The organism is Kitasatospora sp. NPDC096140 (assembly GCF_040303045.1).
Taxonomy (GTDB): domain Bacteria; phylum Actinomycetota; class Actinomycetes; order Streptomycetales; family Streptomycetaceae; genus Kitasatospora.
Genome location: NZ_JBEOUW010000008.1, coordinates 1 through 112,132, shown reverse-complemented (window position 1 = coordinate 112,132; position 112,132 = coordinate 1). Strand labels below are relative to the sequence as shown.

The 112,132-nt window shown below is 74.9% G+C and carries 105 protein-coding genes and 3 pseudogenes (1 of these 108 cut by a window edge); 57 read left to right on the top strand and 51 right to left on the bottom strand.

The window, feature by feature from the left end; translation table 11 throughout:
- Together ABT048_RS10515 and ABT048_RS10510 are read left to right on the top strand one after the other, a co-directional pair.
- Positions 1-209, top strand: the 3' portion of a protein-coding gene (locus ABT048_RS10515; RefSeq protein WP_350520945.1) for a PRC-barrel domain containing protein. The gene continues 88 nt to the left of window position 1, outside the view; the window shows 209 of its 297 coding nt (coding positions 89-297); the start codon falls outside the window, past its left edge; its stop codon occupies positions 207-209.
- Between the two features lie 11 nt (positions 210-220).
- On the top strand, positions 221-805 hold the full coding sequence (locus ABT048_RS10510; RefSeq protein ID WP_350520944.1) for a type 1 glutamine amidotransferase domain-containing protein: 585 nt from the start codon (positions 221-223) through the stop codon (positions 803-805).
- A gap of 77 nt (positions 806-882) precedes the next feature.
- On the opposite strand, the gene ABT048_RS10505 is transcribed toward ABT048_RS10510, so the two are convergent.
- From ABT048_RS10505 to ABT048_RS10485, 5 genes and pseudogenes are all read right to left on the bottom strand, one after another.
- Complete coding sequence (locus ABT048_RS10505) at positions 883-1,737, bottom strand: ATP-dependent DNA ligase (protein ID WP_350521078.1); 855 nt, start codon at positions 1,735-1,737, stop codon at positions 883-885.
- A gap of 108 nt (positions 1,738-1,845) precedes the next feature.
- Positions 1,846-2,715 (bottom strand): annotated as a pseudogene (ligD, locus tag ABT048_RS10500) (non-homologous end-joining DNA ligase); the annotation flags it as partial.
- A gap of 126 nt (positions 2,716-2,841) precedes the next feature.
- Entirely contained in the window at positions 2,842-3,201 is a 360-nt protein-coding gene (locus ABT048_RS10495) for an MmcQ/YjbR family DNA-binding protein (protein WP_350520943.1), read from the bottom strand.
- A 4-nt stretch (positions 3,202-3,205) separates the two neighbouring features.
- A complete protein-coding gene (locus tag ABT048_RS10490) occupies positions 3,206-3,631 on the bottom strand; it encodes a VOC family protein (protein ID WP_350520942.1) in 426 nt (141 codons plus the stop codon).
- A gap of 42 nt (positions 3,632-3,673) precedes the next feature.
- Complete coding sequence (locus ABT048_RS10485; protein WP_350520941.1) at positions 3,674-4,570, bottom strand: AraC family transcriptional regulator; 897 nt, start codon at positions 4,568-4,570, stop codon at positions 3,674-3,676.
- A 202-nt stretch (positions 4,571-4,772) separates the two neighbouring features.
- Between ABT048_RS10485 and ABT048_RS10480 the strand changes: the two genes are divergently transcribed.
- Positions 4,773-5,207, top strand: a complete 435-nt coding sequence (locus ABT048_RS10480) for a CBS domain-containing protein (protein ID WP_350520940.1) — start codon at positions 4,773-4,775, stop codon at positions 5,205-5,207.
- Positions 5,208-5,473: 266 nt separating this feature from the next.
- Here ABT048_RS10480 and ABT048_RS10475 read toward each other — a convergent pair whose 3' ends face one another.
- Positions 5,474-6,370, bottom strand: coding sequence for a helix-turn-helix domain-containing protein (locus ABT048_RS10475; protein ID WP_350520939.1), 897 nt, complete (start codon positions 6,368-6,370; stop codon positions 5,474-5,476).
- 156 nt (positions 6,371-6,526) lie between these two features.
- On the opposite strand from ABT048_RS10475, the gene ABT048_RS10470 reads away from it, so the two are divergent.
- On the top strand, positions 6,527-7,111 hold the full coding sequence (locus ABT048_RS10470; protein WP_350520938.1) for a pyridoxamine 5'-phosphate oxidase family protein: 585 nt from the start codon (positions 6,527-6,529) through the stop codon (positions 7,109-7,111).
- Positions 7,112-7,190: 79 nt separating this feature from the next.
- Here ABT048_RS10470 and ABT048_RS10465 read toward each other — a convergent pair.
- A pseudogene (locus ABT048_RS10465) lies at positions 7,191-7,577 on the bottom strand (transglycosylase family protein); the annotation flags it as partial.
- Positions 7,578-8,225: 648 nt separating this feature from the next.
- Between ABT048_RS10465 and ABT048_RS10460 the strand changes: the two are divergent.
- The 7 genes from ABT048_RS10460 to ABT048_RS10430 all read left to right on the top strand — a co-directional run bounded on the left by ABT048_RS10460 (position 8,226) and on the right by ABT048_RS10430 (position 16,603).
- Positions 8,226-8,660, top strand: coding sequence for a universal stress protein (locus tag ABT048_RS10460; RefSeq protein WP_350521077.1), 435 nt, complete (start codon positions 8,226-8,228; stop codon positions 8,658-8,660).
- 111 nt (positions 8,661-8,771) lie between these two features.
- Positions 8,772-10,226 (top strand): MocR-like pyridoxine biosynthesis transcription factor PdxR, encoded by a 1,455-nt coding sequence (pdxR, locus tag ABT048_RS10455; RefSeq protein WP_350520937.1) that lies wholly within the window; start codon positions 8,772-8,774, stop codon positions 10,224-10,226.
- 236 nt (positions 10,227-10,462) lie between these two features.
- The gene (locus ABT048_RS10450) at positions 10,463-10,975 is read left to right on the top strand and encodes a hypothetical protein (RefSeq protein ID WP_350520936.1); all 513 of its coding nucleotides are present in this window, start codon (positions 10,463-10,465) and stop codon (positions 10,973-10,975) included.
- A gap of 598 nt (positions 10,976-11,573) precedes the next feature.
- A complete protein-coding gene (locus ABT048_RS10445) occupies positions 11,574-12,980 on the top strand; it encodes a family 2B encapsulin nanocompartment shell protein (RefSeq protein ID WP_350520935.1) in 1,407 nt (468 codons plus the stop codon).
- A 1,252-nt stretch (positions 12,981-14,232) separates the two neighbouring features.
- Positions 14,233-15,006 carry a bestrophin-like domain gene (locus ABT048_RS10440; protein ID WP_350520934.1) on the top strand — a complete coding sequence of 258 codons (774 nt, stop codon included), beginning with the start codon at positions 14,233-14,235 and terminating at the stop codon, positions 15,004-15,006.
- Between the two features lie 153 nt (positions 15,007-15,159).
- Positions 15,160-15,798, top strand: coding sequence for a class I SAM-dependent methyltransferase (locus tag ABT048_RS10435; RefSeq protein WP_350520933.1), 639 nt, complete (start codon positions 15,160-15,162; stop codon positions 15,796-15,798).
- 217 nt (positions 15,799-16,015) lie between these two features.
- Positions 16,016-16,603: a TerD family protein gene (locus tag ABT048_RS10430; protein WP_350520932.1), complete on the top strand. Its 588-nt coding sequence runs from the start codon at positions 16,016-16,018 to the stop codon at positions 16,601-16,603.
- 167 nt (positions 16,604-16,770) lie between these two features.
- Here the strand turns inward: ABT048_RS10430 and ABT048_RS10425 are convergent, their stop codons facing one another.
- Positions 16,771-18,195 carry a lytic transglycosylase domain-containing protein gene (locus tag ABT048_RS10425; protein WP_350520931.1) on the bottom strand — a complete coding sequence of 475 codons (1,425 nt, stop codon included), beginning with the start codon at positions 18,193-18,195 and terminating at the stop codon, positions 16,771-16,773.
- Positions 18,196-18,762: 567 nt separating this feature from the next.
- Between ABT048_RS10425 and ABT048_RS10420 the strand changes: the two genes are divergently transcribed.
- Together ABT048_RS10420 and ABT048_RS10415 are read left to right on the top strand one after the other, a co-directional pair.
- Positions 18,763-19,173: a hypothetical protein gene (locus ABT048_RS10420; RefSeq protein WP_350520930.1), complete on the top strand. Its 411-nt coding sequence runs from the start codon at positions 18,763-18,765 to the stop codon at positions 19,171-19,173.
- A gap of 17 nt (positions 19,174-19,190) precedes the next feature.
- Positions 19,191-19,517: a hypothetical protein gene (locus tag ABT048_RS10415; protein WP_350520929.1), complete on the top strand. Its 327-nt coding sequence runs from the start codon at positions 19,191-19,193 to the stop codon at positions 19,515-19,517.
- 9 nt (positions 19,518-19,526) lie between these two features.
- On the opposite strand, the gene ABT048_RS10410 is transcribed toward ABT048_RS10415, so the two are convergent.
- From ABT048_RS10410 to ABT048_RS10400, 3 genes are all read right to left on the bottom strand, one after another.
- A complete protein-coding gene (locus ABT048_RS10410) occupies positions 19,527-21,143 on the bottom strand; it encodes an alpha/beta hydrolase (RefSeq protein ID WP_350520928.1) in 1,617 nt (538 codons plus the stop codon).
- Positions 21,144-21,297: 154 nt separating this feature from the next.
- Positions 21,298-21,939 (bottom strand): NAD(P)-dependent oxidoreductase, encoded by a 642-nt coding sequence (locus ABT048_RS10405; RefSeq protein ID WP_350520927.1) that lies wholly within the window; start codon positions 21,937-21,939, stop codon positions 21,298-21,300.
- A gap of 171 nt (positions 21,940-22,110) precedes the next feature.
- Positions 22,111-23,031 carry an EamA family transporter gene (locus tag ABT048_RS10400; RefSeq protein ID WP_350520926.1) on the bottom strand — a complete coding sequence of 307 codons (921 nt, stop codon included), beginning with the start codon at positions 23,029-23,031 and terminating at the stop codon, positions 22,111-22,113.
- Positions 23,032-23,142: 111 nt separating this feature from the next.
- Here ABT048_RS10400 and ABT048_RS10395 point away from each other — a divergent pair, with 111 nt between their 5' ends.
- Positions 23,143-23,640, top strand: coding sequence for a MarR family winged helix-turn-helix transcriptional regulator (locus tag ABT048_RS10395; protein ID WP_350520925.1), 498 nt, complete (start codon positions 23,143-23,145; stop codon positions 23,638-23,640).
- A gap of 7 nt (positions 23,641-23,647) precedes the next feature.
- Here ABT048_RS10395 and ABT048_RS10390 read toward each other — a convergent pair whose 3' ends face one another.
- A complete protein-coding gene (locus ABT048_RS10390; RefSeq protein ID WP_350520924.1) occupies positions 23,648-24,505 on the bottom strand; it encodes a methyltransferase domain-containing protein in 858 nt (285 codons plus the stop codon).
- 29 nt (positions 24,506-24,534) lie between these two features.
- On the opposite strand from ABT048_RS10390, the gene pdxR (ABT048_RS10385) reads away from it, so the two are divergent.
- Both pdxR (ABT048_RS10385) and ABT048_RS10380 read left to right on the top strand, forming a co-directional pair.
- Positions 24,535-26,061 (top strand): MocR-like pyridoxine biosynthesis transcription factor PdxR, encoded by a 1,527-nt coding sequence (pdxR, locus tag ABT048_RS10385; protein WP_350520923.1) that lies wholly within the window; start codon positions 24,535-24,537, stop codon positions 26,059-26,061.
- 108 nt (positions 26,062-26,169) lie between these two features.
- A complete protein-coding gene (locus tag ABT048_RS10380; protein ID WP_350520922.1) occupies positions 26,170-26,886 on the top strand; it encodes a hypothetical protein in 717 nt (238 codons plus the stop codon).
- Here ABT048_RS10380 and ABT048_RS10375 read toward each other — a convergent pair.
- Positions 26,855-27,298, bottom strand: a complete 444-nt coding sequence (locus tag ABT048_RS10375) for a hypothetical protein (RefSeq protein ID WP_350520921.1) — start codon at positions 27,296-27,298, stop codon at positions 26,855-26,857. The genes ABT048_RS10380 and ABT048_RS10375 overlap by 32 nt on opposite strands.
- A gap of 189 nt (positions 27,299-27,487) precedes the next feature.
- On the opposite strand from ABT048_RS10375, the gene ABT048_RS10370 reads away from it, so the two are divergent.
- Positions 27,488-28,636: a glycoside hydrolase family 3 N-terminal domain-containing protein gene (locus tag ABT048_RS10370; protein WP_350520920.1), complete on the top strand. Its 1,149-nt coding sequence runs from the start codon at positions 27,488-27,490 to the stop codon at positions 28,634-28,636.
- 67 nt (positions 28,637-28,703) lie between these two features.
- Here ABT048_RS10370 and ABT048_RS10365 read toward each other — a convergent pair whose 3' ends face one another.
- Positions 28,704-29,420: a polysaccharide deacetylase family protein gene (locus ABT048_RS10365; protein ID WP_350520919.1), complete on the bottom strand. Its 717-nt coding sequence runs from the start codon at positions 29,418-29,420 to the stop codon at positions 28,704-28,706.
- Between the two features lie 221 nt (positions 29,421-29,641).
- Here ABT048_RS10365 and ABT048_RS10360 point away from each other — a divergent pair, with 221 nt between their 5' ends.
- The 3 genes from ABT048_RS10360 (at position 29,642) to ABT048_RS10350 (ending at position 30,909) form a co-directional block, all read left to right on the top strand.
- Complete coding sequence (locus ABT048_RS10360) at positions 29,642-30,127, top strand: hypothetical protein (protein WP_350520918.1); 486 nt, start codon at positions 29,642-29,644, stop codon at positions 30,125-30,127.
- Positions 30,128-30,376: 249 nt separating this feature from the next.
- Positions 30,377-30,721: an ArsR/SmtB family transcription factor gene (locus ABT048_RS10355; protein WP_350520917.1), complete on the top strand. Its 345-nt coding sequence runs from the start codon at positions 30,377-30,379 to the stop codon at positions 30,719-30,721.
- 44 nt (positions 30,722-30,765) lie between these two features.
- On the top strand, positions 30,766-30,909 hold the full coding sequence (locus tag ABT048_RS10350; protein WP_350520916.1) for a DUF6126 family protein: 144 nt from the start codon (positions 30,766-30,768) through the stop codon (positions 30,907-30,909).
- A 71-nt stretch (positions 30,910-30,980) separates the two neighbouring features.
- Here the strand turns inward: ABT048_RS10350 and ABT048_RS10345 are convergent, their stop codons facing one another.
- Positions 30,981-33,458: a cytochrome P450 gene (locus tag ABT048_RS10345; RefSeq protein ID WP_350520915.1), complete on the bottom strand. Its 2,478-nt coding sequence runs from the start codon at positions 33,456-33,458 to the stop codon at positions 30,981-30,983.
- A gap of 332 nt (positions 33,459-33,790) precedes the next feature.
- Here ABT048_RS10345 and ABT048_RS10340 point away from each other — a divergent pair, with 332 nt between their 5' ends.
- From ABT048_RS10340 to galE, 5 genes are all read left to right on the top strand, one after another.
- Positions 33,791-34,558 carry a sigma 54 modulation/S30EA ribosomal C-terminal domain-containing protein gene (locus ABT048_RS10340; RefSeq protein ID WP_350520914.1) on the top strand — a complete coding sequence of 256 codons (768 nt, stop codon included), beginning with the start codon at positions 33,791-33,793 and terminating at the stop codon, positions 34,556-34,558.
- Positions 34,559-34,654: 96 nt separating this feature from the next.
- Positions 34,655-35,092, top strand: a complete 438-nt coding sequence (locus ABT048_RS10335; RefSeq protein WP_350520913.1) for a hypothetical protein — start codon at positions 34,655-34,657, stop codon at positions 35,090-35,092.
- 332 nt (positions 35,093-35,424) lie between these two features.
- The gene (locus ABT048_RS10330; protein WP_350520912.1) at positions 35,425-37,638 is read left to right on the top strand and encodes an RICIN domain-containing protein; all 2,214 of its coding nucleotides are present in this window, start codon (positions 35,425-35,427) and stop codon (positions 37,636-37,638) included.
- A 198-nt stretch (positions 37,639-37,836) separates the two neighbouring features.
- Entirely contained in the window at positions 37,837-38,508 is a 672-nt protein-coding gene (locus ABT048_RS10325; protein WP_350520911.1) for a hypothetical protein, read from the top strand.
- A gap of 133 nt (positions 38,509-38,641) precedes the next feature.
- Positions 38,642-39,655: a UDP-glucose 4-epimerase GalE gene (gene galE, locus ABT048_RS10320; RefSeq protein WP_350520910.1), complete on the top strand. Its 1,014-nt coding sequence runs from the start codon at positions 38,642-38,644 to the stop codon at positions 39,653-39,655.
- A gap of 104 nt (positions 39,656-39,759) precedes the next feature.
- Here galE and ABT048_RS10315 read toward each other — a convergent pair whose 3' ends face one another.
- Together ABT048_RS10315 and ABT048_RS10310 are read right to left on the bottom strand one after the other, a co-directional pair.
- Positions 39,760-40,449, bottom strand: a complete 690-nt coding sequence (locus ABT048_RS10315) for a lytic transglycosylase domain-containing protein (RefSeq protein WP_350520909.1) — start codon at positions 40,447-40,449, stop codon at positions 39,760-39,762.
- Between the two features lie 74 nt (positions 40,450-40,523).
- Positions 40,524-40,730 (bottom strand): antitoxin, encoded by a 207-nt coding sequence (locus ABT048_RS10310; RefSeq protein WP_350520908.1) that lies wholly within the window; start codon positions 40,728-40,730, stop codon positions 40,524-40,526.
- Positions 40,731-40,988: 258 nt separating this feature from the next.
- Between ABT048_RS10310 and ABT048_RS10305 the strand changes: the two genes are divergently transcribed.
- On the top strand, positions 40,989-41,624 hold the full coding sequence (locus ABT048_RS10305; protein WP_350520907.1) for a DUF6542 domain-containing protein: 636 nt from the start codon (positions 40,989-40,991) through the stop codon (positions 41,622-41,624).
- A 238-nt stretch (positions 41,625-41,862) separates the two neighbouring features.
- Complete coding sequence (locus ABT048_RS10300) at positions 41,863-43,395, top strand: LCP family protein (RefSeq protein ID WP_350520906.1); 1,533 nt, start codon at positions 41,863-41,865, stop codon at positions 43,393-43,395.
- Between the two features lie 65 nt (positions 43,396-43,460).
- Here ABT048_RS10300 and ABT048_RS10295 read toward each other — a convergent pair whose 3' ends face one another.
- Entirely contained in the window at positions 43,461-44,288 is an 828-nt protein-coding gene (locus tag ABT048_RS10295; protein ID WP_350520905.1) for a nucleotidyltransferase domain-containing protein, read from the bottom strand.
- A 249-nt stretch (positions 44,289-44,537) separates the two neighbouring features.
- Positions 44,538-46,058, bottom strand: a complete 1,521-nt coding sequence (locus ABT048_RS10290) for a DUF6777 domain-containing protein (RefSeq protein WP_350520904.1) — start codon at positions 46,056-46,058, stop codon at positions 44,538-44,540.
- 201 nt (positions 46,059-46,259) lie between these two features.
- On the opposite strand from ABT048_RS10290, the gene ABT048_RS10285 reads away from it, so the two are divergent.
- Entirely contained in the window at positions 46,260-47,612 is a 1,353-nt protein-coding gene (locus ABT048_RS10285) for a streptophobe family protein (protein ID WP_350520903.1), read from the top strand.
- 15 nt (positions 47,613-47,627) lie between these two features.
- Here ABT048_RS10285 and ABT048_RS10280 read toward each other — a convergent pair whose 3' ends face one another.
- The 5 genes from ABT048_RS10280 to ABT048_RS10260 form a co-directional block, all read right to left on the bottom strand.
- Positions 47,628-48,125, bottom strand: coding sequence for a hypothetical protein (locus ABT048_RS10280; RefSeq protein WP_350520902.1), 498 nt, complete (start codon positions 48,123-48,125; stop codon positions 47,628-47,630).
- Positions 48,126-48,211: 86 nt separating this feature from the next.
- On the bottom strand, positions 48,212-48,586 hold the full coding sequence (locus ABT048_RS10275; protein ID WP_350520901.1) for a DUF1304 domain-containing protein: 375 nt from the start codon (positions 48,584-48,586) through the stop codon (positions 48,212-48,214).
- On the bottom strand, positions 48,574-49,641 hold the full coding sequence (locus ABT048_RS10270) for a serine/threonine-protein kinase (RefSeq protein WP_350520900.1): 1,068 nt from the start codon (positions 49,639-49,641) through the stop codon (positions 48,574-48,576). Before ABT048_RS10270 ends, ABT048_RS10275 begins: the two co-directional genes overlap by 13 nt.
- Positions 49,638-50,252, bottom strand: a complete 615-nt coding sequence (locus tag ABT048_RS10265) for an SH3 domain-containing protein (RefSeq protein WP_350520899.1) — start codon at positions 50,250-50,252, stop codon at positions 49,638-49,640. Before ABT048_RS10265 ends, ABT048_RS10270 begins: the two co-directional genes overlap by 4 nt.
- Before the next feature lie 141 nt (positions 50,253-50,393).
- Positions 50,394-52,760, bottom strand: a complete 2,367-nt coding sequence (locus ABT048_RS10260) for an ABC transporter ATP-binding protein/permease (protein WP_350520898.1) — start codon at positions 52,758-52,760, stop codon at positions 50,394-50,396.
- Positions 52,761-52,933: 173 nt separating this feature from the next.
- On the opposite strand from ABT048_RS10260, the gene ABT048_RS10255 reads away from it, so the two are divergent.
- Positions 52,934-54,283, top strand: a complete 1,350-nt coding sequence (locus ABT048_RS10255; RefSeq protein ID WP_350520897.1) for an acyltransferase — start codon at positions 52,934-52,936, stop codon at positions 54,281-54,283.
- Between the two features lie 43 nt (positions 54,284-54,326).
- Here the strand turns inward: ABT048_RS10255 and ABT048_RS10250 are convergent, their stop codons facing one another.
- The 12 genes from ABT048_RS10250 to ABT048_RS10195 all read right to left on the bottom strand — a co-directional run bounded on the left by ABT048_RS10250 (position 54,327) and on the right by ABT048_RS10195 (position 66,284).
- On the bottom strand, positions 54,327-55,115 hold the full coding sequence (locus ABT048_RS10250; RefSeq protein ID WP_350520896.1) for a DUF3050 domain-containing protein: 789 nt from the start codon (positions 55,113-55,115) through the stop codon (positions 54,327-54,329).
- Positions 55,116-55,235: 120 nt separating this feature from the next.
- Positions 55,236-56,204 (bottom strand): alpha-ketoacid dehydrogenase subunit beta, encoded by a 969-nt coding sequence (locus ABT048_RS10245; protein ID WP_350520895.1) that lies wholly within the window; start codon positions 56,202-56,204, stop codon positions 55,236-55,238.
- Complete coding sequence (locus ABT048_RS10240) at positions 56,201-57,253, bottom strand: thiamine pyrophosphate-dependent dehydrogenase E1 component subunit alpha (RefSeq protein WP_350521076.1); 1,053 nt, start codon at positions 57,251-57,253, stop codon at positions 56,201-56,203. The genes ABT048_RS10245 and ABT048_RS10240 overlap by 4 nt, the downstream gene beginning before the upstream one ends.
- A 104-nt stretch (positions 57,254-57,357) precedes the next feature.
- The gene (locus ABT048_RS10235; RefSeq protein ID WP_350520894.1) at positions 57,358-58,272 is read right to left on the bottom strand and encodes a phytanoyl-CoA dioxygenase family protein; all 915 of its coding nucleotides are present in this window, start codon (positions 58,270-58,272) and stop codon (positions 57,358-57,360) included.
- Positions 58,273-58,302: 30 nt separating this feature from the next.
- On the bottom strand, positions 58,303-59,289 hold the full coding sequence (gene hppD / locus ABT048_RS10230) for a 4-hydroxyphenylpyruvate dioxygenase (protein ID WP_350520893.1): 987 nt from the start codon (positions 59,287-59,289) through the stop codon (positions 58,303-58,305).
- 51 nt (positions 59,290-59,340) lie between these two features.
- Positions 59,341-60,597 carry a beta-ketoacyl-[acyl-carrier-protein] synthase family protein gene (locus ABT048_RS10225; protein ID WP_350520892.1) on the bottom strand — a complete coding sequence of 419 codons (1,257 nt, stop codon included), beginning with the start codon at positions 60,595-60,597 and terminating at the stop codon, positions 59,341-59,343.
- The gene (locus ABT048_RS10220; protein ID WP_350520891.1) at positions 60,594-62,210 is read right to left on the bottom strand and encodes a class I adenylate-forming enzyme family protein; all 1,617 of its coding nucleotides are present in this window, start codon (positions 62,208-62,210) and stop codon (positions 60,594-60,596) included. The genes ABT048_RS10225 and ABT048_RS10220 overlap by 4 nt, the downstream gene beginning before the upstream one ends.
- A 218-nt stretch (positions 62,211-62,428) precedes the next feature.
- The gene (locus ABT048_RS10215; protein ID WP_350520890.1) at positions 62,429-62,956 is read right to left on the bottom strand and encodes a hypothetical protein; all 528 of its coding nucleotides are present in this window, start codon (positions 62,954-62,956) and stop codon (positions 62,429-62,431) included.
- A gap of 13 nt (positions 62,957-62,969) precedes the next feature.
- On the bottom strand, positions 62,970-64,190 hold the full coding sequence (locus tag ABT048_RS10210) for a beta-ketoacyl synthase N-terminal-like domain-containing protein (protein ID WP_350520889.1): 1,221 nt from the start codon (positions 64,188-64,190) through the stop codon (positions 62,970-62,972).
- A complete protein-coding gene (locus ABT048_RS10205) occupies positions 64,187-64,507 on the bottom strand; it encodes an acyl carrier protein (protein ID WP_350520888.1) in 321 nt (106 codons plus the stop codon). The genes ABT048_RS10210 and ABT048_RS10205 overlap by 4 nt, the downstream gene beginning before the upstream one ends.
- Entirely contained in the window at positions 64,504-64,779 is a 276-nt protein-coding gene (locus ABT048_RS10200) for a phosphopantetheine-binding protein (RefSeq protein ID WP_350520887.1), read from the bottom strand. Before ABT048_RS10200 ends, ABT048_RS10205 begins: the two co-directional genes overlap by 4 nt.
- Positions 64,780-64,841: 62 nt before the next feature.
- Positions 64,842-66,284 carry a class I adenylate-forming enzyme family protein gene (locus ABT048_RS10195; RefSeq protein ID WP_350520886.1) on the bottom strand — a complete coding sequence of 481 codons (1,443 nt, stop codon included), beginning with the start codon at positions 66,282-66,284 and terminating at the stop codon, positions 64,842-64,844.
- A gap of 184 nt (positions 66,285-66,468) precedes the next feature.
- Here ABT048_RS10195 and ABT048_RS10190 point away from each other — a divergent pair, with 184 nt between their 5' ends.
- The 4 genes and pseudogenes from ABT048_RS10190 (at position 66,469) to ABT048_RS10175 (ending at position 70,718) form a co-directional block, all read left to right on the top strand.
- On the top strand, positions 66,469-67,563 hold the full coding sequence (locus tag ABT048_RS10190; RefSeq protein WP_350520885.1) for an alpha-hydroxy acid oxidase: 1,095 nt from the start codon (positions 66,469-66,471) through the stop codon (positions 67,561-67,563).
- A 44-nt stretch (positions 67,564-67,607) separates the two neighbouring features.
- Positions 67,608-68,399 (top strand): class I SAM-dependent methyltransferase, encoded by a 792-nt coding sequence (locus ABT048_RS10185; RefSeq protein WP_350520884.1) that lies wholly within the window; start codon positions 67,608-67,610, stop codon positions 68,397-68,399.
- A gap of 79 nt (positions 68,400-68,478) precedes the next feature.
- A pseudogene (gene lipP1, locus ABT048_RS10180) lies at positions 68,479-69,435 on the top strand (LipP1 family hormone-sensitive lipase); the annotation flags it as partial.
- A complete protein-coding gene (locus tag ABT048_RS10175) occupies positions 69,432-70,718 on the top strand; it encodes an aminotransferase-like domain-containing protein (protein WP_350520882.1) in 1,287 nt (428 codons plus the stop codon). The pseudogene lipP1 and the gene ABT048_RS10175, both read left to right, overlap by 4 nt.
- 153 nt (positions 70,719-70,871) lie before the next feature.
- On the opposite strand, the gene ABT048_RS10170 is transcribed toward ABT048_RS10175, so the two are convergent.
- From ABT048_RS10170 to ABT048_RS10155, 4 genes are all read right to left on the bottom strand, one after another.
- Positions 70,872-71,636, bottom strand: coding sequence for an ABC transporter permease (locus ABT048_RS10170; RefSeq protein WP_350520881.1), 765 nt, complete (start codon positions 71,634-71,636; stop codon positions 70,872-70,874).
- Positions 71,637-71,676: 40 nt separating this feature from the next.
- A complete protein-coding gene (locus ABT048_RS10165; protein ID WP_350520880.1) occupies positions 71,677-72,672 on the bottom strand; it encodes an ATP-binding cassette domain-containing protein in 996 nt (331 codons plus the stop codon).
- Positions 72,673-72,847: 175 nt separating this feature from the next.
- Positions 72,848-73,993: a glycosyltransferase gene (locus tag ABT048_RS10160; RefSeq protein ID WP_350520879.1), complete on the bottom strand. Its 1,146-nt coding sequence runs from the start codon at positions 73,991-73,993 to the stop codon at positions 72,848-72,850.
- Positions 73,990-74,289 carry a hypothetical protein gene (locus tag ABT048_RS10155; RefSeq protein WP_350520878.1) on the bottom strand — a complete coding sequence of 100 codons (300 nt, stop codon included), beginning with the start codon at positions 74,287-74,289 and terminating at the stop codon, positions 73,990-73,992. Before ABT048_RS10155 ends, ABT048_RS10160 begins: the two co-directional genes overlap by 4 nt.
- Before the next feature lie 169 nt (positions 74,290-74,458).
- On the opposite strand from ABT048_RS10155, the gene ABT048_RS10150 reads away from it, so the two are divergent.
- The 5 genes from ABT048_RS10150 to ABT048_RS10130 all read left to right on the top strand — a co-directional run bounded on the left by ABT048_RS10150 (position 74,459) and on the right by ABT048_RS10130 (position 79,286).
- Positions 74,459-75,391 (top strand): 3-oxoacyl-[acyl-carrier-protein] synthase III C-terminal domain-containing protein, encoded by a 933-nt coding sequence (locus ABT048_RS10150; protein WP_350520877.1) that lies wholly within the window; start codon positions 74,459-74,461, stop codon positions 75,389-75,391.
- A 150-nt stretch (positions 75,392-75,541) separates the two neighbouring features.
- Positions 75,542-75,832, top strand: coding sequence for a phosphopantetheine-binding protein (locus ABT048_RS10145; protein WP_350520876.1), 291 nt, complete (start codon positions 75,542-75,544; stop codon positions 75,830-75,832).
- A gap of 4 nt (positions 75,833-75,836) precedes the next feature.
- Entirely contained in the window at positions 75,837-76,616 is a 780-nt protein-coding gene (locus tag ABT048_RS10140; RefSeq protein WP_350520875.1) for a beta-ketoacyl-[acyl-carrier-protein] synthase family protein, read from the top strand.
- Positions 76,613-77,314 carry a 4'-phosphopantetheinyl transferase family protein gene (locus tag ABT048_RS10135; protein WP_350520874.1) on the top strand — a complete coding sequence of 234 codons (702 nt, stop codon included), beginning with the start codon at positions 76,613-76,615 and terminating at the stop codon, positions 77,312-77,314. Before ABT048_RS10140 ends, ABT048_RS10135 begins: the two co-directional genes overlap by 4 nt.
- 316 nt (positions 77,315-77,630) lie before the next feature.
- A complete protein-coding gene (locus tag ABT048_RS10130; RefSeq protein ID WP_350520873.1) occupies positions 77,631-79,286 on the top strand; it encodes a condensation domain-containing protein in 1,656 nt (551 codons plus the stop codon).
- 98 nt (positions 79,287-79,384) lie between these two features.
- Here the strand turns inward: ABT048_RS10130 and ABT048_RS10125 are convergent, their stop codons facing one another.
- Together ABT048_RS10125 and ABT048_RS10120 are read right to left on the bottom strand one after the other, a co-directional pair.
- Entirely contained in the window at positions 79,385-80,050 is a 666-nt protein-coding gene (locus tag ABT048_RS10125; protein WP_350520872.1) for a hypothetical protein, read from the bottom strand.
- Between the two features lie 131 nt (positions 80,051-80,181).
- Positions 80,182-80,814 (bottom strand): sigma-70 family RNA polymerase sigma factor, encoded by a 633-nt coding sequence (locus ABT048_RS10120; protein ID WP_350520871.1) that lies wholly within the window; start codon positions 80,812-80,814, stop codon positions 80,182-80,184.
- A gap of 236 nt (positions 80,815-81,050) precedes the next feature.
- Here ABT048_RS10120 and ABT048_RS10115 point away from each other — a divergent pair, with 236 nt between their 5' ends.
- The 5 genes from ABT048_RS10115 to ABT048_RS10095 all read left to right on the top strand — a co-directional run bounded on the left by ABT048_RS10115 (position 81,051) and on the right by ABT048_RS10095 (position 85,660).
- Positions 81,051-81,854 (top strand): SAM-dependent methyltransferase, encoded by an 804-nt coding sequence (locus ABT048_RS10115; RefSeq protein WP_350520870.1) that lies wholly within the window; start codon positions 81,051-81,053, stop codon positions 81,852-81,854.
- 115 nt (positions 81,855-81,969) lie between these two features.
- Entirely contained in the window at positions 81,970-82,890 is a 921-nt protein-coding gene (gene bla / locus ABT048_RS10110; RefSeq protein WP_350520869.1) for a class A beta-lactamase, read from the top strand.
- 259 nt (positions 82,891-83,149) lie between these two features.
- Entirely contained in the window at positions 83,150-84,037 is an 888-nt protein-coding gene (locus ABT048_RS10105; protein WP_350520868.1) for a DMT family transporter, read from the top strand.
- Positions 84,038-84,114: 77 nt separating this feature from the next.
- Positions 84,115-84,915 carry an SDR family NAD(P)-dependent oxidoreductase gene (locus ABT048_RS10100; protein WP_350520867.1) on the top strand — a complete coding sequence of 267 codons (801 nt, stop codon included), beginning with the start codon at positions 84,115-84,117 and terminating at the stop codon, positions 84,913-84,915.
- Between the two features lie 7 nt (positions 84,916-84,922).
- The gene (locus tag ABT048_RS10095; RefSeq protein ID WP_350520866.1) at positions 84,923-85,660 is read left to right on the top strand and encodes a polysaccharide deacetylase family protein; all 738 of its coding nucleotides are present in this window, start codon (positions 84,923-84,925) and stop codon (positions 85,658-85,660) included.
- Positions 85,661-85,758: 98 nt separating this feature from the next.
- Here the strand turns inward: ABT048_RS10095 and ABT048_RS10090 are convergent, their stop codons facing one another.
- The 3 genes from ABT048_RS10090 to ABT048_RS10080 are packed head-to-tail and all read right to left on the bottom strand — an operon-like array spanning position 85,759 to position 88,960.
- Positions 85,759-86,850, bottom strand: coding sequence for an MGDG synthase family glycosyltransferase (locus ABT048_RS10090; RefSeq protein ID WP_350520865.1), 1,092 nt, complete (start codon positions 86,848-86,850; stop codon positions 85,759-85,761).
- 13 nt (positions 86,851-86,863) lie between these two features.
- On the bottom strand, positions 86,864-87,808 hold the full coding sequence (locus ABT048_RS10085) for an NAD-dependent epimerase/dehydratase family protein (protein WP_350520864.1): 945 nt from the start codon (positions 87,806-87,808) through the stop codon (positions 86,864-86,866).
- A 27-nt stretch (positions 87,809-87,835) separates the two neighbouring features.
- Positions 87,836-88,960: a DegT/DnrJ/EryC1/StrS family aminotransferase gene (locus ABT048_RS10080; RefSeq protein WP_350520863.1), complete on the bottom strand. Its 1,125-nt coding sequence runs from the start codon at positions 88,958-88,960 to the stop codon at positions 87,836-87,838.
- Positions 88,961-89,342: 382 nt separating this feature from the next.
- Between ABT048_RS10080 and ABT048_RS10075 the strand changes: the two genes are divergently transcribed.
- The 5 genes from ABT048_RS10075 (at position 89,343) to ABT048_RS10055 (ending at position 95,596) form a co-directional block, all read left to right on the top strand.
- The gene (locus ABT048_RS10075; RefSeq protein WP_350520862.1) at positions 89,343-91,544 is read left to right on the top strand and encodes an MMPL family transporter; all 2,202 of its coding nucleotides are present in this window, start codon (positions 89,343-89,345) and stop codon (positions 91,542-91,544) included.
- A 98-nt stretch (positions 91,545-91,642) separates the two neighbouring features.
- Complete coding sequence (locus ABT048_RS10070) at positions 91,643-93,109, top strand: sensor histidine kinase (RefSeq protein WP_350520861.1); 1,467 nt, start codon at positions 91,643-91,645, stop codon at positions 93,107-93,109.
- A complete protein-coding gene (locus tag ABT048_RS10065) occupies positions 93,106-93,783 on the top strand; it encodes a response regulator transcription factor (RefSeq protein WP_350520860.1) in 678 nt (225 codons plus the stop codon). Before ABT048_RS10070 ends, ABT048_RS10065 begins: the two co-directional genes overlap by 4 nt.
- A 192-nt stretch (positions 93,784-93,975) precedes the next feature.
- The gene (locus tag ABT048_RS10060; RefSeq protein ID WP_350520859.1) at positions 93,976-94,632 is read left to right on the top strand and encodes a hypothetical protein; all 657 of its coding nucleotides are present in this window, start codon (positions 93,976-93,978) and stop codon (positions 94,630-94,632) included.
- Between the two features lie 202 nt (positions 94,633-94,834).
- Complete coding sequence (locus tag ABT048_RS10055) at positions 94,835-95,596, top strand: NUDIX hydrolase (protein ID WP_350520858.1); 762 nt, start codon at positions 94,835-94,837, stop codon at positions 95,594-95,596.
- Between the two features lie 31 nt (positions 95,597-95,627).
- On the opposite strand, the gene ABT048_RS10050 is transcribed toward ABT048_RS10055, so the two are convergent.
- A complete protein-coding gene (locus ABT048_RS10050; RefSeq protein WP_350520857.1) occupies positions 95,628-96,614 on the bottom strand; it encodes a phosphotransferase family protein in 987 nt (328 codons plus the stop codon).
- A 247-nt stretch (positions 96,615-96,861) separates the two neighbouring features.
- A complete protein-coding gene (locus tag ABT048_RS10045) occupies positions 96,862-97,692 on the bottom strand; it encodes an SAM-dependent methyltransferase (protein ID WP_350520856.1) in 831 nt (276 codons plus the stop codon).
- A 329-nt stretch (positions 97,693-98,021) separates the two neighbouring features.
- Between ABT048_RS10045 and ABT048_RS10040 the strand changes: the two genes are divergently transcribed.
- The 6 genes from ABT048_RS10040 (at position 98,022) to ABT048_RS10015 (ending at position 103,674) form a co-directional block, all read left to right on the top strand.
- Positions 98,022-98,369, top strand: a complete 348-nt coding sequence (locus ABT048_RS10040; protein ID WP_350520855.1) for a PRC-barrel domain-containing protein — start codon at positions 98,022-98,024, stop codon at positions 98,367-98,369.
- 110 nt (positions 98,370-98,479) lie between these two features.
- Positions 98,480-98,746: a metal-sensitive transcriptional regulator gene (locus ABT048_RS10035; protein ID WP_188303232.1), complete on the top strand. Its 267-nt coding sequence runs from the start codon at positions 98,480-98,482 to the stop codon at positions 98,744-98,746.
- A 426-nt stretch (positions 98,747-99,172) separates the two neighbouring features.
- Positions 99,173-100,609 carry an endonuclease/exonuclease/phosphatase family protein gene (locus ABT048_RS10030; RefSeq protein ID WP_350520854.1) on the top strand — a complete coding sequence of 479 codons (1,437 nt, stop codon included), beginning with the start codon at positions 99,173-99,175 and terminating at the stop codon, positions 100,607-100,609.
- A gap of 29 nt (positions 100,610-100,638) precedes the next feature.
- The gene (locus ABT048_RS10025; RefSeq protein WP_350520853.1) at positions 100,639-102,654 is read left to right on the top strand and encodes a phosphocholine-specific phospholipase C; all 2,016 of its coding nucleotides are present in this window, start codon (positions 100,639-100,641) and stop codon (positions 102,652-102,654) included.
- 92 nt (positions 102,655-102,746) lie between these two features.
- Positions 102,747-103,220 (top strand): VOC family protein, encoded by a 474-nt coding sequence (locus ABT048_RS10020; RefSeq protein ID WP_350520852.1) that lies wholly within the window; start codon positions 102,747-102,749, stop codon positions 103,218-103,220.
- Positions 103,221-103,224: 4 nt separating this feature from the next.
- Positions 103,225-103,674 carry an SRPBCC domain-containing protein gene (locus ABT048_RS10015; RefSeq protein ID WP_350520851.1) on the top strand — a complete coding sequence of 150 codons (450 nt, stop codon included), beginning with the start codon at positions 103,225-103,227 and terminating at the stop codon, positions 103,672-103,674.
- A 99-nt stretch (positions 103,675-103,773) separates the two neighbouring features.
- Here ABT048_RS10015 and ABT048_RS10010 read toward each other — a convergent pair whose 3' ends face one another.
- Together ABT048_RS10010 and ABT048_RS10005 are read right to left on the bottom strand one after the other, a co-directional pair.
- Complete coding sequence (locus ABT048_RS10010) at positions 103,774-105,030, bottom strand: FUSC family protein (protein WP_350520850.1); 1,257 nt, start codon at positions 105,028-105,030, stop codon at positions 103,774-103,776.
- A 176-nt stretch (positions 105,031-105,206) separates the two neighbouring features.
- Positions 105,207-105,941 carry a polyprenol monophosphomannose synthase gene (locus ABT048_RS10005; RefSeq protein WP_350520849.1) on the bottom strand — a complete coding sequence of 245 codons (735 nt, stop codon included), beginning with the start codon at positions 105,939-105,941 and terminating at the stop codon, positions 105,207-105,209.
- 228 nt (positions 105,942-106,169) lie between these two features.
- On the opposite strand from ABT048_RS10005, the gene ABT048_RS10000 reads away from it, so the two are divergent.
- The gene (locus ABT048_RS10000) at positions 106,170-106,952 is read left to right on the top strand and encodes a hypothetical protein (protein WP_350520848.1); all 783 of its coding nucleotides are present in this window, start codon (positions 106,170-106,172) and stop codon (positions 106,950-106,952) included.
- Positions 106,953-106,989: 37 nt separating this feature from the next.
- Here the strand turns inward: ABT048_RS10000 and ABT048_RS09995 are convergent, their stop codons facing one another.
- Positions 106,990-108,597 carry a N,N-dimethylformamidase beta subunit family domain-containing protein gene (locus ABT048_RS09995; RefSeq protein ID WP_402804215.1) on the bottom strand — a complete coding sequence of 536 codons (1,608 nt, stop codon included), beginning with the start codon at positions 108,595-108,597 and terminating at the stop codon, positions 106,990-106,992.
- Positions 108,598-109,075: 478 nt separating this feature from the next.
- Here ABT048_RS09995 and ABT048_RS09990 point away from each other — a divergent pair, with 478 nt between their 5' ends.
- On the top strand, positions 109,076-110,956 hold the full coding sequence (locus ABT048_RS09990; protein WP_350520847.1) for an APC family permease: 1,881 nt from the start codon (positions 109,076-109,078) through the stop codon (positions 110,954-110,956).
- 95 nt (positions 110,957-111,051) lie between these two features.
- Here ABT048_RS09990 and ABT048_RS09985 read toward each other — a convergent pair whose 3' ends face one another.
- On the bottom strand, positions 111,052-111,321 hold the full coding sequence (locus ABT048_RS09985) for a GlsB/YeaQ/YmgE family stress response membrane protein (protein ID WP_350520846.1): 270 nt from the start codon (positions 111,319-111,321) through the stop codon (positions 111,052-111,054).
- A 269-nt stretch (positions 111,322-111,590) separates the two neighbouring features.
- Between ABT048_RS09985 and ABT048_RS09980 the strand changes: the two genes are divergently transcribed.
- Positions 111,591-111,956, top strand: coding sequence for a hypothetical protein (locus tag ABT048_RS09980; protein WP_350520845.1), 366 nt, complete (start codon positions 111,591-111,593; stop codon positions 111,954-111,956).
- The last annotated feature ends 176 nt before the right edge of the window (positions 111,957-112,132 follow it).

The window sequence follows — 112,132 nt, the reverse complement described above, 5'->3', positions numbered from 1 at the left end:
GCCCGGTCGGCACGGTCGAGCAGGACACCGGGGACCACCTGCTGGTCGACGCCGAGCCCTGGGTGCCGGGCACCCGGGTGCTCGTCCCGGTCGGCGCGGTCGCCCGGGTCGACCACCTCGTCCTCGCCGTCCACCTCGACTGCCCACGGGCCAGGCTCAGCTCGGCTCCGCCCGCCGCCGTCGACCTGACCGCCCCCCGCCCGCGCTGAGGCCCGGCGCCATGCCCTGGCCGTCCACCACGCTCACCGGCCGGACGATCGCCTTCCTGGCCGCGCCGTACGGGGTCGAGCAGGCCGAGCTGACCTCCCCCTGGCAGGCCGTCGCCGAATCCGGCGGCACGCCGCGCCTGCTGTCCACCGCGAAGGGCCGGGTCCAGGCCGTCCGGCACCGCGCACCGGGCGACACCTTCGCCGTGGACGCCCTCGTCGCCGAGGCCGACCCGGCCGACTACGACGGCCTGATCCTGCCCGGCGGCGTCGCCAACCCCGACCACCTGCGCCTGGACCGCCCAACGGTGGCCTTCGTACACGCCTGCTGCGCCGGCGGCCGCCCGGTCGCGGCGATCTGCCACGCGGCCTGGACCCTGATCGAGGCCGACGCCGTCCGGGGCCGCACCCTCACCTCCTGGCCCAGCCTGCGCACCGACCTGGTCAACGCCGGCGCGCACTGGGTCGACGAACCGGTCCACGTCTGCCACGACGGACCCGGCCCGCTCGTCACCAGCCGCAAGCCGGGCGACCTGCCGCTCTTCGAGGACGCGCTCGTCACGGAGTTCGCCCACGCCACGGCCAAGCGGCACAGGTAGCAGCGGCACCGGCGTGGAAGCGGCGGCGGGCAGCGAGCGGCGGGACCGCAGGCGGCTCCATCGGCGGGGGAGCGGTCTCAGTCGCCCCGGAGGCGGACGAAGGTGGCGCTCGGCGGGCGGCCGGTAAGGGTGAGTTCGGCGCGCAGCGGTGCGGTCAGGGGGTGGACCGGGCCGTGGTCGGGGTCGGTGCCGGCCGGGCCGAGGAGGGGGCGGACGACGTCGGCGACCTCGCGGGACTGGACGGGGGTGAGCCGGGGGGTCGTCAGGAAGACCCGGCCGTCGTCGAGCCGGAGGACCAGCGCGTGCGGGTGGGCGGCCGGGCCGGTGACGGCGCTGACGGTGGCGTCCAGGGTGTCGCTGCGGCGGTACTTGACCCAGACCCGGCCGGCGCCGCTCGGCCGGTAGGGGGAGGCGGCGGCCTTGCAGACCAGGCCCTCCACCCCGGTGTCGGCGAGCTGCTCCATCCACTCCAGCGCCTCCGCCCGGTCGGTGGTGGCCAGCACCGGCTGGACCGGCGGCGGGACGTCCGCCAGCGCCGCGAGCAGCAGCCGGCGGCGGTCGGTGAGCGGGAGCCGGCGGACGTCGCGGCCGGGCAGGGCCAGCACGTCGAAGGCGATCAGGCCGAGCGCGACGTCCGTGGCGGCGGCCCGGGCCCGGCGGGTGCGCAGCAGCTCGCCGAAGGCGAACCGGCCGCCGCGCCAGGCGACCAGCTCGGCGTCCAGCACCAGCCCTTCGGGCAGCCGGGCGACGGCGTCGGCGATCGGCGGGAACTCGGGGGCGAGGTCGCGTCCGCTGCGGGACTGCAGGACCGGCGGGCGGTCGCCGCGGGCGAACGCGACGCAGCGGAAGCCGTCCAGCTTCAGTTCGTACTGCACGCCACCGCCGCCCAGTCCGTCGGTGGGCGGCACGGCGGTGACGGCGGCGGGGCGCATCACCTCGACGGGCGGCTGCAGGACCTGCCGCACCTCGCGTGCCCGCCGGGCTGCCAGCTGCCCCCTTCTGTCGCGTGCCGACTGCCGCGGCCCGGCTGCGGGGGCGGTCGGCAGCGGGCGGGCCTGCTCCGGGGCCAGCAGCGGGGCGAACAGGTCGCCGTCGGCGGCCAGCCGGTCCGGGACCTCCGCGAGGGTGAAGGTCAGGTCGCGCTCCCCGCCGGCCCGCTCCAGCTCGGCCCAGGACAGCGGGGTGGAGACCGTCGGCAGCGGCCGGGCCCGCAGGGTGTACGGCGCGGCGGTGGTCTTCTTGGCGTTGTTCTGCGACCAGTCGACCAGCACCCGGCCCCGCCGCCGGGCCTTGGCCATGGTGTGCACCGCCAGCTCCGGGTGCTCGGCCTCCAGGGCGGCGGCGAGCTCCTTCGCGTACGCGGAGACCCGGGTGCTGGGCGTGGGCTCGATCGGGACCAGCAGGTGCAGGCCCTTGGAGCCGGAGGTCTTCACCCAGGCGGTGAGGCCGTCCGCCGCCAGCCGCTCGCGCAGCAGCAGCGCGACCGCCCGGCAGGTGAGGACGTCCGCGCCCTCGCCCGGGTCGAGGTCCAGCACCAGCCGGTCGGCGAGGGCGGGCGCGGCCGCGTGCCACTGCGGGACGTGCAGCTCCAGGCAGCCCAGGTTGGCGACGGACAGCAGCGCCGCGCCGTCCTCCAGCACCACCTGCCGCAGCTCCCCGGTGTTGCTCGGGACCTCGACGGTGCGCACCCAGTCGGGGGTGCCCGGGGGCGGGTTCTTGGCGACGAAGACCTCCGCCTCGACCCCGTCCGGGCAGCGCAGGAAGGAGACCGGGCGGTCGCGCAGGTGGGGGAGCAGCGCGGCGTGGACGGCGGCGTAGTAGCGCAGCACCTCGCCCTTGGGGGTTCCGGTGCGCGGGTAGTACACCTTGTCGAGGTGGGAGAGCGCGAGGGTGCGCCCGTCCACCGTCATCTGCGGCACGGTCCGTCTCCGAAGCCTCCGGTGGGTGGCCCCCGCAGTCAGTCTGCCGCGGTTCGGCGGCCACCGCCCGGGGCCGGCGGGCGCCTCCCGGCGCCGGCCCGCATGGGGGCGCGGCGGTCACCCTCCGGGGCCGACCAGCGCGTGGGCGTCCGCGACCAGGTCCTCGATCCGGGCCCAGTCCGGCGCCGGCCCGTCCAGGTACACGCCGAGCCAGCCCCGGTGCCCCACGTACGGCGGCCGGAAGTAGCGGTCGGGGGCCTCCGCGACCAGCCGCCCCTGCGCCCCGCCGGGCGCCGCGCACCAGAAGCCGAGCCGGTCGTCGTGGTGGTGGTCCGAGAGCATCACGAAAACCCGGGCCCGGCGGCCGGAGCCCGCGAACCAGGTCGGCTCCCCGTGGCTGACCCGCTCCTCGACCTCCGGCAGCGCCAGGCAGAGCGCCCGCAGCCGGTCCACCGGCCCGCGGGCCGCCCCGGGCACGGCGCTACCCCGCGGCGGGCCGGGGCGCGCCCGGGTAGGTGCCGAAGTACCAGCGGTTGCCCTCGGGGTCGGTGGCGGCGAAGTCGCGCGAGCCGTAGTCCGTGTCGTGGAGCCCGGTGGTGATCCGGGCGCCGGCGGCCACGGCGCGGGCGTGCAGGGCGTCCGGGTCGGCGGTGACCACGTAGGCGGTGAAGCCGCCCGGCTTGCCGGGCCAGGGCGAGTCGCCGTCGGGCGTCTCGCGGTCCGAGCCGAGCATCACGCCGCCGCCCTCGGGCCAGGCCAGCTCGGCGTGGGCGACGAACTCGCCCTCACCGTAGGCGACGACCTCCCGGAAGCCGAAGGCCTCGACCAGGAAGCGGATCAGCGCCCGGGCATCGGTGGCGCGCAGGCTGGGCCAGACCTGCGGGGCGGGGGTCTCGGTGGCGTCCATGGCTCTCTCCTCGGGATCGGCTCGGGTGGGTGCGGGAATCCGCTACGCCTCCCACTCTGCGACCGCCCCGGCGGTGCCGCCTTGGACGTTTCGGAACTTCGCCGCGTCCGGGCCCTCCGCCGCCAGCCAGGCGCTCGGCGCCGCCCCGGCCAGTGCGCGGAACTCGCGGGCCAGGTGCGCCTGGTCGAAGTACCCGCAGCGCACGGCCAGTTCCGCCAACCGGGACGGCGGGTCCGGGGCGGCCAGCAGGTGCCGGGCCCGGTCGAAGCGGATCACCCGGGCGGCGGCCTTCGGCGTCAGCCCGGTCTCCCGCCGGAACCGCTCCTGCAGGTGCCGGGCGCTCCAGCCGGTCTCCCGGGCCAGCGCCGCCACCGGCAGCGCGCCGCCGCTGCGCCGCAGGGCCCGCCAGGCCCAGCCGACCTCGGGCGGCACCTGCCCGGACGGCCGGGCGGCCCGCAGCAGCGCCCCGTCCAGCACACCGAACCGATCCTCCCAGGTCCGTGCGGCCCGCAGCCGGTCCTGCAGCTGCGGGCCCAGCCCGCCGAGCACCTCGTCGGCGGGGACGTCGATCCCGGCCAACTCCCCGGCGGGCAGGCCGAACAGCGCCCGGGCGGCGAGCGGGTGGACGGCGATCTGCACGCCGGACTGGGCACCCTCGTGGGTGATCAGCGCGGGGGTGGTGTGCAGGCCGCCGAGCAGGGTCGGGTAGCTGCCGGGCGGTTGCGCCGGGTCGGGGTGGCCGGCGATCACCAGGGGTTCGTCGAGGGTGAGGATGAAGGTCAGGTGGGGGGAGGGCAGGCCGCGGTGGACGGCGGGGGCGAGGCCGCGCTGCCGGTAGCCGGAGTACCAGGCCACGTACGGGCGCAGCGCGGTCGCGGGCCGGGCCCGGACGGCCTCGTCGACGGTCCCGGCACCGGGCCCTGCGGTGTCCGTGGTCACCCTCCCAGTATCGGCGCTCCCACGGGCCGGGCGCCGGGTCGCCGGGCCGGCGCGGCTGCCGCTCCGGCGGGTCCGGCGCGGTCGCGGACCGGCGCGGCGTTGCTTATGGTGAGGGCGCGGTCACCCCGTTCGCGCCCGTGTCGGGCGCGGGGGCGCGCCGTTCCGGGGGGATGCGGGGGGAACCACCGACGAAGGAGTCCCCGTGACCACTGCCCGAGACATCATGCACACCGGCGCCCAGTGCATCGGCGCCCACCAGACGCTGGCCGAGGCCGCGATGATGATGCGCGACAAGAACGTGGGCGCGTTGCCGATCTGCGGCGACGACCAGAAGCTGAAGGGCATCATCACCGACCGCGACATCGTGCTGCGGTGTATCGCCGAGGGCAAGGACCCGTCCAAGATGACGGCCATGGACCTGTCCGGCCACCTGCACTGCGTGCGCGCCGACGACAGCATGGACATGGTGCTGCGCAAGATGGAGCAGCACCAGATCCGGCGCATCCCCGTGATCGACGGGGAGCGGCTGGTGGGCATGATCAGCGAGGCGGACCTGGCGATGGGCCACCGCGACGGCCAGCGGCTGACGGACCAGCAGATCATCGACTTCATGGACAGCGTCTACATGAAGCAGTGACCCGCCCCGGCGGCCCGCCGCCGTGGCCCGCCCCGGTGGCCCGCCGCCGTGATGCGTCGCGGTGATGCGTCGCGGTGACCCGCCGCGATGACCTGACGCAGTGACCGGGCTCGGCCGCCACCGAGTCGAGCCCCGGCCCCGTCCGCGCCCGTGAGCGTGACCGGCCGGCCCCCCGTGCCGGCCGGGCTCTTCGAAGGTGCCGGACGGGGCCGCCGTGCGTCTTGTAAGAATGCGCACGCGCTCCGGAGCGGGGCCGGGGGCCCGGCTCAGGCCACGCCGGGGTCGAGGAGGGCGCTGGTCACCCGCCCCGCCACCCGGTCGGTGGGCTCGGGCAGGGTGCCGGTGCCGGTGCGGGAGGCCAGGAACTCGCGCGGCGAGCAGCCGACCATGCCGCGGAAGTTCCGGTCGAGGTGGGACTGGTCGTAGTAGCCGCAGAGCACGGCGAGGTCGGCGCCGGTGGGGCGGTCCGCGCGGGCGGCCAGGACGCCGAGGGTGTGCTGGAGCCGGAGGATCCCGGCGGCCTGCTTGGGGGCCAGCCCGAGGTGCTCGCGGAAGCGCAGTTCCAGTCGGCGGCGGCTCCACCCGGTGCCCTCGACCAGAGTGTGGATCGGGACCATCCCGTGCGAGCGCCGCAGTCGGTGCCAGGCCCAGCGGACGGACGGCTCCCAGTCCGGGCCGTACGCGAACAGCGCGGCGAAGTAGCCGTCGAGCATGGCGAACCGGGCGGGCCAGCTCGGGGTGTCGGCGAGGCGGTCGGTCAGCGCGCGCAGCCGCGGACCGAGGACGTCCCCGGGCTCGGCCCACTGCCCGCCGAGGTCGCCGGCCAGCGGACCGAACGCCCGGAAGGCGCCCTGCGGGGTGAGCGAGACGGCCAACCCGTGCAGGACGCCCGAGTGTTGGGCGATCGTCGCGGTGCGGCGCAGCCCTGCCACGACCGATCCGAAGGAGGCGGCGGGCGCGGGGGAGACGGCGTCGGTGAGGCGCATGCTGCCCTCGAAGGCGAGGGCCACCGTGACCACGTCGGTCGGCACTTCCAGTCGGCGGCGCGGCTGCCGCAGGTCCAGCCGGTAGCCGCGGTAGCCGAGGACGTACCGGCGCAGCGGTGCGGCGGGTGTGCCGAGGACCATCCCCGGCGCGGTCGGCGGGACGGTGCTCCGGGACATATCGACTCCCGTGCTGGGCGGGGTGGGTGACATGTACGCAGACCATTCTAGGGCCCGTCCTCGAACTCCCCGGGCCCGGGCCGACGGCGGGTCAGGTGGGTCTCACGGAACGGATTCTTCTTTCCCGCCAGTCGAGATGCGTGCACAATCGCGCACATGGGAAAGCAGTACGAATCGATCGACGGCCGACTGCGCGCCTTCATCGAGCGCCAGCCGGTCTACTTCGTGGCGACGGCCCCGCTGGCCGCCGACGGGCACGTCAACCTCTCGCCGAAGGGCCGTTCCGGCACCCTCGCGGTGATCGACGAACTCACCCTCGCCTACCTGGACTTCGGCGGGTCGCAGGCCGAGACCGTCGCCCACCTGCGGGAGAACGGCCGGATCACCCTGATGTGGTGCTCCTTCGAGGGGCCGCCGACCGTGGTGCGGGTGCACGGCACGGGCGAGGCGGTCTTCCGGGACGACCCGCGCTTCGCCGGGCTGCTCGGCCACTTCGACCCGGCCGCCGACGGGTCGGGCCTGCGGGCGATCGTGCTGGTCAAGGCCGAGCGGGTGAGCGACTCCTGCGGCTACGCGGTGCCGTTCATGGACTACCGCGCCGACCGCGACCTGCACGCGCAGTACTTCGACCGCAAGGACGAGGAGGAGTTCGGCGCCTACTGCGAGCGCAAGCCGCTCGTCGGGACCAGCCTCGACGGGCTGCCAGCCCTCCCGCTGCCGCTCCCGGCCCGGCCGGCCTGACGGGGCCGGAAGGCGCGGGGACGACGAAGCCGCCGCATCCCGTGGGGGATGCGGCGGCAGCGTGGTGGTCCTACTTGCCCAGACCGGCCTTGACGGAGCAGATCGGCCAGGCGCCCGGGCCCTGGGCGGCGAGGACCTTCTCGCCGATGGAGATCTGCTGGTCCTTGGTCGCCAGGTCGGCGCGCGGGGCGAAGGAGGTGCCGCCGAAGGCCGCCCAGGTGCTGGAGGTGAACTGCAGGCCGCCGTAGAAGCCGTTGCCGGAGTTGATGGCCCAGTTGCCGGTGGCCTCACAGGCGGCGACCTTGTCCCAGACGCCGGCCGGAGCGGCGGAGGCGCTGGTGGCCGTGACGAGGCCGGCCACGGGCAGGGCGGTGAGCGCCCCGGCCATCAGAGCCATCCGGACGCGGTTGCGGCGCTTCGGGGTGGCAGTGGTGGTGGCAGCGGCGGTCTCGTTACGGAAGGTCATGGATTTCCTTTCGGAGGGTTGCGAGCGCGCGGAACCAGGCCCTCGGAAGGCCGGTGGTTTCGGGGACACGTCACTCGCGTGGTTCGGCACCGTTCCTGCTCGGTGGGCGGGCGGTGAGGCCTGTCCGGAGCGGATCGCTCGGTGCAACGGGTTCGAAGTTACGGGTCCGGTCGGGGCCGATTCAAGGATTCGAAGGTTTGGGCACGTCAGAGGCCTGTTACCGGAAGTAAGGATCAAGGAATTGTGCTGATTTCGCCCGATTTCCATCTATTTCCAAGATCAAACCCCCCGGTGAAGTGGCCCGGGCCACAGCGAAAGTGCTGTGAGGCCGCGCACATCGTCGACAGCGCGTGACGGCCCGCCCGCCGCCGGTGCCGGATCCGCCGTGCCCGCCGCCGCCCCGGGTGGCCCGCACCACACGGCTCACCCGGAGTGCCCCCGGCGCTCACGCACGGTGCCGCGCATAGCCTCGTGGCCATGAGCCAAGAGAGCGATGCAGCGGGTGCGGCGGGCGCGGGGGCTGCGGATGCCGGTGCGGGAGGGGCGGGCGGGGCCGCGGTGCCGACCGGGCCGACCGGACCGTTCGGATCGGCCGGACCGTTCGGAGCCGAGGAGCACGAGGCCGCGGCCGCACCGCAGGGCTTCGAGCTGGGGACCGACGGGCCCAAGGTGATCCTGGCGGGGCTGGACGGCTCCGACTCCTCCTGGCGCGCCACCGCCTACGCCGCCGGACTGGCCCGCCGGCAGGGCGCCGTCCTCGCGGTGGCCTACATCCAGCCGATCCTCGCCGCCGCGACCGCCCTGGCCGGGGCCGCGGTGGAGGAGACCACCCAGGAGGTCGCCGAGGAACTGCTGACCGCCCTGCGCGAGGCCGAGCTGCGGGTGCGCGAGGTGTGGAAGGTGGACTGGCGGTTCCTGACCATGCGCGGCGACGCGTACGGCGGGCTGGCCAAGCTCGCCGACGAGCTGCGCGCCGACGCCGTGGTGGTCGGCGTCTCCGAGCAGGCCGGGCACAAGGTGATCGGATCGGTGGCCGTCCGACTGGTGAAGGCGGGCCGTTGGCCGGTGACCGTCGTCCCCTAGGCATGGAACTGCCGGGCGTCGGTGGCTCCGGACCCGATGGAACGGGGGCCGGAGGGCCCCGGGCCGACCGGCCGCAGGGCGGGAGCGGGGCGGCGGGTAGGGTGCGTGAACATGACGGACACGCGGGGCACGCACCTCTCCGAGCCCGCCCACCCGACCGGCAGCGACCTGCACCTCGACCTCCCCGCCACCGGCGGCCGCCGCGCCGCGCTGATGACGGCCCTGCGCGAGGCGATCCGCAGCGGCAGACTGGCACCCGGCACCCGGCTGCCGCCCTACCGGACCCTCGCCGCCGACCTCGGCCTCGCCCGCAACACGGCCGCCGAGGCCTACGCCGAACTCGTCGCCGAGGGCTGGCTGACCGCCCGTCAGGGATCCGGCACCGCCGTCGCCGAACGGGCCGAGCCCGTCCCCGCCACCCGGGCCCGCCGCCCCTCGCGCCGCCCCGGGCCCCGGCACGACCTGCGCCAGGGCCAGCCCGACGCCGCCTCCTTCCCCCGCACCGCCTGGCTGGCCGCCGCCCGCCGGGCCCTCACCGCCGCGCCCAACGAGGCCTTCGGGCCCGGCGATCCGCACGGTCGGCGCGAGCTGCGCACCGTGCTCGCCGACTACCTGGCCCGCGCCCGGGGGGTGCGCACCGATCCGGACCGGATCGTGATCTGCTCCGGCTTCGCCCACGCGCTACGACTGCTCTTCGACGGCGCGCGGCCCGTCCTGCCGCCCGCCGAGAACGGCCCGCTGGCCGTCGAGGCGTACGGACTGGGCTTCCACCGCGGGCTGCTGGCCACCGCCGGGGTGACGGCCGTCCCCTTGCCGATCGACGAACAGGGCGCCCTCGTCGACGAGTTGTCGCAGCACGGGGACGTCCGTACGACCCTGCTCACCCCCGCCCACCAGTTCCCCACCGGCGGCCCGCTGCACCCGGGCCGCCGCGCCGCCGTGATCGACTGGGCGCGCGGCCGCGGCGGGCTCGTCCTGGAGGACGACTACGACGGCGAGTTCCGCTACGACCGTCAGCCGGTCGGCGCCGTCCAGGGCCTCGATCCCGAGCGGGTGGTCTACCTCGGCAGCGCCAGCAAGAGCCTCAGCCCCGCGCTGCGCCTCGGCTGGATGGTGCTGCCGGACCACCTGGTCGACCGGGTGCTCGCCGCCAAGGGCGAACGCGAGGGCTGGGCCAGCGCGCTGGACCAGCTGACCCTCGCCGAGTTCATCGACTCCGGCGGCTACGACCGGCACGTGCGCCGGATGCGCCGCCGCTACCGCGACCGCCGCGACCAGCTGGTGGCCGCGTTGGCGGTGAGCGCCCCGCACGTCGAGGTGTCCGGCATCGCGGCCGGCCTGCACGCCGTGCTGCAGCTGGAGCCGGGCACCGAGCGCTCGGTGCTCAAGGCCGCCGCCTACCGGGGCCTGGCCGTCGACGGCCTCGCCGACTTCCGGCACCCGGCGATCGCCCCGGCGGCCATGCCCGTCGTCGACGGACTGGTGGTCGGCTACGCCACTCCGCCCGACCACGCCTACCCGGCGGCGCTCGCGGCGCTCTGCGACATCCTGCCGCCGTCGGCCTGAACGGGGCCGGAGGCGGCGGCCGGTGGCGGGGGAGCGGAGGCGCCGGGGACCGGTGGGGAGGCAGGGCGCCGGGACGGCGGCCGGGCCGGGCGGCGCGAAGCATAGGCCCCCGGACGTTCGGGCGGGGCCGTGACCGGACCGACCGGTCCGCCGTGTCCGCTCGTCGCTCCTGCGTCGGTACGGAACCGGGCGGCGGCGGGCAACCCCGGCGGTGCCCCGGCCTACGCTCCATGGTCATGCGCAGAACACATCCGATCCGCGCCGCGCTCGTCGCGTGCCCGGCCCTCGTCGTCGGTCTGCTCCTCTCCGCCGCTCCCGCCCGGGCCGACTCCCCGCTGCCCCTCACGGTCGTCTCCGACCGGCAGACGACCGTCCGCGGCGGCGAGTTCACGCTCACCCTGACGCTCAGCAACCCGTACGACACCCCCATCCAGTTCGTCTACCAGAGCGTCCAGGAGACCTACGGGACCAGCCTGGAGACCGGTCTCAGGTTCACCGAGACGGCCTGCGGCACCCAGACCAACGGCTGCAGCGACAACGTCCACGGCGGCATCGCCCGGTACGACGTGCCGCTCGGACCGGGCGCGAGCAGCACCTTCACGGTGACCTACGCCATCGCCCCCGACTCGGCCTGCGGTGACGCCACCCGGATCGACTTCTACTCCTACCTGTACTACGAGTACAACGGAGGACTGAACAACAACTCGGGCATCGTCGACGTCCCCGGCACCCAGGTCGCCTGCGCCTGATCACGAGCGACCCCGACCGGCCCCGGGGTCCGACCCCGGCGTCCCTCCCCGGTGCACACCCCACTGTGCATCCCCGTACCCCCGTCAGGTGCCGGCCTCCCCCGTGCCGGCACCTGACGGGCTCTTCCGCGCGGCGGTGGCGGGCCCGGCGCGCGGTGGGCCCCGGTGGGCCGGGCGGTTCGGTTCGACCCCGTACGGCACCGGCCGTAGACGCCCCGAAGCGGGTCCACCGGTGTGCCGGGTTGACGCCGGGCGGTGGGCTCCGAGCCGGCCTGCGGGGGCGTGGCCGGGACGGGGGAGCCGTTGGCGGAGCGGGGAACCGCCGGGGTGAACGGATGTTCCTCCGGTCCTCGGCGTGATGGGGGCGGACCGCGCGAGATTCACCCTATCGGGGGGTACTGGGCGTCCGTACGGGCTCGGCCGGGTCCTGGTGATCTAGGGTTCCGGAGGGGCCGCCGCCGGACGGTGGCCTCACTCGCGATACTTCGCCAACGCCCCCACCAGTCTACGGATCTGATGATCCGTCACGGCATGTGCCCCAGGGCGGTTCGTATGGCCCTGGCCGCGTGACCCGACCACAGGAATGGAGACCCTGCCGATGCCCGTGGACACGAGCCCGGAGACAGAGCAGGTCAAGCAGCAGAGCCTTGCGACGGCCGCTGCCCGCAACCTTGCCACCACGACCAAGTCCGCACCGCAGATGCAGGAGATCACCTCCCGCTGGCTGCTCAAGGTGCTCCCCTGGGTGCAGGCCGCCGGTGGCGCGTACCGGGTCAACCGCCGGCTCACCTACGCCGTGGGCAACGGCGTGGTGGAGTTCATCAAGACCGGCTCCCAGGTCCGGGTGATCCCGGCCGAGCTGGGCGAGCTGGCCCTGCTGCGCGGCTACGAGGACGAGGACGTGCTCACCGCCCTCGCCGACCGCTGCCAGCAGCGGGACTTCGGCCCCGGCGAGGTGCTCACCACCCAGGGCGAGTCGGCCGACCGGATCTTCCTGATCGCGCACGGCAGGGTCAACCTGGTGGGCACCGGCAAGTACGGTGACGAGACCGAGATCGGCGTGGCCGCGGACGGCGACCGCTTCGGCGACGACGCGCTGCTGAACCCGGACGCCGCCTGGGACTTCACCGCCAAGACCGCCACCTCCGGTGTCGCCCTCACCCTGTCCCGGGCGGACTTCGTCGCCATCCGGGACAACGCGCCGAGCCTCCAGGAGCACCTGCAGGCGTTCCTGGCCCTGCCGCTGCAGGCCCAGAACGAGCGCGGCGAGGCCGAGATCGCCATGTCGGCCGGCCACCACGGCGAGTTCGAGCTCCCCGGCGCCTTCGTGGACTACGAGCTGAAGCCGCGCGAGTACGAGCTGAGCGTCGCGCAGACCGTCCTGAAGATCCACACCCGGGTCGCGGACCTGTACAACCAGCCGATGAACCAGACCGAGCACCAGCTGCGGCTGACCATCGAGGCCCTGCGCGAGCGGCAGGAGCACGAGATCGTCAACAACCCGGAGTTCGGCCTGCTCAACAACGCCGACTTCGACCAGCGGATCCAGACCCACTCGGGCCCGCCCACCCCGGACGACCTGGACGAGCTGCTCAACCGCCGCCGTGACCCCGACTACCTGCTGGCCCACCCGCGGACCATCGCCGCGATCGGCCGCGAGTTCAACGCCCGCGGCCTGTACCCCACCCACGTCGACCTCGGCGGGCAGCAGGTGCCGGCCTGGCGCGGGGTACCGATCCTGCCGTGCAACAAGATCCCGATCACCAAGGAGAACACGAGCTCGATCCTGGTGATCCGTACCGGTGAGGACAACCAGGGCGTGATCGGTCTGCACCAGACCGGCATCCCGGACGAGTACCAGCCGTCGCTCTCGGTCCGCTTCATGGGGATCGACGAGAAGGCGATCATCTCGTACCTGGTCAGCGCCTACTACTCGACCGCGATCCTGGTGCCGGACGCCGTCGGCGTGCTGGAGAACGTGGAGATCGCGCACCGTCGCCACTGATCGCGCACAACAACGGGCGCGGGCCGTAACCGGCCGGGCTCGATGATCGTTTGACCTGATGACGGACGGCCCGCCCCCCGGAAGGCGGGCCGTCCGGCTGATCGCGTCCGATCGTTTCTGGTCGTGCCCGATCGACTTCTGATCGGGGAGCGACCGCTGTCGGCCGTTCCGCCGGTCCTACGGCGATCCGTCGACCGGAGCCCTACCGGTCCGGTCCCGATGCGTTCCGCCCGTTCCGTCCCCAGGTGATCCGAGAGGTGTGTGGAGCCCATGTCCCAGCGTCGGCAGTTACGACGGATACCGCTGCACGGCGGTGGGGCGGCGGCCTCCGGGCGGTGGACGCGGCTGGCCGGTGCCTCGGTCGGCGTGGTCGCGATGTGCGCACTGGTCACCGGCGCGACCGCGTCCGGGGCCGAACGCCACGGAGGGCACTCGCACGGCACGTCCGTCGACACCTGCGTCTGCACCCGGACCGACGTGTCGGTGTCGGTGGGGCCGGGCGGCAGCGTGGGCGTCGGGGTGGGCGTGGACGTCCAGGTCGGTGTCAGCGTCGCGCCGAACGCCGGCACCGGACACCACGACGACCACAAGCCCCCGGCCGGACACCACCACCACCCGTGTCCGACCCCGACTCCGACCCCCACGCCGACCCCGACCCGTACGCCGACCCCGACCCCGACCCCCACTCCCACGCCAACGCGTACCCCGACCCCCACTCCCACGCCGACTCGTACGCCGTCGCCGACCGCGACACCCACCCCCACGCCGACGCCGACCCCGCCGTCGCCCCCCGCGCCGCCGCCACCCGCGCCCGCGCCTGCCGATCCGCCGCCGCCCGCCCCGGCCCCGCCGCCCGCGCCGGCCGATCCGCCGCCGCCCGCCGTTCCCGCGGCCCCGGCCCCGGCGGCCCCGAGCCCCGCCCCGTCGAGCCCGGCACGCCCGAGCGCGCCGTGGCCGGCCCCCGCGCCGCGACCGACGTTCCGCGCCCCGGCGGCGCTGCCGGTGGCGATGCCGCAGCGCCACCACGGCGCCCCGATGACCACCACGCTGCTGCTGATCATGGTGCCCGGTGTGCTCGCGGCGGCGGCCCTCCGCCCGGGTCGAGGCCAGGGCCGAGGCCGAGGCGGTTCGGGCCGGTCCTGACCGGTCGCGGCCCCGCCGCCCGCCGTCCGATCCTGCGACGTCCGTCGGCCCGGGCCTGCCCCAGACCTTTTTCGTTTCGTCACAAGCCAAGCCAGAGAAGGGAGTTCCCATGTCCGAGTGGGTGGCGTTGACCATCGCCATGGCGTCGGCCTGTGCCGTCGTGGTGGCGGTGGTCCTGCTGAGGAACCGCCGGGTGGGCGCCGCAGAGGAGAACGCCGACGAGACCCCGGACGTCATCGAGTACATCACGATGATGATCGGGGTGGTCTACGCGATCGTCCTGGGCCTCGCCATCGCGGGCGTCTGGGAGGCGCGCGGCGTCGCCCAGGACGACCTGTTCCGCGAGGCGCAGTCCCTGCGCGAGGTGAGCGACCGGGCGGTGGTCTACCCGGTCGAGTTCCGCGACCAGATCCGGGCCGACGTGGACGCCTACGTCACGTACGTGGTGAACACCGAGTGGGACTACATGCGCGAGAACGGCGGGATCTCCGAGAAGGGCGACCAGTTGCTGCAGAAGCTGCAGACCGACGTCGCCACCCGGCCGCCGGCCTCCGACCTGGAGTCCCAGGCCTACCAGCCGATCATGGACCGGATCAGCCAGGCCTCCGAGGCCCGCCAGGCGCGTGGTCAGAACGCCGGCTCGACGATGCCGGGGATCGTCTGGTTCGGGCTGATCGGCGGTGCGGTGGTGACCGTCGGCATGCTGTTCGCCCTGCAGATCCGGCGCACACCACGGGAGTTGACGCTGGCGCTCTGCTTCAGCGTGCTGATCGCCTTCCTGCTGTTCATGATCTGGGACTTCGACGACCCGTTCGCCCGCAGCGTCTCGGTGACCACCCAGCCGTTCGAGGACCTCTTCCCGTCGCTGAACCTCAAGGGCTGATCCCCTCCGGGAGGGGCCGGCCCCGGTGCTCCCGGGCATCGGGAGAATCCGGGCGGACGGACGGCCCACGCGGACCGTCCGCCCGCCCCCTCTCCGTTGCGGCCGCCCGGTAGGTTGACCCGTACCGGCAGGCCCCCGAACGGAGGACGCGCGATGGACAGCCAGGACTGGGACGACCGCTACGCCGCGAGCGAGCTGGTGTGGGGCACGGCACCCAACCAGTGGGTGGTCCGCGAACTGACCGGCCGCACCCCCGGCCACGCCCTCGACCTGGCCGCCGGCGAGGGCCGCAACGCCATCTGGCTGGCCGCCCAGGGCTGGGAGGTCACCGGACTGGACTTCTCCGCCGTCGCGCTGGAGCGGGCCGAACGGCTCACCGCCGACCTGCCCGACGAGGTCGCCGACCGGCTCACCTGGCGCCACGGCGACGCCCGCGCCGTCGAAGCCCCCGTCGGCGGCTACGACCTCGTCCTGGTCGCCTACCTCCAGCTGCCCGCCGGGGACCGCCGCACGGCGCTGCGCCGCGCCGCCGACGCGCTCGCGCCCGGCGGCACCCTGCTGGTCGTCGGGCACGACCTGAGCAACCTCACCGAGGGCGTCGGCGGGCCGCAGGACCCGGCCGTGCTCTTCACCCCGGAGGACGTCCTGGCGGACCTCGCCGACCTCGGACTGCGCACCGTCCGCGCCGAGCGCGTGCACCGTACGGTCGGTGGCGGGTCCGGGCACAGGGGCGGGGGTGCGGGTGGCGTCGCGGTGGACGCGCTGGTGCGGCTGGAGCGCGGCGCCGGGTGACGGCGCTCCCGGCCCGGCGGCTGAACCGGACGCCGGGTGCCGGATGCCGGACACGGCGCCTCTGGCCGCTGGTTCCTCGGTGTACGGACCGTTGCCGGGGGTGAGGCGCGGGGGCGTGCGGGGTAGGGGTGCTCCCAGGACGCCGTCGGATGATCACAAACTTTCTACAGTGCTGTAGATTCGCGGCACGCGGCGGTGGCAGAACGAGGAGGGCGCGATGAGCGTTTCGCTGGCCAAGGGACAGAAGATCAGCCTGGAGAAGCCGGGCGGTGGTCAGCTGAGCCTGGTCCGGATGGGGCTGGGCTGGAAGGCGGCGGAACGCAAGGGCTTCCTCGCCAAGCTGCTCGCCGCAGGCCGGGAGATCGACCTGGACGCCTCGGCGGTGCTGTTCGCCCAGGGTCGTCCGGTCGACGTGGTCTTCTTCCAGCACCTCACCAGCAACGACGGCTCGGTGCGGCACAGCGGGGACAACCTGGTCGGCGGCTCCGGCAACGCGACCGACGACGAGTCGATCACGGTCAACCTGTCGACGGTGTCGGCCGAGGTCGACCAGATCCTCTTCACCGTCAACTCCTTCACCGGGCAGACCTTCCAGGAGGTCGAGGCGGCCTTCTGCCGGCTGGTGGACGAGACCACCGGCGCCGAGCTGGCGCGCTACACCCTCACCGGCGGCGGCCCGTACACCGCGCAGATCATGGCCAAGGTGCAGCGCACGGGGACGGGTTGGCAGATGACCGCGATCGGCCAGCCCGCCACCGGGCGGACCTTCCAGGACCTGATGCCGGAGCTGGTCAAGCACCTCTGATGCTCCCGCGGGCGCGCACCCGACCCGTGCGCCCGCCCGACCTGCCCGGCGGGACACGCGACAAGGCCGGCCGCGACCGAACCGGACACGACAGGACGCGACGGGGGCGCGGTTCCGCACCGGGAACCGCGCCCCCGTCGGGCACGTCGTCAGGTCACCACGTCAGGTCACTTCTTCGGGGCCGCCGAGGGCGAGAACGAGGCGCTGGGGGTGGTGCTGGGCGCCGCGCTCGGGGTGCCCGTCGCGGTCGGCGCCGGGGTCGGGCAGCCGGGGAGGCCGGTCGGCGTCGCCGTCGGGGTGCCCGTGGGCGTGGCGGTGGGGGACGGGGAACCCGTCGGGGTGGGCGTCGCCGTCGGCGTACCGGTGGGCGTGCCCGTGGGCGTACCGGTCGGGGTGGCGGTGGCCGTCGGGTCCGGGCAGGCTGTGGGCGTGCCGGTCGGGGTGCCCGTGGGCGTCGCCGTCGGGGTGCCGGTCGGGGTGGGCGTCGGCGTCGCGGTCGGCGACGGCGAGCCGGTGGGCGTCGGCGTCGTGGTGGGCGTCGGCTGCGCCGTCGGCGACGGGTCCTGGGTGGGCGTCACCGGCGTGGTCGGCGTGGTCGGCTGCTGGGTCGGAGCCGGGGCGGGCGTCGTGCCGGTGCCGGTCGCGCCGGAGCCCGATCCGCCGCCGACCGTCGGGCCGCCGAGGACCGGGAGGAACGGCGAGGGCAGCGAGGGCGACGGTATCGAGGATCCGGGGCTGTTCGGGACGGTCGTCACCGTGCCGCTGCCGTAGTGGGCCATCCAGTTGCGGACGGTCCGCAGGTACTCGCCCGAGTTGTTGTAGCTGAGCACCGCGCGGTCGAGCTGCGCCGGGTCGGAGAGGTCGCGGCCGCCCGCGCACAGGTAGCGCCCGGCGGCCTCGGCGGCGTCGAAGATGTTGTTCGGGTCGGCCTTGCCGTCGCCGTTGGCGTCCACGCCCGAGGTGGCCCAGGTGGACGGGATGAACTGCATCGGTCCGACGGCGCGGTCCCAGCGGGAGTCGCCGTCGTAGCGGCCGCCGTCGGTGTCGGCTATCGCGGCGAAGCCGTTGCCGTCCAGCGCCGGGCCGAGGATCGGGGTCAGCGTCGTGCCGGAGGCGTCCACCTGGCCGCCGTTGGCCTGGCCGGACTCGACCTGGCCGATCGCCGCCAGCAGCTGCCAGGGCAGGTGGCAGCCGGGGGAGCGCTGCGCCAGCGAGGCCTCGGTCTGGCGGTAGGCGGCGAGCACCGTGGCGGGCAGGGCGGGCCCGGTGGCCGCGAACAGGCCGGCGTCAGGAGCGCCCGGCAGCGTGCCGGGCGGCTGCGGGAGCTGGAGGGTGCCGCCGCCGTCGGCCGGAATGCCGGTGCCGGGCGCGGGGGTGCCGAACGGCGAGCCGGTGCCCTGGTGGTCGGCGTCCGGGGCGCTGGCACCGCTCGTCGGGCCGGTGTCCGCGGCCGCGCCGGGGGCGAGCCCGATTCCCGTCACCTGAGAGCCGGTCAGCGCGGCGAGCGCGGCGAAGGCCGCCGCCGTCCCCGTGACCCGCTTGCCGACCCGGAGCTTCCGCCCGCCCTGGCTGCTGCCGAACCTCGCCGTCATCCGATTCCCCTCCCCGTCACCGCCCGGACGATCCCGGAACGGTTGAGCTGTCGTCATCGTGCCCGTCCACCTGATAAGGGGCCCGCCACCGCACGATTAGTATCACGACGATCTGACAGGGACAGGGTGACCGGGAGGCGGCCCGAGGCCCTCCGAGGGGTTAACTCGGCACTTCAGCGGGGGTGCGCCGCTCCCGGGCCTGCGGACGACGCCGCGGACCGCACTCCGGAGCGGTCCCGTGGCCGGCGGTCGCTTCACCCGCGTCCGGCGGCAGCTCCCCTTCCGGTACCGGGAGTTGACCAAGGGCCCAACGGCAGTGGGACGGACGCCGCGGGCGCCGGACCGGCGGTTCGGAGCACGGGGGTGGTACGTGCGCGGTGTTCCGGGCTCCCCGGCGGCGCCCGCCCCCGACCTCCCTGACCTGCCGGAACGTCCGGCGCCCCGGTCGGCCTCCCCTAGCAGGACGGGCCCCCGGACACCAGGGCGCCCTCCCAACTCGCCCCTGGACGGGTGACGTTCTGGTGAAAGTGGGCATGCCAGGAATCACCGCCCGGCATGCTGTGCCGCGTGATGATGCGGATGGAGGTCCAGACCGTGAGCCCCAACCTGCCGGAGACCGTCGCCGAGGGAGCAGTCGTCCTGCCGGCGCCCCCTCGGGTGGTGGACGACCTGGCCCGTGACCTGACCCAGGCCGCCGCCGCCGTCCGGGCCGTGTCGCGGACCTGCCGTTCCGGCGGGGACGTCGCGGTCGCCGCGTACACCGCCGTGGTGTGCACCGGACTGTCGGCCGCCCGCGCCCTGGAGGAGGCGGCCGCCTGGTGCCGTCAGGCCCCCGGCGCCGAGGTGCACTCGCTGGCCTGGGCCCGGGTGCCGGGGCACCGCGACGACGTCCACGAGTACCGCGTCACCCTGGCCGTCAGCTTCCCCGACGACGAGACCGGCGAGCACCTCGGGGACACCCACCACGCCCGGCGCTGAAGTCGTATCATCACCTCATGGCTGAGGGGGGTACGAACGACATGGTGAACGAGACCGGCGACGGTACGGACGGTGCGACGTCGAGTTCGGTTCCGGTGTCCGCCTCCGACGCAGACGGCCCGCAGGAGCTCTCGCGGGCCGCCGCCGTCGCGGTCACCGTCCTGGCCGCGCTGTGCGGTGCGGCGGTGCTGCTGGCCGTGTTCCACTGGCTGGGGTGGGCCGTCCCGGGGATCGGCTGGCTCGTCGCCAAGGCCGGCATCAAGCTCGCCGTCGGAGGCTTCGCCGCGATGGCCGTCGGCCTCGGCTGGCTCCGCGCCCGGCTGGGCGCCAGGCCCCGGAACTGACCCGGGCCGTCAACCCGCCTGCGGCGAGGCGCAGGTGAGGTCGTGCGCGGGCGCCTTGTCGTCCAGCAGGTAGCGCTCGACCACGTCGGTGACGCAGGAGTTGGTCCCGGGGTACTGGCCGTGGTCGCCGTTCCCGGTGACGGTGACCAGCTTCGAGCCGCGCAGCGCGCGGTGGGCGCCGAGGGCCGCCTCGTAGTACGTCGCCGGGTCGTGCACCGAGTTGAGCATCAGCGTGGTCGGCAGGTGGGCACCGGTGACCTTGACCTTGGGTGCCGGGGCGACCGGCCAGGCGGCGCAGACCGCGCTGAAGGCCAGCGTCCGGGCGCCGACCAGCGGCCAGCGGGCGGTGTTCTCGGCGCCGAGCCGCACCCAGGTGTCCATGTCCCTGGTCCACGCGGTGTCGTTGCAGGTCACCGAGAAGTACTCGGCGAGGAAGTCCGGGCTGAGGTAGCTGTTGAACATGGTCGCGACCGCTGCCCGGGTGGCGGCGTCGGTGGTCTGCCAGTTGTCGAGGACGGCCAACAGGCGGGCGAGGTCGGGGAAGTGGGACGCCGAGTAGATCGCCGAGATCGCGATGTTGTCCAGCTGGTTGGGGCCGATCGTCAGCGAGCCCTCGACGATGGGGGAGTCGTGCAGCGCGGCCCGCCGCTGCTCCCAGTGCGCCCGCACCTGCTCCGGCGTGGTGCCCCAGTGGTACGTGGCGTCCTGGGCCGCCAGCCAGGGCACGAAGTCCTCGTCGAAGCGGCGCTGGAAGCTCATCGGCTGGCCGAGCTGGAACTTCTCCCAGGTGCCGTCGAAACCGATGTTGCTGTCCAGCACCATCCGCTCGACCCGGTGCGGGAAGAGCGTCCCGTAGTAGGCGCCGATCATCGTGGCGTAGGACGGGCCGTAGTAGCTGAGCTTGCGCTCGCCGAGCAGGGAGCGGAACAGGTCGATGTCGTGGGCGGTCTGCTCGGTGGTGAGGTAGGGGATCAGGTCGCCGCTGCGCTCCTGGCAATCGGCGGCCAGCTTGGTGGATTCGGCGATCACGTGGTCGACCGCGGCGGGGGACTGGTCGCGGTAGTCACCGGCCAGGAACTCCTGGAACTCCTCCGGGGTCTGGCACACGGCCTTGGTGCTCGCGCCGACCCCGCGCTGGTCGAAACCGACGATGTCGTACGCGGCGCCGACGGCCGGGGCGGCCGTGGCCAGTCCGGCCGGGCGCAGCAGGCCCGAGCCGCCGGGGCCGCCGGCCGCCATCAGCAGGGTGCCCTTGCGCTTGGCCGGGTCGGCGGACGCCTTGTGCCGGGAGACGGCGATGGTGAGGTCGGCCCCGACACCGGGGTGGTGCCAGTCGCGCGGGGCGGTCATGGTGGCGCAGTCCAGGGCGGGCTGCGTGGTGCAGGGCTGCCAGTTCAGCGTCTGGTGGGTGTAGCGGGCGGGTGCCGGGTCGGCGTCGCCCGGATCGCGGGCGGTGTCGGCACTGGCGGTGGCGGGAACGGCGAGGCCGGTCAGCACGGCGGCGGCCATGGCCAGCGCGGCACGGCGGGTGCGGGGCCTGGTGGCGGCCGGAGTGGTGCGGGCCGGGGCGGTGGCGGCCGGTGCGGCGGCGGTCGGGGCGGGGTTCGTCGATGCGGTGTTCGTCACGGGAATGATCCTGTCCGAGCCGGGCCTGACGATCGATCACCCGTGCTGCCGTCTTCGGGGTGGTGCTGGCTACACCCCCGCCCGGAGGAAGCCTCCAGTTCCGGGCGGGGGTGGCGGGCGGCGGCCCCACCCCCGTGGAGGCCGCCGCCGGCCGTCAGTAGGCGGCGGTGAACCGGGCGCGGCGGTGGGCGGGCGTCTCGACCTCGTCGAGGAGGGCGACGGCGAGGTCCTCCATGGAGATCGCCGAGTTGCCGTCGGCGTCGAGCAGCAGCTCGTCCCGGCCGAGCCGGAACCGGCCTGTGCGCACGCCCGGTTCGAGCAGCGCGGCCGGGCTGAGGTACGTCCAGTCGACGTCGGCGTCGGCCGCGCGGTAGAGGTCGAACTGCTCGCCGCAGGCCAGCGCGATCGGCCGGATCTCGGCGGGGAAGCCGGGGGTCTCGACGAGGGTCGTGCCGTCGGTGCCCGGGACGACGAGGTTGCCCGCGCCGCCGACGGCCAGCAGTCGGACGCCGGTGCCGGCGACGCCGGCCAGCAGTCCCTCGGTGGCGACGGCCAGTTCGTGCTCGCTGCCGGGCACCGGGCGGGTGGCGGTGATCACCGCGTCCTGCCCCGCGGTCACCCGGGTGACGTCCTCGGGGTTGCGGGCGTCCGCGACGGCGAGGGTGACGGCGGAGGGCAGGCCGTGCGGCTTGGCCGGGTCCCGTACGACGGCGGTGACCTCGTGGCCGCGGGCGATCGCCTCGGCCACGACCCGGCTGCCGACGTTTCCGGTGGCGCCGAACACGGTGATGCGCATGGGGAGTTCTCCTCGGATGGGGGCCGGACCGGGGGTCGGACCGGATGCGGGATGCGGGCTTGGGAACGCGGGATGCGGGATCGGGAACGGGGGCTCGGGGACGCCGGCTCGGGGGCGCGGGGTCCGGGACACCGGTGGGGATCCCGCGGCGCGGGACTCCGACCGGGAGGGTCAGACGTTCTCGCGCACCGGCGGTGCGGCGGCCGAGCGGGCCACCGGCGTCGACCCGGCGGTGGCGCCGGGCCGCCGGGTCTGGGCGACGACGAGCGAACCGAGCACGACCAGGGCGCCGAGCGCCTGCAGCGGGCTGAGGTTCTGTCCGAGCGCCAGCCAGCCGATCAGGGTCGCGACCACCGGGCTGAGCAGGGAGAGGAAGGAGAGCGAGGTCGGCGGCAGCGAGCGGAGCCCGCGGAACCAGAGCGCGTAGGTGAGGGCCGCGCCGATCAGGCACAGGTAGGCGTAGCCGAGCACGTTGGCGGCGGTGTAGTGGGTCGGCGGCGCGCCTTCGGTGAGCAGCGTGAGCGGTACCAGCAGCAGGCCGCCGGCGGTGAGCTGCCAGCCGGTGGTGGCGAGCAGCGGGGCGGGCGACACCCAGCGCTTGGAGAGCACGACGCCGGCGGCCATGACCGCGGCGCCGCCGAGCGCGGCGGTGACCCCGAGCGCGTCGAGTTCGGCGCCGGCCCGCAGGACCAGCAGGCTCACGCCCGCCACGCCCGCGATGCCGGACAGCACGGTGCGCAGGGTGAGCCGGTCGCCGAGGACGGCGGCCGAGAGTCCGGCGGTCAGCAGCGGCTGGACGGCGCCGACGGTGGCGGCGATGCCGCCGGGGAGGCGGTAGGCGGCGATGAAGAGCAGGGCCTGGAACGCTCCGATGTTGAGCGCGCCGAGGACCAGGGAGCGCCACCACCAGCTGCCCTTCGGCAGTCGGCGGGTGAGGGCGATCAGCAGCAGCCCGGCAGGCAGGCAGCGGATGACGGCGGCGAGCAGGGGGCGGTGGGGCGGCAGCAGCTCGGTGGTGACGAGGTACGTCGTCCCCCAGACGGCGGGGGCGAGGGCCGTCACCAGCACGATGGCGAGGCGATGTCTTAGCACTAAGCCAATGTATCTCAGCGCTAAGACATTCTTCACCGTCGCCCGTGGGTGACGTGGCTCACAGTTACCTCACCGCTAAGGGACCGAGGTCCGATCGCCTACCCTGGTGCCGTGGCAGATCATGTGGACCGCGTAGTCGCGCAGTGGGCCGCCGAGCGTCCCGACCTCGACGTCTCCCCGATGGAGGTGTTCGGCCGGCTCAAGCGCCTGTACCGCCTGGTGGACGCGGCGCTCAACCGCACCTTCGCCGAACACGGCCTGGACGCCGCCTCCTTCGACGTCCTCGCCACCCTCAAGCGCAGCGGCCCGCCCTACCGCCTCACCCCCACCGGCCTGATGCAGTCCTCCATGGTCACCTCCGGCGCCATCACCCAGCGCCTGGACCGGCTGGAGGCCCGCGGCCTGGTCACCCGGACCCGCAGCGACCAGGACGGCCGCAGCCGCGAGGTCGCCCTCACCCCCGAGGGCCACGCCCTGATCGACCGCGCCCTGCCCGACCACCTCGCCACCGAGTTCGGCCTCCTGGAGGGACTGGACGACGCCCGGACGGCCGCGCTGGTCGACGCCATGCGCACCCTGCTGGCGACCCTCGGGGACAGCCCGGACTGACGGATCCTCACGGGTTGACCGCGACCGCCTTGAAGAAGGTGTAGTGGAAGGTCCCGCCCGGCTCGGCCGCGCGGCGCAGGTCCGCGATGCCCCGGTCGAAGTCCTCCGCCGTGGTCAGCCCGGCGGCCAGCGCCTCCGCCCGGACCGCCTCGACCATGGCGACGAAGGTGCGCAGCGTGAAGGCCTCCGCCAGCTCGGGGCGGCCGCCGTCGGCGTAGACCGTCCGCGGGCGCACCGTCACGTCCGTGAACCCGGCCGCCGTCAGCAGCGGGTGCAGGCGACGGCCGAGCAGACCGTCGCCGCCCGCCGCGGCCTGGAGGCGGACCAGGTGGTCGATCGTGCGGCCGGCGGCCGGGCTCTGCGGGTGGAAGAAGGCCGAGCCGTGGTCACCCTCGATCACCGTGATCGTCCCGCCCGGCCGCAGCACCCGCCGCAGCGCGGCCAGCCCGGCCGCCGGGTCGGGCAGGTGCTCCAGCACGAAGCAGAGGAAGACGTGGTCGAACGCGCCGTCCGGGAACGGCATCCGGTGCAGGTCGCCGTGGTGCCAGCTGACGTCCGCGTCCGGTGCCTGCGCCGCCACCCGGGCGCGGGCCTGCGCCAGCGAGTCCGCGGAGAGGTCCATCGCGGTCAGCAGCATCCCCGGGCCGGCGGCCAGCAGGTGCACCGTCTGCGCCCCCACCCCGCAGCCCGCCTCCAGCACCCGGCTGCCCGCCGGGTACGCCGTGCCCGCGTGCAGCAACTCGGCCAGGGTGTCCGCCTGGTCCCCGAGGCGCCGCGCCTCGGTGTCCGAGTAGCCGTGGACGTAGGTCGTGCCGTCGTTCTCGTTCTCGTTCCGGTGTGTCGGCCGGGCCGTTTCCGTGGTCATGGCCACCACCCTCGCGCCACCATGGTCCGGTGAACAGGTCCAAAACCAGCCCGACCGACAGGTCCAAAGAGCCCGGAGGCCCCCGGGAGACCGGCGCCGACTTCCTGCAGCTCGACACCGCCGACGCCCCGTCGGGCGGCCTCACCGACTGGCTCGCCCGCCGACTGCGCGAGGCCGTCGCCGACGGCCGGCTCCCGACCGGCAGCCGGCTGCCCGCCAGCCGGGTGCTGGCGGCCGAACTCGGCGTCTCCCGCGGCGTGGTGACCGACGCCTACCGCCGCCTCGCCGAGGAGGGGCAGATCGCCGGACGGGGCCGGGGCGGCACCGTCGTGGTCGCCGCCCCGGCCCCGCCCGCCGTGCCCGCCCCGGAATCGCTCCGCCCTCCGGCGCCGACGGCGCCCGCCCTGGCGCCCGCCCTCTTCCGGGACGACCCCGACCCCGAGGTGTTCGACCTGCTGCGCGGCACCCCCGCCCGGATCGACCTCACCCCTGGCGTGCCCGACCTTGCCGCCTTCCCCCGCGCCGCCTGGCTGCGCGCCGAACGCGCCGTCCTCGACGGCCTCGCCGCGCCCGACCTCGGTTACGGTGACGTCCGCGGCACCCCGGCGCTGCGCCGGGCCGTCGCCCACTGGCTCGCCCGCAACCGGGGCATCCGCGCCGACCCCGACGAGGTGCTGGTCGTCGCCGGCACGGCCCAGGCCCTCGCCCTGCTCGGCCGCGCCCTCGGGCGGACGGGCATCACCGAGGTCGCCGTCGAGGACCCCGGCTCGCTCGGCGCCCGGCAGCACCTCGCCCACTGGCTCGCCGCCACCCCGCCCGTGCCGGTCGACGCCGAGGGCATCCGGGTAGACGCCCTGCGCGCCACCGGAGCGCCGGCCGTCCTGCTCACCCCCGCCCACCAGTACCCGACCGGTGTCGTCCTCGGCGGCGAGCGCCGCCGGGAACTGCTGCGCTGGGCGGCCGAGGGCGGCCTGGTCATCGAGGACGACTACGACGCCGAACACCGCTACGACCGCCCGCCCGTCCCGGCGCTGCGGGCCGCGCTGCCGGACCGGGTCTGCTACGCGGGCAGCATCTCCAAACTGCTCGCCCCCGCGCTGCGCACCGGGTGGCTGCTGGTGCCGGCCCGCCTCCGGGACGCCGTCCTCGACGCCAAACGCTTCGCCGACCTCGGCAACCCGGTGCTGCCGCAGCTCGTCCTCGCCCGGCTGATGGAATCCGGCGAACTCGACCGCCACCTGCGGCTGCTGCGCCGCCGCCACCGGCGCCGCCGGGACGCCATGATCGCCGCCATCCGCACCCACCTCCCCGGCGCCACCGTCCACGGCGCGGCGGCCGGTCTCCACCTGATGCTCACCCTGCCGGAGGAACCCGGCTGCACCGACACCGAGTTGGCCACCGCCGCGCTGGCCCTGGGCGTGAAGGTCCAGCCGCTGTCCTGGCACACCCGGCTGCCGTACCCGCCCGGACTCGTCCTCGGCTACGCGGCGGGCTCACCGCCCGACATCAGCGCGGGCGTCGCCGTCCTCGGCCGACTGCTCCGCCGGTCGGGGTGAGCGGGCGGCCCGGACGCCCGCCCGGCGGGCAAACGAGTACGGGTACTCAGGACGGAAGCGGAGGGCTACTCAGGCAGCGGCCGGCCGGCTCCGGGCACGATGACGACCATGGAGAACGGATCCCCGGCCCCTCGACGCGCTCGCAACGCGGCCTACCTGGTCATCGGCCTCGGCCTGGCGACCACCCTGGTGTTCGGCGTCGTGTTCGGCGTACGGAGCCTCGGCCGCGCCTGGGCGGGCGAGCCGTACCCGACGGCCGACCCGGCCGCCACCGCGACGCGGGTGAACGACCGGCTCCTGGCCGCCTACGACGCGTTCGGCCTGTCGCCGGCTCCGGAGCTCGACCCGCAGGTCACCCCGGCCGTCGAGGCCGACGTCTACGACTGCCACCGCCGGGGGTTCGCCCACGCCCTCGACGGCATCGACGACTCCGCTCCGCACGAGCCCCGCACCGCCGCGATCCACGCGGGCTTCAGCGTCCGGGGGCTCACTGCTGCGCAGGCGGAGGCCGCCGTCCGGAGCGCGGAGCGAACGCTGAACGGCCAGGGGTGGACGGTCACCGTGTCCCGGGAGCCCGACCGCGTCCGGCTCGTCCTGGAGCCGCCGAAGCCGGGTGGCGCCGTCGCGCCCTCCGGCTCCGCCGGGTCCGCCGCCGACGCGGTCCCGGCCAGTGTCTCCGCCACCGTGGACTACGCGAACGGCTACCTCCACCTCAGCGCCGGCGCGGAGTGCGCCCGCTACCCCGAGGACACCCGGGTGGACGACGAGGGGAAGCCGGAGGGCCTGCCCGCCCTCACACTCCCGGCGCAGCTCCGTCGGTCGTGACGGCCGGGGGCGGGGCGGGCCGGGCGGCGTGCCACCAGGGGTCGGCCGCGGCACGGGCGAGTTCGGCGTCGTACTGCTCCGCCTCGAAGTCGAACTCCGGCGGGCGGGACTGCTGGTCAGGCACCTCCCAGGCGGACCAGCGGACGACGTTCCCGAAGCGCTGCACCTCGGCCGAGAGGTAACCGCAGCACCCGCCGGTGCACTCCGGTTCGCCCAGGCGGACGCGGTGCGGTTCGCCGGTCGCGTGCAGCGGGCTCGGGCGGCCGTCGGGGAACAGCAGACCGGCCCAGGGCCCCTGGCCGTCGGGCCCGGCCGCCTCGGCCACCAGGTCCTCGTCGTTGACGCGGACCCGCAGCTCGGCGGTGAGGCGCCGGCCCGGCGGCAGGATCCTGATCTCCAGTCGGTCGAACACGCGTCCACCCTATGGCCCTGCGGTGTAGCGCCGATCGGAGTACCGGACGAAGCTGGTGCGGGGAGGGAACCGGCGGGTCGGGCCCGGGTACGCTGACGGGCCGTGGTCCGCCGTCGACCGAACCGCTCCGACGCTGCATCGCTCCGACGTTGCATCGCTCCAGTCACTCCCATCGATCCAGGAGACGTGATGGCCGCCTTCCGACGAGCCGCCCGGTTCGGAGTGGTGCTGACGGCCCTGGGGGCCGCGCTCGGCCCCGTACCGGTCGGATCGGCTTCCGTGGCCGGTAGCGCCCACCCCGAGAGGACCGTCGCCGTGGCCACCCAGGACCAGGAGGACTCGCGGGTGCTCGCCGGACGGCGGATCGTGCTCTCGTACGCGGGGCCGACGCCACCGCCCGGGGTGCTGCAGACGATCCGGGAGGGTCGCGCGGCCGGGGTCATCCTGTTCGGTGAGAACATCACCGGCCCGGACCAACTGGCCGAGGCCGTCGCCGCGTTGAAGCAGGCCGCCGCCGAGGCACCGGAGCCGCGGGCCCTGCTGCTGATGACCGACCAGGAGGGCGGCAAGGTCCGTCGACTGCCGGGCGCGCCCGAACTCTCCGCCCGCCGCACCGGGTCGGCTGCGAACCCGCCGGCCGCCGCGGTCGAATCCGGGATCGGAGCCGCCCGGAACCTGGCCGACGCCGGCCTCAACGTCAACCTCGCCCCGGTGCTCGACGTCTACGACACCCCGGACAACTTCATCGACCACGCCGAGCGCTCCTACAGCCAGGACCCCTCCACGGTGGCCCAGTTGGGCACCGCCTTCCTCGCCGCCCAGCAGGGTCTCGGCGTGGCCGCGACCGCCAAGCACTTCCCGGGCCTCGGCGCCGCCGTCCGCGGGGCCAACACCGACGAGGGCCCGGTCACCCTCACCGCCCCGCTGGCGCGGATCCGGGCCCACGACGAGGCCCCCTACCGGTCCGCCATCGCGGCGGGCGTGCGGCTGGTGATGGCCTCCTGGGCGGTGTACCCGGCGCTGGACCCGGAACGCCCGGCCGGGCTGTCGCCCGCCGTCATCCAGGGCGAGCTCCGCGTGCGGCTCGGCTTCGACGGCGTGACCGTCACCGACGCCATGGAGGCCGGCGCGCTCGCCCCGTACGGGGACACCGGGGACCGGGCGGTGGCCGCCGCCGAGGCCGGGATGGACCTGATGCTCTGCTCCGCCCGTGACCCGCAGCAGGCCGAGGACGCCGCGGTGGCCCTGGCCGCCGCCCTCGACGACGGCCGGCTCGACCGCCGCGCCTTCACCGCCGCCGTCTCCCGGGTCGACGCCCTGCGCGCCTCGCTCGGGTGACCGTCGGGGCGGCCGGCGGGCGGGGCGGCGCCGGTGCTTCGAGGCCCGGCCGGCCCGCCGGCGGGGCTCACCGGTCGAGCAGCGTCCGCAGGTCGATGATGCGGTAGCCGCGCGCCAGTGCCCCGTCGATGATGCGCGGGAGCGCTTCGGCGTCGAGGCAGGTGTCCGGCCCGCCCTCGTCGGTGGCGCCGACGTGGAGCTGGAGGACGGCGCCCGGGGTGAGCGCGGCGAGGGCGCGTTCGACCGCGCGGTCCGCCGTCATGCCGTGGCCGGGGCCCAGGTAGCCGTTGGTGTCGGCGGTGAACTCCAGGTCGGCGTAGCCGAGTTCGTTGACGGTGGTGATGCTCTGCGGGGTGGTCTCGCTGTACGGGAAGCGGAAGAACGGCAGCGGTTCCGTCCCGGCCGCGCGGCGGATCGCGGTGTCGGCGCGCCGGACCTCGGAGCGGGCCCGGTCGGCGGTGAGGGCGGAGAAGTGGGGGTGGCTGTAGGAGTGGTTGCCGAGGCCGTGCCCGGCGGCGGCGATGGCGCGGACCGCTCCGGGGTGGCGGTCGGCGAAGTCGCCGGTGGGGAAGAACGCGGCCGGGACGCCGCGGTCGCGCAGGACGGCGAGGACGGCGTCGAGCCCGGTCTCGTTCCAGGCGGCGTTGAAGGTCAGTGCGAGGACGCGTTCGTCGGTGGGGAGCCGACGGATCTCGGTGCCCAGGAGTGCCGCGGGCGGTGGGGCGGCGGCCAGCAGGGCGACGGTGGCGAGGACGGCTGCGGCGGCGGTGCGGAGTCGGTTCACCTGGGGTCAACGCGGGCGTTGCCCGGCGGGTTATGGGCGTTCGCCCGTCCGGGGGTGATCGCGCCATCGAAGGTCTGGTTTCGGTCGAGGCGGCACTTCTAAGGGTGAAACGCACTCGGGCATAGGAATCGCATGGCACAGTTTCTGTCCGTGGGCCTATGAAATGTCATATGTACCACGCCACCTGTCTCTGACCGTCCTCGTCTCCCAAGGAGCAACCCATGAACCGCATCGCCAGGATCTCGGCGGGCGCCGCCGGCGCCGTCGCCCTGTTCGCGACGCCCGTGCCGGCACTCGCCGCGACCCAGACGGCCGCCGCCCCTGTTGCCGCCCCCGCCGCCACCGGTACCGTCACCACCTGCGGGTGGTCCGGCCTCCAGGCCGGCCTGTCCACCAAGGTCTGCGCCGACGTCACCGGCGACAGCGTCGTGCTCTACGGGCAGATCGGGCTGGCCGGCCCGCCGTCCCCGGGCACCCCGTGGCCGCCGGCGCCGCAGGAGCTGCTCACCCGGCTGTCGGCCGACGTGGCCGGCGGCAACTCGCTCGGCGCGGTGAACGGTCGCACCGTCTTCACGGTCAGCACGGTGCGCGTCGACGGGATCACCGCGACGGTGCCGTGCGGTTCGACCGTGCACGCATCCTTCTCCGTCGAGGCGATGTGGCGAGGACCGGCCCCGGTCACGGTCGATGTGCCTGTAGTCTGCTGACGGCTCGTCACCGTGACTGCCGAGCCCGGGAGTTGGCAGCGTCCCGGGCTCGGCGTCGGCATGCCCCGGCGCGGGCGCCGGTGCGCGGTGGGCCGCCCGTGCGCGCGGTGACCGGGAGTCGTCAAGCTGTGACGACTTGAAGAAGTCTTCATCTGTCCGCGATGATGCCTACCGGCCGCGGCACGGACCGCCCGGCCAGGACGACCACCGAGCCGGACCCGATCCGGCCCCGAGGGAGGCGCGCGGACGATGCCGGTCCCGCTGTACCAGGCCAAGGCGGAGTTCTTCCGCACCCTCGGCCACCCCGTACGGATCCGGGTCCTGGAACTGCTCCAGGACGGACCCCGGCCGGTGCGCGAGCTGCTGGCGGAGATCGAGGTCGAACCGTCGAACCTCTCCCAGCAGCTCGCGGTGCTCCGCCGCACCCAGCTCGTCACGGCCACCCGCGAGGGCAACACCGTGGTGTACGCGCTCAGCACCCCGGACGTCGCCGACCTGCTGCGCGCGGCGCGCAGGATCCTCACCGAGCTGATCACCGACCAGGGCGCGCTGCTCACCGAGCTGCGCGCGTCCGGCGGCCGGCAGCTCCGCTGAGCCGCGCCCGGCCCGTCCGACAGATCCGAGGAGAACCACCCACCATGAGCGACAGCACGAGCGACGGCACCAGCGACGAGAAGAGGCGCCGCAAGGCGATGCTCATCCGCGCGGGCATCTACATCTTCGCCACGCACCTGTTCGCCGGCTTCGTGCTGCTGCTGTTCGCGCTCGGCGGTCGGAAGTAGCGCGGCCGGGGCGGCCGGCTCGGCGCCGCCGACCGCGCCGGCTGCTCAGGGGTGCCGACCGCGCCGGTTGCTCAGCGGCGCCGCCCGTCGTCCGGGACCAGGTAGCGGCCGCTGGTGCTGCTCCAGGCCTGCACGCCCGCGACGAGCTCCCTGGTCCCGTCCAGGTACCAGCGCCCGGCCGGGTGGCGGCGCTGCAGGTCGCGGCGCAGCGCCTCGCTCTCCCGGCGCAGCGCCGCCACCCGGTCCCGCACGGCGCGGACGGCGCGGCTGCGGGTGCAGCCGCGGGCCCGCTGCAGGGTGAGCACGGTGTTGAAGGCGGCCGCGGTCTGCCGTTCCTCCCGCTCCAGCGAGTAGAGGTCGTTGATCAGGGTGGCGGCGTCGGCGGTGTGGGCGCGCAGGCGGTGCAGTGCGGGATCCGCGTGCAGGGCGGCGGGGGCCTCGGCGCCGTGGACCCGTTCCAGTATGTTCATGAACGGGTAGAGGCAGCTGCCGTGTCGGCGCAGCCGCATGGTGTCCGTCAGGCCGAGGCCGTGGGCGGGCACGGTGCCGCGGGCGCGGTGCTCGGCCTCGGCGGGGAAGGTGGCCAGGCACTCCCGCCACTCGCGGGCCGCCCGGGCGCGCCAGGCGGGTGACATCGAGGCGCGCTGGCGGTCCCACAGTTCCCGCCAGGAGTCGAGGAGTCGGGACTGCGGCGGGGTGTCGCCGCCGTCGAGGACGGAGATCAGCGGGTCCACGAGGGCGTGCGCCTCGGCGGGGCGGCGTCCGGGGGTGCCGTCGAAGCGGTCGTCCAGGATGGTGAACCAGCCCAGCATGTCCAGCAGCAGGTCGAGTTCGGTGCCCCGGGTGCGGGGGAAGGCCTGGCCGATCAGTTCCTGCAGGGCGTAGGCGCGGTAGCCGGGCAGCTGCGCGGGGGTGAGCAGGCCGTGGCGGACCGCCCAGTCGTCGTGTCGTCGTGCGGCGGCGTGCAGCTCGCCGGGCGGGCGGCTCGCCGGGCTCGCCGCAGGGGCTCCGGTGAACGGACAGCGGCCCGCTGTCGCAGGTTCGTCGCAGGAGGACGCCGCACCCCGGCCGTCCGCCGTCCGCTCCCCGCGGGCCGCCCGCCGGGAGCCGCCCGCCCGCTGCTCGCGCGGCGCCAGTCGGACGCGCAGCCCCTGCGCCTGGACCGTCGTCCACACCACCTCCCGGGCCCGTGAGCCCGCTACGGCCACCGGCCGCCAGCGGCGCAGGATCGCGGCCGCCGCGACGGTCAGCTCCGCCCAGGCGAAGGCCTCCCCGATGCACTTGTGCTTGCCCGCGCCGAAGGGCAGGAAGGACGGCCGGCCGCCGCCGCCGTCCTGCCAGCGCTCGGGGCGGAAGGCGAGCGGCTCGGGGTAGCGCACCGGGTCGCGGTGCAGCGCGGTGAGGCTGTACAGCAGCTCGGTGCCGGCCGGGATCCGGTACGGGCCGAGCTCGACCGGGACGCGGGCGGTGCGCATCAGGAAGGCGTTGGGCGCGTGCAGACGCACCACCTCCTGGGTGACGCTCCTGGTGTACGTGAGCCGGGCCAGCGCCGCGGGCGTGGGGACGGCGCCGGCGGGCAGGTGCTCGTCCAGCTCGGCCAGGACGCGCGCCTCCACCTCGGGGTGGCGCAGCAGTTCGTCGAGCAGCCAGGTGAGGGTGGTGGAGACGGTCTCGGTGCCCGCGCCGAACATGGTGATCGCCTCGGAGCGGACGTCGGCCTCGGTGAGCGGACAGCCGGTGGCCGGGTCGGTCGCGGCGCGCAGCAGGGCGGGCAGGGTGCCGGGTCCCTCCTGCGAAGGGCCGGGTCCGTCCTCCGAACCCGGGCTCTCGGTGGGGCCGTTGACGGCCTGGTCGACGACCTGGTTGAGCACCCGCACGGCGGCGTCGAAGCGCCGGTTGACGGGCAGCGGCAGCCGGGCGAGCGACGGGGTCGGGTAGAGGGACTGGACGATCTGGCCCTTCACCATGTCCGGCAGCGCCCGGTGGAAGGCCAGGGTGGCGTCCTCGCTGAGCCGGGCGCCGAACAGCGAGCGGGTGACGATCTCCAGCGCCAGGTGGTTCATCTCCTTGGCCACGTCCAGGACCTGGCCGGGGTGCCAGCGCCCGGCCCGCTCCTCGGTGACCCGGTGCATCACGGCCAGGTACTCGCCCATCCGGTCCGGGCCGAAGGCGGGCTGGATGATCCGGCGCCGGTCGCGGTGGGCCTGGCCCTCGGACATCAGCAGGCCGTCGCCGAAGGCCGTCTTGAGGGTGTCCTGGACGGCGCCGCGCGGGCAGTCGTGGGCGAGGGCGACCAGCAGGGTGTGGACCAGCCGGGCGTCGGTGACCACGCAGACGGTCCGCGGACCGAGGCGGATGCGGACCACGCCGCCGTGGGGGGAGAGGGAGCCGAGGAAGCCGAGCGGGTCGCGGAGCAGGGCGGCGGCGTGTCCGAGGCCGGGGAGCGCGCCGGGGGCGAGCGGCGGGACGGCGGACCGGGCCAGGGGGGAGGGGCGCGGCGCGCTTCTCGGGGGGACGATCCGCTTCCGGGACTCGGTCAGCAGGGTCATGACACAACCTTCCACAGAGGGGCAGGCGCCGGGCGGTGCGGGTGGGCACCGGCGGGCCGACCGCGGCTCGGGGCCCGGCCAGCGCGGACCCCGCGCGCACCAGGGCGCTCGCCATGGCAAACGCGCCGGTTCCACGGGCGTTGCGCCGAACGCGCGGGGATCACTCCAACGGCCGATCCCGCCGTGTCGTCCGGGCCCGTCCGGAGATCCGGGCTGACCTGCGCGGATGGCCCGGGTCGGAAGGTCCCCGACGGGGCCCGGCCGCAGGGTCTTTGGACCCTCGCCGCGGGGTCGTGGGAGGGCCAGCATGGTGGCGGAGAAGGAGGAGCCTGATGACCCGTTTGCGCCACCGGCCCGCACTCGACGTCCGGGTGGAGATCCGCGGCGAGCTGCCGCGCGAGGACGCCGAGTACGCCAGGGCCCGGGCGCTGGACACGGCCACCGCGCTCGGCCCCGGAGCCCGCGCGCTGCGGCTGCGGCTCACCCGGGCGCGCGACCGGTCGATCAGCCGGCCCGCGCTCGCGCAGGCGGACGTCCGACTCGACGACGCCGGGCCGCTGCGGGTGCAGCTGGCCACCGGAACGGCCCGGGAGGCCGTCGACCTGGTGCTGGGGACGCTCGCGGGGCGGGCCGTCCGGCTGCGCGAGCAGGGCGACATCGGCTTCGCCGTCACGTACGAGAGCGCCTACCGCCCGCAGTACGTCGAGCGCCCGCTGGCCCGGCGGCGGATCGCCCGGCACAAGACCGTGCTGCTCGCCCGCCGTACCCCCGGGCAGGCCGCGCGCGAACTGCTCGCGCTGGACCGGCGGTTCCACCTCTTCGCGGACGTGACGACCGGACGGGACGGCCTGGTGCACCGCTGCCCGTCGAGCGGTGTCGTGGAGGCGTGCGCCGCGGGCAGCCGGCCCCTGCCGCGGCTCGAACTCGCCGAGGCGGCCCGTCGGCTCTGGCTCGGCGGCCGCCCCTTCGTCGGCTACACCGGGCCCGGCGACGACCGGGTCCGGGTGCTCTACCGCCGCTATGACGGCCATTACGGATTGATCGAGCCGGTGTCGGGCGGCCGGATCGGGGCAGGAACCCTGTTGTCGGCACGGAACTGACACGACAACGGCACGGCACCACCGCACACGGGTTTCCACGAACTCCCAGTACGCCAGTACTCCACTCCACGAACTCCACGACAGGGGACCGGGACCATGGACTGCGACGAGGTCATGCTGACCGTCCGGATCACCGCGGCCGAGCGGGCGCTGCTGCGCGAGCTGGCGCGCGGGCACCGCGGTGACGTGTCCGACGTGGCGGTGGACGGCCTGCTGGAGATCGTCCCCGCCCTGCACGACGACGCGTCCGTCCTGCCGCTGCAGCGCGTCCTGGCCCGGCCCGCGCCCTTCGCCCTGACCCTGTGGCTGCCCGCGCCGGTCGCGGACCTGCTGCCGCTGCTCGGCGAGCGGCTCGCCCGCACCGGCGGGCCGCTCGCCGGGTCGGCCAGCGCCGCGCTCTCCGCGGCCCTGCGGCTCTGGCTCACCGGGGACCACGTCGCCCTGGCGGGCGCCCTGGCCCGGCTGCACGGCGGCTGCGGCGCCGCCGCGGTCGGGGCGGCCTTCGGCCCGGGGGCCGAGAAGGCTGCGGCCTGATCCCGTGTCGGGGTGACTGGCCGTCACACCGCCCGTCACACACCGACCGTCACACCGGCCGTCACCCGCCGCACGTCATGTGTCGACCGTCACACGCCCCGGGTGCGCTCCCCGGCTCCTGATCCGCACCGGACGATCCCCGCCGCCGGCCGGGCCGGCGCCCGGTGCTTCGTATGCCACCGCGCCGAGCCGACGGCCCGGTCGAACTGGTCGAAGAAATTCGCAAGAGGTTTCTGTTATTCCCACCAGTCCCACTGGCTCTCCTGAGTGTCGGAAGGCCCGAGCCCCTCTTCACCACAGGGCGCGGGTCGTCGCACGAGGAAAGGAACGCGATGGGACACCGGAGCAGCGAGCTTCGCCGGCGCAAGCGCCGCAGGCTCACCCGCAGGAGCGTCCTGGTCGCCGCAGTAGTGGCGGCCGGACTGGTGGCGGGGACGCTCGGCATCCGCACCGCGCTGGAGCCGACGGGCGCGAACAGCGCCGTCACGGCCGCGGCTGACGCGGTCGACAGCTCGGGATCGCAGGCCGGACTGGTCGGCGACGACGGCGGGCCGGGCGAGACCGGCACCGCCGAGGGCGCCACCCAGGCGCCCGCCCCGAAGCGCGACCAGAAGGCCGCGCCGCTCAAGGCGATACCCAAGGACGAGCCCGACCGCGGACTGGTCTACGCCGGACTGAGCCTGCCCAGCAGCGACCGCTGCGGCGGCACCCTGGAGGTCACCGGCAGCACCCAGTGCAGCCACGGCCCGGACGTGCCGCCCAAGGGCGTGGACATCCGTCAGGACGTCGCCCCGGTCGCGGCCCCGGCCGCGCAGGCGCCCGCGCTCACCCCGTCGGCCGGTGCCCAGCCGCCGGCCGCCGCCGACCTGCTGAAGGGCGGCGCGCCCGTCCTGGACGCCACCCAGAAGACGTTGCTCGGAGGCTCGGGCAGCGCCGCCGCGGACGCCTCGCCGGCCGCTCCCACGGCGCCCGCCGGGTCCAAGGTCCTCTGTGACGGTGACGGCAGCAGCGGCAACCGCGTCCAGGTGGTGTACGTGCACTCGCCGGGCAACGACCGCTTCGCCCAGTACCTGCCCTCGTTCAAGAAGTGGGCCGCCGACGTCGACGTCATCTACAACGCCAGTGCCGCGGAGACCGGCGGCGAGCGGCACGTCCGCTTCGTCACCGAGTCCGACTGCACCGCGTCCGTGCTGAACGTGCAGATCTCCGACTCCGAGATCCAGGACTTCAACGCGAGCAACCGGGCGTTGGCCGCGCAGGGGTTCAACCGCAAGGACCGCAAGTACATGATGTTCACCGACGCCAAGGTGTACTGCGGGATCGGCACCTTCGCCGGGGACGAGCGCCCCAGCCAGGACAACCTCAGCAACTTCGGTCCCTCGTACGGCCGGACCGACTCCGGCTGCTGGAGCGGCAGCACCGCGGCGCACGAACTCGGCCACAACCTGGGTGCGGTGAACAACAGCGCCCCCAACTCCAGCAAGGCCGGGCACTGCGTCGACGAGTGGGACATCATGTGCTACTCGGACGCACCCAACTACCCGCAGATGCGGACCGTCTGCCCGGACCGCGCCCATGACGACCGGCTCGACTGCAACCACGACGACTACTACAACACCTCGCCCGCGCCGGGCAGTTACCTCACCACGCACTGGAACGTCGCCAACAACCGCTTCCTCATCTCCGGCGGCGGCAGCAACCCGAACCCGACGCCCACGCCCACTCCGACCCCGACTCCGACGGCCACGCCGACCCGCACGCCCACTCCGACCCCGACGCCCACCGGCGGCACCACCCCCACGCCGACCGGCTCCCCGACGCCGACCCCGACCCCGACTCCGACGTCGACGACCGGCACCGGCGGCCCTGACGTGGGCGTCAGCCAGATCACCCAGAACTCCGTGATGCTGAGCTGGAAGGCGGCTCCCGCCGCCGCCGGCTACGACGTCCTGCTGAACGGCCAGACCATCGGCACCGTCCACTCGACCGTGGTCGGCGTGGTCCGCCTCGCCCCCGGCACCTCGTACACCGTGGCCGTCGCCGTCCGCGACGCCGCCGGTGCGGTCGGCAAGCCCGGCCGCGCCGCCACCTTCCGCACCGTCACCGACGCGGGCCGCCCGCAGCCGGGTGCGAGCTACACCATGGTCAACAGCCTCACCGGCCAGGCGGCCGACCTGTGGGGCAGCTCGATGAACGACGGCACCGTGGCCATCGCCTACCAGCGCACCGGCTACGCCAACCAGAAGTGGCAGTTCGAGGACGCCGGGAACGGCGCGGTGCGGATCAAGTCCGTGCGCTCCAACAAGTGCCTGCAGCTCGGCGGTGCCGTGGTCGCCGGCCAGTACGTGGCCCAGCAGCCGTGCTCGGACGCCGCCGCGCAGAAGTGGCAGCTCAACGCCGGTGACGGCGGTTTCACCGTGACGGCGGACGGCGGCTCGCTGGCGCTGGGGCTCAGCAACCGTTGGTACTACGGCGGTTGGCTGCTGGAGCTGCAGCAGCCGAACGGCAAGCCGTACCAGAACTGGTCGCTGCTGAAGACCTCGTGACGCCGGCTGGACCGCCGGCCCGCGGGCCCGTCGGACCGGCTCGCTAGCCGCCGGCCGACAGCCGCCGGCCGAAAGTCGCCGAGCCCGTGAGCCGTTCGGACCGACACGCCGGGCGCGGCCGCCACTCACCCAGTGGCGGCCGCGCCCGGCTCACCGCTTCCCGCGCCCGTTCCCCACACCGCCACGAGGAGTCCCGCCATGCGAACCCGCTCGATCCTCGCCGCCGCCGTCCTGGCCGCGGCGGCCGTCCTCGCCGCCGCCACGCCCGCGGTCTCCCACGGCGACACCGTCCACCTCGATGTCACCGGCCAGCAGAACGGCCACGTCAGCACCGTCGCCACCTGGGAGAACGACCACGACCCGGTCACCGAGGAGTTCGCCGGAACGCTCTCCGCCACCGCCGCGGACGGCCGCGCCGTCGGGCCCTGGCGCCTGGTCGCCGTCCCGGGTCAGCCGGGGACGTACACCACCCGGGAGATCGTCCCCGCCGGGCACTGGACGGTGACCGTGGAGTGCGCGTTCCCCTCGCTGGGGCACGCCCAGCGCGAGCTCGACGTCGACGCGACCGCGATCGACGACCCGGTGCCCGCGGGCACCGCGGCCCACCCGACGCCGCCCCAGCCGACCGCCGGCCCGACCCGGGGGACGGGCTCCGGGACCGCCCCGACCCCGGCGCCCGTTCCCACCCGGTCCGCCACCTCCGGCCCCGCCGCCACGCAGGGGGCCACCGCCGGACCCGTCCGCGAGACCACGGCCGCCACCGCGCACGAGACCACCTCCGACGCCACCACCTGGGCCGCCGTCGGCACCGCCGTCGCGGTCGTCCTGCTGACCGGTGCCGGCCTCTGGTTCCGTCGCCGCCGGGCCTGAGCCGCCGGCCCGCAGCCGCCCGCCCCCGGCCGTCGGGGCGCCCCGCCGGGGAACCAGCAGGGCACGAACCGACGTCCTCCTCGGTCATCGGGCGCCACCGGGCGCCCGGCCGATCGCAAGGGAGCGTCCGCGGATGAAGAAGGTGCTGATCACCGGCGGGGCGGGGTTCATCGGGAGCACGGTGGCGTCCGCCCTGCTCGACCGGGGGATCACCCCGGTCGTGCTGGACGACCTCTCGAAGGGCCGGGCCGAGTTCGTCGAGGACCGGATCTTCTACCGGGGCGACATCGCCGACGCCGCCCTGCTCGACCGGATCTTCGCCGACCACCCGGACATCGACGCCACCGTGCACTGCGCCGCGAAGATCGTCGTACCGGAGTCCGTGGCCAAGCCCCTGTACTACTACCGGGAGAACGTCGCCAAGACCGTCGAACTCCTGGAGTCCCTCCAGCGGCACGGCTGCACCCGCGTCGTCTTCAGCAGCTCCGCCTCCATCTACGCGCCCACCCCCGACGCCCGCGTCGACGAGAGCTGCCCGGTCGACGCCAACAGCCCGTACGCGCGCACCAAGCAGATGATGGAGCAGGTGCTCCAGGACTGGACCCGCGGCGAGGGGGCCCAACGGCAGCGGGTCATCGCCCTGCGCTACTTCAACCCGATCGGTGCCGACCCGCAGCTGCGCACCGGACTGCAGGACCTCAACCCCACCCACGCCCTCGGCAAGCTGATCGAGGCGCACACCACCGGCGCGCCGTTCACCGTGACCGGCGTCGACTGGGCGACCCGCGACGGCTCCGGCATCCGCGACTACGTCCACGTCCAGGACCTCGCCGAGGCGCACGTCGCGGCGCTGCTGCGGTTCGACGGGGTGGTCGCCCCGGGTGCGGCGGACCGCTACCGCGTGATCAACGTCGGGACGGGCGACGGCACCACCGTCCGCGAGCTGATCGCCGCCTTCGAGGAGGCCGTCGGCGCCCGGCTCGACGTCCGCGAGGCGGGCCCGCGCCCCGGCGACGTGATCGGCTGCTACGCCGCCGTCGACACCGCCCGCGAGCTGCTGGAGTGGCAGCCGCGCCGCGGCATCGCCGAGGGGGTCGCCGACGCGCTCGCCTGGCGCGCCAAGTGGGCCGCCCGCCTGGGCGTCTGACCGGTCGGCAGTCCCGGGGCCCGCCCGCGTACCGCCCGTCGCCGCGTGCCGGGCGGACGGGGGCGGGCCCCGCCCGCTCCACCCCACGGGCCCGGCGGCGCGGCCTACTTCACGGCCTCGCCGGACTTCGTCCAGTTGTCGCGCAGCCGGTCCAGGTAGGACTGCGCCTGGGAGCCGATCTTGACGCCCCGGGCGAAGGCCAGCATGTTGCCCGCGCCCGCGTTGTAGCCGAGGGCGACGAGTTCGTCGCGGCTCAGCGACACGCCCGGGTGGGCCGGGAGCTGCTCGGCGAGGTCGTGCAGGTGCCACGCCGCGGCCTGGACGGCGAGGTCGCGGTCGTCCGGGAGCTCCTCCCACCGGCGGGAGGCGAAGGGACGGCCGGGCTTGGTGTCGTCGAACGCGGCCCGGTGCATGTTGGCGATGCCGAAGGAGGCGTCCGGCTTGCTGCGCTGCCAGGCCCGTTCGAGCTCGGGGTCGTGCGGCTTGTACGCCTCGTTGTAGAGGATCGCCATCAGCAGCTGCGGGTTGACCCCGGCCTCGGCGGCGAACCGGCGCACCGGCGCGGCGTAGTCGGCGGGGTCGTAGCGGCCCGAGGCCTTCGACGGTGCGGCCGAGGGGGCGGCCGACGGCGCACCGCCGGACGCCGGCGCCGACGACGCCGCGGCGGACGGCGTGGGGTCGGCGGAGGTCGCGCCGTCGTGGCCGTTGCCGCGGACGAGGCCCAGTCCGGCCACGACCACGACGCCGATCACCAGCCAGCGCCCCCAGCCCGGGCCCTTCTGTTCCTCGCTCACCGCTGCCGGTCCCTCCCCGTTTCGCCCGTGCGCCCGTTCGACCGCCGTACGGTCGACCGCCTTCCGTCGGCAGGTTACTCGGCGCTCCCGTGGTCGCCGTCGAGGGTGCGGAGGAAGTCCTTCGCCTTCTCGACGCCGGTGTCGATCTGCCCGCTGTACTTGCCGTCCGTGCGGTCGTCGATCGCGTCGCCGACCTTCTCCAGGCCCTTCCCGATCACGTCACCGTGCTCGCGGGCGAGGTCGGTTGCCTTGTCCGCCGGGTTCTTCGGACCCTCAAGCATGGTGACGCTCTGCTCCTCTGATGCGTTCCTGATGGTGTGCCGACGTGGCGGGGATCATGACCATCCTAACGACGGCCGACCGAACGGTTCGCCTGCTGCCGGTCGGCGGCGGGTGACTTTGGTGAGATGGGTTTGTATGCTCCAGCCCTACTTCTACAGAGGTGTAGAAGACGGGTCCGTCGCCGGGACCGAAGGCGTCCCGGCGACCGCGGCGGTGCGATCGCGTCGCCGCAGCCGCAACGATCGAGGGAAGTGCGCATGGCCGGCCAGCGGGCGAGAACGCCGTACCAGGACGCGGGACCGCGCCCCGAGGACCGTGCCTTCCCCGCCCAGCGCTCCCGGGTGGCCGCAGCCCCGGGAGGCCCGGTGGACGCCGCGCACGCCGCGCACGCCGCTCACGCCGGCGCGGAGCCGTCGGCGCGGGCACCGCGGACGGGGGCGGCGCGCCGCCGGCAGCAGGCGCGTCGGCGCGGCGGTCTGGTGGCCGCGTGCTCCGCGGTCGGGCTGCCCGTACTGGGCGCTGTCGCGGACGAGTCGGGCGGGCCCGGCGTCGGCCTGCTGTTCGCGGCCGGCTCGGTGCTCGGGACGGGTGTCGCGGCGGCGCTGTGCAGCCGGCCGGGCCGGTGGTGGGTGGTGACGGCCGCTCCGGTCGTGGTGCTGCTCGCCGCGGCGGGCGTGGAGTTCGCGGCGCACCCCGACAAGTACCGGGGCAGGAACCTGGGGACCGGCACGCTGCGCTGGGTCGTCGAGGCGTTCCCGGTGATGGCCGCCGCGGTGGGGGTGGCGCTGGCGGTGGTCGTCGGCCGGGCGGTGGCCGACCGCCGCCGGGCCGTGCCCGACCGGCGACGACCCGACGGTCCGGGCGCCCCGACCGGGGGGAGCCGTCGTGGCTGAACGCAACAACCGGGGCCGGGGCGCGGGCCGTTCCGGTGTCCCCGGTCGTACCGGCGGTGCGCCTCGTTCCGGTAGTGCCCCTCGTACCGACGGCAGTGCTCGTACCGGTGGTGCCCCTCCTGCCGGTGGTGCCGCTGGTGCCGGCCGGGCCGGCGGCCCGCGCGACCGGGCCCAGGGTCGCGGCCCCGCCCCGCTGACCGTCGCCGGGCGCACCCTGGCCTGCGCCGTCTCCATCGCCGTGCTCGGGGCCAGCGGCTTCACCTGGTACGAGTACCGCAGCCTGGACGACGGCATGATCAAGTCCATGGCGCTGAGCGAGGCGAAGAAGAACGCCCCGCCGCACCTCGACAAGTCCGTCAACCTGCTGCTGATCGGTCTGGACAGCCGCAAGGACATGGACGGCAACGACCTGCCCAAGCAGTTCGTGGAGGACGAACTGCACGCGGGCTCCAGCGGGATCGGCGGCTACAACACCAACGCCCTGATCGTGCTGCACATCCCGGCCAACGGCGGCAAGGTCTCCGCGCTGTCCGTCCCGCGCGACGACTACGTGCAGACCGTCGGCGCCGACGGCAGGATGCACAAGATCAAGGAGGCGTACGGCATCGCGAAGGACGCCGCCGAGCTGAAGCTGGCCGGCAAGGGGCTCTCCAAGGCGGACCTGGAGCGGCAGAGCCGGGAGGCCGGCCGCTCGGCCACCATCCAGACCGTGCAGAGCCTCCTGGACGTCCCGATCGACCACTTCGCGGAGGTGAACCTGATCGGCTTCTACGACATCGCCAAGGCGGTGGAGCCGATCCAGGTCTGCCTCAACCACCCGGTGGACGATCCGATCACCGCCCGGACCGCCACCCACGAGGGCGGCGGCACCGGCCTCAAACTGCCCGCCGGGATCAGCTCCCTCAACGCCGCCCAGGCGCTCTCCTTCGTCCGCCAGCGCCACCACCTCGCCAACGGCGACCTCGACCGCACCCACCGGCAGCAGGCGTTCATCTCCTCCGTCGAGTACAAGCTCAAGCAGCAGGGGATCCTGAACGACTTCGGGCAGATGCAGAAGCTGTTCGGGGTGGTGAAGAAGGACGTCGTCATCGACAACGAGTGGAACATCCTCGACTTCGCCCAGCAGGCGCCCAACCTGACGGGCGGCAACGTCGAGTTCAACACCCTGCCGATCGCCGGGTTCAGGACGGTCGGCGGGCAGGAGGTCAACACCGTCAACCCGGACCTGATCAAGAAGATCGTCCGGCAGTTGTTCAACCACGATCCGGCCGCCGCGGCCGCTCCCGCCGGGGACGCACCGGGCGACGCGGGCGACGCGGGCGCCGCTCCCGCCGCCTCCGCGTCGGCCGCGACGACCGCGTCCGCTGCGCGGAGCGGGCCGAGCGGGCAAGCGAAGGCGGTGGTCGACGTCAACGCGGCGGCCGGCGCCGGCGCGGCCTCCAACGAGTCCAAGGCGCTGGCCGAACTCGGTTACCAGGCGGGCAGGATCGGCGACGCCCCGGCCAGGACCAAGGTCACCACCGTCGCCTACGGAAGCGGTGCGAAGGCCGACGCCCAGCAGCTCGCGGGCCGCTACGGGGTCACCGCCGCACCCTCCGGCACGGTTGCGCCCGGCCACATCCTGCTCACCCTCGCCGCCGCCCGCACCCCGGCCCCCACCGCCGTGCCCCCGGGCGCCGCCGCGACGGGCGCCCCGTCCGGCGACCCGGCGGCGGGCCTGCCGATGCAGGGGCCGCCGGTGAAGGCGGGTGGGATCCCCTGCGTGGACTGAGGGCATCGTGGCCCCGCCGCCGCTGGTCGGGCCCGTCCGGTCGGGCCGTCCGGCGGCGGCGCGGGTCAGGGGCGGGGTGCCTTCTCGCCGTGCACGGCGGTGTACTCGGCCGCGAGCCACGGGCCCAGGTCGTCGATGAGCATGGTGAGGACGCCCCGGTCCACGGCGGGAGCGCGGTCAGCGGCCGGAGTACGGGCGGTGGCGGCGGCCAGGCGCATCCGGTCGGCGTGCTCCGGGTAGTAGGCGGCGAAGGCCTCGGCGGAGGCGGTGAGGTCGCTGGTCCAGCCGCCCCAGCGGGGCATCACCAGGGTGAAGCCGGTGCGGACGATGCGGCGGGTGACCGCGCGGGTGAGGGCGCGGAGTTCGGCGTCCGTGGTGGCGGCGGCCGCGCGTTTGCGCCAGCCGGGGAGGGCCAGGGCGAGGTCGCCGTTGGTCTCCCGGGCGAGCAGGGAGGTGGGCCGGTAGCGGGGGAGCCGGGTGGCGAGGTCCACGCCGAGCAGCGGGGTGCACAGGCAGGCCACGAACCAGCCCAGATCGTGCCGTTCGAGCTCGCTCAGCAGGGTGCCGGTGCCGAAGAGCAGCACGCCGACGCCGTCGACCTGCGCGAACTCGGCGTCCAGCGCGGCTTCGAGGGCGTCGGCGTCGGCCCGGTCAGCGGCCGTGGGCTCGTGGTGCAGGGCGAGCAGCAGGTCGAGGTCGGAGACACCGGGGCGGGCGGTGCCGCGCGGGATGCTGCCGTAGAGGTAGGCACTGTGCAGCCGGTCGGGGCCGAAGACGCGGGCGATCCGCTCGCGGGCCGCGCCGACCACCGGGGCGAACGGCGCCGGCATGCGGGTGAGCGAGCCCTCCCGGGCGATGAATCCGGCGGCGTCCAGGCCCTGAGTGGTGGTCATGGGGGGCACTCTGCCGCACCACCGGCCCGGCTGACCAGCGAGATATCCGGCCACCCGGTGGCTTGTCGGTGCCGTGTGCAAGCATCCGTCGCACACGAACACGGAGGGCGTGCGCGGGGATCGGCACGGGCACCCGGGGCGGCCGTCGACGACCGATGACCGAGGACCGGCCACTGGCGGGCCCGGAGGCGTGCCGCTGCCACCGGCCGGGAGTCGGACGGTGGCAGCGGGGCGGAGCCGGACGCCCGGTCAGCTCGGCGTGGCCGCCTGCGTGGTCGGGCACGGCGGGAGGGTCGACGGCGCCGTGGTCGCACAGGCCGCGGCCGTCGACTTCGCGCTGGTCGTGACGGTGGTCGCGGCCGATGTGACGGTGGTGGTCGGTTTGCCGGCCGTCGTGGCCGTCGTGGCCGTGGTGGTGGCGGTCGAGGGCGCGGTGCTCGCCGTCGACTTCGTCGCGGACGGCGTGCCCGTGGAGGTCGTCGCCGAGGAGGACGACGGCCCGCCCGAGGAGGTGGTCGAGCCCGAGGTGGTCGAGCCCGAGGTGGTGGCGCCGGACGTCGTGGCACCCGAGGTGGTGGACCCGGAGGTGGTCGAGCCCGAGGTGGTGGCCCCGGAGGTCGTGGCACCCGAGGTGGTGGCCCCGGACGTCGTGGCGCCCGAAGCGGTCCCGGAGGCCGGCGAACCCGACGGCGTGGTCGGCTTCCACACCGCGGGCGGCGGCACGCCCGGCGCGAGGGGGCCCTTCGGCGGTTCGACGGGCTTGTCCACGATCCGGATCTGCCCGGTCGCCCGGGCGAACCAGCCGCCGGTGTCGATGTTCACCAGGACGATCGCGGTCACCGGCTGCGGCGCCGGCACCACCACGATCAGCGAGGACGGCTGGAAGCCCGTCCAGGCCTTCCCGGTGTACTTGGCGTTGCTCATCAGCTTCGGCGGCCCCAGCGGGTTGCCGCAGGCGCAGCGCACCCTGGGCACGCCCTGGGCGTCCACCAGGACGGCCGTCCCGGCCTGCAGCGCGGACTGGTACTCGACCGAGGCCCCGCCCTTGTAGCTGTGGTTGGTCACCCGGGTGTCCACCCGCAGGTACGCCGGGGTGAGCGAGCGCAGGTAGCCGGGAATGTCGGCCTGCGCGATGCCGGCGCCGGCGGCCCAGGCACGGCCGGTGTCCCCGGTCGAGACCATCCCGATCAGGCGCTCGGTGTCGCAGCTGGACTTGCCCATCGCGCCGCCGTACAGCCCCGCGGAGCTGCCCTCGACACTGTGCAGGGCGGCCGACGTACTGCCCGCGGACGTTGCGCCGCCCGGGTGGGTGGTACCGCCGGGCTGTTGCGCCGCCGAGGTGGCGGGAGCGGGCGCCGTCATCCCCTGGGTTTCCACCGACGGGGTGAACGGGGCGGGCCCCGGGTCCGCCGGCGCCTGCAGGGCGACCTCGTTGGCGGCCGGGATCGCCTCGGTCTTGCTGCCCTGGTTGCCGACGATCACCACGGTGGCCACCACGGCCACCACCAGGGTGCCCGCCGCCAGCGCCAGCCCCTTCGGGGAGCGCCACCACGGGCGGTGCGGCCGGCCCCCGGAGCCACTGGAACCGTTGCCACCACCGGAGGGCGGCCCGGAGTCCCCGGGCGGGCCCGAGGGCGGCGGGGGCACGGACGACGGCCCGGAGGTGCCGCCACCGGACGGCGGACCGGCCAGCGGGCCCGACGGGGGGCCGGAGGGAGGGCCGTACGGCGGCTCGGTCGGTGGTCCGGACGGCGGTGGTTGGGAGGTCATCGAGGCTCCGTTTCGCAGGCGGCCGGCGATCGCGTTCGGCACGGGAAGCTCCTGCCACTGGCTTCCCTTTCTCTCCCGGCGCACCGCCCGCCGCAACAGCAGGTGCCCGGGGCGTCGCCGAGCGTGCGCCCCGGGCGTCGGCCACCCTGGAAGCCGAGCGGGCCCGAGAGCCGGAGGCCCGTCGAGCGACCAGGAGGCGGCATGGAGCAGCCCACGACCCGGGCCGCGGGCCCGCCCGGCGCCGTCCGCGGCTGGCTGGACGCGCTCGCCGTCGTGCTGGCCGGGGTGGTCGCGATGGCGGCGGTGGCCGCGCTCGGCCTCTGGCTGGCCGGCGCCGCCGACCTCCCCGACGGCGGCTTCGCCTCGGTGGTCGCGGCGACGCTGGCGCTCGCCGTCGGCGGGTCCGTCCAACTCGACGGCGGCGCGGGCGGCTTCGCCGCCGTGGACGCCGGGATCACGGCGATGCCGCTGACCGTGTCGGTGGTCGGCGCGGTCACGATGGCCGAGGTGCTGCTGCGTCAGCTGCGCTTCCGCGCGGTGGCCGGCGGGCGTGAACTGCTGGGCCGGCTCGCCCGGACGGTCGTGCTGTGGGTGCTCGCCCTCGTCCTGCTGACCCTCGTCGCCCGGCACAGCTTCGTCGTCCCGCTCGGCGGCGACCTCGCGCAGTCGATCGGCGGCGCCCTCGGGCTGACCCCGGAGGTCGGCTTCCACGCGGAGGGCCCGAGCACCGTCGGCATCGGTCTGGCGTGGTTGCTGGCGGTGCTCGCGGCCACCTTCGCGGTGTCCCGCCGGGCGCCGCTGCCGCCCGGCCTGGTGCGCCACCAACTCGCCGTCCGCCCGGCTGCGTTCGCGCTCTGGACGGTGCTGCTGGCGTACCTGGCGATCGGCGCGGTGGCGGGGGTGCTGACCGCCGTCGTCAACGGCGACGCCCGGCAGACCATGGCGGTGGTGCTGCTCGCGCTGCCCGACCTCGCCTGGATGGCCTTCGGCCTCGGGCTCGGCGCCGAGTGGCACGGCCGGTTGAAGGGCGCACTCGGCCTGCCCGTGCCCAAGCCGCTCGCCGAGGTGCTGCGCGTGCCGGACGGACAGGAGGCGACGGTCGACCTCGGCACCCTGGCGGACCAGGACGCGCGCGCCTGGTGGCTGCTGCCGCTGGCCGCCGTCGTGCTGCTCGCGGCCGCCTTCCTGGCGGCCCGCCGTTCGCCCCGCACCGTCCGGCTCTGGCAGCACGCCGTCCGGTTCGCGCTGGCCGCCGCCGTCACCATGCTGCTGGTGGGCCTGTGGACCCGGATGGACGCCGAGTACGGGCTCTCCGTGCTCGGTGTCGGCCTGGGCGAGGGCGGTGGCCTGGACGATCTGATCGGCTCCGTCCTCGGCGGCTCCAACCCGGTGGCCGGCCTCGGCAGCGGCAGCCTCACGCTGCGCCCCTCGCTGTGGACGGCCGTCCCGCTCGCGGCGGGCTGGGGCCTGGTCACCGGCGCCCTCGGCGCGCTGCTCGCCACCCGGGTGCGGCACCGGGGAGAGGTCACCGAGGAGGAGCCGGCCGAGAGCTGACGGGCCGGCCGGGGCTCAGAACAGCCGGTGGCCCTGGACCAGGGCAGTCCTGGTGCCGTCGTCGCGGACGTGCCGGAGTTTCCTGACGCCGCTGTGCATCTTCGCGCTGAACAGCAGCGAGGGGCCGATGATCACGCCCGCGGCGGCCAGGGCGAAGAGCAGCCCGATGTTCTGGGTGCTCCGGTCGTCGCCCTCCTCGACGGTCTGGCCGCCCAGGTGGATCAGCATCGGGACGGTGGCCAGCAGCGAGAGCAGCAGCAGCCAGCCCAGCGCCCGGTGCACCAGCTGCTTGGCCCTCGCCCGGGCGGCGCTCTCCACCCGGACGGAGAACGCCCGGAGGCACCGCGGGCAGATGAGGGCGATGTCGCGGTCCCCCTCGGCGGGCCGCGGCGCGCCGCCCTGCGGCACGTGGGAGACGCTCCACCTGACCCTCGTCGTGGTGGGTCCGTGCTCCACGCTCACCCTGCAGCCGAGGCTCACCACGTATCTGTCGCCGATCGTGGACTGTGCCACCGTGCCACCCCCAGACGCCGCCGCGACCGTCACGGGGCAGGCGGATTGTAGCCGTGCCCGCGGCCGGTGAGACAGACGACGTCACGTCAAAAGGCCTCGGACAGAAGGATCACCGCCGCCGGGACGGCCTGGCCGAGCGCCCCGCGCCACAGCCTGGGTTCCGAGACGAACAGGGTGATCCCGCCCGCGACCATGAAGGCGGCGATGTAGAGGATCACCGCGCGGCCCGAGCCGCCGTGGCCGGAGTGCAGCAGAACCAGGCCGGTGACCAGGCCGAGGGCCAGGAAGAGGTTGTAGAAGCCCACGTTGAAGCGCCAGAGCCGGACCTCCGGGGCGTCCGCGGTGTTGCCGGTGAGCAGGTAGCGCACCCGGGGGTGTCCGTAGAGGAAGCTCTCCAGCGGCCACGCGACGAGGTGGATCGCGGCGGCGACCATGGCGAACACCTGGCTCACGGCATCCATGACGAGCGGCTCCCTCCGGACGCGAACGGGGACGGCCACGCGGGCGGCGGGTGGACGACCGGCGAGGCCCAGGCGGGGGGCTCCGGCACCGCGCGGGGCACCCGCGGGTCGAACGCCGGGACGACCTGGGTGGGCGGCCCGCCGCCGCCCCACCGGGCCGCGTCGGGGGCGTCGGCCGCGGTGGTGGCCGCGCGCAGCTCGGCGACGAACTGCAGGCAGCTCGCGTACCGCTCCTCGGGCGTCTTGGCGAGCGCCCGGGCGACCACCGCCGTCACCGCGGCCGTCAGGTCGGGCCGGTGCTCCTCCAGCGCCGGCGGCGGGTCGTTGAGGTGGGCCCAGAGCAGTGCGAGGTCGCTCTCCCGGCGGAACGGCGGGGTGCCCGCGAGCATCTCGAAGACCACGCAGCCGAGGCTGTACTGGTCGCAGCGCCCGTCCAGCGGCCGGCCGGAGATCTGTTCGGGCGCCGCGTAGTCCAGCGTGCCGACGATCTGGCCGACACTGGTCAGCCCGCTGAGCGACAGGGACTTCTTGGTGAGCCCGAAGTCCGCCAGGTACAGGTGCTCGGGGTGCTCGCTGTCCGTGCCGGCGGCGACCAGCACGTTGCCCGGCTTGACGTCCCGGTGCACCAGGTCGTGGTCGTGCGCGGCGTCCAGCGCGGAGGCGATCTGCAGGGCCAAACGGGTGGTGCGCTCGACCGGGAAGGGGCCGCCCCGGTTGATCAGGGCGCGCAGGTCGCCGCCCTCGACGTAGCGCATCGCGATGAACAGGATGCCGTCGTGCTCGCCCGCCTGGAACACCGGGATGATGTGCGGGTGGTCGATCGCCGCCGCGGCCTCGGACTCGTGGATGAAGCGCTGCCGGAACACCTCGTTGCGGGCCAGCTCGGGGGCCAGCAGCTTGACCGCGACGGTCCGGCGCAGCCGCAGGTCCTTGGCCCGGTAGACCACGGCCATGCCGCCGCGGCCGATCTCGCTCTCCAGCCGGTAGTCCGCGACCTTCCGCCCGACCAGGCCGGCGGGCAGGCTCGGGGCGGACGGCTGCTCGGCGGAGGTCACGGCTCGCCGGCCTGGGTGGGCGCGTACGGGCCGCCCACCGGCGACGGCGACGCCCCGGGCGCGGGCGACTGCGCCGGTGCCGGGGTCGGCGTGTGCCGCGGGGAGGGCTCCGGTGCGGCGGGCGCCGGCTGCCGGTCGGTGGCCGCGTACGTCTGCAGCTGCAGCCCGTCGCAGTAGCACCAGCGGTCGTGCACCGGGTCGAAGACCCAGAGCGCCTCGCCGTCCACCACCAGGCCCACCCGCAGGCCGCGGGTGCGCTCCCGGAACGCCTCCAGGTCGAGGGTCCCGGCCGCGAGGTCCTCCAGCAGGGCGCGGTAGCGGGCCAGCGCGGCCTCCGCCTCGGCGAGCGCCGGGCGCGGATCGGCGGTCCGGGCGGGCGGGCCCCCGGCGGCGGGCGGCGGCTGCGGCAGGGCGACCAGCAGCCGGCCGTCGACCCAGGCGCTCCAGCCGTTGGAGCACAGGACCTGCGCCCAGTCGCCCTGGCGGCCGAGCAGCTGCAGCGGGAGCAGCGCGTCGAACCGCGCCGACGGCCGTGCCGGGTCCGGGGCCGTCCAGGAGGCCAGTCCGCCCGGCGGGGCGACGTGGGTGGGGCTGAACACGAACTCGTCCATGGGCGGCTACATTTCCTCCGCCGCGCGACCCCCGCCGCGCGCGGCACGACTCGCACCACAGGGTCGGTTCCCACTCTACCGGCGGCGGCCCGACCCGGCGCCGGGCACGGGTGCACGCCCGCGCCCGGGCCGGCCGCCGGACTACTTGCGCATCACCGAGGGCTCGTGCCGCCGCAGCAGGGCCAGCACCGCCAGGCCGTACGCCACCGAGAGGCCGAGCATCGCGCCCATCCCGACCAGCCAGCCGGTGCGCTCGTGGCGGAACATCGGGTCCGCGGTGATCGGGGACGGGATGGTCAGCCCGTTCAACTGGACCGTCCGGGCCATGGAGGACAGGCCCCACCGCGAGGGGAACAGCCAGGCGAACTGCTCCAGGCCGGGCACGCCGACCAGCTTGAGCATCAGACCGCTGAGGACGATCTGGACGATGGCGAGGAGCACGAGCAGCGGCATCGTGGTCTCCTCCTTGTCGACGGCGGCGGAGACCACCAGGCCGAGCATCATCGCCGTGAACGCGAGCACCGCGACCGCGATGATCAGTTCGGGCAGCTGCGGCATCAGCACACCGCTCGTCACCGGTGGCGGGGAGCCCGGACGGGGCTCGGCGGAGAGCTTGACCCCGCCCAGGCCGACCACGGTCAGCACCGCGGCCTGCGCCACCGTGACCGCCCCGAGGACCACCACCTTCGAGACCAGGTACGCCGATCTGGACAGGCCGACGACGCGTTCCCGCCGGTAGATCGCGCGCTCCTTGACGATCTCGCGCACCGAGTTGGCCGAGCCGGTGAGCACACCGCCGAGACAGAGCGTGAGCAGGCAGTTGATGGCGTTCTCGTCGGTGAGCCGGGAGCCGGCCATCACCCGGCACATCAGGCCGATGATGAACGGCAGCGCGATCATGACGGTGAGGAACAGCCGGTCGGCCGCGAGCACCGCGGAGTACCGGCGCACCAGCGTGCCCAGCTGGGAGAGCCAGCTCTGTGGCTTCTCGTGGCCGATCGTCGGCGCGGCCGCCGCGGCGTCGTGCGGCGGGTGGGCCGCCTCGGCCGTCACGTACCGCTGGTACTGCAACGAGGCCCGGAACCGGTCACGGGCGACGCCCTCGGTGTCGCTCTCGAAGGCCTCGAAGGCCTCCGGCCACTCGTCCTGACCGAAGTAGTCGAGTGCCTCGCCGGGCGGCCCGTAGTAGGCCGTCCGCCCGCCCGGGGCCAGCACCAGCAGGCGGTCGCACACGTTCAGGCTCAGCACGCTGTGCGTCACCACGACCACCGTGCGGCCGTCGTCGGCCAGCCCGCGCAGCATCCGCATCACCGAGCGCTCCATGCCCGGGTCCAGCCCGGAGGTCGGCTCGTCGAGGAAGAGCAGGGAGGGCTTGGTCAGCAGCTCCAGGGCCACGCTGACCCGCTTGCGCTGGCCGCCGGACAGGCTGGCGATCACCTGGTCGGCCCGTTCGTCCAGGCCCAGTTCGTGGATCACCTCCAGGACCCTGGCCTCCCGCTCCTGCGGGTCGGTGTCGCCGGGGAAGCGCAGCTCGGCGGCGTAGGTGAGCGCGCGGCGGACGGTCAACTGGGTGTGCAGGATGTCGTCCTGCGGGACGAGCCCGATCCGGCGGCGCAACTCGGCGTAGTCGCGGTAGAGGTCGCGTCCGTCGTACAGCACCGTGCCCTGGTCGGCGGGGCGCAGCCCGGTGAGCGCGTTGAGCAGCGTGGACTTGCCCGCTCCGCTGGGGCCGGCCACCGCGAGCAGGGTCTTCTCGGGGAGCGGGAAGCTGACGTCGTCCAGCAGGACCCGGCGGTCCGGGCCGACGTGGACGACCAGGTGCTGGACGTCGAGCGAGATCTCGCCGGTGTCGGTGTACTCGACCAGTCGGCCGTCGACCAGGCACAGCGCGGAGTGGCCGATGCCGACGATGTCCGCGGGGCCGACCGGGCCGCGCTTGACCGGGCGGCCGTTGAGGTAGGTGCCGTTGTGGCTGTTCAGGTCGACGATCTCGTGACTGCCGTCGGGCAGTTCGCGCAGCTCGGCGTGGTGCCGGGAGACCACCAGGTCGTCCAGCACCAGGTCGTTGTCCGGCGAGCGGCCGATCCGCACGGTGCGGCCGGGCAGCTGGAGGACGGCGCTCGGACTGCGGAAGACGCCGGAGCTCTCCGGGGCGACCAGGACCGTGCGCTCGTCCGGCGCCGGGGCGGGCAGGCCGGCGAAGGTCGCGGACGGGCCGTCGGCCGGATCGCCGAACCGCAGCCGGGTGCCCGGGCCGACGTCCTCGCGGCTGACCCGGTGGCCGTCGTCGAAGGTGCCGTTGGTGCTTCCGACGTCCTCCAGCAGCCAGTGGCCGTCGGTGGCGCGCAGGATCGCGTGGTGCCAGGAGACCCGGGGGTCGTCCAGCACGATCTCACTGGTCGGGTCGCGGCCGACGTGATAGGCCCGGGTCGGGTCGATCAGCTGGGAGTCGGTCTCGGTGACCAGGACGAGGGGTGGCGCGGTGAGTGCGCCGACGCGCTCTCCCATGCTGGGAATTCTATCGCCGGTGGGCGTGAACGGCCTTCCCGGACCACAGGATTGGACTGGACCACTGTGCCATGGCGGCACTATCGTTCGGCGTGCCCGCGCGTCGCCGGGCGTCGGGCGTCGGCGAGTGCCGGGCGTCGCCGGGTGGCATCGAGTGCTTCGGAACGGAACCCATGAGCATCTGGCCCCGGTTGCGCCGATCCCGGACCGTCCGAGCCGGGCGTGCCACCGGCCGGGTGCTGCGCTGCGGCCTGATGGACACCATGCTCGCCGACCTCGCCGTCTCGGTCGTGCTCTGCTTCGAGCAGCCGCTGGACGACGACCGGCTCGCCGCCGGCCTGGCCCGCGCCCTGGAACGGGTGCCGGTCTTCGCCGGGCGGCTGCGCACCGTCGACGGGGTCCTGGAAGCGGTCTGTGACGACTCCGGCGTGCCACTGGAGGTCTACACCGTGGACGGCACGCTCGCCGAGGCGATGGGCCGGGTCACGGCGGCCGGCTCCGAACTGGTCGACCGGGTGGACGCACCGGGCGCCCGCACCGGCGGCGCCCCGCTGCTCACCGTCCGGGTCACCCGCACCGCCGACGGCGGGACGCTGCTCGGCTGCTCCTGGCACCATGCGATCGGCGATCTGCACAGCTTCATGCTGCTGCTGCGGATCTGGTCGGCGGCGGTCGAGGGGGAACCGCTCCCGGAGGCCGAACTCGTCTCCGACCAGGACGAGTTGCTGGACGGTGCGCTGCCCGCCGAGGACTGCGGGCGGCCCGGGTTCCGGGTGCCCGCGCCCGCCGAGGCCGAGCTGCTGGCCCGCGAGGTGGCGGCCGGGCCGCGCGCCAACCGGACCGTCCAGATCGCCTTCACCGACACCGAAGTGGCCCGGATGCGCGCGGAGTTCGGTGCCGCGGCCGGGCGCCGACTGTCCGCCGGGGACGTGCTGTGCGCGCATCTGCTCGCCACCCTGCGGGAGTTGGACGGCGACGACGCCGAGCGGATGCTGACCGTCCCGGTCAACGCGCGCCGCTGGCTCGGCCTCTCGCCCGCCCTGGTGGGCAACCTGCTGAGCGAGGTGCACGTGCCGCACCGGCCCGGGGACGGCCCGGCGGCGCTGGCCGGCGCGCTGCGGGCGGCGGTCGATGAGTTCCCGACCGCGCACCTCAACCTCCGGGCCAACCTCGGCTTCCTGGCCGCGCTCGGCCGCTCGCGGCTGCGCGAGTGCGTACCGCTGGGCTTCGACCCGCAGGCCCGCCGGTTCAGCTTCTCCAACTGGAGCCGCTTCGGCGCCTATGCGGTCCGCTTCCAGGGGCAGCGCCCGGTGTTCTTCAGCCCGGCCGCCAACTACCCGCTGCCGTGGGTCTGCTGGACGGTCGAGGGGTTCCGCGGCGAGGGGTGGCTGACCACGGTGGTGCTGCCGGCCCGGCTCGCCGCCCGGGTCCGCGGCGCGGAGGGCCGGGCGGCGCTGCACCGCTTCCGGACGGCGGCCGACGAGCCGCCCGCGTCGGCCGCCGTGCTGCCGAAGGTGATCTGAGCGCCGTCCGAGCGCTGTCCGAGCGCTGTCCGGGCGCCGGACGCTACCGGAAGGACCGCTCGATCCCGGTCCACAGCCGGGAGCGGGCCTGCAGCGCGGTGCGGACGGTCACGGCGCAGGAGTCCCACTTGGCCTGGTCGTCGCCGCACAGGTCGATCAGCATCTGCATCGCCATCGGGGTGTGCTGCTCGCCGTCGACCTCGATGTGCCGGGCCAGGTAGTCCTTGAAGACGGTGAGCAGGCCGTCCGGGTCGTCGATCGCGATCACCTGGGCGAACATCTCGGGGATCAGGTCCTCGCGGCCGAAGGCGAAGGCCGCGGCCCGGCAGTGCACCGGGGCGTTCTCGATGACGGACCAGGTCGTGCTCGTGAAGTCCACGGCCGGCTGCGGGACGTCGGCGGCCTTCAGCGCCTCCGGCACGGCGGAACCGGTGCCCAGCAGGGCCAGGAACGCCTCCACCGGGCGCGGGTCGGCGCCGGCCCGGCGCATGCCGTCCAGGTACAGCTCGAAGTGGCTGGTGTAGCCCTCGCCGAGCTCGTCGCTCTCCTCGACCAGCACGATCTCGTTGATCAGCCGCCGGCTGGCCGTCGGGCCGCCGGGCACCCACGGGACCTCGACGCAGGTCAGGTCGCGCTGCAGGCTCTTCAGCAGCGACATGAAGTCCCAGACGGCGAAGACGTGGCTGTTCAGGAAGGTGCGGACGCGCTCGATGTCGGTGAGCGCCGCGTACACGGAATGGCCGACCACCTCGCGGCGCAGGGGGTCGATGGCCTGCTGCAGGCTGGTCAGTCCGGGGTGGGAGCGGTCCCAGTGGTAGCGGTTGGCGGACATGCGGGCTCCTTGTCGGTCACGGGGTGTGCTGCGGGGGTGTCCCGCGTGGTGCTGCAGGGGTGCTGCGGGGTGTGCCGGGCACGGGGTGTCGCGGCACGGGCTTGCGGGGGCGGGGGCCGGTCAGGGGTGCTTCATGACGGCGTACAGCGCGTGCCGCAGCTGGTCGCGGCTCGGCTGCACGGCCCGGTCGAGGGCCGGGGCGAAGGGCAGGACGGCGCCGTCGGGCCGGGTGATCCGGCGCGGCGGGGCGATCAGGCGCAGCTCCTCGGCGGCGGTGGCCAGCACCTCCGCGCCGAAGCCGCAGCTGCGGTTGGAGTCGTCGATCACCACCAGCCGGCCGGTGCGCTGCAGCGAGTCGGCCAGTGCCTGCCAGTCGAAGGGGTGGACGGTGCGCGGGTCGAACACCTCCACCGAGACGTCCGGCGCGACCTCCTCGGCCACGGCGAGCGCGTCGTGCACCAGGTGCCCGAGGGCGACCACGGTGACGTCGGTGCCCGGGCGGTGGATCCGGGCCCGGCCGAGCGGCACCGGGGCGAGCTCCCGGGTGACGGTCTCGCGCACCGGCAGGGCGGCGGCGGGCGCGAACACCACGACCGGGTCCGGATCGCGGATCGCGGATCGCAGCAGCCCGTAGGCGTCCGTCGGGGTGGCGGGCACCACGGTCTTCAGGCCGGCGTGCGCGAACAGGCTGTACGGGTGGTCGGAGTGCTGTCCGGCCCAGCCGTCCCTGGAGCCGGACCCGGGGACCAGGCAGGTCAGCGGCACGGCCGCCTGGCCGCCGGTCATCAGGGAGAACTTGTGCGCCTGGTTGACGAGTTGCTCGAAGACCAGGAACAGCAGCGAGGGGATCTGGAACTCCAGCACCGGGCGTCGGCCGGCCAGTGCGGCGCCGACCGCCATCGCGGTGAAGGCCTGTTCGGACAGCGGGGTGTCGACGATCCGGTCCGGGCCGAAGCGGTCCAGCAGGCCGAGCGTGGGCCCGGCCAGGCCGGCGCCGATGTCCTCGCCGAAGACGCAGACCGCGGGGTCGGCGGCGAGTTCGTCGGCCAGCGCCCGGTTGAGCGCCTTGGTGTAGGAGAGCCTGGTCACGGTGTCGCTCCCGCCCGGGCCCGCAGCCCGTCCGCGTACAGGTGGTCCGATGCGCGCGCCGGGTCCGGGTGTTCGGAGGCGAGCGCGAACTCCTCGGCGGAGCTGAGCTGTTCGGCCACCGATCGGTCCAGCCCGGCGAGCGCCGCGGGGTCGACCAGGGCGGCGGCCCGGGGGAGCGGGTCGCGCCCGCGCCAGGCCTCGACCTCCTCGGGGGTGCGGTAGCGCAGTTTCATCCGGCGTTCCATGGTGTGGTGGCCCTCGTAGCGGTAGGTGCGGCACTCCAGGAAGCCGGGGCCGCCGCCGTCGCGCGCCCGCTCGACGGCGCGCAGGGCGGCGGCGCGGACGGCCTCGGTGTCCATGCCGTCCACCTCCTCGGCGGGGATGCCGAAGGCGGCCGCCCGGCCGGTGGCGCTGCCCGCGACGGCGGTGGCGGCGGGCAGGGTGGTGGCGTAGCCGTTGTTCTCGCAGACGAACAGCACCGGCAGGCGCCACATCGCGGCGAGGTTGAGCGATTCCAGCAGCACGCCCTGGTTGAGTGCGCCGTCGCCGAAGAAGGCCACTGCCACCGGGGTTCGCCCGGGCGGCTCCTGGCCGGTCCGCGCCCGCGGGGCGGTCTGGGCCTGCGGGTCGGCTTGTTGCCGCGGGGCGGTCTGCGCCGGCCGACCGGCCTGCGTCTGCCGACCGGCCTGCTCCTGGCGGGCCGCCCAGGCGGCGCCGACCGCGATCGGGGCGCCGGCGCCGACGATGCCGTTGGCGCCGAGGATGCCCAGGGAGAGGTCGGCGGCGTGCATGGATCCGCCCCGGCCGCCGTTCAACCCGCCGACGCGGCCGAGGAGTTCGGCGAGCAGCCGGTGCGGGGCGGCGCCCCGGGCGAGCACGTGGCCGTGGCCGCGGTGGGTGCTGGTGAGCCGGTCGGCCGGGCCCAGCGCCGAGCAGACGCCGACCGCGACGGCCTCCTGCCCGATGTACGGGTGGATGCCGCCGGGGATCGCGCCGGACTTCACCAGGCCGAGCGCCAGCTCCTCGAAGCCGCGGATCAGCCGCAGCATCCGGTAGCGCTCGGCGGGCGTGCCGAGCGGGGCGGGGACGCCCGGCGCGCGCACCGCCTCCGGGGGAAGGGCTGCGGCCGGCGTGGCCGTGTCCGGGGGAGCCGTCACGGCCGTCCCCGCCAGACCGCCGGGCAGAACCGCGGGTCGGCGTAGTCCGGCCGGCCGTCGGCGGTGCGGCGCACCAGGACGTCGTGGTTGTACACCACGGGGCTGCCGTCCGCCCGGTCGTGCCGGTGGTACTCGTTGGCGGCGTCCTGCAGGTGCAGCGAGACGGCGCGGCGCGGGTAGGAGGCCAGGTTGGGGCCGCTGCCGTGGTAGGTGCGGCAGTGGTGGAAGGACATGTGGCCGCGCGGGATCGGCATCGGGACCTTGGTCACCTGCTGCCCGTTGTGGGCGGCGTTGGCGGCCAGGATGCCGCCCAGTTCGGAGCGGTCGCGGTCGGCGAAGTGCCGGGTGGAGTCCTCGCCGGAGGGCAGCTCCCGCCAGCGGTGGCTGCCGTCGACCATGGTGATGGTGCCGTTCTCCTCGTGGCAGTCGTGGAAGGGGATGAAGGCGGTGAGCATCTCCTGCGAGGTGCAGGTCTGCCAGTAGTGCTTGTCGAAGTGCCACGGCACCCGGTTGCTGGGCTCCCCGGGCACCGGCGGCTTGTAGATCAGGGTGGCCTGGAAGATCCGGATCTCCTCCGTGCCGGCGAGCAGCGCGGCCACCGCGCCGACCAGCGGCTTGCGCAGGACGGCGCCGATCGCGTCGCTCTCGTAGTGGACGTAGTCGTTGTGCCGCTGGACGGGACCGTCCGAGGGCTGCCAGGACGCCAACCTGGGCGGACGGACGGGCAGTTCGCGGTCGCGGTGGCCGGCGTAGTACAGCTCGGTGGCGGCCTGCAGGGTGTCCAGCTCCTCGTCGCCGAACAGCCGGCGGGACAGGTACCAGCCGTGCTCGCGGTAGTGGGCGACCTCGTCGGGGGTGGGCAGCAGCGCGCGCTCGGCCTCGGTGAGCCGGAACTCGGCGGTCGTGGTCATGGTCGGGCCTCCTTCGGGGGTGCGGGGTGGTCAGGCGGAGGCGGCGGAGCTGTGCCGCTTGATGGCCTCGTACAGGGCCTTGATGTTCGCGGTGCCGAAGGTGCCGGCGCCCTGGCGCTCGATCAGTTCGAGGAAGTAGGTGCGCCGGGGGTGGGTCGAGCGGGCGAAGATCTGGAACAGCTGGCCGCCGTGGTCCTGGTCGACCAGGACGTGCAGGTCGCGCAGGGTCTCCACCGGGATGGCCGTCTCGCCGAAGCGCTCGGCCAGGACGTCGAAGTAGGCGCCCGGGGTGGTCAGGAACTCCACGCCGCGCGCGCGGACGGTCCGGACGGCGGTGGTGATGTCGTGGGTGCTGAAGGCGAGGTGCTGCACGCCGGCGCCGCCGTGGGCGGCCAGGAAGTCGTCGATCTGGCCGGGCCGGCGGCCGGTGTCGGGTTCGATCAGGGTGAAGGTGACCGCGCCGGAGGGGCTCTGCACCACCTTGGAGTCCATGGCCTGCTCGCCGACCTCGATGTGCTCCTCGAAGATCGTGTGGAATCCGAGCGCGGCCTCGCAGAACCGTACAGCGGGGGCGAGTTCGCCGGCCGGGAGGCAGATCGCGACGTGGTCGAGCGCGTCCAGCAGGCTCGGCTCGGGGGCGGGCCCGCCGGTGGGCAGCGGGACGAGGCGCAGCGCGGTGTCGCCGAAGCCGGCGATCAGCGCGCCGGCGCGGTCCAGGACGCGGGCGCCGTGCCGTTCGGCGCGTTCCAGTGCGGCCTGCGGGTCGGTGCAGCCCAGGGCGAGGACGGCGACGCCGTCCCCGTGCCGGGCGACGAAGTCGGCGACCGGGTGCTCGGGGTCGGCGGCGGAGGCCAGGTGCAGCCGGATGGTGCCCTGGCGCAGTTCGACGGTGCGGGTGCCGTCCGGCGCGGTGGCCGGGGCGTCGGCGGTGAAGCCGTAGTCGGCGCAGAGCCCGGCCGCGGTCTTGTCGGCGTCGGCGCAGTGGAACTCGGCGTGGGTGATGGTCTGGACGGACATCGGGATCTCCCCCCGGAGGGATGGCAGGTGGTGGATCGGTGGGCCGGCGCGCTATCCGGCGGCCCCGGCCCGGGCGGGGCCGAGGACCAGGCTGAGGTTGTGGCCGCCGAAGGCGAAGGCGTTGCTCAGCGCGGCGCGCACCGGGGCGGACCGGGCGCTGCCCCGGACGTGGTCGAGGTCGCAGGCCGGGTCGGGGTCGGTCAGGTTGAGCGTGGGCGGCAGCGTCCCCCTCGCCACCGCCAAAGCGGTCACCGCCGCCTCCAACGCGCCTGCGGCGCCCAGGAGGTGGCCGGTGGCGCCCTTGGTGGAGCTGACCGCGGGCCGGTGCGCGCCGAAGACGGCGTGCAGGGCCGCGGTCTCGGCCACGTCACCGAGCTTGGTGCCGGTGCCGTGGGCGTTCACGTAGTCGATGTCGCCCGGGGCCAGGCCCGCGCTCGCGAGCGCGGCGCGCATCGCGTCGGCGGCACCGGTGCCGTCGGGCCGGGGCATGGTCGGGTGGTGGGCGTCGGTGGAGGCGCCCCAGCCGATGACCTCCGCGTAGCCGCCGGCGCCGCGCGCCCGGGCGTGCGCCGCGCTCTCCAGGACGAGCACCGCGCTGCCCTCGCCGAGCACGAAGCCGTTGCGCCGGGCGTCGAAGGGCCGGCTCGCCTGCTCCGGTTCGTCCCAACCCTGGGCCAGTGCGCGGGCGTTGGTGAAGGCCGCGGCGATCGTCGGGTGCAGCGAGGATTCGGTGCCGCCGCACACCACCACGTCCGCGTCGCCGGCCCGGATCAGCCGCAGGCCCTCGGCGATCGCCTGGGCGCCGGCCGCGCAGGCCGTCACCACGGCGGAGCTGTACCCCCGGATGCCGTGCTTGATGGCGACCCGGGCGGCGGCCATGTTGGAGAGCATGCCGGGCAGCAGGTACGGGCTGACGCCGGGGCGGCCGCGTTCCAGCCGGCGGTGCGACTGCTGCTCGAAGGTCTCCAGCCCGCCGCCGCCCGTCGCCAGCACCACGGCGGTGCGGTGCGGGTCGGCGTCCCGGCCGACCACCAGGCCCGCGTCGGCGAGCGCGTCGTCCGCGGCGGCCAGTCCGAGCAGCACGAAGCGGTCCACGCAGCGGGTCTCGGTGGGCGGCAGCACCTCCCGGCCGTCCACGGCGGGGGCGATCCCGGCGGCGGGCAGCCAGCCGTGCGCGGCGTGGCCCTCGGGGACGGCGCGGATGCCGGAGCGGCCGGCGGTCAGCGCCTCGAACACCTCGGCGGGCTTGCGGCCGAGCGGGGTGACCAGGCCGATGCCGGTGACGACGGCGCCCTCGCGGCCGGTCATGCGCCGACCGCCGTGAGGTGGCGCTGCCGCAGCAGGACCTTGCGGACCTTGCCGGTCGGGCCGAGCGGGATGTCGTCGCCGGAGACCACCGACACCCGGCGGACGGTCGCGGCGGTGGGCCCGTCCAGGGCGGCGAGGACGGCCGCGGTGCGGTCGAGCGACGGGTCGGCGCCCTCGGCGAGGAGCAGCAGGACGTCGGTGACCACCCGCTCGCCGTCCCGGAACGCCACCACCGTGCAGTCCAGCACGTCCGGGTGGGCGGCCAGCACCCGCTCCTCCGACACGGCGGTGAACAGCCTTCCGCCGTCGCCGAGTTCGACCGAGTCGACGGCCCGGTCGACGTGGTAGTAGTAGCCGTCCTCGTCCCGGTACACCAGGTCCCCGGTGAGGAAGCGGCCGCGGACCCGGGTGCGGAAGGTGGTGGCCGAGTCGTTCCAGTAGCCGAGCGCCAAGGTCGGTGAGGCGGTGGCGAGTTCGCCGACCTCGCCGGGGCCGAGCGGCTCACCGTCCGGGCCGAGCACCGCGCAGTCGACGAAGGCGTGCGGGCGGCCGACGCAGCGGCCGTAGCGCTCGGTGCCGGGGCCGTGGGTGATGAAGAAGTGCGAGTGGCCCATCTCGGTGGAGCCGAGGCCGTCCACGAACTGCGAGCCGGGGACGCGGGCGCGGCCCGCACGGGTGACGGTCTCCCGGCTGCCGGTGGCGATCAGGCGGCGGATGTGCACCTCGTGCGCGCAGTCGCCGGTGTTCCACCAGAGCGCGACGGAGGTGAGGTCCCGGGTGGTGAGGTCGTGGCGGGCCAGGTCGGCCCAGGTGGCGGCGAAGCCGACCACCCCGGTGGGCCGCCACCGCTCGATCGCCTCCAGCACGCCGTCGCCGGACTGCCGGGACAGGAGGGCGAGCCGGGTGTGCGAGCTGAGCGCGAGGTTGAGCGCGATCAGGGTCGCGGCGTGCGGTGCGGGCAGGGCGCTGAGCATGCGGTCCTGGCCCTGCGGGCGGGGCAGCCGCAGCCGGTGGCGGATCGCCGCGTACAGGCTCGCGTGCGAGTGGACGACGGCCTTGGGCAGGCCGGTCGTGCCGGAGGAATGGGTGATCGCCACCGGATCGCCGGACCAGTGCCGATACGGCTCCGGGGCGTCGTCCGGGTCGCCCGCGCCGAGGGTGCCGATCTCGGGCAGCAGGGGCGCGCCGGGCTCGTGGCCGGCCAGTACGGCGAGGTGGGCCGGGTCGGCGAGGACGCCGGTCGCGCCGAGGCGGGAGATGTAGCGGGCGGCGCGCTCGCCGTCCAGGTTCGGGTTGAGCAGGGCGGGGACGGCGCCGAGCCGGGCCAGGGCGAGGAAGGCCAGCACGTGGTCGGCGGCGTCGCTCGCGTAGACCACGACCGGGTCGCGCCGGGTGACGCCGAGCGCGTGCAGGGCGGCGGCCCGGGCCCGGACCGCCCGGTCGAGCTCGCGCAGGGTGAGCGGCTGCCAGGCCGGGTGGTGGTCCACCGGGGTGTCGAAGGTGAGCAGCGGCTCGTCGACGTCCTGCCCGAGCGCGATCCGGGTGGTCAGGACGTTGCCGGCGCCGACGTCGGGGTCGTCCGCGAGCAGGGTGCGGAGACTGCGGATGGTCACGGGGGTGGATCCCTCCCTCGGGGCCGGTGGACGGCCCGGGCGGCTGATCGGATGGCAGCGTCGGTCGGCCGCGCGCGGGCGGCAGGGGCGCTCGGGACTGCTCGGGACTGCTCGGGGCGTGCAGGGGGTGCAGCTCGTGCTGGGCGTTCGGGGTTGTGCAGGGCGGACGGGCGTGCAGGGCGGGGGCGTGCGGGACGTTCGGGGCGTGTTCGGCGGGTTCAGGCCGACGGGCCCGCGAGCAGGACGGCCGCGGCGTGGTCGCCGTCGGGCGTCTGCTCGGCGGCGACGACCAGCACCCGGTCGGCGTCGCCGTCGGCGAGCAGCAGTGCGGCGAGTTCGTACGCCTCGGTCGGGACGCGGCCGGGTTCGGCGGCGGCCGGACAGATCGCCACGACGGGGCCGGTCAGGCCCCAGCGGGCGGCGATGTGCCCGAGGACGGCGTTGGGGTTGGACTGGAAGAACAGCAGCGGGCCGGTCCGTCGGCCGGGTTCGGCGCTCTGCTCGATGGCCCGCGCGGTGGCGAGGTCGCCGCTCGCGCTGGCCAGCAGCAGGGCCGTCCGCCCGGGGGCGGGTGGCGGGCCGTGGTGCTCGCGCAGGCAGCGGTCGGCGGTGTCGGCGACCAGCGGGTTGAAGCCGGAGGCCGCGAAGCCGGGCAGCGGTGGCGGTGGCCCGGCCAGGCCGGGGGAGGGGCGGCGGGCCTCGGCGAGGACCCGCAGGCCGTGGGTGTGGTCGGCAGCGGTGGTCATGGTGGTGTCGGTGTCATCCCGGGGCCAGCAGCAGCGCGGTGTTGGCGCCGCCGAAGGCGGAGTTGAGGCTGAGCGCGTGGGCGGGGCGGGCGGTGCGCGGGCCGTCCAGGACGAGGTCCAGGCCGACGTCCGGGTCGGGGCCGAGCCAGCCGGCGTTGACCGGAAGTCTTCCGGTGCCCAACGCGCCGACGAGGACGGCGAGTTCGAGCAGGGCGGAGGCCTCCAGGGCGTGCCCGTGCACGGACTTGCTGGAGCTGACCGGCAGGTGGCCGGTGTGCGGGCCGAACACCCGCCGCAGGGCGCGGGCCTCGGCCAGGTCCGCCAGGGGGGATCCGGTGCCGTTGGCGTTGACGTAGCCGACCTCGGCCGGTGCGACGCCCGCGCGGGCGAGCGCGGCCTCGATCGCCCGGGCCACCCCGGTGCCGTCCGGTTCGGGGCGGCAGACGTGGTGGGCGTCGCCGGCCCGGCCCCAGCCGGCCAGCCGGGCGAGCACGGACGCACCGCGGCGTTCGGCGGCCGCGGCGGCCTCGACCACGACGGCTGCGGCCGCGTCGCCCAGCAGGGTGCCGGTCCGTCCGGCGCTGAACGGGCGCAGCTCGCCGTCGCGGGCCAGTGCGCGCCCGGCGTCGAAGACGGCGAACACGCCCGGCTCGACCAGGTGGACGGCCGCGACCAGGACCCGCTCGTGCCGTCCGGTGGCCACCGCCGCGGCGGCGTCGGCGACGGCGGTCGCGGCGGCGACGCAGGCGCCGGTGTACACCCGGCTGACGCCCGCGGCCGTCCGGCCGGCGCGGAGCCCGGCGGCCACCGCGTCGACGGTGGCGCGGGTCCGCTCGTCGCTGTGCAGCGCGAGCAGGACGGGCAGCGCGGTGCCCTCGGTGGCGCCCGGGCCGGCCTGGTGGCAGGCCTGGGCGATCGCGTCGAGCACCGCCACGGCCGGGGCGGGCGAGGCGGGCGCCGGCCCGGAGCCGGACGCAGGGGGGCTGGTCGGCGGCGCGCTCGGCAGTGCTGCCCCGGACAGCAGGGCGTCGGGCAGCAGCGCGGCCCGCTCGGTCCGGCGGGCCCGCACGTCGAAGCGGGTGACCGGGCCGAACGCGGCCTTGCCGTGGGCCGCGGCCTCGGTGAGTGCGGCGAGCCCGCGCCCGGCGGCGCTGAGCACGCCGACACCGGTGACCACCGGCCCGGCCCGGCCCAGCGGCCCGGGAGGTCCTGCGCCCGTGGCGACGCCGCTCACGGCCGGGCGCCCGTGGGCTCGGCCGGACCGGCGCGCTCGGCCAGGACGGCGCGCTCGCTCAGGACGGCGCGCTCGGTCAGAACGGCGTCGCGCAGCAGGGCGGTCGCGTCGTCGACCGTCCGCACCGCGCCGAAGCGCTCGTCGTCCAGGTCCAGCTGCAGGCCGTAGCGCTGCTCGAACTCGGCTACGAGCCAGGTGAGTTCGAGTGATCCCAGTTCCTCGGGCACGGTGTCGGCGGCGCGCTGCCCGAACGCCGCCAGCATCGTGAGCACCTCGGCCCGCTCCGGGAGGTCGTCCGGACGCGGGGCGCCGGTCACGCGGCGCTGCCGGAGGTGGCGGCGAGGGCGTCGATCCGCCGGGCGACGTCGGCGGTGAACTCGTCCAGGGTCATCAGCGCCGTGGTCTCCATCTCGTCCAGGTCGAACTTGATCCCGAACTCGTCCTCGACCTGCACCGAGAGATCGGCCAGCGCGAGGGATTCGAGGTCCAGCCCGGCCGGGCCGAGGTCGGTGTCACCGGTGGCCTCGGAGACGTCGTACTGCATGTCGGTCAGGGCGGCGAGGACGAACGCGCGGATGCGGTCCTGCATGGTGGTGGCTCCTTGTCGGGGTTCTGGTGCGTACGTGCGGGGGTGCGCGGCGGGGCGCCGGGTCAGCGCGCGGCGGCCGCGCCGGCCGTGGCGGAGCCGCGCAGGGCGGCCGGGTCGCGCAGCAGCTTTCCGGTGGAGGTGCGGGGGAGGACGGGGAGCAGGGCGAGGCGGCGCGGCCGTTTGTAGGCGGCGAGGCGGCGCTCCAGTCCGGCGTGGAGCAGGGCGAGGTCGGCGTCAGGTTCGGTGGCCAGGTAGGCCTCGATCGCGCCGTCGTCGAAGACGACCACGGCCTCGCGGACCCCGGGCAGTGCGGTGAGGGTCTGCTCGACCTCGGTGAGGTCGACCTTCAGACCGCCGATCGACACCTGGGAGTCGAGTCGGCCGAGCACGGTGACCAGACCGTCGCTCCCGTCCAGCCCGGCGGCGTCCCGGGTGTGCAGCCAGCCGTCCGACCAGCGCGTCGGGTCGTCCAGGCCGGGGTACGGGGAGGACGCCGAGGCGAGCTGCAACTCGCCCTCCACCAGGCGCAGTCGCATTCCGTGGACGGGGCGCTTGGCCGGGTGGAGGGTGCCGTCGAGGTCGGTGGCGATGACCCCGGTCTCGGTCATGCCGTACATGGTGCCGAGCGGGACGCCGTAGCGCTCGGTGAACAGCGCGGGCAGGCCCGGGCGGACCAGTTCGCCCGCGACGATCATCCGTCGCAGCCGGGGCAGCGGCGGGGGAGCGACCGTCCCCGCCAGCAGTTCGGCGTGGAACGGCACTCCGATGACGGTGGTCGGCCGGTCGGAGCCGGCGACTGCGGCGAGGATGCCCGCCGCCGTCATCCGCTCCGGCACGGTGAGTGCGGCACGGGCGTGCAGGCCGTTGAGCAGCCCGCCGACCAGGCCGAGCACGTGCACGACCGAGGAGAGCAGGACGACCCGTTCGCCCTCGCCGGGGAACTCCACCAGCCTTCGGTAGCAGTCGAGTTCGCGCAGCAGGTCGCCGGCGGTCCGGGCGATGACCTTGGCCGGGCCGGTCGATCCGGAGCTGAGCTGGATCAACGCGTGCCCGGTGCGGGCCAGTCGTCCGTCCGGCAGCGGGACGGCCACCGGCTCCACCTCGGAGAAGCCGCGCAGTGCCGCCGCGGGCCGGTGGGCGGAGCCTACCAGCACCTGCGGGGCCAGCCGCGCGACCGCCGTGTCGATCTCGTGGTCGGTCAACCGGTGGTCGAGCAGGGCGACTTGGGCGCCCAGCCGCCAGCATGCCAGCAGCACCGCGACGAACGCCACCGAGGGCGGCAGCCGCAGCGCCGCCGTCCCGCCGGGGCCCAGCCCGGCCGTCGCCAGCCGTACGGACTGCTCGTCGACCAGGGCGCGCAGGGCGTCCCGGTCGAGCGGCGCGCCGAGGTGCAGGCACTCCTCGCCGCCCGGGCCGGCCAGCAGCAGGCGGTCGACCCAGTCGTCCGGTGCGTCGGAGTGCGGCGGTGCCGCGGAAGGCGGAAGTGGAGAGGAAAAGCCGGTCAACGCGGCTCCACACAAGTGAGGGGATTTGACATGAACGCCGTTCACAACCAAAGCGGTCAATTCCGTTGCCAGACCATGGCACAGACGTTTGGTCAAATCAAGGTCTATACCAATGTGGCCGTTGCTCCTACGCTGCCGAACCGGGACCGGCCCGCGCGTGGCCGTCCGGGAACGAGGAACGCCCGTGGGAGTACTCACTCTGGCCGGGATCGAGCGCACGGCGCGCGAACAACTTTCCCCGGAAATCTGGGATTTCATCGAAGGCGGCAGCGGGGCGGAACGCACCCTGGCGGCGAACCGGGAGATGTTCGGGCGCTATGCGCTGCGCCCGCGCACCCTGGTCGACGTCTCGGACTGCGACCCGGCGCTGACCCTGCTCGGCGCACCGCTCGCGCTCCCGCTCGGCATCGCCCCGATGGCCTACCACCGCCTGGTCGACCCGGAGGGCGAGACCGCCACCGCACGCGCCGCCGGCCGCGCCGGCGCCCTGCTGGTCGCCGGGATGTTCGCCAGCCGCACCCTGGAGGAGATCGCCGGGGCCGCCACCGGCCCGCTCTGGCTGCAGCTGTACTGGCTGCGCGAACGCGCCGTCCTCGCCGACCTGGTGGAACGCGCCGAGGCGGCCGGCTACCACGCCCTGGTGCTGACCGTGGACGCCCCCCGGATCGGCCACCGGCTGCGCGACCTGCGCAACGGCTTCGCCGTCCCGCCCACCGTCCGCGCGGTCAACCTGGACCCGGCCCTGATGACGGCCAGCCACCGTGCCGCGAAGGGCAGTTCGGGCATCGCCGAGCACGCCCGCGAGCAGTTCGACCCCACCCTGAGCTGGGGCGACCTCGCCTGGCTGCGCGAACGCACCCGGCTGCCGCTGGTCCTCAAGGGCGTCCTCACCGCCGAGGACGCCCGGCTCGCCGTCGAGCACGGCGCCGACGCCGTCCTGGTCTCCAACCACGGCGGACGCCAACTCGACGGAGCCGTACCGGCGCTGGCCGCCCTGCCCGAGGTCGTCGACGCCGTCCCCGCCGACCTGCCCGTGCTGCTCGACGGCGGTGTGCGCACCGGCGCGGACATCGCCGTCGCCCTCGCCCTCGGCGCCCGTGCCGTGCTGGTCGGCCGTCCCGCGTTCTGGGGCCTCGCCACCGACGGCGAAGCCGGAGTCCACCGGGTGCTCGGCCTGCTGCGCGAGGAACTGGAGCACACCATGGCCCTGTTGGGCCGCCCCCGGCTCGCCGACCTGGACCGCACGACCCTCGCCCCCTGGCCCTGCGCCCCGGGCTGAACCGCGCGGCACCCGCGCCACGTACCTTCGAGAGGAAGACCCGGATGACCGAGCAGAGTGACCGATTCCCCGGCTGGGACTGGGACGATCCCGACGGCCTGGCCACCCGCCTGGACGCCTTCAGCGCGCAGGTCGCCACCTGCGACGCGCTCGAAGCGCACCCCGGCGGGCTGCCGCACGACCACGCGGACTTCCGCGAACTCGGCCTCACCGGCATCGAGTTCGCCGCGTTCCGGACCGCCCACCCGCAGGGCCTCGGAACCGACCTCGCCGCCCTGTGCACCTCGCCGGGCGGCGGCCCGCAGGCCACCGCCGAGCCCGGCACCCTCTACCGCGTCGACGGCGACCGCTGGTTCACCCGGCTCGACGTCTCCGAGCCGCTGCCCTTCGCGGACGCCAGCGTCGACTGGGTGTACGCCGAGCACCTCATCGAGCACGTCACCATGCCCGTCGCGGTCGGCTGGCTGCGCGAAGCCCGCCGGGTGCTGCGCCCCGGCGGCGTCCTGCGCCTGACCACCCCCGACCTCGCCCGCTACCTGGTCGGCTACGCCACCGGCGACGGCTTCCTCGCCAAGCACCGCCGACGCCTGACCACCCTCGGCTTCGGCCCGCCGATGCCGGCCCGCCCGGCCTTCCTGGTCAACCAGATCTTCCGCCACTACGGCCACCAGTGGATCTACGACCTGGACGAGCTGCGGCACGTCCTCACCCTGGCCGGCTTCGCGCCCGAGCGGATCCGCCCCTGCGCCTACCGGCAGGGCGCCCGGGCGGACGTCGCCGACCTCGACACGGCCTTCCGCACCGACGAGACGATCTACGTCGAGGCCGACCGCTGACCACCCCCGACCACCCGCTCGACCAGCCCCGGAACCGCTCACCGACCGTCCCCGAACCGTCCGCCGACCACCGACCCCCCGCTCCAGAACGGGACCACCCATGCCCCTGCACCCCCAGGCCGAGGCCCTGCGCGCCCGGCGCGCGAGCAGCGGCGCACCGCCGCTCTACACCCTCACCCTCGCCGAAGCCCGCGCCGCCGACCTCGCCGACATCCGCGCCGCGGCCGGCACCCCCGAACCGGTCGCCGCCGTCGAGGAACACCGCATCGAGGGCCCCGAGGGCGAACTCGCCCTGCGCCTGTACCGCCCCGAACCACCCGGCCGCCCACTGCCCGCCCTGCTCTACCTGTTCGGCGGCGGCTGGACCCTCGGCTCGCCCGACACCAGCGACGCCGTCTGCCGCCGCCTCACCAACGCCGTCGGCTGCGTCACCGCCTCCGTCGGCTACCGGCTCGCCCCCGAACACCCCTTCCCCGCGGCCCTGCACGACTGCCGCGCCGCGCTCCGGCAGCTGGTCGAACGCGCCGAGGAGTTCGGCGTCGACCCCGAGCGGCTGGCGGTCGGCGGCGACAGCGCCGGCGGCAACCTCACCGCCGCCCTGACCCTCCTGCTGCGCGCCGAGGGCGGCCCCGCCCTGCGCCACCAACTGCTCGTCTACCCCAACACCGACCACGGCGCCGACACCCCCTCGCTGCGCGCACACGACGACCCGCTGTTCTTCAACCGCCGCTCGGTCGCCTGGTACTGGGGCCACTACCTGGCCGACCCGGCCGACGGCGCCTCCCCGTACGCCTCCCCGCTGCGCGCCGCCACCCTGGCGGGCCTGCCGCCCGCGACCGTCCTCACCGCCGAGTACGACCCGCTGCGCGACGAGGGCGAGCAGTACGCCGAGGCGCTGCGAGCCGCCGGGGTCCCGGTGGAGCTGCGCCGCTACGAGGGCGTGCCGCACGGCTTCTTCGCCATGACCGGGACCCTGGACGCCGCCGCCGAAGCCCAGGCGCACGCCGCCGGCCGGCTGCGGGAGGCCCTTCGGTGAGGCTCCGGCTGGAAGACCTGCACGCCTCCCTCGCGGACCCGCTGCTGGACGCGATGACCTTCCTCAACGAGGTCACCACCCGCTACCCCGGGGCCGTCTCCTTCGCCCCCGGCCGCCCCTACGAGGGCTTCTTCGAGCCCGAGGACGTCCCGGCCCACCTTGAGCGCTTCCTCGCCCACCTCGCGGAGCGCGGGCTCGACCGGGACGCCGTGCGCAGCACGCTGTTCCAGTACGGCCCCACCAAGGGCATCATCGCCGACCTGGTGGCCCGCACCCTCGCCAACGACGAGGGCCTGACCGTCGACCCCGCGTCCCTCGTGCTCACCGTCGGCGCCCAGGAGGGCATGCTGCTCACCCTGCGCGCGCTCTGCGCCGGCCCGGACGACGTCCTGCTGGTCAGCTCGCCCTGCTACGTCGGCGTCACCGGCGCCGCCCGGGTGCTCGACCTGACCACCCGGCCGGTCCCCGAGGGCCCGGACGGCGGGCCCGACCCGCAGGCCGTGCTCGCCGCCGCGAGGGCCGTCCGCGCCGAGGGGCGCCGCCCGCGCGCCCTCTACGTCGTCCCGGACTTCGCCAACCCCTCCGGAACCAGCATGCCGGTCGACGCCCGCACCCGGCTGCTGGAGGCGGCCGCCGAGGAGGACGTCCTGGTCATCGAGGACAACCCGTACGGCTTCTTCGCCCGCACCCCGGGCCTGCGGCCCACGCTCAAGGCGCTGGACCGCCGCGGCCGGGTCGTCCACCTGGGATCCTTCGCCAAGACCTGCTTCCCGGGCGCCCGGCTCGGCTACGTCGTCGCCGACCAGGAGGTGGCCGGCCCCGGCGGGCGCAGCGGTCTGCTCGCCGACGAGCTGGCCAAACTGAAGAGCATGACGACGGTCAACACGCCCGCGCTCAGCCAGGCCGTCATCGGCGGCATGCTGCTGGCCCACGACTGCCGTCTGCGCGCCGCCAACGCCCGTGCCACGGCGCACTACGCGGCCGGCCTGGACACCCTGCTGCGGGAGCTGGACCGGCACTTCCCGGCCTCCGAGCGGCGCCGCCTGGGCGTCTCCTGGAACCGGCCGGACGGCGGCTTCTTCGCCGTGCTGACCGTGCCCTTCACCGCCGACGACGCGGCGATGGAGCGCTGCGCCCGCGACCACGGGGTGCTGTGGACACCGATGGCGCCGTTCTACCCGGCCGGCGGCGGCGAGCACCGCCTTCGGCTCTCCGTCAGTTCGCTGACGCAGGCTCAGATCATCGACGGTGTGGCGAAGTTGGCGGCCTTCATCGGCTCCTGAGTGCGCTCCTCCTGAGCGGGTGCGCAGAGTGGGCGTGCACGCCTCCTGAGCGCACGCACGCCCACGGGCCCGGCTCATGGCGAGCCGGGCCCCTCCCTCTGCCGTCTCCGGGCCCGGCCCGGCTCAGCGCGGCCCGGTTCGGCGTGTCCGGGTTCAGCGCACCCGGGTGGAGAACAGCCGGGCCGACCAGTACACCGCCAGGGCGGTCATCACCACGACCACCAGCAGCCCCTGCCAGACCGCGGCGTCCCCGGCGTGCCCCGAGAACAGCGCGCGCATGCCCTCCACCGCCCAGTAGAAGGGGTTCCACCGGGCGAGCTGCTGCAGCCACTGCGGCGCCAGGGTGAGCGGCAGCAGCACCCCGGACAGCAGCGCGATCGGCTGCGCGATGGTGTTGACCACCGGCGCCATCGCCGCGTCGGCCGGCACCATCAGGGCGATGCCGAAGGAGATCGCCGAGGTCATCAGCGCCAGCAGTCCCAGCAGCAGGTAGGCGAGCAGCAGGTTCAGCGGGCTCACCCGCAGGCCGAACGGCAGCGCGATCAGCGTGATCAGGACGGCCTGCACCAGCAGCGCGACCATCTCCCGCAGCGCCCGTCCGAGCAGCAGCGCGAGCCGGCTCACCGGGGTCACCCGGGAGCGTTCGATGATCCCGGCCTTGAGTTCGCCGAGCAGGCTGAAGCCGGTGAACAGCCCGCCGAAGATGCACAGCACCGCCAACAGGCCCGGCACGTACACCTGGTAGGCGTCGGCGTAGCTGTTCGCGCCCTCGGGGGCGAGCACCTTCTTCAGCAGGGGGGCGAACAGCAGGAGGTAGAAGAGGGGCTGGATGATGCCGACGGCGATCCAGACCGGGGTGCGGATCATCAGCAGCAGCTGGCGCTGGAAGACCAGCCAGGTGTCGCGGGCGAGCTTCACGGTCTCCCCAGGGGGTCGGACGGGGCAGGGTGGCGGCGGGTCATGGGGTGTCGGCCGCGGGGTCGGCCTGGCGCAGCGAGCGTCCGGTGCGGGCCAGGAACACGTCGTCCAGGCTGGGCCGTTGGAGCTGGACGGTGCCGGGTGTCACGCCGGCCGCGTCCAGGGCGCGCAGCAGCCGGGGGACGGCCGCGGCGCCGTCCTCCAGGTACAGCCGCAGCCCCCGGTCCCCGTCGGGCTCCAGCCGGTGCAGGTACGGCTGCGGGCGCAGCACCTCGGCCGCCCGCTCGACGGCTCCCTCCCCGGCGGCCAGGCCGAGCAGGACGACGTCACCGGAGATCTCCCGCTTGAGCGCCTCGGGCGTGCCCTCGGCCACCACCCGGCCGTGGTCGACGATGGCGACCCGGTCGCAGAGCGCGTCGGCCTCGTCCAGGTAGTGGGTGGTGACCACGACGGTCATGCCCTCGGTGCGCAGCCGGCGGATCTCCTCCCAGACGTGCGCCCGGCCGGACGGGTCCAGACCGACGGTCGGCTCGTCCAGGAACAGCACCCGGGGGCGGTGGATCACCCCGAGGGCGATGTCCACCCGGCGGCGCTGGCCGCCGGAGTAGGTGGCGCACGGCCGGTCGCCGAACTCGCCGAGGTCGAAGGCCTTGAGCGCGTCCTCGGCGGCCCGGACGGCCTGGGCCTTGGCCGTGCCGTACATCCGGCCCTGCAGCACCAGCTCCTCGCGGGCGCTGACGTTGTCGGTGGTGCCGCCGCCCTGGGCGACGTAGCCGATCCGGCGGCGGACCCCGGCCGGGTCGGTGAAGAGGTCGGCCCCGGCGATGACGGCGCGGCCGTCGTCGGGGCGGATGAGGGTGGCCAGCATGCGCAGGGTGGTGGTCTTCCCGGCGCCGTTGGGGCCGAGGAAGCCGTAGATCTCGCCGGCGGCGACGGCCAGGTCGATGCCGCGCACGGCGTCGACGCTCCGGCTGTCGCCGCTGCGGCGGGAGGTCTTCTTGCGGTAGGACTTGCGCAGTCCCGTGGTCTCGATCAACCGGAACTCCCGTACGGGGATGGGCTGCCACGGCACCTGGGAAGGCGGTGCTCGGCACCTGCGGAGGGCGGTGCTGCTGCGACACCCTAGGGTGAACTCCCACCCGGAAACAATGGCCTAGACCAATGGACGTGTGATCTCCGGTTCTGCTAAGGGGACTTCCCGGCCGAGGCGGTCAGCCGAGTGCCTCCAGCCGGTCCGCGGCGGCCACCGCACCGCCTCCGGCCAGCAGGTCCGTCCCGACCCGAACCGCCGCTTCCCGATGGGCCGTTGCCTCCAGCACGGTCCCCAGCGCCTCCGCCAGCCGCTCCGCGGTGACCCGGGCGAACGGCACCCGGAGTCCGGCCCCGACCGCCGTCACCTGCGCGGCCACGAACGGCTGGTCGTGCCGGATCGGCGCGGTGACCAGCGGCAATCCGTGCGCCAGGGCCTCGCCCACGGTGTTCATCCCGCCGTGGCACAGCACCGCGTCCAGCTCGCCGCGCGCCATCAGCGCCGCGACCGGCGCCCGGTCCACCGCGACCGCCCGCGCCGGAAGCGCGGGCAGCAGCCCGCGCGGCGCCGCGAACACCGGCTGCACGTCCTCGCCGCACAGCTCCAGTGCCCGCACGGCCCGGGCGAGGAAGTCCGCGCCCAGCTCCCCGGCCAGCGTCCCCATGGTGACCAGCACCCGCCGCCGGCCCGGCAGCAGCCGCTCCCACGGGAACCCCGGATCGTGCGGCCGCGCCGCGATCACCGGCCCGACCTGCGCGTGGTGCGGCGGCGCGGCGCGGCCGGTCAGCGCCGGACCGGTGGTGGCCAGCACCAGCGCGGGGGAGAAGCGCGGGTCGACGTACTCCGCCCCGGGCAGCCGGGCACGCTCCCACAGCCCGCGCAGCAGCCCGGTCATCCACGCCTCGACCTGCGGCAACGCACGGTAGGGGCGGCCCAGTTCCATCGCCCCGGGCGCGAAGCTCGCCCACGGCAGGCCGTGCCGGTGCGCGACCAGCGCGCCCGCCGGGGTGTGCTGGTCCACCAGCAGCACGTCCGGCCGGTACTCCCGCACGACCGCGTCCAGCGGCTTCGCGGTGAACCGCGCGTACGGGACGATGAAGCCCTCCCAGAGCGAGCGCAGAGCGGCCAGCCCGTGCCCGCCCTGCGCCCGGAACGCCCGGGTGCCGGTGCCCAGCACGCGGGCGTCACCGCCGAGCAGCGGGCGCAGCACCGACTCCGTACCGGTCCAGGCGACGTCGTGGCCGCGCGCGGCCAGTTCGGCGGCGATGCCCGCGGCCGGGTTGACGTGTCCGGTCAGCGGGGGCATCACCAGCAGGAACCGGGTCACCGGGCGCCCTCCTCGGGGAGCAGCCGCTGCAGGTCGGCGACGGTCAGCGCCTCCAGCCCGGCCAGGTCCAGCCCGGCGCGCAGCGCGGCCAGGTCGGCGGCCGGGCCGAAGCGCTCGCGCAGACGCCCGGCCAGCGCGGCGAGTTCGGCCTCGTCCAGCAGCAGGTCGCCGTCCAGCCGGGCGTCCGGGGTGACGTGGCGGGCCCAGCCGGGCGGCGCGCCGGCCACCTCGACCACGAGGGCGACCAGCTCCGGATCCAACGGCACGGCGGAGGACGGGGGTTCGGGATGCGACACGGGGGATCTCCCACCTGCTCGACGGCGCGGGGGTGAACGCGACCGCACCGGAGCGCAGTTGACGGCTTCCGGGAACGCGGTCGCGAGAGGGGTTCGAAGACGGCCCCGGGTCCGGTCTCGGATTCGAGATCACTTGTGCGACCCGGCGGGCGTCGGAATACTAGCCCGGGTGACCGCACTGGAGGCAGTGGCCGTTCACCTCCCCCCGCACGCCGTCCCCATCGAGGCGGTGGGCGAGCGCATCGGCCTGACCCCACGTCAACTCCGTCTCTTCCGCCGCTTCCACGGCCTGGACCAGCTGCGCCTGGATCCGACCGGGACGCTGCCCGACCTGCTCGAAGCCGCCCTCGACGGCCTGCCGGACCTGCGCGGACGCGAACGCGACATCCGCTTCGTGATCCACGCCCGCAGCATGCCGGTGGCGGTGCCCCACCCGCTCAACCCCCTGCACGAGCTGCTCGCCGCGCGCGGCCTCGGGCACGCCAACGCCTTCACGGTGACCCACCACGCCTGCGCGGTGGGCCTGCTGGCCATCGACCTGGCCGGCCGGCTGCTCGCGTCCGAACCCGACCCGGCGGCGCTCGCACTGGTCCTGGCGGGGGAGAAGACCTTCACCAGGGACGCCCAGGTGGTGCCGGAGACCGGCATCTTCGCCGAGGGCGCGGCCGCCTGCCTGGTCAGCGCCGGGGGCGAGCGGCACCGGGTGCTCTCCTTCGCGGTGCGCCAACGCCCCGAGTTCGACGGCCGGTTGGCCGGGGACCCGGACCTGCTGGCCCGCTACCAGCGCGAGTACCCGGACGTCATGGTCGAGGCGATCGAGGCCGCCCTCGACCGGGCCGGTCTGGGCCTCTCCGACTTGGCGGCGATCCTCCCGCACAACGTCAACCAGGCGTCCTGGCGGATGATCGCGCGCCGCCTCGGCTACCCGGTCGAGAAAGTCGTGCTGGACAACGTGCGGTCGGTCGGGCACAGTTTCGCTGCAGACAGCCTCATCAATCTTCACACCGCCATCACGCGGGGGCTGCTCCGCCGCGGCGACCGCTACCTGATCGCCGCCGCCGGTGTCGGAGCCACCTTCTCCGCGATGGCGATGCAGTGCTGACGACGCGCCGATGACCGGCCGGCGCACCTACCGACGACCAGTCGGCGACCAGCCGACGGCCAGCCGGCGACCGGTCGGTCGCCCGGGACCGTCGGCCACACCCCAGAGCCCTCCGGGCGCACTTCCCACGTACGACGGGACGGTACCCCCATGTCAGAACCCGTGGTCCAGACCACTGAGCCCGAGCTGCGCGAGCGCATCCTGCACGGCATCGGCGAACTCCTGCCACGCGTCCTCAAGCGCGAACTGCCCGAGATCCCGCAGGACGCCTGCCTCTTCGACGACCTCGGCCTCACCTCCGCCGGCACCATCGAGCTCATCCTGGAGCTCGAAGAGTCGCTGGACATCCAGGTGGACGTCGAGCAGATCACCGAGGACGACCTGCGCTCGGTCACCAGGCTCGCCGACTACGTCGCCGGGCACGTCATCCCCGAGGACTGACCGCGTGCCCCCCGGCCCCTCCGGCCTGCGGATCACCCGGGCGCTCGCCCGCCGCTTCGACGGCCGCTCGGAGACCTCGCTCGATCCGGACCTGCGGGTGTTCGTCTCCGACCTGGTCCGCCCGTACGGCCTGCCGCTGCGCGAGGACCTGCTGCGCGAGGGCGTCGGCCACTCCTACGAGGAGCTGGCCGCCGGACTGCTGCGCGAGGCACTCGCCGAGGACGAGCCGGTGGACCTGCTGGTCCTCGCCTTCGACACCCCGGACGTCCGCCCCGGCGCGCCGTCCTCGCTCGCGCTCAGCCGGTCCGTCCCGGGCGAGCCGCTCGCCTTCGCGATCTGCGACCAGGGCACCGCCGCGGCGTTCACCGCCCTGCGACTGGCCGCCGACCACCACCGCACCGGCGGCTGCCGTCGGGCCGTGGTGGTGCTCGCCGAACAGACCGCGCTGCACTACCGGCCGTCGGAGCCGGTCGCGTTGCCGGAGCGGCACGCGGCGGTGGTGCTGGTCTGCGAGGAGGAAGCCGGGGCCGGGCTGGCCGTCCGTCAGGTGACCGGTGCCGGTTCGCCCGAGGACGCGGTGCGGGCCCGGGCCGGGGAACTGGGGGCGCGGGCGGAGGTCCTGCACGACGGCGGCTTCGGCATCGGGGAGCCCGCCCAGCCCTTCACCGGCCTCTGGGCGCGGCTGGCCGAACACCTGCCGCGCTGGCGGCGGGAGGAGCGGCCGGCCCTGCTCGCCGGGTACGACCGCCGGCTCGGGGTGCTCAGCACGGTGGCCCTGCCGTGAGCGGGGCAGTGAGCGGGGCCGCGAGCGAGGTCGAGTGCTGGCTCATCGACACCGGCCGGCCCGCGGCGGTCGTCGCCGACCTGTGGCAGCTGCTCGACGCCGACGAACGCGCGCGGGCCGACGGCATGGACCCGGTACTGCGCGACCGGTTCACGGTGGTGCGCGGCGCCGTCCGGCGGCTGGTCGGCGCCCGGCTGGGCCGTCCTCCGGCCGAGGTCCGCTGGCGGCGCGGGCCGAACGGCAAGCCCGAGGCCGCGGACGCCGGTGGCCTGCGGGTCAGCTGGTCGGCCTCGGGCACGCTCGCGGTGCTGGCCCTGGCCGAGCAGCGGGCGGTCGGCGTCGACGTCGAGCGACTGCACGAGGCCCGGACGGCCGAGCGGATGGCCGCGCGCTGGTTCCCGTTCGAGGAGGAGCGCTTCGTCGCCGAACCCGTCGAGCCGTCCGAGCGGGCGGCCCGCTTCACCGGACTGTGGTGCCGCCGCGAGGCCTGCGTGAAGGCGTACGGCGGACGGCTGACGCAGTCCTTCGGCGTGTCCGTGGTGGGGACGTCCCCGGTGCTGGTGGCCGACCCCGGCGGGCTCGGAGCCGGCCCGGCGAGGGTCTGCGACGTGCCCGTCCCGGGGCCGTTCCGGGCTGCCGTGGCGGCACTGGGCGATCCGCCGTTACATGTCAACTCTTGTGTATGGCAGCAGAGTTGACGGTCGCTGAATCGAGCGGGCTTTGGTCTGGACCAGTCTGGCAGGCCGCTGGTAGCGTCCCGATCACACCCGCTGAGCCCCTCCCGGCGAGCCGAAAGGCGCGTACGACGTGACTCCGCACGACCTGATTGCCCGCGAGGCGGCTCCGCGTGAGGCGGCTCCGCGCGAAACGCCCCTCCCCGAGGCGGCCGCACGCGAATCGACCGCACGCGAGGCGGCCGCACGCGAATCGACCGCACCCGAAACGGCCCCGCGCCGGACGGCCCCGATCGACCCGCGACCGGCCGCCAGGCAGGTCGGAGTCCGCTTCGCCGCCGTGAGCAGCGGATCCGGCCCGCTGACCCGCGGCCAGGACAACATGATCCGCTGCATCCGGAGCGACGCCCCGGAGCGGATCAACAAGGACTCCGTGTGGCCGGTGCCGGCCGGCACCTCGGTCCCGGCCGGCCTGGTGGCCCTGAGGCTGCTGGTCGAGCGGCACGAGTCGCTGCGCACCTCCTTCCCGCCCGGCCCCGGCCCGGACGGTTTCCCGGTCCGCCAAGTGGTGCACCCGAGCGGGCGTTTCACCGTGACGGTGATCGAGGCGGACGACCACGACGACGGCCGGCTGGACGCCCTGGCCGGCGAGCTGGGGCGGGCCGACGTCGCCGTCCCGCTGGACCTGGCGGTGGCGCCCCGGATCCGGTTCACCCTGGTCGCCCGGGGCGAGCAGCTGCTCCGACTGGTGGCCGTGGTCTGCCACGCGGGTGCCGACGGCGCCGCCACCGCCGTGCTGATCCAGGACTGGTACGCCCTCGCCGCCGGGCGGGAGCTGCCGCCGGTCGTGGCCCCGACACCGCTGCGGCTGGCGGCCGCGGAGCAGAGCCGGCAGGGCCGGCGCAAGGCGGCGGCCGGACTGCGGCACTGGGCCCGGGTGCTGGGCGGCGCCCCGCAGACCGTCTTCGCGGACCCGCGCGTCACCGGCCCGCCCCGCGACCACACCGCCTTGATGGTGCGCTCGGCTTCGGCGGCCGGGCACCTCGCCGCGGTCTGCCGCCGGGTCGGCGCCAGCCCGTCCGTGGTCCTGCTCGCCGCCTTCGCCGCGCTGGTCGCCCACCGGGCCGGCCGGCGGGGAGGCCTGGTCATGTCGGCGCTCTCCGCCAACCGCCACCAGGCCGAGCTGATCGACCACGTCGGCACCCTCGCGCAGGACGCGCTGATCCTGCTGGACACCGATGCGGCCGATCTCGACCAGCTGATCGGCCGCGCCAAGTCGGCGTCGCTGAAAGCCTATTGGAACAGCATCCTGGACGCCGAGCAGGTCTGGCAGCTGGTCGAGGACGTCGCCCACCGGCGCGGCTCCCGGTTCGCCCGCCAGGTGGTCGTGAACGACCTGAGCCTCACCGTCCCGCCGGCCGTCGCCGACGCCCAGCCGCCCCCGTCCCGTGACCCCGAGCTGACCCCGCTGCCCGGCCCGCCGCTGCCGGTCCGGCTGATGCTGGCGATCCTGCGGATCACCGGCAGCCTGGACTTCGTCCTGGTCGCCTGCCCCCAGGTGCTCGACGCCGAGGAGACCGAGGGGTTCGCCCGGGCGCTGCTCGCCCTGCTCGCGGCGGCCGCCGAAGGCCCGGTGCTGCTCGCCGACCTGCCCGCCGTGCTCGGCTCGCCGGCCGAACGGCCCGGCGGCGAGTGGTGGTTGGTCGACGGCTCCTGGATCGACCTCGCGGCCGTCCGCGCCCTCGTGGACGCCGCCGTCGGCCCGCACCGACTGTCGCTGGCCGAGGGGAGGCTGGTCGCCGAGATCGCCACCGATGATCCCGCGCTCGACCCCGCCGCCGCGCACCGCGCCGTCGTCGCCGCCCAGCCGGGCCGTGACACCGCGATGGCGCCGCACCACTACGTCGTCCGGCGGGCGACGGCGGACGGCGAGGAGGTCGAGGCCGGAAGCGGGCGGGATCCGGAGATCGTCGCCCGGCTGTCCGCACTCACCTGAAGGGATGATCCCGGGCGGGCGCGGGCCGCTCACTCCGACGAGTCCTCGGCGCGAGCCGCGACGAGCCCCGCCGCTCACCGGGACGGGTCCCCGCCCGCTCACCGGGTCGGGTCCCCGTCGTCGTCGCCGAGCCCCCACGGGAGGTCCCACGAGCACGCGGAGGTGGCCCCCGAGGTGAGGCCCCACGGGCTCGGGACCTCCTCCGCGTCCTCGCCCTGCAGCGGCAGCCGGTCGATCACCGCGACCAGTGCGGGCGGCAGCTGCGGCGCCAGCCCCCGGTGCACCCGGGACAGGATGTCGCGCCGTACGTCGGCCGGCAGCAGCGGTCTGCTCATCCGCAACGGCCTTGGCCCGGGCGGGCGTTCGGCCGAGGAGAGCTGGTCCGACCAGGCCCGCCAGTAGTCGGCGTCGTCGGTCTCGCCGAGCATCAGGTGGTGCAGGTGCAGGCAGTACGCGGCCGTCCCGCTGCCGGAGCCGGCCGCGAAGCGCCACCAGAACTCGGCGCCCTCCTCCTTGCCGGTGGCGTACAGCAGCGCCCCGAACACCTCCGCTCCCTCGGGCTGGATCCGGCGCGCGTTCACCAGCAGGTCGAGCCCGCGCGAGGCGTCCGGCGCGCCCAGCACCAGGGCCACCACCAGGCCCAGTTCGAAGGAGGCCTGTTCGTACTCCGACGGCAGGTGGGTCGGCGCGGCGGTCAGCCGGGCCTGGCGCACTTCCGCGATCCGCGCGGCGTGGGCGCGTTCGGGCCGGGGCACCTGGATCACCGCACGCCCCCCGCCCGTGTCGCGAGCCCCGCCGGTGCCGTGCGCCCCGTCCGTCGTGCGCGCCCCGCCCGTCGGCCCCGGCCCGCCGGTCGCGTGCGCCCCGCGCGGGGACCCGCCCGCCCGCCGGTCCGTCACAGTTCGCCCCCGCGGTCCGGGAGTTCGCCCACCCCGAGCCGGCGCGCCAGCCGTTCGCGGGCGTGCCGCAGATTGGAGTGCACCGTCGCCACCGGACGCCCCAGGTACGCCGCGATCACCTTCACGTGCAGGCCGAGCAGGTAGCGCAGGATCACCACGTCCCGTTGCCGGTCCGGGAGTTCGAGGATCGCCGCGTAGAGCCGCACCTCGTCCGCCTCGCTCTGCAGCAGGCCCTTCGCCACCTGCTTGAACGCGTTGATCACCGCCGCGAAGGTGACCGCCTCCACCTCCACCGGCTCCTCGGCGGAGACCCAGTCCGCGACGTGCCGGTTGGCCAACCGCCAGGTGTACGCGGCCGGTTCCTCGAACCGCAGCACCTGGGGCCAGCAGCGGGCCAGGTCGGCCTTCACCGCCGCGACCACCAGCGCGGCGTCGGCCCGACTGCCTATCCTGGTCAACGCGAGGGCGTGCCAAGCGGGTTCGTGCGTCTCGCAGAACGCGGCGTAGGTGAGGTCCAGGCGCAGGCCGAGGTCTCCGCCGAGCCCCCGGTCCGGGCCCGCCCCGCCGGTGCAGTCCACTGCCGTCCCGCCCCGGTACCCGCGCGCGGGGGCACCCCTGTCGATCGTCATCGAGCCTGCTTTCCGTGGCCGTCGGCTGCTCGCCAGGCCACCCGAGGGTCGGGCTGTCCGTGCCCATCCTCATTCCATCAGGCCTGTCACTCCAGGCTGCAAAGCGAACACTGATTGTCATCTCATGTGATACGACGGCTCGTTGAATCGATCCGGCGGTGATTGGCACCCGGTTACCGTGGGCAGCAATGCGATCGGTTGCCGGCATGCGAACGATGGACCGAGGGGGAAACGCGATGGGTCTCTACGACGGGGTGGACCTGCGGCTGAACGTGCCGCACTCGGCCCGGATGTACGACTACTTCCTCGGCGGCTTCACCAACTTCGCCGCCGACCGCGAGGCCGCCGGGCACGCCCTCGCCGTCGCTCCGTGGCTGCGCAGCGGCGCCCGCGCCAACCGCTCCTTCATGCACCGCTCCACCCGCGCCCTCGCCGAGGCCGGCTTCGACCAGTTCCTCGACATCGGCACCGGCATCCCCACCTCGCCCAACCTCCACGAGGTCGCCCAGCGCGTGGTGCCCGGGGCCCGCGTCGTCTACGCCGACAACGACCCGATCGTCCTCTCGCACGCCCAGGCCCTGCTCACCGGCACCCCCGAGGGTCGCACCGCCTACGTCGAGGCCGACGTCACCGACGTCGCCCGGCTGCTCGACGCCCCCGGGCTGCGCGACACCGTCGACCTCCGCCGCCCCGTGGCGCTCTCCCTCAACGCCCTGCTCCACTTCGTGCCCGACGCCCACGGCGCCTACGAGCTCGTCGAGCACCTCAAGTCCGTCCTCGCCCCCGGCAGCGCCCTGGTGATGACCCACGTCACCCCCGACTTCGCGCCCACGGACATCGCCGACCTGGTCCGCATCTACGAGTCCGCCGGCACCGCCGTCCAGGCCCGCACCCGCTCCGAGTTCGCCCGCTTCTTCGACGGCTGGACCCTCCTCGCCCCGGGCGTCGTCCCCACTCCCCAGTGGCGCCCGGCCCCCGACGATCCGCCGGTCTCCGCCCCGGAGGCATCCGCGTACGCGGCGGTGGCCATCCGGTCCTGACCCGTTCGGGTCGTTCCCGCCACCGATGTCCGCCGTCGACGAACCATCGAGGCGTGCGGCGCGTCCTGTGACTCAGGAAGCGGCTCCGGCCGCGATGTCCGGATAGAGGGGGACCATGTCCACACAGTCGTCGGAATTCCGTCACAGCCGCCGCGCGGTCCTGGGGCTCGGCTTCGGAGCAGCAGTCGCCGTCACGGCCTCGACCGGCGGTGCGGCGTACGCGGAGAGCGGGCCCGACACCCACCGCCTGCTCGCGGCGATGGAGCGGGAACACGGCGTCCGCCTCGGCGTGTTCGCCCGGAACGTCTCGACCGGCAGGACGGTCCGCTACCGCGCGGACGAGGCGTTCCCGATGTGCTCGGTCTTCAAGACCCTCGCGGCCTCCGCCGTCCTGCGCGACCTCGACCGCAACGGCGAGTTCCTCGCCCGGCGGATCCACTACACCGCCGAGGACATCACGCGGTCCGGCGGCGAGGAGAGCGCGGCGGTGACCAAGGACCACCTGGCGGACGGCATGACCGTCGCCGAGCTCTGCAAGGCGGCCATCGACCACAGCGACAACACCGCCGCCAACCTGCTGCTCCGGGAACTCGGCGGTCCGACCGCCGTCACCGACTTCTGCCGCTCGATCGGTGACCGCACCACCCGCCTGGACCGCTGGGAGCCCGAGCTCAACTCCGCCGAACCGGACCGCGGCACCGACACCACCACCCCGCGGGCCATCGCCCGCACCTACCGCCGGCTCGCCCTCGGCCACGCCCTCCCGCCCGCCAAGCGCGAACAGCTCACCACCTGGCTGCGCGGCAACACGACCAGCACGAACCGCTTCCGCAAGGGCCTCCCGGCGGACTGGGCCCTCGCCGACAAGACCGGCTCCGGCCGGTACGGAACCGCCAACGACGTCGGCATCGCCTGGACCCCGTCCGGCGCGCCCGTCGTCCTCGCCGTGCTGACCACCAAGCCCGACGAGGCCGCCGTGCGGGACGAGCCCGTGGTCGCCGAGACCGCGGCGCTGCTCGCCTCCGTGCTCGGCTAGCCCGACCCGCTCCGCAGGTGCCGGGGCGGCGGCGGGCCACAAACCGCCGCCGCCCCGTTCCGTGCGGCACAGGCCCCTCCGCGCCCCCCACCGCTCCGTCCCGGTTCGACCTCCCCCGGCGGGGCGCCGTCGCGGCCCCGGCCTCGCCGCCGTCCGCCGGGCTGATCCCGTACGCCCGTCCCGCCCCACCCGTGCGCCCCCGCCACGCCGGGGACAGACTGGTGGTGGACCGATGCTGCCCCGCGACGCTGGGAGACGCATGCTGCTGGGACTCACCACCGCGTTGGTCGCGACCGTCTGCTTCGGCTTCGGGGCGGTCTTCCAGGCCCGCGGTGCGCGGTCCGCCCCGCGGGCCGACCGGGTGCGGGCGGGGCTGCTGGCCGCGCTGGTGCGGTCGTGGCAGTTCCTGGTCGGGACGCTGGTGGACATCGTCGGTTTCGTGCTGAGCATCGTGGCCCTGCGCAGCCTCCCGCTGTTCCTGGTGCAGGCCGTCACCAACGCCAGTCTGGCCGTCACCGCGCTGGCCGCGGTCTGGCTGCTGGGCGCGCGACTGCACCGGAGCGACGTCGCGGGCATCCTCGCCGTCGTCGTCGGCCTGACCCTGCTGGCGCTGGGCTCGGGCAAGGAGGGGTGCAACCACGCCCCGGAGGCCTTCCACTGGGCGCTGCTCGCGACCACCGCCCTCATGCTGCCGGCCACGCTCGTCCTGGTGCGCCGGAACGGCACGGCGGCCGCCGCCGGGCTGGGCCTGCTGGCCGGGGTCGGCTTCGGGGTGACCAGCCTGGCGGTGCGGGTGATGGACGCCTCCGGCCTGCTCGCGATCCTCACCGACCCGGCGACCTACGCCCTGGTCGCCGGTGGTCTCGGCGGCTACCTGGCGTACGCACTGGCGCTGCAGCGGGGCACCGTGACGGCCGCGACCGCCGCCGGGACGGTGGCCGAGACCTTCGGCCCGGCCCTGGTCGGCGTCGTGGCGCTCGGCGACGCCGCCCGTCCCGGGTTCGAGTGGTGCGCGCTGACGGGCTTCGCGGTGGCGGTGGGCGGCACCTTCCTCCTCTCCCGCTTCGGCGAACTGGAGGGCGAGTCGGCCGAGCTGGTGAGGCCGCACCCGGGCGCCGGGGCGGAGCAGGCGGTCCCGCCCCGGTAGCCCGGTCGGCGCCGCCGTGCGAAGGTGACTTGCCGGACAAATCGGACGGCGACTGGCCTCAGAGCGGCAGGTGCGCGATGGCGGAGGACCCCCGATCGGAACCCCACCCCGGATCCCGGCGGTCGGCGCCGACCGAGCGCCCGGTCGCGCTGATCACCGGCGCCTCCTCCGGAATCGGCCTCGCCACCGCCCTCCGGCTGGCCGGTGCGGGCTGGCGGACCCTGGTCTCCGGCACCGACCGCGCCCGCCTCGACGAGCTCGCCGACCGCACCGACGGCCTGGCCCTGCCCGAGGACCTGAGCAAGCCGGACGGCCCGCGCCGCCTCGCCGAGGCCGCCCTGGCCGAGGCCGGCCGGGTGGACGCCCTGGTCGCGAGCGCCGGCCTCGGCTGGCGCGGCCCGTTCGCGGAGACCCCCTCCGACACCCTCGACCGGATGATCGAGGTCAACTTCGCCGCCACGCTGCGCCTGGTCCGCCTCCTCCTGCCCGGCATGCTGGAGCGCCGCCACGGCCGGATCGTGCTGCTCGGCTCGATGGCCGGTCAGGTCGGCGTGCGCGACGAGTCGGGCTACGCGGCCACCAAGGGCGGGCTGACGATGTTCGCGGAGAGCCTCTGGTACGAGCTGCGCGGAACGGGCGTGGGGGTGCGCCTGGTCCTCCCGGGCGCGGTGGACACCCCGTTCTTCGACCGGCGCGGCACGCCGTACCAGCGCGAACGGCCGCGCCCCGTCTCGGCGGAGCGGGTCGCGGACACCGTCGTCGCGAGCATCACCACCGAGCGCGACCGCCTCTACGTGCCGCACTGGCTGGGCTTCCCGGCCCGCATCCACGGTGTCGCGCCGGGCGTGTTCCGCCGGATGGCCTCCCGCTTCGGGTGAGCCCGGGGTGAGGATCGCGACCGGAGCCCTCGCCGCCGCGGCCGCCGCGGAGTTCCTGCACCTCGCCCCCGCCGCCGTCCGGCTCCCACCGCTGCGCCGCACCGTCGCCCGCCGCACGGCCGGCCACGGCACCGCCCCGGGCCACGTCGCCCTGACCTTCGACGACGGCCCCGATCCGCGCAGCACCCCGTACGTCCTCGACGCGCTGGACGAACTCGGCGTCCGCGCCACCTTCTTCCTGCTCGGCGCGATGCTGGAACGCGCCCCCGAGCTCGGCGGCGAGCTGGTGCGGCGGGGCCACGAGGTCGCCGTCCACGGCTGGTTCCACCGGCAGCAGTGGTACCCGGCCCCCGCGCGCGACCTGCGCGAGCTGCGCCGCACCGAGGAGGCGGTGACCGGCCTGTGCGGCGACCGCCCGCTCTGGTACCGCCCGCCGTACGGCGTCCTGACGGCCGGTCCGGCCCTGGCCGCCCGCCGCCTCGGCCTGCGCAGCGTGCTGTGGACCGCCTGGGGCCGCGACTGGACGGCGGATGCCACCGGCGCCTCCGTCTACGCGACCGCCCGCCCCGGCCTGGCCGGCGGCGCGACGCTCCTGCTCCACGACTCCGACTGCACCTCCGCCCCCGACTCCTGGCGCGCCACCCTGGCCGCCCTGCCCCTGATCGCCGCCCACTGCCGCGCCCGGCACCTCACCCTCGGCCCGCTCCGCGACCACGGGGTGCCCGGCCGCACGGACCGGCGGTGAGGCCCGACGCCCTTCGGCAGCAACGCCGTTGAAGCGGAGCCGACCGGGCCGGACCCGACCGGGCCGGACCCGACCCTGGTCGGCTCGGTCGGAGCCCGCTACCCCAGTCCCACGCGTCGCAGGCCCTCCCCGAACCCGGCGCGCCAGCCCTCCGGGTCGGCGCCGGGCGAGGGCGCCGGGGAGGGGCGCTTCAGCGCCGCGAGGGCGTTGCGGACGACCTCGGCGGGGTGGGCGGAGGTGACGTCGGCGTGGCCGAGTTCGAGCTCGTGCTGGAGGTTGTCGCGCCCGTGCCCCTGGACCACGTCGAGGAGCAGCAGTCGCCGGCCGAGCGCGCGGGCCTCGCTGCAGGTGTCGCCGGAGCTGGTGACGACGAGGTCGGCGGCGGTCATCAGTGCGGGGACCCGGTCGGTGTGGCCGAACGGGTGCAGCCGGGGTTCGCGGCGGGCGGCGGCGCGCAGGCGGCGTTCCAGTTCCCGGTTGTGTCCGGCCACCGCGAGCACGTGCGGTCCGGCCGCGGCGAGGGAGACGGCGGCGCGGGCGAGCGGCCCGAGCCCCCAGGAGCCGGACATCAGCAGCACGCACCGGGCGTCCGCCGGCACGCCCAGCCCGGCGCGGGCCTCGGACCGTTCCGGCGGGCGGTAGAACGGCTGCCGCAGCGGCGCGGGCACGACGGCGATGTCGGCGTCCGGCCGGTAGCGCCGCACCGCGCACGCGGCGACCTCCGAGGTGACCAGGAACAGGTCCGTGCCCTCCTGCACCCAGAGCCGGTGCGGCGTGACGTCGGTGCAGAACACGAAGTGCCGGAACTCCCGGCCCTGCCCCCACTCCTGCAGCCGGTTGACCGCCGAGGTCGCGGTGGCGAACACCGAGACCACCAGCTGCGGCCGCTGCGCCTCGACCAGCTTCCGCAGCGCCGGGACGAGCCGGGTGCGGGCGGCCGCGTCCGCGAGCAGCGCGATCCGCGCGCCCGTCCGCAGCGCCGAGAAGTGGAACGCGTCGTACACCCCGGGCAGGTCGAGCAGCCGGCGGAAGACGGCCTCGCCGGCCGCACCGGAGCGTTCGCCGAGCAGGGCCATCGCGTCGACCGTGTCGGTGGTCCAGCCGCGTTCCCGCAGGGTGTCCGCGCAGGCCTGGGCCATCACGTCGTGGCCCTGGCCGAGGGAGCCGGAGATCAGCAGGGCGTGCGGCATCGGGCGGCCCCGGTCAGGTGGCGGTGGACGCGGCGGTGGCGGCCCGGTACCAGTCGGCGTACCGCCGGACGCCCTCGGCGAAGTTGGTCCGCGGCGACCAGCCGAGCAGCCGCTTGGCCTGGGCGGAGGAGATCCGCCGCCCGGTGTAGTCGGCCTTGCGGCCGCCGATGTGCTCGATGCTCACGGGCCCGAGCAGGCCGTCGACGGTGTCGGCGATGTCGCGCACGGAGACGGCGGTCGAGCCCTCCAGGGCGAAGGTCTGGTCCTCGGCGGCGGGGGAGAGGGCGCGCACGTGGGCGTCGGCGAGGTCCTCGACGTAGACGAAGTTGCGGCTCTGCCGCCCGTCGCCGGCGATGGTGATCGGGCGTCCGGCCAGTGCGGCCTGGACGAACCGGGCGACGACCAGTTCGTCGCGCATGCGGGGCCCGTAGGGGATGCCGTAGCGCAGGATGGTGAAGTGCTGCCCGTACAGCTCGCGGTAGCTGTGCACGAGCATCTCGGCGGCCAGCTTGGTGGCCACGTACAGGTGGCCGCTGTGCTCCAGTTCGATCGGTACGTGCTCGTCCAACTCCTGCTCCTCGCCGCCGAGTTGCTCGCCGGCGAGGGCGGCGCCGTAGACCCAGACGGTGCTTGCGAGCACCGTCCGGCTGAGACCGCTGCGCCGGGCGGCCTCCAGGACGGCCTCGGTGCCGTCGATGTTGGTCCGCACGGCGCGGACCGGATCGGCGGAGACCTGCTCGACGTCGGCCATCGCAGCGAGGTGGTAGACCACCTCGCTGCCCGCCAGCGCGGCGGTGAGGGCCTTGAGGTCGAGGACGTCGATCCGCGCGTGCTCGGCGTCGGGGTTGAGGTACTGGTCGGTCATGTCCACCGCGAGGACCTCGTGGCCGGCCGCGATGAGGTGGTCCACGACGTGTGAGCCGATGAATCCGCAGCCCCCGGTGACGGCTATCCGCACGTTCTTGCTCCCTTCACTCCGGTCGGCTCAGCCGACCAGCCGCCGGTACACGGTCGAGACGGCCTCGATGACCTGCTCCGTCTCGTCCTCCGTCATGTCGGAGTGCACCGGCAGGCAGACCTGCCGTGCGCAGAGGTCCTCGGCGGCGGGCAGCGGCCCGCGCCGGTACGGGGCGAGCACCGGCTGGAGGTGCAGCGGCAGGTCGTAGACCTCGCCGGACAGCCGCACGCCGTGCTCCTCGGCGACCGCCCGCTTGAAGGCCGCACGGTCGGTGCCGGCCGGCAGCAGCGCCACGTACTTGTAGTAGTTGCCGCGGCAGCCCGGCGGTTCGAGCACCGGTGCCAGGCCGTCCAGCCCGGCCAGCGCCGCGTCGTAGCGGCGGGCGACGGCCCGGCGGGTCTCGATGAACTCCTTGAGCCGGCGCAGGTGCACCGCGCCGACCGCCGCGTGGAGCTCGCTCATCCGCCAGGAGTAGCCGAGCAGCACGTGGTGGTTGGTGGTGAAGGAGCCCTTGCCCTGGTCGCGGTAGATCCGGGCCTCGTCGCGCAGCTCCGGCGACTCGGTGAGGATCATGCCGCCCTCGCCGCTGGTGGTGACTTTCGTCGGGTAGAAGGAGAAGGCCCCGGCCAGCCCGAAGGTCCCGGCGGCGCGCCCGTCGACACTGCTGCCGTGGGCGTGCGCGGCGTCCTCGACCAGCGGGATGCCGCGCTGGTCGCAGAGCGCGCGCAGGGCGTCCACCCGGGGGGTGACGAGGCCGCCGATGTGCACCAGGACGACGGCGGCGGTGTCCGGGGTGAGGGCCGCCGCCAAGGTGTCGGGGGACAGCGCGAGGGTGGCCGGGTCGACGTCGGCGAACACCGGGCGCCCGCCCGCGTGGACCACCGCGCCGGCGGTCGCGTAGAAGCTGACGGCGGGGACGACGACGTCGCGGCCCCGGACGTCGACGGTGCGCAGGATCACCTCCAGCGCCGCCGTGCCGGTGCTCACCGCGACGGCGTGCGAGGCGCCGTGCTCGGCGGCGAAGGCCTGCTCGAAGCGTTCGGTCCAGGGACCGAGGGTGAGGGCGCCCGTGGTGAGCATCTCGGTCACCGCCTCGGCGACGGCCGCGCGGTCGCTCTCGTCGAACACGATGCGGGCGGCTGGAACGCCCATGGGGCACCTCCGGCGGCTGGCTGCTCAGGCAGCACCGATCAGGTCGGGTCGTCCCGAACCGCACGGACGGCGGTCGGGCCAGGCACATCACGCTACTTCGCCCGGCCGGGTCACGGCCCGTCGTCGCCGCCCGCACGGGTGAACCCGACTGCTTCCTCCGCAGGTAGGAGGGCTACTCCCGGCGCCGGGCGTGCGCTCCTCCGTACGGGGGAGGGCCGTACTGCGTCCGCAGTACGCAAACGGCCTGCGCAGGGACGACGACGGAGCAGGGCCCGCCGATCAAGGATTGGTCACGCTGCGGCGGACCGCGCCCTCAGGGGGCGTACGGCCCGCCCGCGGCGCGCCCTGTACCGAGCACCGCACCGAAGGAGTCCGCTCTCCCGTGGCCACGTTCCTCTACCGTCTGGGCCGATGGGCCTTCGTCCGGCGCCGGCTGGTGACCCTGCTCTGGGTCGCCGTGCTGGCGGCCGTCGGAGTCCTGGCGGCCAAGGCGCCCGCCGCGCCCGACGACGGCTTCTCGATGCCCGGCACGGAGGCGCAGAAGGCCTTCGACCTGATGAACGAGCGCTTCCCCGGCGGCCACGCCGACGGCGCCTCGGCCCGGCTGGTGTTCGTCGCGCCCTCCGGTCAGAAGATCACCGCCGCCCCCAACCAGCAGGCGGTCGAGCGGACGGTCGACGAGCTCGCGCACGCCGAGCAGGTCACCGGGGCGGTCAGCCCGTTCACGGCGGGCGCGGTCTCCAAGGACGGCACCACCGCCTACGCGACGGTCAGCTACGCCGCCAAGGCGGGCGAGCTGTCCAAGGGCGCCACGACCGCGCTGGAGCAGGCCGCCCAGCACGGCCGGGACGCCGGGCTCAAGGTCGAGGTCGGCGGCAACGCGCTGATGGCCAAGCCCGACGCGGGCGGCAGCAGCGAGGCGATCGGCATGGCGCTGTCCGCCGTCGTCCTGGTGATCACCTTCGGCTCGCTGGTCGCGGCCGGCCTGCCGCTGCTCACGGCGGTCGTCGGCGTCGGCCTCGGCATGGCGCTGATCACCGCGTTCGGCAGCGTCCTCGGCCTGTCCACCACCACCGGCACCCTCGCCATGATGCTCGGCCTCGCGGTCGGCATCGACTACGCGGTGTTCATCGTCTCCCGCTACCGGGCCGAGCTGACCGAGGGCCGGACACCGCAGGAGGCGGCCGGCCGGGCCGTCGGCACCGCCGGCTCCGCCGTGGTGTTCGCCGGCCTCACCGTGGTGATCGCCCTCGCCGGGCTCTCCGTGGTCGGCATCCCGATGCTGGCCAAGATGGGCATGGCCGCCGCCGGGACGGTCGTCATCGCCGTGCTGGTCGCGCTCACCCTGGTCCCGGCGCTGCTCGGCTTCATCGGCCGCAAGGTGCTGCCGCGCAAGGTCCGCAAGGCCCAGGGCGACGCCGACCGGGCGTCGACGAAGGAGAACGGCGGCTCCCGCTGGGCGCGGTTCGTGCTGCGCCGCCCGCTCGCGGTGCTGCTCGGCGGCGTGATCGGCCTGGGCGTCCTCGCGGCGCCCGCGCTCGACCTGCGGCTCGGCCTGCCCGGCGACGAGGCCAAGCCCACCTCCACCACCCAGCGCCGCGCCTACGACCTGCTGTCCGAGGGCTTCGGGCCCGGCTTCAACGGCCCGCTGACCGTCCTGGTGGACGCCAAGGGCGTCGCCGACCCGAAGGCCGCGGCGAACGAGGTGTCCAAGAAGCTCTCGGGCCTGCAGGGCGTCGTCACCGTGACGCCGCCGATGTTCAACAAGGCCGGTGACACGGCCCTGCTCAACGCGATACCGGCGACCGGCCCGAGCGAGGCCGCGACCAAGGACCTCGTGCACACCATCCGCGGTGACGCGGCCTCCCTCACGTCGGCCACCGGCGCGACGGTCCTGGTCAGCGGCACGACGGCGATGAACATCGACGTCTCGCAGAAGCTCACGGACGCCCTGGTGCCCTACCTCGCCCTGGTCGTCGGCCTCGCCGTCCTGCTGCTGCTGGTGGTCTTCCGCTCCGTGCTCGTCCCGCTGAAGGCGGCACTCGGCTTCCTGCTCTCGGTGGCCGCCGCCCTGGGCGCCGTGGTCGCGGTCTTCCAGTGGGGTTGGCTGGCCGACCTGATCGGCGTGGAGCAGACCGGCCCGGTGATGAGCATGATGCCGATCTTCATGATCGGCGTGGTCTTCGGCCTCGCCATGGACTACGAGGTGTTCCTGGTCACCCGGATCCGCGAGGGCTTCGTCCACGGCGAGCAGCCCGGCGAGGCGATCGTCACCGGCTTCCGGCACAACGCCCGGGTGGTCACCGCCGCGGCCTTCATCATGATCGCCGTCTTCGCGGGCTTCATCGGGATGAGCGAGCCGATGATCAAGATGATGGGGCTGGGGCTCGCCGCAGCCGTCGCGTTCGACGCCTTCGTGGTCCGGATGACCATCGTCCCGGCCGTCCTCGCCCTGCTCGGCCACCGCGCCTGGTGGCTGCCGCGCAGGCTCGACCGCCTGGTGCCGGACGTGGACGTCGAGGGCAGCAAGCTGCAGACGCCCGCCGCCGAAGCGGCCCCGATCCGGGAGTCGGTCACGGTCTAGCCCGGCCGGGATCCGCACGCCCACCGATTACCGTTGCAGTCAGGGGCCGTCGCCGCTCGCGCCGACGGCCCCTGACTCGCGACCCGGAGACCAGCACCATGACCACCACCTGGCAGCGCATGCGCCGGAACCACCCCCGACGATTCGACGTGATCGGCGGCGCCGTCCTGATCGCGGTCGTCGGAGTCGGCGCCACCATCGACCAGACCGGCCACATCAGCAGCCTGGAACCCGTCTCCGGACTCCTCGGGCTGGTCTCCGCGCTCGCCCTGTTCGCCCACCGCCGCCACCCCCGGGCGGTCACCGCCGTCACCCTGGCCTGCACCGTCCTGCTCGCGTTCACCAGCCCCCGGCTGACCGTCGCGCTGGCCGCCCCGCTGCTCTGCGCCCTCTACTACCTGGCCGTCCGCACCGACCGCGCCACCGCGCTGCGCGCCTCCATCGGCAGCGCCGTCCTGCTCACCGGGATCGCCCTGTCCGTCGGCACCGGCGCATCCCTCGGCGAACGGCTCGGCGTCCTGGCCTGGGCCCTGCTGCCCGGCGCCCTCGGTGACTCCATCCGCAACCGCCGCGCCCACCTCGCGGCCATCGAGGAGCGCGCCGAACGCGCCGAACGCACCCGCGAGGAGGAGGCCCGCCGCCGGGTCGCCGACGAGCGGATCCGGATCGCCCGCGACCTGCACGACGTGGTCGCCCACCACATCGCCCTCGCCAACGCCCAGGCCGGCATCGCCGTCCACCTCATGGACAGCCACCCGGTCCAGGCCCGCGAGGTGCTCAGCCACATCACCGACGCCACCGGCTCGGCCCTGCAGGAGCTGCGGGCCACCGTCGGCCTGCTGCGCCGCGCCGAGGAACCCGCCCCGCTCGAACCCACCCCGGGCCTGGACCGGCTGCCCGAGCTGCTCGGCTCCTTCGAACGGGCCGGGCTGCCGGTCCGGCTCACCGTCCGCGGCGAGGCCCGGCCGCTGTCGCCCGGCGTCGACCTCACCGCCTTCCGGATCGTCCAGGAGTCGCTGACCAACGTCGCCAAGCACGCCCACGGCGCCGACGCCGAGGTCACCCTCGCCTACAGCGGGAGCCGGGTGTCGGTCAGCGTCGCCAACGGGCGGCCGACCGCGACCGGACGCCCCCGCGCCGCGCCGCTGCCCCAGCCCGCCCCGGGCGAGAGCGGTTTCGGCCTGATCGGCATGCGCGAGCGGGCCGGCGCGGTCGGCGGCCGGCTCGCTGCCGACGAACGGCCCGACGGCGGCTTCCTGGTCACCGCCGAGCTGCCGCTGCGCACCGGCGCCCGCGACGACGGCCCCGACCCGGCCGCCGCGGCCGGAGCCCGCGGAACCGATCCCCGCGGAACCGAACCCCGGGGAGCCGAACCCCGCGGGGCAGGAGTCCGAGAGGCCGGGGCACCGAGGGCCGGCGAACCGGACCGCGCCGTCCGGGGGAGCGGTGTGACGCCCTTCTGCGGCCCCCGGGGCGCCCGCGCCACCCGTACGCACGAAACCGAAGGACAGGACCGCGCCGCCCGACAGGTTCGCGCCGTTCGAGAGGACAGGGACCACGCATGACCATCCGGGTACTGCTCGCCGACGACCAGGCCCTGCTGCGCGGTGCCTTCCGCATGCTGATAGACGCGGAGGAGGACATGGAGGTGGTGGGCGAGGCCGCCGACGGGCGCGAGGCCGTCGAGCTCGCCCGGGCGACCAGGCCCGACATCGTCCTGATGGACATCCGGATGCCCGGCGCCGACGGCCTCGGCGCCACCGCCGCGATCTGCGGCGACGAGGAGCTGTCCGGCACCCGGGTGCTCATCCTCACCACCTTCGAGATCGACGAGTACGTGGCGCAGGCGCTGCGCGCGGGCGCCGGCGGCTTCCTCGGCAAGGGCGCCGACCCGAAGGAACTGCTCGCCGCCGTCCGGACCGTCGCGGCCGGCGACGCCCTGCTCTCGCCCGCCGCCACCCGGGCCGTGATCGACCAGCTGCTGGCCCAGCCCGACCCGGGCGCCGGCGGTCCGACGAGCGAGCGCCTCGCCGTCCTCACCGCCCGCGAGCGCGAGGTGATGTCGATGGCCGCCACCGGCCTCACCAACGAGGAGATCGCCGAGCGCATGTTCGTCAGCCCGTTCACCGTGCGGACCCACGTGCACCGGGCGATGTCCAAGCTCGACGCCCGCGACCGCGCCCAACTCGTCGCGATCGCCTACCAGTCCGGACTGGTCCCGCCCGGCCGTCCGTCCTGAGCCCGGCGTTCCCGGCACTCCGGGTGCTCCCGGCGGGTCCGGGCCGGCCGACTCGCGCGGTTTGAGCCGATTGAGGGCTGAGTGTTCGTCAAAATTCCTCACCGGAAACCGATCAAAGCCCGGGCCTGGCCGAAAACGACCTCCGAACTGGTGTATCGGCGAGTAGTCTGCCGATGACTCAGAATGAGGAGGATGTTCGTGGAAACCAAGGACACGGCAGGCGAGGTGCGGATTCTCCAGCCGTTGCCCGGGCGTACGGCGGACGAATCGCAGGCGTTCGACCTCCGGCTCGCACGTCTGCTCCGCCTGATAGGGGCGGAGGTCGCGGCCGGCCCCGACTACCAGAGCGCGGCCCGGTGGGAGGTCCACAAGGCGGTCGCCGGACGGTCCGAACTGCCCGAGGAGTACTTCGAGGCGCTGCTGGAGGCGTCGGTCCACGACCCCAACCCGAGCTTCAACCGGCGCTTCGTCGAGCCGGCCCTGCTCGCCTTCGGGCAGCGTCGGGTCCGCCTCGCCCTGCTCGGCTACCTGCGCACCGGCACCAACCCCGAGCGGGCGGGCGCCGCGCGGGCCTGGTACTGGACGGCCCTGTCGATCGGGGACGGCAGCAACGGCGCCGCCGCCGACGAGGGCGCGAGCGTCCGGGACACCTGGTACGAGACCGCGCTGCGGGAGTTCGTCGCCAACGAGGACCTGGACGTCCGCCGCTGCATCCTCCCCGGCCTCCCACTGGTGCCGCGCGCCTACCCCGCGGCGCTGCACGGCCTGGTCGAGGCGGCGGTCGCGATCGCCCGCTCGCACCCCGACGAGTACATCCGGCACCGCGCCGAGATCCAGGTCGGCCTCTGACCTCCGGTCGCCCGCGCTCCGGGTGCACGCGCCGACGTGTGTACCCGGAGCGGGATTTCCCGCGCGGCCGGTCAATTCGCCCACGATTCGGCGAATCGCGCCCCAACTGGCTTTCTCCGCCCCACGATTCATGGGCTTGTCGTCCGGTCATGACAATTCCGATCGGCCGCCGCCGAACCCGGGGCCCTGCCACCATGGCGGGATGACCGAAGACCTGAAGCCCGCGGCCGCGACCACCGGGCCCGTCGACGTCGAACTCCTCGAACCCGCCGGCATCCGCCTGGTCGAAACCCCCGCACCACCCCTCCCGGAGCCGGAGCGGGCCGCGATGGACCGCGCCTGGAGGCAGGCCGTCCGAGCGAACCCCGGGCTCTTCGACGGCCCGGTCGTCGCCTGCACCGGCCTCGTCCGGGACAGCCCCGACACGCTCGTCGTCCACTGGGCGCGCATCGGCTACCGCCGCTTCGCCCTGCGCCTCGTCCCGGGCGCCACCGCCCGGGCGAGCTCCCTGTACGTCGCCGTCGTCCAACCCGCCGACGACGGCCGGATCCTGGTCGGCCGGATGGCCGGCCCGACCGCCCGCCCCGGCCGCTGGGGCCTGCCGGGCGGCTGCGTCGAACCGCCCCCGCCCGGCGAACCGCTCGACCCGCCCGCGCTGCGCCGCCACGCCGCCCGGGAACTCGTCGAGGAGACCGGCGTGTTCACGCCCCCGGAACGGCTCACCCGCTGGCTGCTCGTCCGCGGCGAGCACGGCAGCGTCGGCGTGCTCCACCTCGCCCCGCCCCGTCCGGCCCGGGAACTGGCCGAGCGCCACGCGGAGTTGTGCGCCGCCCACCGGTCGCTCGGCGCGGAGCCCGAGTTCGACCGGATCGCCCTGATCGGCTCCCCGGCCGAGGTCGCCGCCCTCCCCGGCCCGCACGCGGACCACCTCGGGCCCGTGCTGCGCCGGCTCTTCGCCGGCTGAGCGCTTCCGGCGGACGCCGGAACGCGGCACGTCACAGCAGGGCCAGGGCCTGCCGGAGGTTGTGCTCGGCGATGCCGGCCATGGCCGGCCGGTCGGGGAAGTCACCGTCGAGCAGCCGCAGCGGGCCCGCCGTCAGCGACAGGCGGTGCGCCAGGGCGTAGAACGCGAGCCGGTCCTCGTCGAGTCCGTCCACCGCGAGGGGCCGATAGGCGTCGTGGAAGCGGATCCGCAGGAAGACGTGCTCCCACTCCGCGTCGAAGTACATCGCGCCTTCGACGTCGATCACCACCGGGCGCCCGTCCGCGCCCACCAGGACGTGGTCGGGCCCGAGTTCGCCGTGCACCACCGCGTACTCCGCGCGCGGCCGCACCGCCGCCGCCAGGTCGAGCAGCCGCTCCTCCAGCCGGCCGCGGGCCCGGGCGATCCGCTGGTCCCGCGCGGCCGCCTCGGCGAGGTCCCCCAGGGCGCGGTCCAGCACGACCCCCTCGCAGGACGTCCCGCGCGAGGCCCCGCCGCCGTCGACCACGGCCACCTTGCCGTACCCGGCCGCCCGATGACCCCTCATCGCCTCCAGCGCCTCGCCGAGCCCGGCCAGCACCGGGGCGGCCGCACGCGGATCGCGCGCGAGCAGCTCCTCCAGGCTCCCGCCCCGGACGTCCTCGACGATCGCCAGGTCGTCCGGGCCGTGGACGCCCCCGCGGTCGAGCGAGCGGATCGCCGGGACACGGACCCCGAGCGCGTGCAGCCGGGCGTGTGCGCCTTCGAACAGGTCGAGTCCGAGACCGGGCGAGAACGGATCGGTGCGGTCGGCGTCGCCCGCAGCCGCCGGCCAGTAGTTCTCGGCGTCGCTCCACCGGTAGGCGATCGCCGTCGTGGCGTCGTCCATCACCAGGCGGTAGACGCCCTTCCTGCTGCCGCCGGCGAGCCGCTCGACGGCCGCCAGCCGCCGTCCGCCGCCCAGCGCGGCCCGCGCCGCACCCGCCAACTGCTCCCGCCCGACCACCCCGCGTGCCACCACGTTCCGAACCGCCCTCTCCCTGACCACGACCCGCGCACGCTACGGGAGCACCGGCCCGGAGGCGAACGGGATTCCACAGCGGTGGCCGCGAGCCGTAGCCGCCGTCGTAGCGCCAGTCATGGCCGCAGCGGGCCACGGGCGAGTCCGTGCGGTGGCCGGCACCGCCCTGGGGCGGACGACGGGGGTTTGAAGACGGGCCCCTCGGGCCGGACACGCGGGCCGGATGCGGCCGGTGTCCACCCCGGGCTCAGGGCTTGCGGGCCACCGCCCCGTACATGCTCACGCGGTCGGCGCCCGGGGCGGGGGCGGTGTCGGGGCGCCAGAGCGGGACGGTGACCACGCCCGGGTCGAGCAGGTCGAGGCCGTCGAGGAAGGTCCGCACCTCGGCGCGGGTGCGGCCGACGAGCGGCGCGGTGGCCTTGTCGTAGACGCCGGTGACGCGGTCGCGGACCACGGCCGGGATGAAGTCCGCGGTGCCGTGCGAGAGGACCAGGTGGCTGCCGGAGGGCAGGGCGTCCAGCAGGGTGGTGACGGCCCGGTACGGCTCGTCCTCGTCGCGCAGGAAGTGGAGGACGGCCGCGAGGACCAGTCCGACCGGCCGGGAGAGGTCGAGCAGTTCCACGGCGCGGACGGCGTCCAGCAGGGCGGCGGGCTGCCGCAGGTCGGCCCGGATGACCGTGGTGCGGCCGTGCCCGGGGCCGGCCATCAGGGCGCGGGCGTGGCTGAGCACGATCGGGTCGTTGTCGACGTAGACGACCCGGGCGCCCGGGTCGGCGGCCCGGGCGATCTCGTGGGTGTTGCCGACCGTCGGGATGCCGGTGCCGACGTCGAGGAACTGGTCGATGCCGAGCTCGGCGACGCAGCGCACCGCGCGGGTGAGGAAGCCCCGGTTGGCGCGGGCGGTGGAGCGGAACTCGGGATTGGCGGCGAGCGCCTTCTCGGCGGCGGCGCGGTCGGCGGGGAAGTTGTCCTTGCCGCCGAGGTAGTAGTCGTACATCCGGGCGGGGTGCGGGATGTCGGGCCGCAGGTCGGCCGGGTGCCCGACCCCGCCCGGCCCCCACATGGACTCGTATCCCACGGCTGTTGCCCCCTCCACCCGTCAACCTCGCCCGCGAGAGTCCGATGATCCGCTCGCGGCCTCGCCGGCGGCCAGCCTAGAGCCCGGGTCATGGCCCCCGGCGCCGGTTGGTCGGGTCACCCCCGTATGTCCCTTTCGTCTCGCAGTGCTGCCGCGGAGCCGGCCGCTCACACCACGGAACGGGTGGCTTACGCCGCGGAGCCGGCCGCTCACGCCGGTTCGCGGCCGGGAGGCCGCCGCGCGGGGTCGCCCGTCGCGGCGCAGGATGGAGGATCGGGGAGTGGCAGTGGAACATCCGGCGACGGGAGGTCCGGGCCGTGGGAATCGCAATGGCAGACATCCGGGAGTGGCGCGGCCACTCGGTGGTCGACCGGAAGAGCCACCGCATCGGCAAGCTGGAGGCGGTCTACGTCGAGACGGCCAGTGACGAGGCGTTCTTCGCCACCGTCACGGTGGGTTTCGCCGGCCGGCGCCGCCTGGTGTTCGTCCCGCTGGTGGGCGCCGTGGTCGGGCCGGACTACGTCCGGGTGGCCTACCCGAAGAGCCAGGTCAAGGGGGCTCCGGCGATCGGGACGGACGACGTCCTGCCCGCCGAGGACGAGCCCGCCGTGTTCGCGCACTACGAGGTGCCGTACGCGACCGGCGCCGGCGGTGAGCGGCGGCTGGCCCGTCGCTGAGCCGAGCGCCCGGGGCCGGAAGCGGTCGGTACGGGCTTCGCCCACCGGGAAACGAATACCCCGCGGGGTACACTTGTCCATCGACAGTCGATGCGAAAGGCGGCCCCGACATGCAGGTGGACGAGGAGGCGGTCGGCGCGGTCCTGAACCGGCTGCGTCGCGCCCAGGGCCAGTTGGCCGGAGTGATCGCGATGATCGAGGCGGGCCGGGACTGCAAGGACGTGGTCACCCAGCTCGCCGCCGTCTCGCGGGCCCTGGACCGGGCCGGGTTCAAGATCGTCGCCAGCGGGATGCGCCAGTGCATGGCCGCCGCCGACGAGGACGCCGCGCCGATGAGCGAGGCCGAGCTGGAGAAGCTCTTCCTCGCCCTGGCCTGACGCGTCGGCCCGAGGCTCCGGCCTGACGCCCCCGCCCGGGGCCCCGGCCTGGCGCCCCCGCCCGGGGCCCTGGCCTGACGCGTCGGCGTGGCGAGTCGGGGCAGGGCGCGCCCCCCATGGGCGCGAACGCGCAGTGCTCCACGTACCGGAGGGTCGCGACGGTTCATCCGTTGCGGCCCTCTTCGTGCGCCCGCTGAAGTTCCCGTGCCGCCCGATGACCCGTCATGCGTCGTTCATGTCCCGGTCGCTGACCTCCAGGTGAATGAGGTCGCCCGCAGTTGTACAGCCAACTGTGCGGACAGCCCGCAACTGTCCGCACAGCCGACCGCGGCGAACCCTCCCTCCCTGACTCCGTGACCAGCCGTACCCGACCCGTGCACCGTCCCCCGGCGGTACCGGCCTCCGGGCGCGGCGGACAGGACAACCGTGGCCGCAGGCAGCGCCCTGACCCTCACCTCCTCCTCCAACCCCACCGAAGGTGACCGGCTCACCTTCCACTGGAGCACCGACGCGCCCGACGCCAAGAACTGGGTCGGCATCTACGACGGCAGCCGCCAGCCCGGCACCGGTTCCTCGCTGCTGTGGAAGTACACCCCGGCCGCCGCCGGTGACGTCCAGCTCGACACCTCCGCGCTGACCGGCGGCCCGTACACCGCCTACCTGCTCGCCAAGGACGGCTACGGCATCCTCGCCCAGAGCGCCCCGTTCAGCTTCCGCCCCAAGCCCGCGGTCGTCCGCCCGCACGCCGCCGTCGACTCGCTCACCGCCACGCCCGTCGCCCCGGGCGCCGCCGTGCAGGTCAAGCTCGGCGGCCTCTGGTCCCGCCCGGTCGGCAACGCGCCCGGCTCCGCCACCTTCCGCAAGGTCGGCGGCCCGGCCTGGGCGTCCGTCAGCGCGGACGGCATGCTGACCGGCACCGCGCCCGCCACCGCGGGGAAGAACCCCGAGGTGGTCGTCGTCGGCGTCAAGGACGGCGCGGGCGCCGTCGACACCGTCACCGTGCTCGTCCCCGTCGTCGACCCGGCGGCCAAGCCCCGCCTCAAGGCCGCGAGTTGGAACCTGCACGACGCGGGATCCGGCTACTCCGACGCGCTGGAGAAGCAGCTGCGCGTGGTCCTCGCCCAGGGCCTGGACGTCCTCGCCCTGCAGGAGACGGCGGGCGAGCGCGCCAGGACCCTGGCCGACGCCCTCGGCTGGTACGCCTACCAGAGCCCGGGCAGCGTCGGCATCCTCAGCCGCCACCCGCTCGCCGACGTCACCCCGCCGACCGCCGACCTGCCCGCCGCCGCGGCCACCCTGCAGCTGCCCGGCGGCCGGGCCGTCCGCTTCTGGGCCGCGCACCTGGACGAGGCGGGCTACGGCCCGTACGCCGTGCAGGACGGCAGCACCGCCGCCCAGGTCGTGGCGGCCGAGAACGGCTCGCTGCGGCTGAAGCAGGCCACGGCGCTCGCCGCCGCGGTCCGCGCGGACGCGGCCCGGGGCCTCCCGGTCGTCCTCGCCGGCGCGCTCTCCTCGCCCTCCCACCTGGACTGGACGGCCGCCACCGCCGCCGCGCACGGCGGGGTCGGCCCGCTCGGCTGGCCGGTCACCGTGGCGCTGCAGGCCGCCGGACTGACCGACACCTTCCGCGAGGAGAACCGCGACCCGGCCAAGGCCCCGGGCGCCACGTGGTCGCCCACCCGCAAGCGGCGCGGCGACCGGCCCGAGCCGCAGGACCGGATCGACTACGTGCAGTACGCCGGCCCGCTGAAGCTGGTCGAGGCGCACACGCTGGTCGCCGACTGGCCGCAGCCCGAGCCGAACGCGGCCGGCAACGAGTGGCCGTCCGACACCGCCGCCGCCGTCGCCACCTTCCAGCTCTGAGACCCACAGCCCCGAGAGGCCAGTTCGTCATGCCCGAGCTCTCCCGCCGTACCTTCGTCGGCGCCACCGCCGCGGCCGGCGCCACCGCCGCGGCCGGCGCCACCGCCCTGACCGGTCTGGCCGGCGCGCCGGCCGAAGCCGCCCCGGCCCCCGCGTCCGGCACCACCGCAGCCGCCCCGCTCACCGGCACCGTCAAGGACGTCAAGCACGTCGTCGTCCTGATGCAGGAGAACCGTTCCTTCGACCACTACTTCGGCACCCTCGCCGGTGTCCGCGGCTTCGGCGACAAGCAGGCGCTGCAGTTCCCGGACGGCACCGACGTGTTCCGCCAGCCGGACAGCCGGCGCAGCGACGGCGGCGTGATGCTGCCGTACCGGATGGACACCGCCAAGTACAACGCGCAGAACGCCGGCGGCCTCGCCCACGACTGGGCGACCGGCCACCAGGCCATCAACAACGGTGCGATGAACAAGTGGATCGCCGCCAAGGGCGAGCGCACCATGGGCTACTTCAACCGGGACGACATCCCCTACCAGTACGCCCTGGCCGACGCGTTCACCATCTGCGACGCCTACTTCACCTCCCTCGCGGGGCCCACCGACCCCAACCGCCTCTACCTGTGGACCGGCACCTCCGGCCCCGGCCGCGACGGCACCACCGGCCCGTGGATCGACAACACCCCGGTCACCGACAACCCCGTCGCCGACTGGACCACCTACGCCGAGCGCCTGGAGGCGGCCGGCGTCACCTGGCGCGTCTACCACAACCCCAGCAAGGACGATCGCACCGGCGACTACGACGACAACGCGCTCTCGTACTTCAAGCAGTTCCACGCGTTCCCGCACGACGACCCGCGGTACGTCAACGCGATGACCAAGTTCGACCCGACCGACTTCGACAAGCACTGCAAGGACGGCACCCTGCCGACCGTCTCCTGGCTGGTCGCGCCCTACCTGTTCTGCGAGCACCCGGACGCCGGCCCGGCCTACGGCGCGCACTGGGTCGACCAGGCGCTGCAGTCGCTGATGTCCAACCCGGACGTCTGGCGGCACACCGTGTTCCTCGTCATGTACGACGAGAACGACGGCTACTTCGACCACATGGTCCCGCCCACCCCCGAGCCCGGCACCCCCGAGGAGTTCACCCAGGGACGTGCCATCGGCCTCGGCAACCGCGTCCCGCTGTGGGTCATCTCGCCCTGGTCGCGCGGTGGTTGGGTCAACTCCCAGGTCTTCGACCACACCTCGGTGCTGCGCTTCATGGAGCAGGTCACCGGGGTGGCCGAACCCAACATCTCGGCCTGGCGCCGGGCCGTCTGCGGCGACCTCACCAGCTGCTTCGACTTCGCCGCCCCCGAGTACTCGATCCCGACGCTGCCCGACACCAAGGCCCTGATGGCCAAGGCCGACGCGGGCGCCAAGCTGCCCGGCGTCGCGCTGCCGGCGGTCGGCGCCCAGTCCATGCCCGTCCAGGAGCGCGGCGACCGCCCGCACCGCCCGCTGCCGTACCAGCCGTGGGCCGACGTGGAGGTGGACCGCAAGACCGGCAAGGTCACCTGCACGATGAGCAACGACGGTTCGGTGGCCTTCCCGTACACCGTCTACCCGAACATCGTGCTCCCGTTCGCGGGCACCCCGTACACCGTCGCCCCCGGCGCCACCGCCCGGTACGTCTGGGACGCGGCGGCCACCGACGGCCGCTACGACTTCACCGTCCACGGCCCGGACGGCTTCGTCCGCCGCTTCAGCGGCACGGTGGTCCGGGACGGCCAGGACGGCCAGAACGACATCGGCGTGCCGATCGTCACCGCCGACCTGCGCGGCAACGGGAAGTTCAGCCTCCAGTTCGCCAACGACGGCATGACCGACGTGGCCTTCACCGCCGCGCCCAACGACTTCGCGGGCACCGCGCAGACCGTCTGGGTCAAGCCGGGCAAGCAGGCCAACCTGGCCTGGCCGCTGGACAAGCAGGGCCGCTACGACGTCGTCGTGACCGCCCACACCGGTCAGCGCTTCAGCCAGCGCTACGCGGGCTGGGTGCACTGATCCGCGGCCGGGCCGCGGCCAGGGGCGCCGAACCGGTGACCCCCGGCCGTGGCTCGGCCCACGCGTCGGACCCCGCCGCTACCGTCGGGCGCATGCAGAACATCAGCACCTTCCTCTGGTTCGACGACCAGGCCGAAGAGGCCGCCGCCTTCTACACCTCGCTGTTCCCCGACTCCCGCGTCACCCGGGTCACCCGCTACGGCGAGACCGGTCCCGGTGCGGCCGGCTCGGTCATGACCGTCGACTTCGAGCTCGCCGGCCGCGCGTACGTGGCCCTCAACGGCGGCCCCGAGTTCACCTTCACCGAGGCCGTCTCGCTGCAGGTGGAGTGCGAGGACCAGCGGGAGGTCGACGAGCTCTGGGACAAGCTCACCGCCGACGGCGGCCAGGCCGGCCCGTGCGGCTGGCTCAAGGACCGCTACGGCCTGTCCTGGCAGATCACTCCGCGCGTCCTGCTCGACCTGATCGGCGGTGAGGACCGGGCCAGGGCCGACCGCGTGATGGCGACCATGCTGCGGATGCAGAAGCTGGAGATCCAGCCCCTGCTCGACGCGGCCGAGGGCTGATGCCGTGACCGCCGCCACCCACCGCGCCGTCCTCTACCTGAGGGCCACCCCCGAGCGGGTCTGGCACGCGCTCACCAACGCCGACGAGTCCGGCCTGTACTGGGGCCACCGCAACGTCTCGACCTGGCTGCCCGGCGCGCCCTGGGAGCACCGGCGCACCGACGACTCCGGGATCGCCGACGTGGTCGGCACGGTCGAGGCCGTCGACCGGCCGCACCGGCTGGTCACCACCTGGGCGGGGCCGGAGGAGCGGCGCCCGGGCGGGCCCTCCGTGGTCACCTTCGACATCCGCGGCTGGCGGGACCTCACCCGGCTCACCGTCACCCACGGGAACCTCGCCGACGAGGCCGAGCGGGTGGACGCCGAGCAGGGCTGGTCGGCCGTGCTCTCCAACCTGAAGACCTACCTGGAGACCGGACACCCGCTCCCGCAGCAGCCCTGGCTGATGCCCTGACGCCCTGACCCCGCGACGCCCTGACCCCGCGACGCGCCCTGAACCCCGTGACGGCCTGACAGCCCGGGGCCCCGATCCGGTCGGGGCCCGACCGTCCGGTCAGCGCCCGGCCTCCGCCGCCGGGCGCGCCGTCGTCTCCCGTCCCCGCTCCCGCTCGCCGCGCAGGAACCGGCGCAGCCGGGCGAACCGCGCGAACCGCTCCCGGTTGGCCACCGACGCCCGGTCCAGCTCCTCCATCAGCCGCCGGCTGCGGTGCTCCAGGTCCAGCTCGTCCAGGATCCGGTCCACCTCGGCCAGCATCGAGCCGTGCAGCTGCCAGGCCTCCGGGTGCTCCTGCACCTTGCGCAGCAGCACCTGGGCGACGTTCTCCCGGCAGGCCCAGGCCGCCGCCAGCTCGGAGGTCAGCCGGGTCTCCGCCTCCTCGGCGCTGCTGCTCACCTGGGTGGTCACCAGCACCGCGAAGCTCACCATCGCCCCGCCGACGTGGTCCAGCAGCTCCTCCAGGTCGACCGCGACGTCCGGCGGGAACAGCCGCTCGCCGGGCGCGCGCCGTTTGGCCAGGTCAGTCAGCGAGCGGGCCAGCACCCGGATCACCACGACACAGATCTCCAGGGTGTCCAGCCCGGTGCGCAGCACCAGCCGGGAGAGCAGCCCCTCGCTGATCCGCGGGTTGAACCGCAGGCTGTCCTCGGCCTGCCGCAGCGCCGCGTCCACCTCGGCGATCGCCTGGTCCAGCCGGCGGGCCTCGTGCAGCCGCTCGGCGGCCCGGGCGACCGGCGTGGGGCGGCCCAGCTCCTCGGCGATGTCGAGCAGCAGCTGGCGGGCCCGCCGGGAGAGGTCCTCGATCGACTCCCCGGCGGTGTCCACCCAGACCGGCGGCGCGAACACCAGGTTGAACAGCAGGCCGACGGCGGCGCCGATGAGCGTCTCCAGCACGCGGTCCCAGGCCTGCGAGGCCAGTTTGGTGACGCCCAGGATCAGCATCGCGCTGATCGCGACCTCCTGGACGAACTCCTCGACCCGGACGAACCGGCCGACGACCAGCGAGGCCAGGATGATCAGCCCGAGGCTCCACCAGGAGAGCCCGACCACGGCGCTGAAGCCGATCGCGATCAGCACCCCGACGACCACCGAGTTGACCCGGCGGATGCTGGTCTTGAGCGTCGAGTAGACGGTCACCTGGACCACCAGCAGCGCGGTCAGCGGCGCCGTCAGCGGGGCGGGCTCGCTGCTGAGCTGCGTCGCCACCGCGTAGGAGATGGTCGCCGCGACGGTGGCCCGCACGGTCTGGACGACGAAGGGCTCCCGCGCGAAGCGGCGGATCAGGGCCGTGAGTGACTCCGGGAGAAGGGCCATGTCGCCCTTCTTTCCCCGCCGCCGCCCTTCACACCGTTCCGCGGCCCGTCCGGCACCCGTATGAACCCGCCGGAGCGGCCGGTTGCCACCGGTTCGGTCCGGCGGTCACCACCGGTTCCGCCCGGCGGTCCGGGCGGGCGTTGCCGCCCGTCGGCCGGTCTCCGCCCGCCGTCCGGTCAGTCGCCGCGGTTGAAGCGCAGCTTCCAGGGGGCCAGCGCGGACTCGACCTGCACCCCCATGCTCATCTTCGAGGCGCCCTCGATCCGCTCCTCGAAGCGGATCGGCACCTCGCGGATCGTCATGCCCTGCTTGACCACCCGGTAGTTCATCTCGACCTGGAAGGAGTAGCCGTTGCTCTGCACGGTGGGCAGGTCGATGGCACGCAGGGTGGTCGCGCGCCAGGCCTTGAACCCGGCGGTGGCGTCCCGGACGCCCAGGCCGAGGATGGTGTTGACGTAGAAGTTGGCCCAGGCGGAGAGGGCCTTGCGGTGCCAGGGCCACTCGGCGGCGGTCGAGCCGCCGGGGACGTAGCGGGAGCCGAGCACCACGGCGGTGCCGTCGGTGAGCAGGGTGCGCACCATCTCGGGGATCGCCGAGGCCGGGTGGGAGAGGTCGGCGTCCATCTGGACCACGACGTCGGCGCCCTCGTCCAGGGCCCGCTCCATGCCGGCCAGGTAGGCGCGGCCGAGGCCGTTCTTCTCGGTGCGGTGCAGCACGCCGACGGTGCCGTCGGAGTTCGCGGCGAGCTTGTCGGCGACCTCGCCGGTGCCGTCGGGCGAGTTGTCGTCGACGACCAGCAGGTGCAGGTTCGGCACCGGAAGCTCGGCGAGCAGGCCCGCGAGGACCGGGAGGTTCTCCCGCTCGTTGTACGTGGGGACGACCACAACGACCTTGGGAGAGGCCTCGACCATGTTCTGTTTCCCTCGTGCCCTCGCCGGTGGGCACCCCGTGCCGCACCGGTCGGTTTGCCTGGACGACCTGCGCTGGTTGGACCGTGCGAGTGTATCGGGGGTGCGGGCCCGGTCCCGTACGGGGGCGGACCGCCGGACCGGCTCCAGCGGGCTCCGGGCATCCGTTCGACCGCGATCGGCCGATGTGGCAGGCTACCGCCGTCCCGAACGCAGAACCGGAGAAATTCCTTGACGACCCGACGCTCCGCCGCCCGGTCGGTCGCCGCCCTGGCCCTCGCCCTGCCCGTCCTCGCCGGCTGCGGCGCGGAGGGGGCGGCGCCGGCACCCGCCCCGGCCGCGACGGTCGGCGCACCCGCCGACGCGACCGGGGCGTTCGACCCGGCGGTGGCGATCGCCCACCGCTCGAAGGAGCCGTACGCCGCGACCCTCGCGCTGACCTCCGAGACACTGACCTCCGAGACGGGCGACGGTGACGCGCGGGAGGTCTTCACCGTCACGGGCCGGGTGAACCACAACACCCCGGCCCGGGGCTCCCACACGGAGGAGCGGACCGTCCGGGGCGGGGCCGAGGTGGTGGCCTGGACGGAGACCTTGACCGTCGACGGGGTCGTCTACCAGCGGGACCGGGCGGGCGGGACGGGGTGGCGGCGCGACCCGGAGTCCGCCGCAGGCTTCCGGATCGACCCGGACGTGGTCGCCGCCTACGCCGAACTCCTGCTGGACTCCGGCCCCGCCGCGCGCAAGGGCATGGAGACCGAGTCGGGTGTGCCGGTGTTCCACCTGGGCGCCCGGCTCTCGCCGGACCTGATGCGCCGCGCGGACCCGTCGGTCGACGCCGGGGCGCCGGGCGGGGGCGCGCCCGCCGACTGCGACCTGTGGATCGACCGGCTCGGCCGGCCCGTCCGCGTCGAGCAGGCGATGGTGGTCGACGGCACGCGGACCGTGACGGACGACCGCTTCTCGGACTTCGGCCCGCCCGAGACCTTCGCACCGCCGCTCGCCTCCGGCTGACCCGGCCTCCGGCCAGGCGAGGGTTTGAAGACGGGCCCTACGCGGTGCCGTAGACGGCGGCGAGGTTGTCCCGGGCCGGGTGGGTGCGGCCGGCCGGTCCGGCGGCGAAGGTGCGCAGGACGTTCTCGGTGACCCTGCGGACCAGGTCCCCCGCCTGGGCGTCGATGCCGTGGTCGGCGGGGCCGGCGCCGGGGCCGTGGGCGTCCAGGGTCTCGACCCAGCGCATGGTGCCGGAGGCGAAGACCCCGGCGCCGCTCGGCACGGTGTAGTAGGCCGTGTCGGCGTGGGAGGGTCGGCCGTCGCAGACCACGGGGGAGTGCGCGATCACCTCGACCGGGCGCGGGGTGGGGAAGGCGGTGTTCACCCGGTCGTACTCGACGCCGACCAGGTGCGGGAAGGACGCCCCGGCGGCGACGCCCGTCCCCTCGAAGGCCCAGTGCTCGGGGGAGGTGACCACGTACGGGGCGTCCACCGGGTAGCCGTCGTAGATCACGCCGAGCATCGAACTCTCCGGATCGGCGCCCGGGCCCACCCGGAAGTCGGTGGTCGCCGGGGCGCCCGCCTGGTGGCCCGGGTCCTGCGCCCAGGCGTCCTTGTAGCAGACCACGGTGCGCTCCGGGCCGAGGTCGGTCGGCTCGTAACGGATCCGGCGGAAGCAGCAGTTGGCGCCCAGGATCGCCAGGTTGGTGCCGGCGTCGCGGGCCGCGACCACGGCGGCGCGCTGCTCGGGGGACCAGTACTCGTCGTGGCCGAGCGAGACGACGGTGGTCGCGCCGGTCAGCAGGCCGGGCTCGCGGGCCACGTCGACGCCGGTGGTGTAGGCGAGCGGCAGGCCCAGCCGCTCGGCGAAGGCGATCAGCGGCGCCTCGTAGACCAGGAACAGCCCGGCGCCGTGGGCGTAGTCGTACGGCCGGTCGAAGACGACCTTCAGTGAACGGGTCGCGAGGCCGCCGGTCGGGCCGTTGTAGAGGCTGTGGCCGCCCCACTCGTTGTAGGCCTGCCAGGTCGCCGGGGCGCTCATGACCACGGTCCGGCCGGCGGTGACGGCGGAGCGGACGGTGAGCGGGACGTAGCGGCGGCCGGAGCCGTCCTCGGCGTCCAGGCGCAGCAGGTAGGCGCCCTCGGGCCAGCCGGTGGTGTCCACGGCGAGGCTGCGCTGCCAGCCGGTCAGCACGGTGCGGGTCGTCGGGTCCACGTGCGGCGCGGGCTGTCTGCCGCCGGGGACGTTCTGGCGGCGCCAGACCAGCCGGGCGCGGGCGCCGCCGTACCAGCCCATCCGGTACGCGGAGACGGTGAAGGCCGGGGCGGGGGTGGAGACGTGCAGGCCGAAGGACTCGCCGGGGAGCACGCTGACCCGGTCGGCGAAGCCCTCGACGGCGGAGTCCGGGCCGGGGTCGGTGATCTCCCAGCCGGGCGTGCCGGGCAGGGCCTGTTCGTGCGCCAGGTCGTGCCCCGGCCCGGCCTTCCCGGTGTTCCCGGCGGCGCCGGGGGTGCCGCTGCCGGGCCCGGCCCCGGTGGGACCGGGCGGTCCGTCGGCGGAGGTGTGCGGGGCGGGCGCCGCCTCCGGGCGCCGGGCACCGCAGGAGGTGACGGCGGCCGCCATCAGGCCCAGGCCCAGAATCCCCCGCCGGCTCGGTACCGCCACCGCGGCCTCCCTGTCGTTCGCAGTCGTGTCGACCGGTCCGCGGCGATCCGGAGCGCGGGTCCGGCCTGATCGGGTCAGGTCGGGTCAGGTCGGGGCCGACGACGGGTCAGGCCCGTCGACGTGGTCCCGGCGTCAACCTAGTGCGTCAACGCGCGCGGACATCCTCACTCCTCCCAAAGTCGGGTACGGACCGACGCGCCGGGCCTCGCGGCACGGCCGGGCGCCGCCCGCGCGCCGGGAGGGCCGTACGGGCGCACCCTGGCGTGTTGGCCCGCGCGGTGCCCGGGTGGTGGTGGCCCGGTCACCTAGCCTGACCAGGCCCGCCGTCCGGCGGGCCGCCGGGGGGCCGGGCCGCACGCGGCCGGCCGAGTCGTGGACAGGGGTGTACGTGGTCTCGTCGGGTTCGGCCGCACCGGGGGTACCGTCCCGGAACAGCGGCGGGCGCTTCCGGGCGTGGATGCTGGAAGGCCTGGCGGACATGGCCAAGCAGCATCCCGGCCCGCACGCGCAGGTTCCGCACGTGAAGGGCCAGCGCTGGTGGCGGGTCATGTGCCTGACCGGCCTCGACTACTTCTCGACGCTCGGCTACCAGCCCGGCATCGCCGCTCTCGCGGCCGGCCTGGTCTCCCCGATCGCCACGGTCGTGCTGGTCATCGTCACCCTGCTCGGCGCGCTCCCCGTCTACCGGCGGGTCGCCCAGGAGAGCCCGCACGGCGAGGGCTCGATCGCGATGCTGGAGCGTCTGCTGTCGTTCTGGCAGGGGAAGCTCTTCGTGCTCACCCTGCTGGGCTTCGCGGCCACCGACTTCATGATCACCATCACCCTGTCCGCCGCCGACGCCAGCGCCCACCTGGTCGAGAACCCGCACCTGCACAGCGCGCTGACCGGCAAGCAGGTCATGCTGACCCTCATCATGATCGCGCTGCTCGGCGGGGTCTTCCTCAAGGGCTTCAGCGAGGCGATCGGCCTGGCCGTGGTCCTCGTCGCGGTCTACCTCTCGCTCAACGTCGTGGTGGTGGTCAACGGGCTCTGGCACGTGCTCAAGGCCCCGCACCTGTTCACCGCCTGGACCGACGCGCTCACCGCCGAGCACGGCAACGCGCTCGCCGTGGTCGGCGTCGCGCTGATCGTCTTCCCCAAGCTGGCGCTCGGCCTGTCCGGCTTCGAGACCGGCGTCGCCGTGATGCCGCACATCGAGGGCGACCCCGAGGACACCGAGGAGAAGCCCACCGGCCGGATCCGGGGCGCCCGCAAACTGCTCACCACCGCCGCCGCGATCATGAGCGTCTTCCTGATCACCACCAGCCTGATCACCACGCTGCTGATCCCGCCCGACCAGTTCAAGCCCGGCGGCCAGGCCAACGGACGGGCGCTCGCCTACCTCGCCCACGAGTACCTGGGCAACACCTTCGGCAGCATCTACGACCTGTCCACGATCGCCATCCTCTGGTTCGCCGGCGCCTCCGCGATGGCCGGGCTGCTCAACCTGATGCCGCGCTACCTGCCCCGCTACGGCATGGCCCCGCACTGGGCCCGCGCGGTTCGGCCCACCGTCATCGTCCTCACCCTGATCGCCTTCCTGGTCACCTGGATCTTCGACGCCAGCGTGGACGCCCAGGGCGGCGCGTACGCGACCGGTGTGCTGGTGCTGATCAGCTCCGCCGCGATCGCCGTCACCATCGCCGCCCACAAGGCCGGGCAGCGCCGCTGGCGGGCCGGCTTCGCGGTGATCGCCGCGGTGTTCCTCTACACCACCGGGGTCAACATCGCCGAGCGCCCGGACGGCGTGAAGATCGGTGCCTGCTTCATCGCGGGCATCATGCTGGTCTCCTTCCTCTCCCGGCTCAAGCGGGCCTTCGAACTGCGCGTCACCGACGTGACGCTGGACGACGTCGCCGAGCGGTTCGTCCGGGACTACATGCACCGCCCGCTACGGCTGATCGCCAACGAGCCGAACAGCCGGGACCTCGCCGAGTACCGCGACAAGATCCGCCAGATCCGCACCGACAACGACATCCCGGCCGAGGACGACCTGGTCTTCGTCGAGGTCACCGTGCTCGACCCGTCCGACTTCGAGTCCGAACTGACCGTGCACGGCGAGGTGCTGCACGGCCGGTACCGGGTGCTGTCGCTGGAGAGCTCCAGCGTGCCCAACGCCATCGCCGCCCTGCTGCTGCACGTGCGCGACCTGACCGGGCAGCAGCCGCACATCTACTTCGAGTGGACCGAGGGCAACCCGTTCGCCCAGTTCCTGCGGTTCTTCCTGTTCGGGCAGGGCGAGATCGCGCCGGTCACCCGCGAGGTGCTGCGCGAGGCCGAGCCGGACCGCTCGCGCCGGCCGGCCGTGCACGTCGGCTGAGCGGCACGGCGGTGCGCGGCGCTGCAGGCCGCTGCGGGCCGCTGCACGTCGCTGCGGGCCGCTGCGCCGCGGGTGCCGGCGACGGGGCGGCGGGGTCAGCGGCTCGGGTGGGACTTGCTCCAGGCGGGCGAGGCGAGGGCCACCAGGGCGATCGCGAAGGCGAGTTGCAGGATGTGGCGGATCCAGTCGATGCCCGAGGTGTGGCGGACGCCGATCCAGCCGGACACGGCGTTGCCGAGCCACGCCCCGGCGGCACCGAGCAGCATGGTCAGCCACCAGGGGATCGACTGCGGCCCGCGCAGGAACAGCTTGGCGATGGCGCCCAGCACGAAGCCGATGAGCAGAATCCACAGGAGCTGGAACATCGCAGTCCACCTTCCCGGCGCCACCGGAGCCGGCCGGTGCGCCGAATCGTCGAAGACGCGTGTCGTCCCATGATCACCCGGATCGGCCGGACGGGCACGTCGGCGGCGGACGGCGCCGGCCACGGGCGCGGTGCGGCGGTGGGTCGGGTACGGAGGGGCGAGAATGCGCCGCCGGTCGGGCCGGAAAGTCGCTGTCCGTCGAGGCGGCGGCACCGATAGGAATGGGCGGTGACGCGGAGGTGCCGCGTCACCGAGAGGAGCCCGCCCCCGTGATACGCCTCCGCGCCGCCGCGCTGACCATCGGCGCTGCCGCCGCCGCGCTCACCCTGACCATGGGGACGGCCCAGGCCGCGCCCGGTGACACCACCACCATGTGCTCCTCCGCGCTCACGCCGGGCGGCTACGTGGACGTCCAGTGGTGGAACAGCGGCGGCTGCGGCTCCGGGTTCAACCCGAACACCAAGAAGATCATGCAGCTCACCGGCTACCCGGTCGGCACCGTGGTCAACGCCTGTGCCTCGACCTGGCCGCCGGCCGGCTGGACGATCGTCAGCAGCTTCTACAGCGCCGGCTGTCAGTACTCCGCGGTGCCGAGCTTCGACAAGAACAGCTGGCAGCTGAAGCGCGTGTCCTGACGGCGGGCCGCGCACGATCCGGGGCGGTGCGGGGCCTCAGCGGTCCCGCACCGCCTCGACGGCCTCGCGGACGTCCGGGTGCGGATCGTCCGCGCCCCCGGGCGTCAGGACTCCCCCGCCACCACCGCCCCCGCCTCGTAGGCGAACACCACCGCGTGCACCCGGTCCCGCAGGCC

Bases quoted from the DNA above. Each gene is read 5' to 3' on its own strand.
- ABT048_RS10510 (WP_350520944.1), top strand. From the start codon at position 221: ATGCCCTGGCCGTCCACCACGCTCACCGGCCGGACGATCGCCTTCCTG.
- ABT048_RS10505 (WP_350521078.1), bottom strand. From the start codon at position 1,737: ATGCGCCCCGCCGCCGTCACCGCCGTGCCGCCCACCGACGGACTGGGC.
- ABT048_RS10490 (WP_350520942.1), bottom strand. From the start codon at position 3,631: ATGGACGCCACCGAGACCCCCGCCCCGCAGGTCTGGCCCAGCCTGCGC.
- ABT048_RS10475 (WP_350520939.1), bottom strand. From the start codon at position 6,370: ATGTCCCGGAGCACCGTCCCGCCGACCGCGCCGGGGATGGTCCTCGGC.
- ABT048_RS10470 (WP_350520938.1), top strand. From the start codon at position 6,527: ATGGGAAAGCAGTACGAATCGATCGACGGCCGACTGCGCGCCTTCATC.
- pdxR (WP_350520937.1), top strand. From the start codon at position 8,772: ATGACGGACACGCGGGGCACGCACCTCTCCGAGCCCGCCCACCCGACC.
- ABT048_RS10450 (WP_350520936.1), top strand. From the start codon at position 10,463: ATGCGCAGAACACATCCGATCCGCGCCGCGCTCGTCGCGTGCCCGGCC.
- ABT048_RS10445 (WP_350520935.1), top strand. From the start codon at position 11,574: ATGCCCGTGGACACGAGCCCGGAGACAGAGCAGGTCAAGCAGCAGAGC.
- ABT048_RS10440 (WP_350520934.1), top strand. From the start codon at position 14,233: ATGTCCGAGTGGGTGGCGTTGACCATCGCCATGGCGTCGGCCTGTGCC.
- ABT048_RS10435 (WP_350520933.1), top strand. From the start codon at position 15,160: ATGGACAGCCAGGACTGGGACGACCGCTACGCCGCGAGCGAGCTGGTG.
- ABT048_RS10430 (WP_350520932.1), top strand. From the start codon at position 16,016: ATGAGCGTTTCGCTGGCCAAGGGACAGAAGATCAGCCTGGAGAAGCCG.
- ABT048_RS10425 (WP_350520931.1), bottom strand. From the start codon at position 18,195: ATGACGGCGAGGTTCGGCAGCAGCCAGGGCGGGCGGAAGCTCCGGGTC.
- ABT048_RS10415 (WP_350520929.1), top strand. From the start codon at position 19,191: ATGGCTGAGGGGGGTACGAACGACATGGTGAACGAGACCGGCGACGGT.
- ABT048_RS10405 (WP_350520927.1), bottom strand. From the start codon at position 21,939: ATGCGCATCACCGTGTTCGGCGCCACCGGAAACGTCGGCAGCCGGGTC.
- ABT048_RS10390 (WP_350520924.1), bottom strand. From the start codon at position 24,505: ATGACCACGGAAACGGCCCGGCCGACACACCGGAACGAGAACGAGAAC.
- ABT048_RS10380 (WP_350520922.1), top strand. From the start codon at position 26,170: ATGGAGAACGGATCCCCGGCCCCTCGACGCGCTCGCAACGCGGCCTAC.
- ABT048_RS10370 (WP_350520920.1), top strand. From the start codon at position 27,488: ATGGCCGCCTTCCGACGAGCCGCCCGGTTCGGAGTGGTGCTGACGGCC.
- ABT048_RS10360 (WP_350520918.1), top strand. From the start codon at position 29,642: ATGAACCGCATCGCCAGGATCTCGGCGGGCGCCGCCGGCGCCGTCGCC.
- ABT048_RS10355 (WP_350520917.1), top strand. From the start codon at position 30,377: ATGCCGGTCCCGCTGTACCAGGCCAAGGCGGAGTTCTTCCGCACCCTC.
- ABT048_RS10350 (WP_350520916.1), top strand. From the start codon at position 30,766: ATGAGCGACAGCACGAGCGACGGCACCAGCGACGAGAAGAGGCGCCGC.
- ABT048_RS10345 (WP_350520915.1), bottom strand. From the start codon at position 33,458: ATGACCCTGCTGACCGAGTCCCGGAAGCGGATCGTCCCCCCGAGAAGC.
- ABT048_RS10340 (WP_350520914.1), top strand. From the start codon at position 33,791: ATGACCCGTTTGCGCCACCGGCCCGCACTCGACGTCCGGGTGGAGATC.
- ABT048_RS10335 (WP_350520913.1), top strand. From the start codon at position 34,655: ATGGACTGCGACGAGGTCATGCTGACCGTCCGGATCACCGCGGCCGAG.
- ABT048_RS10330 (WP_350520912.1), top strand. From the start codon at position 35,425: ATGGGACACCGGAGCAGCGAGCTTCGCCGGCGCAAGCGCCGCAGGCTC.
- ABT048_RS10325 (WP_350520911.1), top strand. From the start codon at position 37,837: ATGCGAACCCGCTCGATCCTCGCCGCCGCCGTCCTGGCCGCGGCGGCC.
- galE (WP_350520910.1), top strand. From the start codon at position 38,642: ATGAAGAAGGTGCTGATCACCGGCGGGGCGGGGTTCATCGGGAGCACG.
- ABT048_RS10310 (WP_350520908.1), bottom strand. From the start codon at position 40,730: ATGCTTGAGGGTCCGAAGAACCCGGCGGACAAGGCAACCGACCTCGCC.
- ABT048_RS10305 (WP_350520907.1), top strand. From the start codon at position 40,989: ATGGCCGGCCAGCGGGCGAGAACGCCGTACCAGGACGCGGGACCGCGC.
- ABT048_RS10295 (WP_350520905.1), bottom strand. From the start codon at position 44,288: ATGACCACCACTCAGGGCCTGGACGCCGCCGGATTCATCGCCCGGGAG.
- ABT048_RS10290 (WP_350520904.1), bottom strand. From the start codon at position 46,058: ATGACCTCCCAACCACCGCCGTCCGGACCACCGACCGAGCCGCCGTAC.
- ABT048_RS10285 (WP_350520903.1), top strand. From the start codon at position 46,260: ATGGAGCAGCCCACGACCCGGGCCGCGGGCCCGCCCGGCGCCGTCCGC.
- ABT048_RS10275 (WP_350520901.1), bottom strand. From the start codon at position 48,586: ATGGATGCCGTGAGCCAGGTGTTCGCCATGGTCGCCGCCGCGATCCAC.
- ABT048_RS10265 (WP_350520899.1), bottom strand. From the start codon at position 50,252: ATGGACGAGTTCGTGTTCAGCCCCACCCACGTCGCCCCGCCGGGCGGA.
- ABT048_RS10260 (WP_350520898.1), bottom strand. From the start codon at position 52,760: ATGGGAGAGCGCGTCGGCGCACTCACCGCGCCACCCCTCGTCCTGGTC.
- ABT048_RS10255 (WP_350520897.1), top strand. From the start codon at position 52,934: ATGAGCATCTGGCCCCGGTTGCGCCGATCCCGGACCGTCCGAGCCGGG.
- ABT048_RS10250 (WP_350520896.1), bottom strand. From the start codon at position 55,115: ATGTCCGCCAACCGCTACCACTGGGACCGCTCCCACCCCGGACTGACC.
- ABT048_RS10240 (WP_350521076.1), bottom strand. From the start codon at position 57,253: ATGCTGCGGCTGATCCGCGGCTTCGAGGAGCTGGCGCTCGGCCTGGTG.
- ABT048_RS10235 (WP_350520894.1), bottom strand. From the start codon at position 58,272: ATGACCACGACCGCCGAGTTCCGGCTCACCGAGGCCGAGCGCGCGCTG.
- hppD (WP_350520893.1), bottom strand. From the start codon at position 59,289: ATGTCCGTCCAGACCATCACCCACGCCGAGTTCCACTGCGCCGACGCC.
- ABT048_RS10225 (WP_350520892.1), bottom strand. From the start codon at position 60,597: ATGACCGGCCGCGAGGGCGCCGTCGTCACCGGCATCGGCCTGGTCACC.
- ABT048_RS10215 (WP_350520890.1), bottom strand. From the start codon at position 62,956: ATGACCACCGCTGCCGACCACACCCACGGCCTGCGGGTCCTCGCCGAG.
- ABT048_RS10200 (WP_350520887.1), bottom strand. From the start codon at position 64,779: ATGCAGGACCGCATCCGCGCGTTCGTCCTCGCCGCCCTGACCGACATG.
- ABT048_RS10185 (WP_350520884.1), top strand. From the start codon at position 67,608: ATGACCGAGCAGAGTGACCGATTCCCCGGCTGGGACTGGGACGATCCC.
- ABT048_RS10145 (WP_350520876.1), top strand. From the start codon at position 75,542: ATGTCAGAACCCGTGGTCCAGACCACTGAGCCCGAGCTGCGCGAGCGC.
- ABT048_RS10120 (WP_350520871.1), bottom strand. From the start codon at position 80,814: ATGACGATCGACAGGGGTGCCCCCGCGCGCGGGTACCGGGGCGGGACG.
- ABT048_RS10115 (WP_350520870.1), top strand. From the start codon at position 81,051: ATGGGTCTCTACGACGGGGTGGACCTGCGGCTGAACGTGCCGCACTCG.
- bla (WP_350520869.1), top strand. From the start codon at position 81,970: ATGTCCACACAGTCGTCGGAATTCCGTCACAGCCGCCGCGCGGTCCTG.
- ABT048_RS10105 (WP_350520868.1), top strand. From the start codon at position 83,150: ATGCTGCTGGGACTCACCACCGCGTTGGTCGCGACCGTCTGCTTCGGC.
- ABT048_RS10100 (WP_350520867.1), top strand. From the start codon at position 84,115: ATGGCGGAGGACCCCCGATCGGAACCCCACCCCGGATCCCGGCGGTCG.
- ABT048_RS10090 (WP_350520865.1), bottom strand. From the start codon at position 86,850: ATGCCGCACGCCCTGCTGATCTCCGGCTCCCTCGGCCAGGGCCACGAC.
- ABT048_RS10080 (WP_350520863.1), bottom strand. From the start codon at position 88,960: ATGGGCGTTCCAGCCGCCCGCATCGTGTTCGACGAGAGCGACCGCGCG.
- ABT048_RS10070 (WP_350520861.1), top strand. From the start codon at position 91,643: ATGACCACCACCTGGCAGCGCATGCGCCGGAACCACCCCCGACGATTC.
- ABT048_RS10065 (WP_350520860.1), top strand. From the start codon at position 93,106: ATGACCATCCGGGTACTGCTCGCCGACGACCAGGCCCTGCTGCGCGGT.
- ABT048_RS10060 (WP_350520859.1), top strand. From the start codon at position 93,976: ATGTTCGTGGAAACCAAGGACACGGCAGGCGAGGTGCGGATTCTCCAG.
- ABT048_RS10055 (WP_350520858.1), top strand. From the start codon at position 94,835: ATGACCGAAGACCTGAAGCCCGCGGCCGCGACCACCGGGCCCGTCGAC.
- ABT048_RS10040 (WP_350520855.1), top strand. From the start codon at position 98,022: ATGGCAGACATCCGGGAGTGGCGCGGCCACTCGGTGGTCGACCGGAAG.
- ABT048_RS10035 (WP_188303232.1), top strand. From the start codon at position 98,480: ATGCAGGTGGACGAGGAGGCGGTCGGCGCGGTCCTGAACCGGCTGCGT.
- ABT048_RS10025 (WP_350520853.1), top strand. From the start codon at position 100,639: ATGCCCGAGCTCTCCCGCCGTACCTTCGTCGGCGCCACCGCCGCGGCC.
- ABT048_RS10020 (WP_350520852.1), top strand. From the start codon at position 102,747: ATGCAGAACATCAGCACCTTCCTCTGGTTCGACGACCAGGCCGAAGAG.
- ABT048_RS10010 (WP_350520850.1), bottom strand. From the start codon at position 105,030: ATGGCCCTTCTCCCGGAGTCACTCACGGCCCTGATCCGCCGCTTCGCG.
- ABT048_RS10005 (WP_350520849.1), bottom strand. From the start codon at position 105,941: ATGGTCGAGGCCTCTCCCAAGGTCGTTGTGGTCGTCCCCACGTACAAC.
- ABT048_RS09990 (WP_350520847.1), top strand. From the start codon at position 109,076: ATGGCCAAGCAGCATCCCGGCCCGCACGCGCAGGTTCCGCACGTGAAG.
- ABT048_RS09985 (WP_350520846.1), bottom strand. From the start codon at position 111,321: ATGTTCCAGCTCCTGTGGATTCTGCTCATCGGCTTCGTGCTGGGCGCC.